Source organism: Microbispora sp. NPDC049125 (genome assembly GCF_040802045.1).
Taxonomy (GTDB): Bacteria; Actinomycetota; Actinomycetes; order Streptosporangiales; family Streptosporangiaceae; genus Microbispora.
On record NZ_JBEZDW010000001.1, the window covers coordinates 1 to 115,343 of the forward strand.

Genomic DNA, 115,343 nt, shown 5'->3' on the forward strand with positions numbered 1-115,343 from the left:
CAGCTTAAACCCGGGGGGGGCGACAGGGGGGGGGGGGGGGGGCCTGCCCGGCTACCGCGGGCTTTCCCCCCCACGGGGGGGGCCCCCCCCCGCGCCCCCCCCACTTTTCCGCTTCCACCCCTTGACAGGTCTCCCGTATCCGGTTTGAGGCATGCCACTAGACTGACCTGGGGTCGGGCGAGGGACCCGCGGGGCAGGAAGGGTGCAGATGGCCAAGTTCACCGAACAGGGGTTCACGTTCGACGACGTGCTCCTGGTTCCCGCCTACTCGGATCTGCAGCCGGGCGAGGCGGACACGACCACGCGGCTGTCCCGGTCGATCACGCTGCGCATCCCGCTGGTGTCGGCGGCGATGGACACCGTCACCGAGGCGCGCATGGCGGTCGCGATGGCGCGCCAGGGCGGCATCGGCATCCTTCATCGCAACCTGTCGATCGAGGAGCAGGCCCAGCAGGTCGACCTGGTCAAGCGCTCGGAGGCGGGCATGGTCACCAATCCGGTGACCTGCGGCCCCGACAACACGCTCGCCGACGTGGAGCGGCTGTGCGCGACCTACCGGATCTCCGGTGTCCCGGTCACCGACCGCGACGGCGTGCTCCTCGGCATCGTGACCAACCGCGACATGCGGTTCGAGACCGACCAGAGCAGGCTCGTCCGCGACGTCATGACCCCGATGCCGCTGGTGACCGCCCCGGTCGGCGTCTCCCGCGACCAGGCCTTCGACCTGCTGCGCCACCACAAGGTGGAGAAGCTGCCGCTGGTCGACGAGGCGGGCAGGCTCCAGGGCCTGGTGACGGTCAAGGACTTCACCAAGAGCGAGCAGTATCCCCTCGCGACCAAGGACGCGCGCGGGCGGCTCATGGTCGGCGCCGCCGTGGGGGTCGCGGGCGACGCGGAGGAGCGGGCGCTCGCGCTCATCGACGCCGGGGCCGACGTCATCATCGTCGACACGGCCCACGGCCACTCCCGCGGCGTGTGCGACATGATCGCCAAGATCAAGGCGAACGGCCGGGTGGACGTGATCGGGGGCAACGTCGCCACCCGGGCCGGGGCCCAGGCCCTGGTGGACGCGGGGGCCGACGGGGTCAAGGTGGGCGTGGGGCCCGGCTCGATCTGCACCACCCGGGTGGTCGCGGGCGTGGGCGCCCCCCAGCTCACCGCGATCTACGAGGCGGCGCTGGCCTGCGGCCCGGCCGGGATCCCGGTCATCGGTGACGGCGGCCTGCAGTATTCGGGGGACATCGCCAAGGCGCTCGCCGCCGGCGCCGACACGGTCATGCTGGGCTCGCTGCTCGCCGGCTGCGAGGAGTCGCCCGGCGAGCTGATCTTCATCAACGGCAAGCAGTTCAAGTCGTACCGGGGCATGGGCTCCCTGGGGGCGGTGCGCAACCGCGAGCGCGGCGGCACCTCCTTCAGCAAGGACCGGTACGCGCAGGCGGAGGTCTCGGGGGAGGACAAGTACATCCCCGAGGGCATCGAGGGCCAGGTGCCCTACCGGGGCCCGGTCTCCGCGGTGGCCCATCAGCTGGTCGGCGGCCTGCGCCAGGGCATGTGGTACACCGGCTCCCGCACGGTCGGCGAGCTGCACGACAAGGCGCAGCTCATGCCCATCACGGGCGCCGGGCTCAAGGAGAGCCACCCGCACGACATCCAGATGACGGTCGAGGCGCCGAACTACCACCGGCGATGAGTGAACGACGGTACGGCTTCCGCGGGGACGCGCGCGGGAGCCGTACCCGCATGAATACGAAAGAATGGGCGACATGACTCAGGTGGAGATCGGGCGCGGCAAGAGCGGGCGGCGGGCGTACGCGCTGGACGAGATCGGCATCGTGCCCTCCAGGCGCACCCGTGACCCGGAGGAGGTCTCGATCTCCTGGCAGATCGACGCCTACCGGTTCGACTCGCCGCTCGTCGCGAGCCCGATGGACAGCGTCGTGTCGCCGGGCACGGCCATCGAGATCGGGCGGCTCGGCGGCCTCGGCGTGCTCGACCTCGAAGGGCTGTGGACGCGGTACGACGACCCGGCGCCGCTGCTGGAGGAGGTGGCGACCCTCGACCAGGACGCCGCGACCCGGCGGCTGCAGGAGATCTACACCGCGCCCATCAAGGACGAGCTGATCGGGCGGCGCATCGAGGAGATCCGCGCCGCGGGCGTCACCACCGCCGTACGGCTGTCGCCGCAGCGGACCGTGCAGCACCACAAGGCCGTGATCGACGCGGGCGTCGACATCTTCGTCATCCGCGGCACGACGGTCTCCGCCGAGCACGTGTCCGGCCGGGCCGAGCCGCTCAACCTGAAGCAGTTCATCTACGAGCTCGACGTCCCCGTCATCGTGGGCGGCTGCGCGACGTACACCGCGGCGCTGCACCTCATGCGGACGGGCGCGGCCGGGGTGCTCGTCGGGTTCGGCGGCGGCGCCTCGCACACCACCCGCAACGTGCTGGGCGTGGTCGTGCCGATGGCCACCGCGATCTCCGACGTGGCCGCGGCCCGTCGTGACTACATGGACGAGTCGGGCGGCCGGTACGTCCACGTCGTGGCCGACGGCAGCATGGGCGGGTCCGGCGACATCGCCAAGGCCATCGCCTGCGGCGCCGACGCCGTGATGGTGGGCTCCCCGCTCGCGCGGGCGGCCGAGGCCCCGGGGCGCGGGTTCCACTGGGGCTCCGAGGCGCACCACCCCGAGCTGCCGCGCGGCAGGCGGGTCGAGTTCGGCAGGATCGGCACGTTGCGGGAGATCCTGCACGGCCCGTCGTCGCTGCCCGACGGCTCGATGAACCTCCTGGGGGCCCTGCGGCGCACGATGGCCACCGCCGGCTACTCCGACCTCAAGGAGTTCCAGCGGGTCGAGGTCGTCGTCGCGCCCCCGCAGCCCTGACGGCGCCGGGCGGCCCGGCTCTCCCCCGGGCCGCCCGGCCCTCCGTCACGTCTGGGACGCCGCGGGGCGGCGGACCCAGACGCCCCGCTTCATCACCCCTTCGACCCGCAGGTCGTCGTCGAGCACGACGAGGTCGGCGTCCTTGCCGGCCTCGATCGAGCCGATCCGGTCGTCCAGCCCCAGCACGCGGGCCGGGGTGAGCGAGGCCATCCGCGCGGCGTCGGCGAGCGGCAGCCCGACCTCACGCACCGTCCTGCGGAAGGCGGCGTCCATGGTCAGCGTGCTGCCCGCGATCGCGCCGCCTTCGGACAGCCTCGCCACGCCGTTCTCGACGTCCACGGTCATCGGACCGAGCGGGTAGCGCCCGTCGCCCATGCCGGCCGCGGCCATGGCGTCGGTGATGAGGGCGGCCCGGTCCGGGCCCGCCTCGTGCACGGCCAGGCGCAGCATGGCGGGATGGACGTGGACGCCGTCGTTGATGAGCTCGACCGTGACCCGCTCGTCCTGGAGGAGCGCGGCGACCGGGCCGGGGGCGCGGTGGCCCAGGGGCGGCATCGCGTTGTAGAGGTGGGTCGCGACCGTGCCGCCCGCCTCGATGCCCGCGAGCGTCTGCTCGTAGGTGGCGTCGCTGTGGCCCAGCGCGGCGATCACTCCTTCGCCGGCCGCGTCCCTGATCACGTCCAGGGCGGACGGCAGCTCGGCCGCGATGGTGATCATCCGTACGTGGCCGCGCCCGGCCTTGAGCAGGGCACGCAGCTCGCCGCGGTCGGGCTCGCGCAGCAGCGCGGGGTCGTGCGCGCCGCAACGCGCCTTGGAGATGTACGGCCCCTCGAAGTGGATGCCGGCGATCAGCCCCTGCTCGCACAGGTCGGCGAGGGCGGCGGCGGCCCGCGCCAGCGTGTCCGGGGCCGCGGTCACCAGGCTGGCGAGGGCGGTCGTCGAGCCGTGCCCCAGGTGGAACGCGGCGACGGCGGCGGCCGACTCGGGGTCGCCGTCGGGATAGGAGCCGCCCGCGCCGCCGTGGGTGTGGATGTCGACGAACCCCGGGACGACCGTACGGCCCTCCAGGGACAGACCCTCGCGCGGTGCCCTGCCCCGGCCGACGTAGGTGATCCGCCCGTCTTCGACGGTGAGCCAGCCGTCGTGCGCCCCGGCGGGGGTGACGACGCGGGCGTCCGTGAGAGTCATGCTCATGCCGGCCATCTTTCCGGAGGCCGGACGGGGCAGATGAAGCGGGTGGTTTCTCCCGAACCCACTCCCTACTGTCAGCCTTGCGATCTTTGGGTGGATTACCCATGTAAAGCGATATTTCGACTGATCCTTGGGAAAGAGATGGGGGCGGAGGATTCGCGGGTGGCTACCGACGGGTACTTTTACGTCCTCAGAGGTAAAAGCCATATCGAGGGAGCCCCATGACGGCGAGGATGGGCACGGCACGGCTCGGCCCGGTGGAACGCTCCGCCGCGCTCGCGCGGATGGAGGCGCAGGAGCTCGACGTGGTGGTGGTCGGCGGCGGCGTGGTGGGGGCCGGGGTGGCCCTCGACGCCGCGACCCGGGGGTTGTCCGTGGGGCTCGTCGAGGCGCGCGACTTCGCCTCCGGCACCTCGTCGCGGTCCTCGAAGCTGATCCACGGCGGCCTGCGCTACCTGGAGCAGCTCAACTTCGACCTGGTCAGAGAGGCGCTGCGGGAGCGCGCCCTGCTCCTCCAGCGCACCGCGCCGCACCTCGTGAGGCCCGTGCCGTTCCTGTATCCGCTCACCCACATGGGCTGGGAGCGGCCGTACATCGGGGCCGGGCTCGCCCTCTACGACACGCTCGGGTTCTCGTTCGGCTTCCGCCGCGGCGTGCCCGGCCACCGCCACCTGTCGCGGCGGCAGGCCCTGCGGGTGGCCCCGGCGCTACGCAGGTCGGCGTTCACCGGCGCCGTGCAGTACTGGGACGCCCAGGTCGACGACGCCCGGTTCGTCATGACCATGCTGCGCACCGCCGCCACGTACGGCGCCAATGTGGCCTCGCGCGTGCAGGCGGTCGGCTTCCTGCGCGAGGGCGAGCGCGTCACCGGCGTGCGGGTGTGCGACCTGGAGACCGGCGCGGGGATGGACATCCGCGCACGCCAGGTGGTGAACGCCACTGGCGTGTGGACCGACGACATCCAGCAGCTCGTCGGCGGGCGCGGGCAGATCCACGTCAAGGCGTCCAAGGGCATCCACCTGGTGGTGCCGCGCGACCGCATCCACGCGGTGACCGGCATCATCATGCGCACGGAGAAGTCGGTGCTCTTCGTCATCCCCTGGGGCCGGCACTGGATCATCGGCACGACGGACACCGAGTGGACGCTCGACAAGGCCCACCCGGCGGCCTCCCGCGCCGACATCGACTACCTGCTCGACCACGTCAACTCCGTGCTGTCGCTGCCGCTGACCCGCGACGACGTCGAGGGCGTCTACGCCGGGCTGCGCCCGCTGCTGGCGGGGGAGTCGGAGGAGACCTCGCGGCTGTCGCGTGAGCACGTGGTGACCCACCCCGTGCCGGGGCTGGTCATGGTCGCGGGCGGCAAGTTCACGACGTACCGGGTGATGGCGGCCGACGCCGTCGACGCGGTCGCCCACGGGCTCGACCAGCGTGTCCCGCCGTCGTGCACCGACCAGGTGCCGCTGGCCGGAGCGGAGGGCTACCAGGCGCTGTGGAACTCCCGCCACCGCCTGGCGCGGTCGTCGGGCCTGCACGTCGCGCGGATCGAGCACCTGCTGGAGCGGTACGGCTCGGTGGTCGACGAGGTGCTCGTGCTGATCGAGAACGACCCGTCCCTCGGGCGGCCCCTGTCGGGGGCCGATGACTACCTGCGGGCCGAGATCGTCTACGCCGCCACGCACGAGGGCGCCCGGCACCTCAACGACGCGCTGACGCGGCGTACGCGCATCTCCATCGAGACGTTCCACCGGGGCGTCGCGGTCGCCCAGGAGGCCGCCGAGCTCATGGCGGGCCCGCTCGGGTGGGACGACGAGCAGGTCAAGCGCGAGGTGGAGTACTACACCAAGCGTGTGGAGGCCGAGCGGGCCTCCCAGGAGCAGGACACCGACCAGGAGGCCGACGCGATCCGGCTCGGCGCCCCCGAGATCGTGCCCGTCGCCCTGCCCGAGGGCCGCGCCGTCTGACGATCCCGCCCGTACGGCTCCCGCGTGCGGGAGCCGTACAAGGGATCAGGTGAACGGGATCCAGGCGCGGTCGGCCAGCGTGGCGGGGTCGCTGACCTTGAGGCCGGCGTCGGAGACCGTCCAGACGCCGTCGCCGATGACGAGGCAGCGGCGGATGCCCGGGTCCAGCCCGGCCGGGTCGGCGGGAGCCGGGTGCCGGATCACGCCGGTCTTGGCGATGGTGCCGTCGCCCACCTTGAGGACGAGCGCCGCCGAGCCGGCGGGCGCGTCGCCCTCGGCCCAGGTCGTCAGCGGCACCATGGCGAGGCCCGACTGCGGCCAGTAGAGGAACGCGTGCGGATCCCACTCCGCCTCCGAGCCCGAGCTCTCCTGGTGGAACCGGGACAGCACGCGGGGCGCCGCCGGATCGCTGACGTCGAACAGCGAGATCTGGGTGCCGAGGGCCCGGCCCTTCTCGCTCGCCTCCTGGCCGATCCCGATCAGCCGTCCCGGGCCGCCGGGGTGGAGGTAGGCCGAATAGCCGGTGATCTTCAGCTCGCCCGTGACCTTGGGCGCGGCGGGGTCGCGCAGGTCGAGCGTGTAAAGCGGGTCGGTCTGCCGGAACGTCACCACGTAGCCGAGGTCGCCGATGAACCTGACCGAGTAGATCCGCTCACCGCTGCCGAGTCCAGTGACCTCGCCTTGCTGGCGCAGCGTGCCCGCGTCGAGCACGTAGACGCCGCTGACGCTGTGATCCCGGCTCCCGCCGAACACCTCGGCGCCGCTGGTCGTCGCCACCCGCAGGTGGCCGTCGTGCTCCGACAGCGAATACTGGTTCAGCAGCCTGCCGGGCACGGCGCCCGACGCCACGTAGCGGGGGGCGCCGGGGCCGCTCACGTCGAACCGGTGCACCTCCGTCCGCTCCGGCGGGGTGCTGGGCGTCGGCGCGGGCGAGGGCGTGGAGGACGGCGCGACGGGGTCGGAGGGGGTCGTGGACGCCGGGGGAGTGGCCGGCGGCGCCGGCGCGTCCTCGACGGCCGTCGCCGCGATGTTCCACCACCGGGGGTTGCTGGTGACGTACAGGCTGTCCTTGGTGCCGTAGACCGTGTCGCCGTCCGCGGCCACGCTCACCGGCGTGTCCGCGGCGAACGGTGCCGCCGGGTCGGCCGCCAGGTCGACGGTGTGGATCGTCAGCAGCGACGTGCCGGTGAACTCGGCGGGGTGGCTGACGTGGTCGCACGCCACCCGCTCGGTACGGCTCGCGCCTCCCACCTGGACGTCGTACGACGGCAGCCACGCCTCCGCGGGAGCCTTGCGCACGGCCGCGCGGTTGTCCTCCAGCAGCTTCCGCTCGGGGGTCTCGCCCTTCGGCGGGGGGAAGGTGACGTCCGGCTGGGAGCGGACGACGATCCGCACGGTCGAGCCGACCTGCCGGGCGTCGACGTGCGTCCCATGCGCGGTCATCGAGCCGATCACCTTGGGGGTTCCGGACAGGTCCACGAGCACGTACTGCGGGCCCGCGGGCCCGGGCCGCATCTTGGCCATCGCGCCGAACGGGATCGCCCCGCCGCCCTGGAACAGCACCAGCGCCCGGTCACCGGAGACCAGCAGGTCACCCTGCAGCCAGCTCTCGCTCTCGGGGACGAGCCGCAGCGTGCCGGTGACCTTCCGCGTCTCGGTGTCCACGACGCGGAGCACGCCGTGGGTGACGGTGATCACCCGGTGGCCGTCGGTCTTGACCAGGTCGGGCTCGTCCACCCCCTCCTCGTTCACGTTGGTCGTGGAGTACGCCGCCTGGTCGGGGGTGGCCTGCTGCTTGGCGCTGGCGACGTCGGTGCGGGCGAGCATGAGGTCGCCGCCGAGCCCCCACGCCGTCACGTTCTTCTCGGTCGCGTCCCGCAGCCCGGCCAGCATGTCGTCGCAACTCGTGTACGAGACGAGCGCGATCTTCCCGCTCAGGTCGGCCGGCGGGGGTCCGGGCGTCGTACGGCTCCCCGCGCAGGCCGTGGCGAGCAGCCCGGCGAGAATGCCCGCCGTACGAATCGATGTCCTCATGCCCCTATGACGGATCGCCGCCGGTCAGGGTTCATGAGGAGGCCCGGAAGTTGAGCGAGACGTACAGCTTGTCCATCGTCTTGTCGCCGGCGCGGAGGACGGTGCGCACCGCGTCGCCGTCCAGGTTCACGATCACGACGGCGTCCTGGTCGCCGTCGCCCGTCGCCTCGCACAGGATGTGGCTCTCGTCGTACCAGGCGTAGAGATACGCGCAGTCGGAGGTGAACCTCCTCAGCTCATGTCCCGTCGTCGCCGCGCGGACGCAGTACGTCCCCTCCGCGCCCGCGCAGTTGGCGACGAACGAGCGGCCCGAGGGCGAGAACAGGTTGCGGGCGTCGTCCCAGGTGGTGAACACGTCGGTGATGTCGCGCAGCACCTTCCCCGCGCTGTCGTAGAACCGCAGGCCCTTCGTCTTCCCGGTCTTGAACAGCGCGACGACGCCCTGCTCGTCGCCGTCCCAGGCGAACGTGCTGTTGGAGATCGTCGGGTCGTCGACCTTGAAGACGCTCGCCTTCTTCTTGGCGACGTCGACCACGATGAAGCCGGTGCTGAGGGTCTTCGAGCCCTTCTCCCTGGTGGAGGTCAGCAGGATGCGGTCGCCGGCCCGCGACCACTGCGCCCACCGCTCCTCCTGAGGGCTGGGAACCGTGCGCACCTTGCTGATCCGGCCGGTCGCCAGGGTGATGATGTCCACCGAGTCGTGGCCCTTGTAGAACGACCTCGGGATCCCGGCGGCGTACCTGCCGTCCGGCGACACCTCGATCGAGGAGTAGCCGGACCACTTCTTGAACTTCTCGTCGCGGGACGCCCGGGCGTAGACGCCCTTGACCCCCTTGGAGTCCCGCACCTCGTACGCCGTGATCGCGAGGGCGTCGCCGGGATGGTCGTAGAGGGTGGCGGACGTGCCGGGAAGCTTCGTCGAGGTGAGGCCGGTCGTGGCGATGACGCGCGGCGCCGGGCCGGCCGCGGTCGCCGGGGGTGTCCCATCCGCGGTGCCGGCCGGTGATGAGGCCGCGAGTGAGGTCCGCACCCTGGTGGCCCCGGTCTCCGCGTCGTCCCGGCCGCCGGAGTTGAGCAGGAACACGCTGGCGCCGATGGCCGCGATCGCGACGGACGTCGCGGCGACGACCTTCGCGGGAGGGCGGCCCGCGCGGGTCCGCATCCCGCCGGCCGGGCCGCCTGAACGGCCGTCCGGCGACGCCTCGGCGATGCCGGGGAAGGCGACGTCCTGAGACGGCGGCGCGGTGACCGCTTGGGGTGGCGGCGCGGCGGCCCGGGACGGCCGGGAGGTCTCCTGGCTCGCCGGCTCCGGCTCGGCGGCGGACTGTTCGAGCAGCGCGTCGATGACCTGCTGGGCGGTCGGCCGCCGGGCCGGGTCCTTGTCGAGGCAGGACGTCACCAGAGCCTCGAGCCGTCCCTCGATGTGCCGGATCTCCGGACGGCCGTTCAGGATCCGGTTGATCACGACGGGCAGGGAGTCGCTGCCGAACGGGGACCTGCCCGTCGCGGCGAACACCATGGTGCTGGCCCAGGAGAACATGTCCGCGGCCGGGCCGATCTGCCTGTCGAGGAACTGCTCCGGCGCCATGTACGCCGGGGTGCCGATGGGCGCCGAAGTGAGGGAGGAGGTGGCGTCCAGCGCGCGGGAGATGCCGAAGTCGATCACCCGGGCGCCGTCGGGGCCCATGACCACGTTGGGCGGCTTCAGGTCGCGGTGCACGATTCCGGCCCTGTGGATGGCCGCGAGGGCGGTGGCGGTGCCGATCGCCAGGCGATACAGCGCGTTCCCCCTGATGGGCCCCGTGGTCATGACGCTCTGCTGGAGTGACGGGCCGTCGATGTACTCGCTGACGATGTACGGCCGGTCGTGCTCCACACCGGTGTCGAGGATCTGCGCGGTGCAGAAGGTGGCGACCCGTTTGGCCGCCGCCACCTCCCGGAGGAACCTCTCGGTGGTGAGGGCGTCGCCGGTCAGGTCGGAGCGGATCCACTTGACGGCCACCCGCTCCCCCGACGGTCCGGTGGCGACGTAGACGGTGCCCTGACCACCCATGCCGAGCCGGCCGCCGAGCTGGTACGGGCCGATTCGCGGGGGATCGCCCGGCCTCAGGGCTGCTATGTCCGGCACTCCTTGATTCTCGTGTATCGCTTCGTGATCGCCAGTGGGCGAGTGGGGCAATCGTTACCCGACCGGTGCCCCTCGGCTCTTCAGCGAGTGCGGGAGTAGAAGGGCCCCAGCTCCTCGGCCTGCGTGGTCTCCAGCAGCGTACGCAGCCGGTTGCCCGCCATGTCGATGACGATGACCCGGGAGGCGCCCTTGGCCGCGCGCGTCCAGCAGAAGACGTGCCGGTCGTCCCACCAGCCGAGGATCTTGCCGCAGTCGGATTCCGGCCGCGCCGTCCGCGTCCCGGTGGAGACGTCCCAGAAGCAGGGGGTCGCCGAGTCGTCCGGGCACTGGGTGACCATCGAGGCGCCGGAGGGGGAGAACAGCCCGCCCAGCGTGTTGTACGGCCTGCCCACGCCGCCGAGCGTCCGTACGAGCCGGCCGTCGAGGTCGTAGAAGCGCACACCCTTGGCCGTGCCGTCGTCGAACGCCGTGGCGACGGCCCGCCCGTCGCCGGTCCAGTAGAAGCGGCCGTCCTCGACGGCGGAGTCGTCGATCCGCCGCACGACCGCGGTGCCGGCGGCCGCGTCGACCACGACGAACCCCTTGGTCTTCCAGGTGGAGCCGCTCGGGTCCCGGATGCTGAGCAGCAGGCGGCGGCTGTCCTTCGTCCAGTCCGCGTACTCGTACGTCAGGGGATATTTCACGGTCTTCACCGTCGTGACCTTGCCGGTGGCACGGTCGACGAGGTCGACGCCGTGGTACCTGTCGGTCGTGTATCTACGGGTGCGGCCCGCGGCGATCTTCCCGTCAGGGGAGAGCGCCTGCTGCCAGTACTTGACGCTCCTGGCGAACTTGCCGGTGCTCGATCGCGGGTAGTTCACCCACTCGTTCCTGTCGCCGATCTCGACCTCGTAGTAGGTCAGCCTGATCGGGTCGGCCGGGTTCTCGTAGATCGTGGCGTCCACACCGGGGAGCCGGGCCGATGTGAGAGCGCTCGGGAACGGCGACGGGGTCGTCCGCGTCACGGCGGGCGAGGGCGGCGCGGACGAGCCGGTGGCGCCGGCGTCCAGGCCGCGGTCGCGGGTCGCGACGACGACGCCGATCACCACCACGATCACCACGGCGACGGCTCCGCTCAGCAGGGCCGGGCCGTATCTGCGCCGGGGCGGCTCGGGGGCGCTCCGCTCGCCGGCCGTCCGCTGAGATCCCGGGTGAGCGGGGATCGGCGAGGGGTACGGCGGCGGTTCCGGTCGCGGCCGGCCCTCCGGGGAGGAGGGCGCGGCCGGACCGGGCCACGCGGGCGCCTCCGGGGGCGGTGGGATCCGCGCCGCGCGCTGCGACGCCTCAGGCGGTCCGGCAGGCGGTGAGGCGAGCCGCTGCGCTGGAAAACGCGGTGAGGGCATGCCTTGCGGTGGGGCTGTGCTTTGCGGTGGGGCTGTGCTTTGCGGCGGGGCGGGCGGCGCGGCTGCGCGCAGTGGAGAGACGGGCGGCGGAGCGGGTGGCGAGACAGGGCGTGAGACAGGGGGTGGAACAGGTCGCGGGGCTGACGGTCCGGCGGGAGGCGGAGCGGCCGCGGCGGCGGCCGCCTGCTGGAGGATCTCCGGCCCGGGGGCGGTGTGCTGGAGCAGGCCGAGCAGGACCTGCTCCGCGGTGGGACGGGCGTGCGGCTGCTTGGCGAGGCAGGCGATCACGGTGTCGCGCAGCGGCGGCTGGAGGGCGCCCAGCTTCGGCTCGCCGTTCAGGATGCGGTTGATCACCGCGGGCAGCGAGTCGTTGCCGAACGGGCTCTGCCCCGTCGCCGCGTGGACGATCGTGCAGGCCCAGGCGAACAGGTCGGCCGGCGGCCCGGCCGTCTCCCCCATGATCTGCTCGGGGGACATGTACGACGGGGTGCCGACCGGCGCGGAGGTGACGGTCGAGGAGGCGTCCAGGGCGCGGGCGATGCCGAAGTCGATCACCCGGGGCCCGTCGGGGCCCATGATGACGTTGGCGGGTTTCATGTCGCGGTGCACGATCCCGGCGCGGTGGATGGCCGCGAGGGCGGTGGCCGTGCCGACCGCGAGGCGGTGCAGGGCGGGGCCGCTCAGCGGGCCCGACGTGAGCACGCGCTTCTGCAGCGAGGGCCCTTCGATGTACTCGCTGACGATGTACGGCCGCTCCGCGTCGACGCCGGTCTCGATCACCTGTGCCGTGCAGAACGGGGCGACCCGCTTGGCGGCGGCGACCTCGCGGAGGAAGCGCTCGGTCATTCCGGGGTCGGCGGCCAGGTCGGGGCGCAGCCACTTGATCGCCACCTCGTCCCCCGAGGGCCCGGTGCCGAGGTAGACGACGCCCTGCCCGCCCTCGCCGAGCCGTCCCAGCAGCTCGTAGGCGCCCAGGCGTCGCGGCTCCCCCGGCCGCATCGGGGGGATGTCAGCAGGCGGCATGGGATCCCGCGACCAGGTGATCGATATGCGGCATACGGCGATTTTGGCGTGTCGCCGTCAGGCCGGGGAAGTGCTGTGTCCCGATGGTTGTCCTACCGGCCGGTAGCCACGAAGCGGCCTCCGGATTATTCTCCCGTCATGAGTGCCACCATTCGGACGCTCGACACGGCGATGGTCGACCGGATCCTCGATCACGTCGTCTCAGAGGGCAAGACGCGGGAGATCCTCGCGCCGTTCACCGGGCAGGTCCTGGCCGAGGTCCCGGTCTCCACCGCCGAGGACGTCCGCCGGGCGTACGCCACGGCGCGCGAGGCGCAGCAGGCGTGGGCGGCGCTGCCCGTGGCGGAGAGGATGCGGCCGTTCCTCCGCATGCACGACGCGATCCTCGATCGCAGGCGGGAGCTGCTCGACGTCGTCCAGTGGGAGACGGGCAAGGCGCGGCGGCACGCCTTCGAGGAGCTCGTCGACGCGGTCGGCTGCACGCTCTACTTCGTCCGGCGGGCGCCGTACCTCCTGGAGCCACACCGGCGGCGGGGGATCTTCCCCCTGGCCACGCGGGCGGCCGAGCTGCGCCATCCCAAGGGCGCCGTGGCGGTGATCAGCCCGTGGAACTACCCGCTGGCGCTGGGGGTGACTGACGTCGTCCCCGCGCTGATCGCGGGCAACGCCGTCGTCCACAAGCCCGACACGCAGACCCCGCTGTCCGTCCTGTGGGTGATCGACCTGCTGGTCGAGCTGGGCATGCCGCGCGACATCTGGCAGGTCGTCCTGGGCGACCCGGCGGAGATCGGCACCCCGCTCGTCGACGGCGCCGACTACGTCGCGTTCACCGGGTCGACGCGGGCGGGCCGTACGATCGCCGAGGAGGCCGCGAAGCGGCTCATCGGCTGCTCGCTGGAGCTCGGCGGGAAGAACCCGATGATCGTGCTCGACGACGCCGACCTCGACCTCGCCGCGCAGGGCGCCATCCGGGCCTGCTTCGCCAACGCCGGTCAGCTGTGCATCTCGATCGAGCGGCTGTACGTCCAGGAGTCCGTGGCCGACCGGTTCCGCGACAAGTTCGTCCGCGCGGTGGACAACATGCGGCTCGGCGCCGGCCTCGACTGGGACACGCAGATGGGCTCGCTGACCTCCCAGCGGCAGCTCGACGGCGTGTCCGCGCACGTGGCCGACGCGGTGGCCAAGGGCGCGACGGTCCTCACCGGCGGCCGGGCGCGGCCCGACCTCGGCCCGCTCTTCTACGAGCCGACGGTCCTGGACGGCGTCGGCGAGGACATGGCGGTCTGCCGCGACGAGACGTTCGGCCCTGTCGTCTCGCTGTACCGCTTCTCCACCGTGGACGAGGTGGTCGAGAAGGCCAACGACACGGTCTACGGGCTCAACGCCTCGGTCTGGACCCGCGACGCCGCCCGCGGCCGCGCGGTCGCCGCCCGCCTGAGGGCCGGCACCGTCAACATCAACGAGGGGTACGCCTCGGCGTACGGCTCCTACGACGCCCCGATGGGCGGCATGAAGTCGTCGGGCCTGGGCCGCCGCCACGGCGCGGAGGGCCTGCTGAAGTACACCGAGGCGCAGACCGTGGCGAGCCAGGCGTCCTGGCTGGGCTTCGAGCCCGTCCTCGGCATGGCGTACGACAAGTACGCCGACACCCTGTCAGGGCTGCTCAAGACCATGAAGCGCCTCCACCTCAAGTGAAGGATGTCCGGGTGGACTACGACGTCGTGGTGATCGGCTCGGGGTTCGGCGGCAGCGTGGCCGCCCTCAGGCTCACCGAGAAGGGCTATTCGGTGGGCGTCCTGGAGGCGGGCCGGAGATTCGACGAGACGACCCTGCCGAAGACGTCGTGGCGGGTCAAGGACTTCCTGTGGGCGCCCGCGCTCGGGTTGAAGGGCATCCAGCGCATCCACCTTCTCGGCGGCGGGAACGGCGTGATGGTCCTGGCGGGGGCCGGCGTCGGCGGCGGCTCCCTCGTCTACGCCAACACCCTCTACGAGCCGCTCGACCCGTTCTTCCGCGACCCCCAGTGGGCTCACATCACCGACTGGAAGGCCGAGCTGGCGCCGTACTACGACCAGGCCAAACGGATGCTCGGCGTCGTGCTCAACCCGACCGTCACACCGGCCGACGAGGTGATGCGGAAGGTGGCCGAGCGGATGGGCGTGGGCCACACCTTCCACCTCGCCCCCGTCGGCGTGTTCTTCGGCGAGCCCGGCGTGGAGGCCGGCGATCCGTACTTCGGCGGGGCGGGGCCGCGCCGCCGGGGCTGCGTCGAGTGCGGCGAGTGCATGACGGGCTGCCGCCACGGCGCGAAGAACATGCTGATCAAGAACTACCTCTACCTCGCGGAGCGGGCCGGGGCGCGGGTCCACCCGGAGACGACCGTGCGAGGCGTCCGCCCCGTCGAGGGTGGGTTCGTGATCCACGCGAGGCGGACCGGGCCGCTGGGCCGGGCCCGCACGATCACGGCCCGGCAGGTGGTCTTCGCCGCCGGCACGTACGGCACGCAGCATCTCCTGCACCGGCTCAGGGCGACCACCCTGCCGGGTCTTTCACCCCGGCTCGGCGCGCTGACCAGGACGAACTCCGAGGCGCTGCTGGGCTTCGAGCGCCTGTCGGTCAAGGGAGGCAAGCTCAACCGGGGCGTGGCGATCACCTCGTCGATCCATCCGGACGCCGAGACCCACATCGAGCCCGTCCGGTACGGCGACGGATCCAACGCCATGGGCATGCTGCGGACGCTGCTCGTCGACGGCGGCGGCCGGACCCCTCGCTGGGTGAGGTTCCTCGGCGCGGCGCTGCGGCGGCCCCACGTGGCCGTGCGGCTGTTCAACCACCGCAGATGGTCCGAGCGGGCGGTCATCGCCCTCGTCATGCAGGCCAAGGACAACTCGATCACCGTCACGCCGGGCAGGCGCGGACGGCTGACGGCCGGTCCTGGCCACGGCGAGCCCAATCCGACGTGGATCCCGGCCGGGCACCGGGCGGCGCGCCTGGCGGCCGAGGAGATCGGCGGCGTGCCCGGCGGCTCCTGGCTGGACCTGTTCGACCGGCCCGCGACCGCGCACTTCCTCGGCGGCTGCGCCATCGGCGACTCCCCGGAGACCGGGGTCATCGACCCCTACCACCGGGTCTACGGCTACGAAGGCCTCCACGTCGTGGACGGCTCGGCGGTCTCGGCCAACCTGGGGGTCAACCCCTCGCTCACCATCACGGCCCAGGCCGAGAGGGCCATGGCGTTGTGGCCCAACAGGGGCGAGGCCGACCCCCGGCCCCCGCTCGGCTCGCCGTACGCGCGGCTGCGGCCGGTCCCGCCCGCGCGGCCCGCCGTCCCCGCGTCCGCGCCGGGAGCGCTGCGGCTTCCCGTCGTGGAGATCACGCACCGGCCGGCGGAACGGCCCTGACCAGGGCGTCTCGCCGGGATCGGGCGGGGCCGCCGCGCCGATAGACTGGCCGTGCCCGCGTCTCTGCCCTCTGGGGGTTCTTTCCGGTGTCTGAGTTCGACACGGTCCTGGTCGTCGACTTCGGCGCGCAGTACGCGCAGCTGATCGCCCGTCGGGTGCGTGAATGCCATGTCTACTCCGAGATCGTGCCCTCCACGATGCCGGTGGCCGAGATGCTGGCGAAGAAGCCCAAGGCGATCATCCTGTCGGGCGGCCCCTCGTCGGTGTACGCCGAGGGCGCCCCGCCGGTGCCGGACGGCCTGTTCGACACCGGCGTGCCGACGTTCGGCATCTGCTACGGCTTCCAGGCCATGGCGCAGGCGCTCGGCGGCGAGGTCGCGAGGACCGGCGTCGCCGAGTTCGGCGGCACGTCGCTCAGCGTGCTCCGCGAGGGCGCCCTGTTCGCCGGCCTGCCCGGCGCGCAGACCGTGTGGATGTCGCACGGCGACTCGGTGGTGGGGGCCCCGGCCGGGTTCGCCGTCACCGCATCGACCGAGGCCACGCCCGTCGCCGCGATGGAGGACACCGCGCGCGGCCTGTACGGCGTGCAGTTCCACCCCGAGGTCCTCCACTCCGAGCACGGGCAGACCGTGCTCAAGCACTTCCTCGACGCGGCCGGATGCCGTCCCTCGTGGACCATGCTCAACATCGTCGAGGACGCGGTGGAGGCGGTGCGCGCCCAGGTCGGCGGCGGCCGGGCCATCTGCGCCCTGTCCGGCGGCGTCGACTCCGCCGTCGCGGCGGCCATCGTGCAGCGGGCCATCGGAGACCGGCTGACCTGCGTCTTCGTCGACCACGGGCTGCTGCGCAAGGGGGAGGCCGAGCAGGTCGAGCGCGACTTCGTCGACGCGACCGGCGTGAAGCTGCGGGTCGTGGACGCGTCCGAGCGCTTCCTCAAGGCGCTGTCCGGCGTCGTCGACCCGGAGGAGAAGCGCAAGATCATCGGCAGGGAGTTCATCCGCGTCTTCGAGGACGAGCAGCGGGCCATCATGGCCGACGGCCCGGTCGACTTCCTGGTTCAGGGCACGCTCTACCCCGACGTCGTCGAGTCCGGCGGAGGCACCGGCACCGCCAACATCAAGTCGCACCACAACGTCGGCGGGCTCCCGGACGACCTGAAGTTCGAGCTGGTCGAGCCGCTGCGCACGCTGTTCAAGGACGAGGTGCGGCGGGCCGGCGAGGAGCTCGGCCTGCCCTCGGCGATGGTGTGGCGGCAGCCGTTCCCCGGCCCGGGGCTCGGCATCCGGATCATCGGCGAGGTCACCCGCGACCGGCTCGACCTGCTGCGCGAGGCGGACGCCATCGCCCGCGAGGAGCTGTCGCGCGCCGGGCTCGACCGCGACATCTGGCAGTGCCCGGTCGTGCTGCTCGCCGACGTGCGCTCGGTCGGCGTGCAGGGCGACGGCCGCACGTACGGCCACCCCGTCGTGCTGCGCCCGGTGACCTCCGAGGACGCGATGACCGCCGACTGGGCGCGCGTGCCGTACGACGTGCTGTCCCGCATCTCGACCCGGATCACCAACGAGGTGCGCGAGGTCAACCGGGTGGTCCTGGACGTGACGAGCAAGCCGCCCGGCACCATCGAGTGGGAGTGACCCGGCGCCTCCGATCGATGAGATCATCCGCGCCGTGACGCGACGAGACGATCAACGAGTGCCGGCGGGCCGGCGCAGACGAACCCGCGAGATGATTGTTTCAAGTCCGTACGGGCTGAGTGGACATGTCGGGTGTGATCTTCATCTGCCCGGATAGGGTGTCGCGGTGATTGCCACTCAGCCCGCCGCCGTTACGTCAACCCCCCAGGCTCCCAGGCTCGCCTGGCTGGACGCACTACGGGGGATCGGGGCGATGGCGGTAGTGGCCGAGCACATGCTCCCCTGGCTGATGCCGGCGCTGCGGCCGTACTGGTTCAACCTCGGCATGTACGGCGTGCTGGTGTTCTTCCTGGTGAGCGGTTACATCATCCCGGCGTCGCTGGAGCACCGCGGCGACGTGCGCGGGTTCTGGATCAGCCGGGTATTCCGGCTCTACCCGCTCTACCTGCTGGTGATCGCTCTCGTGCTGCTCCTGGCGTTCTGGGTGCCGGTCCGTGAGCAGGTCCCGCGCGACCTGTCGGGGGTGGCGGCGCACCTGTCGATGCTGCTCGACGTCGTGCACACCGGCGGGGTCGCCGACCCGATGTGGACGCTGTCGTACGAGATGGTCTTCTACCTGCTCGTGACCGCGCTGTTCGTGAGGGGAGTGCACCGGCGCAGCGGCACGCTCGCGGTCATCTTCGGCGTCGTCGCCGTGTGCACGGGGCTGGTGCTGTCCGCGCCGCTGCTCGCCGGTTCCTGGCCGGCCGTGGCCGCGAGCGTGGCCTTCGTCGCCGGGCTGGCGTGCCTGATCTCGGGCCGGTTCCGGGTGACCGCGGCGTACGCGCTGGGCGCGATGGCGCTCACGCTGCTGGTCTTCGGCAGCTTCGTGCCGTGGTTCGGCGCGGCGATCCTCGCGGTGATGTTCACCGGCACGGCCCTGTACCGCTGGGAGCGCGGCGAGGGCGGCCCGGCTCCGGTCGTCGCCTCGGCGCTGCTGGTGGCCGTCGCGCCGGTCTGGTCGATCCAGGCGGGATGGTGGTGGGTTCAGCCCGGCGTGTGGATCACCACGATGGCTCTGGCGGGCGGCACCTTCGCTGTGGGCATGGCGCTGCGCGGACGGCGCGTGCCGGGCGTGCTGACCTGGCTGGGCCTGATCAGCTACTCGGTCTACCTGCTGCACCATCCACTGCTGAAGGGCATGAACGCCCTGGTGGGTGACCTGCGGTCGGTCCCGGCCGTCGCCCAGGCGGGGCTCAGCCTGGGCTACGTCCTGGTGTTGCTGACGCTGAGCTGGCTGACCCACCGGTTCGTGGAGTCGCCGAGCCAGCGGCTCGGCAGGCGGCTCAGTCGACGGCCATCGGGAGCTCCTCGGGATATACCTGTCCCGGGATGATCTTCTGGCCTTCCAGCAGCGTGGAGACCGTCACGAAGTGGTAGCCCTGCTCGGTCAGGTCCTTGAGGACGGCCGGCAGCGACTCGATCGTCTCCTTGACCGTCTCGTGCATCAGGACGACCGCGCCGGGCTCGGCGATCTCAAGGGCGCGGCCGGTGAGGAACTCGACGTCGCGGTAGTCCTTGATGAAGTCCTTGGTGGCGACCGTCCCGGGGATCTGTGCCATGCCGAACTTGGCGGTGATCTCCTCAACGCCCCCGTTGCGCAGCCCGCCGGGGGCCCGGAAAAGCACCGGCACCTTCCCCGTGGCCTCCTTGATGATCTTCTGGGTGTCCGAGATCTCCTTGTAGATCTGCTGGTATGTGAGATCGGTCAGGTACTTGTGATCCCAGGTGTGGTTGCCGATCTCCTGACCGGCCTTGGCGATCTCAGCGGTGATCTTGGGGTGCTTCTTCACGCGGTTGCCGATCACGAAGAACGTGGCCTTGGCCTTGTACTTCTTCAGCGTCGCCAGCAGCGTCGTGGTGTAGTCGGCGGGACCGTCATCGAAGGTCAGCGCGATGCATTTATGGGTTTCACAGAAGGGCGCCCTCTCGACCGCGCCCGCCTGAGCGGGGACGGCGGTCGCCGCCGTGAGCGCGCAGGCGACGGCGAGGGGGATAAGACGGCGGACTGCCATTGTGGGGCTCCTCGGGAGATCTTTCACGCGGCATCGTAACGTGCCCTCCTTCACTTGACCGCCCCCCGGCCCCAATCCTCACGCCTTTCCCAGGAGGCGAGAGCCGTTAAACCTTCGGCCAAGAGAGCGGCTAAGGCGGCGTCTTCCCCGGCGGCTTTCGCGATGCTGACCCCGTCGTGATGAGAGATCGGCCGGCAGCAGAGGAGGGCGGGTGACGCGAACCGCCACCCGAACGGCGTGGGGGGCATGGGTCGGGTTCGAGTCGTGCCCCACGCTGCTCGACCGCCTCGTGGAGGGTTTCTCCGGTCCCTGGTTCCCGCTGGACGAGGTCGCAGAAGCCGGGGTCACAGAAGGCGGGGTCACAGAAGGCCGGGTCGCCGCAAGCGGGGGCGCGGAAGACAGTGTCGCCGGAAGCAGGGGCGCCGGGAGCAGGGCCGGAAGCGGGGCCGGAAGCGGGGCCGGAAGCGGGGGAGGAATCCGCAGAGCCGGCATCGGGGTCATGGAGATCCTGGGGCTGGGCGCCCGCGCCGCCGAAGGGGCCGAGGGGGCCGAAGGGGATCCACCGTCGTACGGCTGCGTGGTGCTCGCCGTCCGGACGCCGGCCGACCTGCGCCGTGCGGTCGCGGTGCGCGATCTGCTGCCCGCGGCGACCCGGGTGCGGATCGCGGTGGCGGAGGTCCCGCCCTGGGCGGCCCAGCCGCTGCCGGTCGCCGGTCAGGGCGCCGCCTGGCGTCACCTGGCCGAGCTGCGGATCAGCCGCGCGGGCCGGGGCTGGCACCTCGACGCTTCGTTCTCCCAGGCGGTGTCACCGGGAGAGGTCCTCGCCCACGTGGCGCACGGCCTCTTCGGTACGCGGCGCCACATGGCGCAGCCCGTCGTCGGCCTCGCGGGAGCCGGCGCGGCCCGCTGGCGGCCGGGCGACGTGAACGCGACGCTGTCGCACCCCGCCGGGCCGGTCCCCGACCGCCGCGACGCCCCAGGCTGTGACGTGCTGCTCAGGATCGCCGGACCAGGCGACCCGCCGTGGGACGGCGGCCCGGTGCCCGTCGTCGAGCGTCCTCCGGCGGACGCCGCCGCCGGCCGGGCGGCCTGCCCCGACATCCTGCCGCCGGTGGACGAGGCGGTCGTCAACCCCATCGGGTTCCGCCAGCATCCGTCCCTTCCCATGGCCTCCCTCACCGCCGGCCCGCGCGGCTTCACGATCAGCTGCGACGCGGCCCGGCTCGTACGGCTCCCGCCGAGCGGCGAGGTGACGGACGTGGACGTGGCCCGGCTCAGGGACGTCAGGGGGGTGGCGGTGCCCGCCATCGGCGGGAGCGAGATCGCGGTGGCCCGGCTCGTCACCGCCCTCGCCGCGGCGGGCGTCCCGGTCGTCGCCGAGCCGGAGGCGGCACGTGACGCCGCCCTGGGCCCCGGCCTCGCGGGGGCCCTGGCGGCGGTGCGCTCCTGCGACCTCGGCTCCGACCTCCACCGTGAGGAGGTCAGCATCCGCCTTCGCCGCGTCGCGCTGCACACCCATGGAGCCGTTCCCCGCTGGCGCGGCATGGCGGCGGCCGTGGGCCTGCACCCGGCCGCCGAACCTGCGGTCTCCGTCCTGCTGTGCACCCGGCGCCCTGAGATGATCGAGTTCGCGATCCGGCAGATGGAGCGGCAGCGCGGCGTCGCGGCGGAGCTCGTCGTGGGGCTCCACGGCCTGCCGGCTCCGCGGATCCCGGTCCAGAGCGCGGTTCTGCCGGTCACCGTCGTGGAGGCGCCCGCGGCGATGCCGTTCGGCACGGTGCTGAACCGCATGGCGGCCGCCGCGTCCGGGTCGTTCCTGGCCAAGGTGGACGACGACGACTGGTACGGCCCCGACCACCTCGCCGACCTGGTGCTCGCCCAGCTCTACTCCGGCGCCGAGCTGGTCGGGTCGGCCGCCGAGTTCGTCTACCTGGAGCCGCTCGACGTGACGATCCGGCGGTGCATCGGCACCGAGCGGTTCGCCCCGCTCGTCGCGGGCGGGACCATGCTGGTCAGCCGGGCGATGTTCGAGGCGGTGGGCGGTTTCCGGCCTCTTCCGCGGACCGTGGACGGCCAGCTCCTGCAGGCCGTCCACGCGGCCGGCGGACGGGTCTACCGCGGTCACGGTTTCAACTACGTCCTGCGCCGCCGGAGCGCGCACGGGCACACCTGGCGCCAGCCGGTGCAGTCGTTCCTCGCGTCCTACCAGGAGCAGTGGCGCGGCCTGGTCTTCAACGAGCTTATGGAGAGCCCGGCCCCGCACGGCCGGCGGAGGTGAACACATGACCGCGGCCCCGCGGATCCCGTTCAACGACTACGGCGTGCTCGGCGCCCCACCGGAGCCCGGCGCGTGGACGCCCAGGCTCTCGGTCAGCGTGGTGATCCCCGCCTACCGGGCCGAGGAGACGCTGCCGCTGACGCTGGCCAGCCTGGCGGCTCAGACCTACCCCCGCCACCTGCTCGAAGTCGTCGTGGTCGACGACGGCGAGCACCCGATGAGCCGGCTCCCCGAGATCGCGCCAGAGCGCACCCGGGTGATCCGGCCCGCCCCGGGCGTCTGGGGCAAGCCGAGCGCCTGCGCAGCCGGCGCCCAGGTGGCCGGGGGCGACGTGATCCACTACCTCGACGCCGACATGGTGCTGTTCCCCGAGCACATCGAGGCGCAGATGCGGTGGCATCATCTCGCCCCCTACCTCGTCGTGCTGGGGCACCTGCGTTTCGTGCCCGGCCTCGACCGGATCCCCGCGAGCGAGGTGCTCGCGGCGATCGAGGCGGGAGCGGTGGACAAGCTGTTCGCCGAGGAGGACGGCACGCCGCAGTGGACCGAGCGCCGCTGGGACCAGACGTCGGACCTGCGTGAGGCGGGGTTCACGGCGTTCTCCGTGATGGTCGGGGCCACGGCCTCGCTTCCCGCCGCGCTGCTGCGTGCGGTCGGCGGGATGGACCGGGCACTGGCGCTGGGCGAGGACACCGAGCTGGGATACCGGCTCTCCCAGGCCGGGGCCGTCTTCGTGGCCGAGCGGGAAGCCCGGAGCTGGCACCTCGGCGACTCCACCGTCATGCGCCGCGAGCAGGACGTGAAACGGCACAACTGGCCCTACCTCGCGGAGCGCGTGCCCTCCTTCCGGTGGCTGCGCAGGCATTCCCAGCGCGGCTACCTCGTCCCGTACGTCGAGGTGGTGGTGGAGGCGGAGCACGCCTCCTTCGAGGAGGTCAGGGCCACCGTCGACGGCGTGCTCGCGAGCCGCCTGCCCGACGTCGCCGTGAAGATCGTCGGCCCGTGGGGGCGGCTGACCGGCGGCCGCAGGGACCCGCTCGGCGACCCCCTGCTGGACCTGCGGCTGGTCCGCGCCTGCTACGAGGGCGAGCCGCGTGTCGGGTTCGTCGAGACGCTGCCCCGGCACTGTTTCCCCGTCCCCTTCCGCCTCCACTGCCCGGCCGGCTGGGTGCCCTCCCGCGGCACCATCGGGTCGATCGTGAAGTTCGCGGACAAGGAGGGGCTCGGCGTCCTGTCGCTCGCACTGGAGGAGCGCGAGGACGGCCGGATCGTCGACGCCCGGCTGGAGCGCACGGCCGCCGTCGCCCGCGCTCACTGGTGCGCCACTCCGGGAAAGGGGCCGGGAGAGGAGACGGACGACCTGGTCCACGAGATGTTCGGCACGCTCTGGGACGCGGGCGCCAAATGGGGGCTCGCCCCGGCGGAGCCGTCGGCCTCGCCCGCTCCGGGCCCGGCGTGGACGCGTGGCCCCGTGACGCCCGCTGGACGCGGCGGCGGACACGGTGGCCGGCGCGGTGGCCGGGGTGGCCGCTCGCGCCTGCTCCGCCGTACGGCACGGCTGGTCCGCAGGCGCCTGCGCGCACTCGTCAGGCCGGCATGACCGGCCCCCGATCCCGGCATCGGCCCGGACTCCCGCAGTTTCGCCGACCGTTAGGACCGCACGTGCCTCGCATCAGCGTCATCGTCCCCATCTACGACGTCGAGCCGTACCTCGCGGCCTGCCTGGAGTCGGTCGCCGCGCAGACGTGGGAGGACCTCGAGGTCGTCATGGTCGACGACGGCTCCCCGGACGGCAGCGCGGAGATAGCCCGCGGGTTCGCCGAGCGTGACCGGCGGTTCCGGCTGATCCAGCAGGCCAACGCCGGGCTGGGAGCGGCGCGCAACACGGGTGTGCGGCACGCGAGCGGCGAGTTCCTGGCGTTCCTCGACAGCGACGACCTGCTGCCGGTCCACGCGCTCGAACACCTCCTGGCCAGTCTGGAGCGCACCGGCTCCGACCTGGCCACGGGTAACGTCCAGCGGTTCGACGCGCGCGGGGCCCGCCAGTCGGCCCTGCACCGGCCGATCTTCGCCGTCCCGGCGGCGGCCACCCACATCACCCGCACGGACGCCCTGCTGCGCGACCGGCTGGTCACCAACAAGCTGTGGCGGCGGTCGTTCTGGGAGGCCCACGGGCTCCGCTTCCCCGAAGGCGTGCTGTACGAGGACATCGCGGTGGCGCTGCGGGCCCACTTCCTCGCCCGGTCCGTCGACGTGCTGGCCGCGCCCGTCTACCTGTGGAGGCGGCGCGACGGCGCGAGCCGCTCCATCACGCAGGACAAGACCCGGCTGCGGCACCTGGAGGACCGGTTCGCCGCGGTCGGCTCGGTGCGGTCCTTCCTCGCCGAGCACAATCTGCGGGCGCACATCCACGGCTGGGACCGGGCCGTCCTCGACTCGGACCTCACCAACTTCCTCGACGTGCTGGACGAGGCGTCCGAGCGTTTCCACACCCGGTTCCTCGACCTGGCCGGCGACTACCTGGACGACGTCGCGGCCCCCGTGCTCGACGGGTTGCCGGCGCTCCGGCGGCTGCAGTGGCGCCTCGTCCGCGAACGGCGCCTCACCGACCTGCTGGAGGTCCTCGCATGGGACCGGCGGGTCGAGCCGGACCGGCGGTTCGTACGGCGGCTGTGGAGCCACCACCTCGACGTCCCGCTGGAGCACGCGGTGCCGGCCGCCGCCACCCGGGTGCGGGACGAGCTCGCCCCACGCCACCGGATCGACGCGGTCCGGTGGGAGGACGGCCGGCTGGTGGTCGAGGGCCGGGCGGCCTCGCCGTACCTGCGGCCCGCCCGGCGCCTGCACCAGCAGGTCTTCGCGACCCTGGTGAACGAGCGGACCGGGCGGCGGGTCCGCGTCACGGCGTCCGCGCTGCGGACCCGGGTGTCCCCGAAGTCGAGGGAGCGGGACTGGGGCGGTTTCCGCCTGGTGATCGACCCACGGCTCATCGCCCGTCCGGGCCGCCGGGGGCTCTGGCACGTCGAGCTGAGCGTGGTCCAGCGGGGTGTCGTCCACCGTGGGCGGCTGACCGATCCCCGCGCCACCTGGGCCGACCGGGCAGGCCATCGCGGCGTGGGACGCGACCGCTACGTCGCGCCGCTGCTGACCGAGACCGGCGACCTGGCGCTGCGGGCCGACAGGGAGACCGCCAGGGTCGCCACGCAGAGCGCGCGCGACGGCCGGCTGCGGCTGGTCGGCCACCTGCTCGACGACCTCGGCCCCGACCCGGCCCTCCTGGTCACCCGCATGCCGGGGGGCGTGCCGCTGCGCTGTCCCGTCACGACGGACCGGCGCACGTTCGAGGCGACGGTGGACCTGCTCGACATCCTCCCGGCCCGCAGGCTCGGCGACGGATGGCCGGGGACCGGCGAGCTCCCCGCGGACCTGGCGCTGCTCGACGGGCCGGCCGAGTGGCGGGTCGACGTCCTCGCCGCCGACGGGACGGCGACTCCGGTGACGGTCGCGGACGACCTGCCCCCGGGCCGGTACGGCCTGGCGGGGCGCGAGGTGGTCGTCGCGCGCGGCAGGTCCGGCGGCCTCGTCCTGCGGGACCAGCCCGTCGCGGCGTACGCCGACCTGGCGGAGTGGCTGCCCGGAGGCGAGCTGCTGGTGGAGGGCGGGTTCGCCGTGCCGTGCGCGGTGACGGCGCTGGTCGTGCGCTCGCTGGACCGGCCCGAGGAGCGGCTGGCGCCGATCGAGGGCGCCGGCGAGCGCTTCCGGGCGCGGCTCGCGGCCGAGGAGGTCGACTCGCCGGCCGGGAGGCTCCCGCTGCCCCGCGGCCGGTACGGCCTGGCCGTACGGACGGAGGGCGGCGCCGACCTTCCGGTGGAGCTGGACTCCGACGCGCCGATGACGCACGAGACGGCCCGCCGGACGTTCGAGCTGGGAACCGACGCGGCGGGCCACGCGGTGCTGACGGTCAGCGGCGACCTCGCCGGGGACGAGCGCGGCAGGAAGGCTCAGCGGGACCTGCGTCTCAAGGCGTACCCGCAGATGCGCCGCAGGCCGCTGTGGGACGCCGTCCTGTTCAGCGGCGGCTCCGGCACGCGGTTCGCCGGCAGCCCGCGCGCCGTCTGCGAGGAGCTGCGGCGGCGGGGGGCCGAGCCGACGGTCCTGTGGCATGTGAAGGACGGCCAGGTGGCGCTGCCCGACGGCGTGGACGCGGTGCGGTCCCACGGGCGGGAGCACTACGAGGCGCTCGCCCGCTGCCGCTACGTCGTGACGGACGACCCGCTGCCCGCCTGGTTCGAGCGCCGTCCCGACCAGATCGTGGTGCAGACCTGGCACGGCCCGCCGTCCACCCTGCTCGGGAGGCACACCGGCCTGCTCGGGCGGCGCACCGGCGACGAGGCGCGGGAGCGGCTGCTCGCGGGCGGCGCGGGGGAGTGGACGCACCTCGTCTCGGCCGGCCCTTCGTGGACTCCGCCGCTGCGGGAGGCGCTGGGATTCGGGGGAGAGGTCCTGGAGACCGGTCTGCCCTGTGACGACCTGCTGCGCGACCCTGGCCGCGAGGCCGTCCGGCGGCGGCTCGGCCTCGCCGGCGGCCGGAGGGTCGTCCTCTACGTCCTCGGAGGTGAGGACGTCCCGGCGCTCGACGTGGACCGAGTGGCGTCGGCGCTGGGGGAGGACCACGTCCTGCTGGTCCGCCGGCCGGAGGGCCCTGTCCCGTCTTCCGCGGCGCTGCCTGTGCTGCCTTCGCCGTCCGCGCCGTGGCCGGCGGGCGGTGCCGCCGTGCCCGCGGTGACCTCGATGACCGCCTGGGACGTCTCGGCGTACCCGGACGCGCACGACCTCTACCTCGTCGCGGACGTGCTGGTCACCGGTGATGTGCCCGCCGCGTTCGACTTCGCGGTGACCGGCCGCCCGATCCTCTGCCACGCCGGCCAGGACCTCTGCCTCCATCCCGACCTGCCGGGGCCGTCGCTGCGCGCCGCGGACGAGGTGATCGAGGCCATCAGGGAGATCGACGAGGTCGCCGAGAAGCACGCGGGAGCGATGGAGGCCTTCCTCGCCCGGTTCCGTCCCCTGGCCGACGGCCGAGCCGCGGCCCGGCTGGTGGACCGCCTCTTCGGCTGAGCCGTCTCAGGAGGCGTCGGACCGGGGTCCGCGGGGGTGTCCGAGCCGGTGGCCCGTGACGGCGAGCACCAGGCCGGCCACGCCGATGATCAGCCCTGTCCACCACGGCGTGTCGAAACAACGGTCGAGGATTCCGGTGACCCCGAAGCTGTGGTGCCAGAGCACCTCGACGAGGGCGGCCCCGAACCCCTGGAGCATGAGCAGCGCGCCCACGATCTCCAGTGCCCTGCCTTCGTTCCCGCTTGTCGCCATCCCGAGCGCATCGAGGCCGCCGCCGTTCCGGCGACGCCGCGGGCCCTGCTGCGCGCCGTCCTCGCCGAGCTGCTGCCGCTGGACGAGGAGCGGCGCACCCGGGCCCTGGTCCACGCGGCGTACTTCGTCCGCTCGCTGAACGACGAGCGGCTGGCGGCGCTGTTCCGCGACGCCCCGCCCGCGCTGGAGGAGCTCGCGGCCGCGCTGATCGTCCAGGCGCGTGATGACGGCGGCGTGGCGCCCGGCGTCGATCCCCGCCGGGAGGCCGATCTCCTGCTGGCGACCGTGGACGGCCTCCAGACGAGCATGCTGCTCGGTCACCACGACGTCGAGGAGGCCTTGGCGCTCGTCGACTACCAGCTCGGCCGGATCTTCGCCGACGGGGGATGAGTTCTCCTCCCAGCGCGCTATCTCTACATAAGTAGTGCTGTGGTCGGCATGGAACCGCTGTCGAGAATCACGTCGGCCACCGTCGACGTCCTCGACGTCCTGCTGGCCGGCCAGGAGCCGCGCTGGGGGCTTGAGATCGTCAAGGCGACGGGCAGGGCGTCGGGAACCGTCTATCCCATCCTCGACCGGCTGGAGCGGAGCGGCTGGGTGACCTCCACCTGGGAGGCGGACTCGGAGCGCCGGGGGCCTCGCCGGCGCCTGTACCAGATCACCGGCGAGGCCGCGCCTGCCGCCCGCCGTCTCCTGGCCGCCCGCGCCGAGCGTGAGGCGGCGCGGGCGCGTGCCGGCGATCCGCTGCCCCAGCCGGGGACGTGACGTGAACGGGCTCATCCGGGGAGCCGTCCTCGTGGCGGCCGCGACACTGCCCGGCGCCGAGCGGCGAGAGCGCTATCGCGAGCAGTGGCTCGCCGACTGCGCGGGCGCCGGTGAGCTGGGGATGAGCGCCCCTTCCGTCGCGGCCGGCGCCGTATGGGCCGCGGTGAGGATGAACCTCTCGCACGGCGCGGCCGGGCCGCTCGGCCTCGCGGTCGTCCTCGTCGTCGGCGGCATCCGCCTGGCGACGGTGCGGCCCGACTGGATACCGGGAGTCGCCACGGCCCTCGCGGGGGCCGCCCTGCCCATCCTGCTGCTGATCGTCCGCCGGTTCCTCGAGAACGGCGCCTTCGGGGACCTGGCGAACGTCGCGCGACAGGCACGCAGGGTGCCGGGCGGCCCGCGCCGCGGCCGGATGCTGTCGCTGACCTTGGGCGGCGCTCTCCTGCTGACCCTGAGCGCCGTGCTGTTCCTCTACACGCGGCACATGTGAGCCGGGAGCCGACCCCGGCGCGGGTCAAGGATGGGCCAAGGGAGGGTAAGGCAATCCGGGTTGGCCCGGCTCCGGGCGGGGAGCGGTCGGCATCCTTGCGGCGTGATGGTGCCGCCCAGACTCTCGGTGATTGTGCCCCTGCTCGGCGTGGCGGAGCACATCGAGGAGTGCCTCAGCTCCCTGCGTGACCAGACGCTCCAAGACCTCCAGGTCGTCCTCGTCGGCCCTCAGAGGGCGGCGGCCGTACGCGACCCGAGGTTCACGGTCGTGACACGCGGCGACGACCGCGACGCCGGGGCGGCGCGCAACGCCGGAGCGGCCCACGCGACCGGCACCTATCTGGCCTTTCCCGACCCGGAGGCGGTGATCCCGGCGGGGGCCTATCGGGCGCTGGTCCAGGCGCTCGACGCGACCGGGTCCGACCTCGCCTCCGGCAGGGCGCGGCGGCTGAACGCCGGATCGCCCGCCCCGCCGGCGGCCGACGCCCTGCGCACGCATGTCACCAGGCGGCCGGGCCTGCTCGACGACACGGCGGTGACGACCAAGGTGTTCCGGAGGTCCTTCTGGGACGAGCACGGGCTCGCCTTCCCCGAGGGCCTGCGGGACGACTTCCCCGTCACGATCCCCGCCCACGTGCTTTCCCGCTCGACCGACGTGATCGGCGACGTCGTCTGCCTGACCCGGCCGCCGGGCGCGGCGGGGGGCGACGACCCCGGACGGCGGGCGGCGGCGATGCTGGAGGTTTCCGGTTTCCTCGCCAGGCACGCGCCGGAGCTGAGGAGGGTCTACGACGTGGCGCTGGCCGAGGGGCCGGATCTGGAACAGGCGCTGGAGGCGGCCCGCGTGCCGTTCGGCCGGTTCGCCGGGCTCGCCGCGGCTCTCGCCTCGCTGCACCCGGCGGCCGTCGAACGGCTGCCCGCCCTGCGCCGGCTCCAGCTCTTCCTCGCCGACCACGGGATGCTCGACGAGCTGGCGCAGGTGCAGCGGTTCGCGGAGTCGGAGATCAAACACCGCGGGGTGGTCCGGAGCGGCCTGCTGCGGCGCGACTGGCAGCTCGACTACCCCTTCCGCCGCGACCGCCGCGTCCCGCGCCGCCTCTTCGACGCCGGGACGGACATGCGGCTGCGCGCGGAGGTCGACGACGTACGGCTCGCCGGCGGAGCCCTCACGGTCACCGGCCACGCCTACATCGCCCACCTGCCCAGCGGGCGGAGCCGGATCGAGGTCTGGCTGCAGCGGGGTGACGCGAGGGTGGGCCTGGCGATCCGGCGGGCCTCACGTCCCGATGTGACGGCGGACTCCCGGCAGTCGGCCGTCTGCCACGACGACTCCGGCTTCGTGGCGGAGATCGACCCGGCCGCGCTGTCACCGGGGCGCTGGTCGCTGCACGCCCGCGTGAGGGCCCGCGGCGTCACCCGGGCCGGGCGGATGACGGGAGCGCGCGACGCGGGGGAGCGGGTCTTCCCCACCGGAGGGCTGCGGGTGGCCCTCACCCGGGGCCGGGGGCTCACGCTCACCGCGGCGGACACGCCCGCCGGCCCGCCCGAGGGTGATGGGCCGCCTGAAGGGGACCGGGTGACCTCGGTGCGCTGGACGGACGCGCACGAGCTGGTGCTGAACGGCACCGGCGGGAGCCGTACGGGCGGGATCGTCCTTGAGCGCGGAGCCGAGCGGCACGCATGGCCGGTGTCGCGCCACGGCGGAGGCTGGACGGCGACGGTCGGCAGGACCGCCGAGGGCCTGCCCCTCCGGAGCGGGACATGGCGCGTCCTGTCCGGTGGCGAGCGGGTGAGGCTGAGCCCGGCCCTGGTCGCCGACCCGCCGCCGCCGCACACGACCGGTATCCACGAGATCTCACTGCGCACCACCCGGGACGCCGAGCTGAGCCTGGTGGTCAGGCCCGCGCTGGACCCCGGCGAGCGCGGGCCGTACGCGACGCGCAGGCGCCGCGCCGCCCCGCGCCGCCGGGCCAGGCTCCGCAACGCCGCCCTGTTCGACAGCTACGGCGGCGGGCAGTACTCGTGCAATCCCCGGGCCGTCTCCGAGGAGCTGGGGCGCTGCCGCCCCGACATGGAGCTGGTGTGGGTGACCCGCGACGGGCAGTTCACCGTCCCCGCCGGGGTCCGCACGGTCCTGTACGGCTCCCGCGAGCACGAGGAGGCCCTGCACACCAGCCGCTTCGTCGTCGCCAACCGGCGCACGCAGCCGAGCTGGCACGCCAAGAGACCCGGACAGCTGTTCGTGCAGACCTGGCACGGCACTCCGTTGAAGCGGCTCGGCAGGGACGTCCAGGACATGCCGTACGCCCAGCAGGTGCCGGAGGAGGACCTCGCCCGCCAGGTCGGGACGTGGGACGTGCTGGTCTCGCCCAACGCGTTCTCCACGCCGATCCTGCGGCGGGCGTTCGGCTACCAGGGGGAGATCCTGGAGTCGGGCTACCCGCGCAACGACGCGCTCTTCCGGCCGGAACGGGCGCGGCTCGCGCGGCGGCGGCTCGGCATCCCCGAGGACCGCCGGGCCGTCCTCTACGCGCCCACCTGGCGGGACGACGAGCTCGACCGGCCCGGTGGCCCGGGGCTGCGGCTCGACGTCGGCCGGGTCGCGCGGGCGCTGGGCGGCGACGACGTGCTGCTCGTCCGGGCGCACTACCTGGTGGCCGACCGGCTGACGATCCCGCCCGGCGTCCGGGACGTGTCGCGCTTCCCCGACATGGCCGACCTGCTCGCGGCGGCGGACGTGCTGGTGACGGACTACTCCTCGGCCATGTTCGACTTCGCGTGCACCGGCAGGCCCATGGTGTTCTTCGCCGACGACCTGGAGCGCTACCGCGACGAGGTGCGCGGCTTCTACCTCGACTTCGAGGCCGAGGCCCCCGGCCCGATCGTGCGGACCACCGGCGAGGTCGTCGACGCCCTGAGATACGGCGAGTTCCCGTCGTTCAAGGCGAAGTACCAGGACTTCGCCGACCGGTTCTGCCCCTGGGACGACGGCCACGCCTCGGCGCGCGTGGTCGCGCGCATGCTCGCATGAAGGCCGCCCTCCCCATGTGGCCGCGCGTCGCGTCGCGCCGGTCGCGATCCATCGGAGCCGCCACGCCGGAAGCAAGGGCAGCAAGGGCAGCAAGGGAGGCAACGGAAGCCGGGCGGGGTGCTCACCGGCGGGTGGGCCGCTTCTCGCCGTCGTGGCGCGGGGCCGTGGTCATGGCTCCGGCGGCGCTCGCGCTGGCCGCCGGACTGTGGGATCTGGCCGCGCCGCCCGTCTGGCGCGACGAGGCGGCGACCGTGAGCGCCGCCGGCCGCACTCTCCCGGAGATGCTGCACCTTCTGCGGGGAGTCGACGCCGTCCACGGCCTGTACTACCTGCTCATGCACGTCGTCATCGGGCTGTTCGGCACCGGTGAGGCGGCGCTGCGGCTCCCCTCGGTGATCGCGGGCGCGCTGGGCGCCGCCGGGGTGTGCGCGCTCGGGCGCTCGCTCGGCGCCCCGAGGGCCGGCCTGTACGGAGGAGTGTTGCTGGCCGTCATGCCGGTCTTCTCCCGCTACGCGCAGGATGCCCGGCCGTACGCGCTGACGATGGCGGCGACCGTCGGCGTGACTCTGCTGCTCCTTCGGGCCGTGCGCCGCGGCTCGGACGCGGCGTTCGCCCTGTACGCCGTGGCGCTGGCGGGGCTGGCCTACCTCAACCTGTTCGCCTTCCTCGTCACGGCGGCCCATGGGGTCTTCGTCGCCCTGTCGCGCGGGCCGTTGCTGCGCTGGTGCGCCTTCGCGCTGCCCGCCCTGGCCGCCGTCGCGCCCCTGGCGTGGGTGGCGTCGCGGCAGAGCGCTCAGGTGGGCTGGATCGCCCGGCCGGACGCGAGCGACACCGGCATGCTGGCGGTCCAGCTCTTCGGCGACCTCTTCCTCGGCCACGGCGCGCTCACCCCGGCATGGCTGGGGCTCGCCCCTCTGGCCTGGCTGCTCGCGCTGCTCGGCATCCGGGCCAGGGCCGTACGGACCAGGCCTGATGTGCGGAGACGTGGCGGTCACCGGGGGGCCGGGGCGCTCGTCCGGCTGGCGGTGCCGTGGCTGACCATCCCGCCGCTCGCGCTGCTCGCGGTGTCGTGGGCCGGTCACCCGGTCTACGAGTTCCGCTATGTGTTCTGCTGCGTCCCGGCGGCGGCGCTGCTCGCCGGGGCGGGGCTCGCCGCGCTGCCCCGCGGGGTCGCCGTCGCCGCTCTCGCGGCCGGCATCTGCCTGTCGATCCCCGGCCAGCTCGCCACCCGGGGGCCGGACGGCAGGCAGGACGACCCGGGGCCGATCATGGCGGTGCTCGCCTCGGCCGCCAGGCCCGGGGACGCGGTCATGTTCCAGCCGCCCAAAGTCAGGAAGTACGCCGTCGTGTACCCGGACGTGTTCGCCCGGCTCGACGACGTCGCCCTCGCCAGGTCGCCCCGCGCCGACGGCAGCTTCGCCGGCCGCCAGGTGGGCGTCCGCGTCCTCCCGGCCCGTCTGTCCGGCATCCGTACGCTCTGGGTCGTCGGCCACACCGGCAAGGCCCGCACGCCGAACCGCCGGCTGGACCTGGTCCGCCGGGACTTCCGCCCCACCGGCCGCTGGACGTCCCGAGGGATGTTCGTGACCCGCTACGACAGGGCGCCCGGCCGATGAGGGGCGGCGCCGTTCAGAGCAGCTCGAACGGCGCCGGGGTCGGGTAGTACGCCTCCAGGAAGCGCGCCAGCAGCGCGTCCTGCTCGGGGGTGGTGGGGGCCGTGTCGTTGAGGCAGTACGCGTCGTACCGGCGCCGGGCGAGCATGCGCCGCAGCTTGGCGGGGGTCTTGCGCAGCGACAGATCGACGTAGGTGTAGTCGATCGAGCCGGGGACGGCCCGCCCGCTCAGGTAGCCGTAATAGTGAGCCAGCGACGACACGACCGAGATGTCCGCCGACGTGCGGAACGCGCTGCGCGCCGTCGCCTCGAACTCGGGGGCGAACCGCTCCTCAAGCTCATACATCAGGGAGCGCCGCAGCGCGTACGGCACGTGCTTGAGCTTCTGGGTCAGCGTGCGGCCGCAGAGCTCCTCCAGTATCCGCCGGTTGTTCATCCCGGCGGCGTGGACCGGCGACTCCTCGTCCTCCGGCACGCCGAACGGCACGTGGACCAGGCTCGGGAAGAAATGGGTGATCCCGTTGGCCTCGAAGAACGTGCGGGGCGACAGCGGCCGGCCGAGGAAGAAGTCGTCGTTCAGGTAGAGGAAGTGCTCCGACAGCCCGTCGATGTGGTGGAGCTGCGTCTCGATGGCGTGCGAGTTGAACACCGGCAGCACCGACGGGTCGCTGAAGATCTCCTTGTGGTCCACGACGGTCACCATGGGATCCGCCGTGTCCAGCCATGACGGCGTCTGCCCGTCGGTGACGATCCACACCCGGTTGATCCACGGGGCGTAGGTGAACAGCGAGCGCAGCGAGTAACGCAGCTCGTCGCGGCTGGTGAAGCGGGCCTCGGTCGTGGCCATCTCGCTGAGCCCGCCGTCGGGCCGCCCCGGCTGCCCGCCCTGCGGCCCGCCGTGCAGCGCGGCGTCGCGGCGCGCCCGCCACGCCGGGTCGCCGCCGTCCACCCACGTGTAGACCGCGTCGATCGGGAAGTCGACGTCGTCGACGAGGCGGCGGGTGAACTCCGGCCGCGTCGGATACGCGCGCGTGCTCCGCGCGGCCGACACCATCGGGTTGAACAGCTCCTCCCCGCCCCGTACGACCCGGCCCTCGGCAGGGACCGTGTCGCACGCGAGGTTGGGGCGCGGGGCCACCAGCGTGTCACCCTCGCGCGACCAGAACTCCAGGTCGCAGCCGTGCTCCGGGCCGAGCGTCAGGGTCCGCGACGGGCTGGCGAACAGCAGCGCCACCCGTACGACGCGGGCGTCCCGCAGGATCGCGGCCGCGCGGCGCAGCGGGCGCATCCGGCCCACCTCCGCCTGCCGTCCTCCCTGCCGCCCTCCCGGCCTGCCGTACGGCTGGCGCGCGGCGAACAGCGGCCGGCCGGTGCGCGCCAGTGCGTCGAGCGCCCGGGTGCGGTCACTCTCGGCGACGGCCACGGCGGGCGGACGGCCCGGCAGCGGGCGGACGCAGAAGTACGGCACCTCCGCGTCGGACAGCGCCGCGCAGACGAGGTCGAGCGTCTCCCGCTGCGCCTGGAGCGGGCTCGCGTCCTGCCTGATGAGCGCGGCCCGCGGTGTGGGCTCCCAGGACGGCAGCCGTCCCTGGAGCCGCCGATACAACGTGACAACCGGCATGATCTCCCCCTTGGACACGGACTGTAACGGATCGGTGACCCGTTTGGCGGATGGTTTGCCCAGGTGGGGATAACGGTCAAGAAGTGGCAACGAGATGCCCTGGCTGTTACCGAAGTGCACGTCAGCCGCTACGCCATGTAGTCATTCTTGCCTCCATGGGGTGCTTCACGCTGGACGACATCCTGGCGACGCGTAAGACGCGGGACTCGTGGTGGACCGTTTTCCTGGTCGACCCGCTGGCCTGCCGGCTGACACTGCTCGTGGCCAACCACACCTCGCTCACGCCCAACGGCCTGACGCGACTGTCGATGCTGGTCGGGCTCGCGTCCGCGGTGTCGTTCTTCGAGGGCGCGCTCGTCGCCGGGGCCGTGCTGTTCTACCTGAGCTTCACCGTGGACTGCATGGACGGGAAGATCGCCCGGCTGAAGGGCACCGGCACGCCGTTCGGGCTGTGGCTCGACTACGTGGGCGACCGGATCAGGGTGGTCTGCTGCGCCTTCGGGCTCGGCTTCGGCGAGTACGCCCGCTCGGGGGACACCGACTACGTCCTCGCGGCGATCGGCGTCGTCCTGCTCGATCTGTTCCGCTACATCAACGGCCCGCAGCTCAAGCGGGTCAAGGAGGCCACCCGGCTGCTCGCCCAGACCCGCATGGAGGCCGAGTGCGTCTTCGTCGAGGACGTGCTGCGGGCCAGGCCGCGCACCGACGTCGAGCGGCTCGGCGTCGAGGAGGGCCGGACGCTCGTGGACCTGCAGAAGGAGTTCCACGCGCGGTTCCCCTGGTACGACCGGCTGCGGGTGTTCCTCGTCCGGCACCGGGTGCGCACGCACGTCATGAGCGGGATCGAGTTCCACGCCGCGGTCTTCGTGGTCGCCCCGCTGCTCGGGACGTGGGCTCTGGTGCCGGTGTCGGCGGTGGCCGGGGGGCTGCTGCTGGCGTTCGAGATGAGCCTCGTCTACCGCGTGTGGCTGGCGGCCCGCCAGATCCCGCGGAGCAGGCCGGAGAGGGACCGGATCCTGGTCTGACCGGCGGCCGAGCGTCGCCGCGCCGTCGAGTCACCGGCCACCTGGGGGAGGCCGGGCGCCACGCCTTGAATCGTCATCACGGGGGGATTGATCTCATGCAGTCGGACAGGCCCATCTTCGTCGTCGGGTGCCCGCGTTCCGGGACCACCATGCTCCAGCTCATGCTGCACTCGCACCCGCGTGTCGCCGTGCCGCCGGAGACCCGGTTCCTCGTCCCGGCGTACTTCTCACGCCGGGCGTACGGCGACATGCGGCTGGCGGACAACCGCCGCACGCTCGCCACCTGGATCGCCGAGGGGCGCAACACGAAGTTCCGCGAGCTGGGCCTGGACGGCCCCGACTTCGTCCGGGCGGCCATGCTCGGCCCGGGAAGCTTCGGCTCGGTCGTCGGCATGGTCTTCAAGTCCTACGCCGAGCGCTTCGGCAAGCCGCGCTGGGGCGACAAGCGGCCCAGCTACTACCGGCACGTCGAGATGCTCATGCGGATGTTCCCGGACGCGCAGTTCGTCCACCTGGTGCGGGACGGGCGTGACTGCGTGGCCTCGCTCAAGGAGATGCCCTGGTACAAGCCGGACACCTTCCACGCCGTGGCGAACTGGGCGGAGGCCGTCGACTTCGGCCGCCGCCACGCCCGCAAGCTCCCGGCGGACAGCTTCTACGAGCTGCGGTACGAGGACCTCACGGCCGACCCGGAGACCGAGCTGAAGAAGCTGTGCGCGTTCATCGGGGAGGACTACGACCCGGCGATGTGCGAGCCGCGCCACATCGCCGAGGTGGCGGTGCCCAAGCACAAGGTGTGGCACATCAACACACACGAGGAGGTCACCACGGCCCACTCGGGCAAGTGGGCCGCCCGGCTGGAGCCCTGGGAGATCGCGCTCTGCGAGGACGTGCTGGGCGAGCGCCTCGCGGCGTACGGCTACGAGCTGAGCGGCGCGCCGAAGGCCGAGCGGCAGCACGTGGCCGCCTTCAAGGTGGCGGCGGGCAAGCGCCGTACCGCCCGGCTGCGCAAGTACAACCGCGACCGCCTCACCCGGCTGCGCGAGCCCGGCCCGATCGCGGCCCTGCTGACCGAGGGGGAGCGCCGGCTCGCCGGCCTGCCCCAGCAGCGCACCCGTGAGCTGATCCCCCGCTGATCCCCGCCGACCGCCTGGCCCGCCCCCCGGCCTGCCCGCCCGTGGCCGGGGTCTCGCGCGGTGCCGACCCGGCCTGGAGCGAGGTCCCGCCTCACCGCCTCGCCGCGGGCGGGTTGAAGCGGCTGGCGTCCTCGAACGTCCAGCGCAGCGTGCTCTCCCCGGTGACGTGGACGACCCGGTCGAGCTCGAACTCGACGAGCCGCCGCGCCCCCGGCACGTCATGCGGATCCCAGTCGACCCGTGCACGGCCGGTCAGGTGCAGCGCGTCCCCGTTGGACCAGTCGAGGAAGAGCAGGCCCGCCGCCGGGTTCAGCTCCAGGTTGCCGAGGGTCATGTACATCGAGTTGCCGGCGTAGTCGGGCCAGACCAGCCGCCGGTCGTCCACCACCTCGACGAAGCCGGGCGAGCCGCCCCGGTGGGACACATCGGCGCCGAGCCCGTCGGCGTGGGTGGCCACGAAGAACGTGTCGGCCTCGCCGATCCACGCCCGCTGCGCGGCGGTCAGCCTGTCGCCGGCCGTCGACGTGCCCCCGCCCGGCCCTGCCACGCCGGTTAGGGTCCTGCGCTGCAGATACTTCGGGCAGTTGGCGTACACCTGGTCGGTCCGGATCACCAGCCGTCCGCCGTCGCGCCGGGCCCTGCCGTTGATCCGCATGCGGCGCCGCGTCTGCGGCTCGACGGCGAGCGTGCCGATGTCGTGCCCGGCGTCGTTCCCCGTGTCGAAGACCCCCGTGAAGGGCCCGCCGGGGACCGCGTCGACCACGAGTGTGCGCGCGTCGGCCGCGCGGGCGAAGCCGGGGGCGCCGGTGAGCACGCCGGCCCACACCAGCCCCTCGGCGTCGGCCGCGCCGATCAGCAGCATGGGCTGCTCGCGCAGGAACTCGGCCGCCGCGTCCGGGATCTCCGCCCGGGTGCGCGCGGATCCGAGGTCGGGCGCCCGCACGCCCGCGCGGCGCTGGACCGCCTGCTCTCCCGGGTGTCGCATGGCGCCCTCCTTCGTCGGGTACGGCCCCCCGGCCGTACGGCATGGCTAGAAGAAGCCGCAGGTGGGGGCGGAGGTGGGAGCGGGGCGCTCGTCGGCGCCGCTGGGGGCGAAGATCTCCAGGCGGATGCCGTCGGGGTCCTCGAAGAACACGCCGCCGGACGAGGCGCCCTCCCTGTGGGGGACGATCCCGTCGTGGTGGAGGGTGGCGCCGATCTCGCGGATGACGGTCTCGGCGCGCCGGACGGCCTCGATGTCGCCCACCTCGAAGGACAGGTGGTGCAGCCCCGGCAGGCGGGTGGAGAACGTTCCCTCGCTCTGCTGCCACAACGTGAGCACGAGCTTGCCGTCCAGCCCGAGGAAGGCGTAGCGGCGGCCGTCATCGTCGGACTCACGGACCACGTCGAAGCCGAAGACCTTCCGGTAGAAGTCACGGGACCTGTCGAGATCGGAGACGTTGAGCCCCACGTGCCCGGTCTGCATGCTCATGGCCTTCCCCTCGATCAATCTAACGGAGTGTTCCGTTAGGCTAGGAGAGCAATCTAATGCCATTGACGGTATAAGTCCATTAGAAGTGAGGGCTCAGTGCGCGCGATGCTGCCGGTAGTGGCGGGCGGCCCGGGCACGGTTGCCGCACCCCACCGAGCACCACTCCTGACGCGGGTGCTCCTTGACGAAATACAGCACGCAGCTCGGCGCGGGGCAGGCGCGGAGCTGCTCGCGCTCCGGCCCCGCCAGCAGCTCGATGGCCGACGCGGCGAGCACGGCGCGTATACGCGCCGACTCCGCCGCCGGTCCGGCGGGGACGAACCGTGCCACGGGAGGGCCGTCCGGCGGCCAGTCGAGCCGGGGGGTGAGGGGCACGGCCGACGCCGTGGCGTTCACCAGGCGTAGCGACACATCGAACGCGGGGAGGCGTCCCGAGTCGGCGCTGCTCGCGGGGGCGGGGGCGACGGCGCGGGCGAACAGGGCGCGGACGGCCTGCCGCAGCTCCACCACCTCGTCGCGCAGCTCGCCGGTGGCCGTGAAGGCCGGGCCGAGCCCCAGCTCCCGGGCGTGCGCCCGGCCCCAGGCCGTCATCCCGTCCGTGTCGGCGAGGGCGTCGGTCACGCTTGAACGCCGGGCGCGGATCGTGCCGGAGAACTCCAGGGACAGCAGGGCGGACATCTCCCCAGTCTAACGGCTTCCGGTGTCGCCACCCGTGAGATTCAGCGGCGGATCGCCCTGGAGATGATCGCGACGAACGCGGCCAGCCCGAGCCCGCCGACCAGCACGGGCGCCATGATCACGGGGTCCGGGCCGGGGCCGGTGAGATAACGGATGCCCATTCCGATGAACAGCAGGCCGCAGAGCAGGGCCATCCAGTTCGTGCGGTGCACCCGGCGGGGACGCTCCGGATCGAGCTCACGCTCCACGGCGCACCTCCACGTCGCCGACGCCCGCCTTGACGTACAGCTCGATGGTGGGCGGGGTGCCCGTCCGGGTCGCGCCGGTCCGGTCCGCGGGAGCAGTCGGGGCAGTTGGGGCAGTCGGGGCAGCGGGAGCAGTGGGAACGGCCGGGGCGGTGGGAGCGGTGCGAGCGTCGGGGGATCTGGGGGCCCTCGGCGCCTTCGGGGTGTGACGGGCATCGGGAACGGCGGAGATCGAAGGAGCCGGGGACGGCACCTGCCCGGTCGTCTCCGTGGAGGCCCACTCCGGTTCGAGGATTCGATTGAACCGCACGTCCGTGCCGTCCTCCACCTTGTGGTCGATCTTCACCTCGCCGAGGCGGGTGTAACCGTGCACCTCGACCCGCGCGGTCGGGGGCACGATAACCGTGATCTGCCCCACCGACACCGAGGCGTTCACCCTGACCCTGGTGCCGGGCGCCAGCTCGACCTCACTGAGGTCGAGCTTGCCCTCCCCCATCCCCAGGACGTAATCACGGGAGGCGTCGGTGATGGTCAGCGGGTGCCAGCTGAAGCTGCCGACCTTGCCAGGGATGCCGCTCACGGTCGACCCTCCGATGAGAACCAGCGCCACGATGGTGCCCGCGGCGACCAGCACCGCGCCCCTGCCGAACCACGCGGTGACGAGCAGGCCCGTCCCGATCGTGACGAGCATCGCGCCGCCGATCACCGGCAGGGCGAGCGATTCGCCCCCGGACCGCTGCATCGTGACCATGACTCCTCCAACTATCAGCGCGAGCCAGATGGTCAGCGCGCCGACGAACGACTTGGGCCGCTTCGGCCGCCGCACCCGCGGGACGAGTGGCGCCGGGGTGTACGGCGAGGGCGCCGGGCCGAACGGCCGGGCACCCGACGCGTACGGCTCCCGCTTCGTGTAGGGCCCGTGAGGGGCGAAAGGCTCACCGGTGGAGTAGCCGTAGGTGCCGGCGCGCGCCTCTCGCGCGAGGTCCGACAGCCGCCGGTAACCGTCCGGCTGAGGCTCGGCGGGAGGCGCCGGAGCGCCCGCCGGGCCGTGCGCCGTGGTGGTCCCGGTGTCCTCTGTGGCTCCGGCGTCTCCCGTACCCGCCGGGGCGTCCGCCGCGGTGGCCGCCGCAGTGGCGGCGTCCCCCGCTGCGGGCGGGCCGTACGGCGCGTGGGGAGGGGTGGAGAACGACGAGGAGAACTTCGCGCCGGGCCCGGTGAAGCTGAATGATCCCTCGTAGGCCGCGGTGGAGGGGTCGGAGTAGGGCGCGGTGAAGGCGGGGGCGGTCCGCGTCATGCCGCGCCGCCCGGTCGCCCGGTCGGGCATCGACTTGGCCATCGTCAGCAGGTCGACGCCGCGCGCGTGGGCCGCCAGCAGCACGATGGCCAGCAGCGTGCCGACCACGATCGTGCCCCGGTTGATGCCGCCGGACGCGACGTTGATGATCAGGCCGAACGCGAAGACCGCCGCCATCAGCGCGAGCACGGTCTCGGCGTCGAACATCCGGCGGGTCCACCGCTCCAGGTAGCCGGCGCCGCCGTCGGGCTGCCGCATGAGCAGGAACGCGGCGACGTACAGCATGATCCCGATGCCGGACGCGAGGACCAGCACGGCGAAGCCCACCCGGAAGAGCACCGGGTCCATCCCGATGTACCTGCCGAGCCCCGCGCAGACGCCGGTGAGCATTCGGCCGGAGCCGGATCGGCGGAGCACCCGCTCGGGCTCGGGCCCGGCGGAGGGATCGGGGGCGGTGCTGGGTGGTGCCTCGGTCATGGTCCCATCCTGGCCGGGCGGCCCGTCCTCCCACCATCGGGGGAACCCCTGACTCGTCCCCGACCCCTAAGGGGACCGGTCAGGGCGCTCCCTGATGCGCCGGGGCTCGATGACATGTGACGATGCTTGCGACATGTCTGAGATGACCAACGCCCCAGAGGCGTACCCGAGGCTGGTGCGGCCCGTCGCGGGCCGGGTGGTCGCCGGCGTCGCCCAGGGCGCCGCGGCGCAGCTCCGGCTCGACCCCGTCGTGCTCCGGCTGGCCTTCGTGCTGCTGACCGTCGTGGACGGGCTCGGCTTCATGGCGTACGCCGCGCTGTGGATGTTCACCCCCAAGGAGCAGGCCAAAGGGCCGGAACCGAGCCGTGACTGGGGCCAGCTCGCCGCGTACGGCGTGCTGTGGCTGGCCCTCGCGGCGTTCGGCTGGATGACTGGCGCCTCCAGCGGGGGCTTCGGCACGTGGCCGATCGCGGTCGGCGGCATCGGCGCGCTGATCCTGTGGCAGCAGGCCGACCCCGGCAGGCGGCAGCGATGGATGACCGGCGCGGTCAAGCACGTCAGCACCACCTGGATCCGGACGATCGTCGGGGCGCTGCTCGTGGTGATCGGCGCCATCGGCTTCCTCGCCGCGAGCGGCGAGCTGGCCAAGGCCAGGACCGGGCTGGTCTTCACGGCGGTCGTCGTCGGCGGCATGGTCATGATCGCGACACCCTGGCTGGCCTCCCTCGTGAAGGAGCTCCAGCGTGAGCGCACCGAGCGCATCAGGCAGGAGGAGCGGGCCGAGGTGGCCGCCCACGTGCACGACTCGGTGCTGCACACGCTGACCCTGATCCAGCGCAACGCGAACGACTCGCGCGAGGTGACGCGGCTGGCCCGGTCGCAGGAGCGGGAGCTGCGCAACTGGCTCTACCAGCCGAAACAGGACGCCGACGCGACCCTCGCCGCCGCCGTCCGCAGGGTCGCGGCCGAGGAGGAGGACTCCCACGGCGTGCCGATCGAGGTCGTCTGCGTGGGCGACTGCGAGCTGGACGACGGCCTGCGGGCCTTGCTCCACGCGGCCAGGCAGGCGATGGTGAACGCGGCGAAATACAGTGGCTCCGCGGTCGTCTCCGTGTACGCGGAGGTCGAGGCCGACGAGGTGACCGTGTTCGTGCGCGACCGGGGCAAGGGCTTCGTGCTCGATGACGTGCCCGATGACCGGATGGGGATCAGGCAGTCCATCATCGGGAGGATGGAGCGCCACGGGGGCGGCGCCCGGATCAGGACCGAGCCGGGCGACGGGACCGAGGTCATGCTGACCATGAAGAGAAGCTCGTGACACCGGGGGGGTCGCGAGGGTGAGGGAGTCATGAAGACCGTACGTGTGCTCATCGTCGACGACCACCGGCTGTTCCGGTCCGGCGTACGCGCCGAGCTGGGGCCGTCGATCCAGGTGGTGGGCGAGGCCGAGGACGTGGAGTCGGCGGTCACCACGATCGCCGAGCTGCAGCCCGACGTGGTGCTGCTGGACGTCCACATGCCCGGCGGCGGCGGCCAGGAGGTGCTGCGCCGGGTCCTCGGGTCGGGCTCCCAGGTGCGCTTCCTCGCCCTGTCGGTCTCCGACGCCGCCGAGGACGTGATCGGCGTGATCCGGGGCGGAGCCCGGGGTTACGTCACCAAGACCATCAGCGGCACCGAGCTGACCGACGCGATCGTCCGGGTGTCCGAGGGCGACGCGGTGTTCTCGCCCAGGCTCGCGGGGTTCGTGCTCGACGCGTTCGCCTCCACGGAGGCCCCGCCGATCGACCCGGAGCTCGACTCGCTCACCCAGCGGGAGCGCGAGGTGCTGCGGCTGATCGCCCGGGGATACGCCTACAAGGAGATCGCCAAGGAGCTGTTCATCTCGGTGAAGACGGTGGAGACCCACGTGTCGAGCGTCCTGCGCAAGCTCCAGCTCTCCAACCGGCACGAGCTTTCCCGCTGGGCGACCGCCCGGCGTCTGGTGTGACGCGTCCGGTGTGACGCGTCTGGCGTGGCGGGCGGCGGCGTGCGACGCTTCGTGAATGGGCCGTGACGTACCCGCCGTCTCCTTCAGCCTCGAGGACCGGCGCCGCTACCGCGACAAGGTGAGGCGATCTCTCGATGTCCTGGCTCAGATGTTGCGCGAGTCGCGGTTCGAGTTCGAGCGGCCGCAGGTGGGCCTGGAGATCGAGCTGAACCTGGTCGACTCCCGCGGGGAGCCGGCGATGAAGAACGCCGAGGTCCTCGACGCCATCGCCGACCCCGAGTGGGCGACGGAGCTGGGCCAGTTCAACATAGAGATCAACATCCCGCCGCAGGAGCTGTCCGGCGACGGCACCCGCCTGCTCGAGGAGTCGATCCGGGGCCGCCTGAACCACGCCCAGGAGCGGGCGGCCCGCGTGGACGGGCACCTCATGCTCGTCGGCATCCTCCCCACCCTGAAGGAGGGCGACGTCGACGAGGCCGCGCTGTCGGCCAACCCCCGCTACAAGATGCTCAACGAGCAGATCTTCGCCGCCCGTGGGGAGGACCTGCACATCATGATCGACGGCGTGGACCGGCTCGACGTCTACGCCGACAGCATCACGCCGGAGGCCGCGTGCACGAGCGTGCAGCTCCACCTCCAGGTCAGCCCCTCCCAGTTCGCCGATCACTGGAACGCGGCGCAGGCGATCGCCGGGCCGCAGGTGGCGGTCGCGGCGAACTCCCCGTTCCTGTTCGGCAAGGAGCTGTGGCGCGAGACCAGGATCAGCCTGTTCGAGCAGGCCACCGACACCCGGCCGGAGGAGCTGAAGGCCCAGGGCGTACGGCCGCGGGTGTGGTTCGGGGAGCGCTGGATCACCTCGGTCTTCGACCTGTTCGAGGAGAACGTCCGCTACTTCCCCGCCCTGCTGCCGATCTGCGAGGAGGAGGACCCGCGCGAGGTCCTCGACGGCGGCGGCACGCCGGCGCTGCACGAGCTGACGCTGCACAACGGCACGGTCTACCGGTGGAACCGCCCCGTCTACGCCGTGGTCGACGGGGTGCCCCACCTGCGGGTGGAGAACCGGGTGCTGCCCGCCGGGCCCACCGTGGCCGACATCGCGGCCAACGCCGCCTTCTACTACGGCCTGATGCGGGTGCTGCCGACCGCCGAGCGGCCCGTGTGGACGCGGATGTCGTTCGCCGCCGCCGAGGACAACCTGCGCAACGCCGCGCGGCACGGCCTGGACGCCCACCTCTACTGGCCGGGGCTCGGCGAGGTCCCCGCCACCGAGCTGATCCTGCGCCGGCTGCTGCCCCTGGCGCACCAGGGGCTCGAACTGTGGGGCGTGGACCAGCGGGAGCGCGACCGGCTGCTCGGCGTCATCGAACGGCGCTGCGTCACCGGCCGTACGGGGGCGACGTGGCAGGTGGAGGCGGCCCACTCGCTCGGCGGGGGCCATGAGGGCCTGCGGAAGATGACCATGCGCTACCTGGAACACATGCACACCAACGAGCCGGTCCACCTCTGGGACGTCTGAGGAACGGCGGCGCGGCGTGGAATGACATGATTTATGGATCTTTTGCCTCCCCATTGGGTAGCTAATCGGGGTGGCGCGCCGACTGCTTCTCGCCCTCCTCCTCGCGGGCGTGTTGACCTCCTGCGGACAGGTCCCGGATTCGACGCGGGCACCCGCGGAGGGCACGCCGTCATCGCCGTGCAAGGACGACGGCGCCGATTTCGCCAGTGACGTGCGGCTGGCCAGGTGCCTCACCGAATGGTTCTGGGCCCGGCGGTTCCAGGAGGCGGGGAAGGCGTACCGGCCGGTCACCCGATTCGTCGCCTACGACGGGGAGAACGGGCCGGACTGCGGTGACCAGAGGTCCGTGCCCAACAACGCCTTCTACTGCCCGTACGGCCACTTCATCGCGTTCGACGCCACGTGGTTGCGGTCGATGTACGACCAGATGGGCGACGGGGCCGTCTACGTCGTCATCCCGCACGAGTTCGGCCACGCCGTCCAGGAGCAGCTCGCCACGCGGTTCCAGTACAACGTGGAGCGTGAGCTGCAGGCCGACTGCTACGCCGGTGCCACGCTCAGCGGGCTGCTCCGGACGGGGGTCATCCAGGAGGACCAGGGCGACGAGCAGGAGCTGCTCACCAACCTGGAGGCCGCCGGGGATCCGACCGACGCCTGGTGGGCGGCCGACGCGCACGGGACGCCCGAGCGGCGCCAGAGCATGTTCGCCACCGGTTTCAACAAGGGCACCTCTGCCTGCTGATGGCCTGTTCAGCCTGCTGAGGGACTGTCTCGCGGCCCGCGTGCCGGCTCTGTCCACAGGCTTGTGACCGCGCGGGCGGGGGGTGCCCGCCGGGTGGCAGCATGGGGACGGTGATCGCTCAGGGAGGTCCTGTGAGCAGTGTGCATCCGCTCGTGTCGTGTGTGGCGGTGCTCGCCGCGGCCAACGTGCTGAACAACCGTGTCGCCAGGCGGTGGGCGCCGGTGACGTCGGCGGCCGCCACGGGAGCGCTCCTGATCATCGCCCGCCGCGAGGGTCACGCCTGGCCGGATCTGGGCTTCCGGAGGGCGCGGCGGGGGGCCCTGGCCGGTGGCGCGCTCGCCGCCGGGGTCGCGGCCGTCTACACGGCGGGGGTCGCGTGGCCGCGCACCCGGCCGCTGTTCCACGACGAGCGGGCTCTCGCCCTGTCGCCCGCCCGGCTGCTTGAGGAGGCGCTGGTCCAGGTGCCGTTCGGCACCGTGCTGCTGGAAGAGGTCGGCTTCCGCGGTGTGCTGCCCGCTCTGCTCGGGAGGGTCTTCCCGGCCCGTACGGCTGTCGCCGCGTCGGCCGTGTCGTTCGGGTTGTGGCACGTGCTCCCCGCCGTCGACATGGCACGCGCCAACCCCGCTCTCAGCCGGCTGGCCTCCGGTGAGAGCCCGGTCCCAGGCAGCGTGCCGGACGCGCCTCCCAGCGGCACGGCTTCCGTCGCCGCCGTCCCGGCCGGAGGCGGCGGGGGGACGGCGCGGCTCGTCGCCGGCACCGTCGTGTCCACCGCGCTCGCCGGGGTCGTCTTCCATGAGTTGCGCCGTCGTGGCGGGCTGCTCGCGCCGTCGCTGCTCCACCTGTCGACCAACTCCTTCGGCTACGCGGCGGCGTGGGCCGCGCGCCGGATCGGCGACGGGCGGCATCCGTACGCGAGAGGCCGCGCCGCCGGTCAGGAGTCCGCGGACGGGTCGGCGATGCCCTGACGGTAGGCGTACACCACGGCCTGGGCCCTGTCCCGCAGGCCCGTTTTGGTGAAGAGGTTGTTGATGTGCGTCTTCACGGTGGCCTCGCTGATGAAGAGGGAGGCCGCGATCTCGCCGTTCGACAGCCCACGGGCGATCAGGCGGAGCACCTGCGCCTCGCGCGCGGTCAGCCCGTCCGGCAGGGAAGGCGCGGGCTGGGCGGATCGTGGCGTCACGGGCTGGGACGTCACGGATGGGGCGGGCACGGGCTGGGACGCGACAGGCTGGGCGGGCGGCGAGGGCCGCTCCGGCGAGCCGGCCACCGTGTTGAGCAGCCGCCTCTGCACCCCGGGGTCGAGCTGGGCGTCGCCGTCCATGACCGCTTTGACGGCTCTGGCGATGTCCTCGGCGTCGGCGCTCTTGGTGAGGAAGCCGCGTGCCCCGGCGCGCAGGGCGGCGAACACGCTCTCGTCGTCGGAGTAGGTGGTGAGCACCACCACCTGGGTGTCCGGGAACTCGGCGCGGATCCGGCGGGTGGCCTCCACGCCGTCCATGCGGGGCATCCGCAGATCCATGAGCACCACGTCGGGCCGGGTGTCCGCCACCAGCCGGAGCACCGCCTCCCCGTCCGCCGCCGACCCGACCACCTCGATGCCGGGCAGCAGGCCGAGCAGCAGCACCAGCCCCTCACGGACCACGGACTGGTCGTCGGCCACCAGGACGCGTGCCGTCATGACGGGATCCGGAGGCGCACCCGGAACGCCTGCCCGTCCTTCCCGGTCTCCAGCGTCCCGCCGAGAAGCTCGGCCCGCTCTCGCATGCCCATGAGCCCGTATCCTCCCCCAGGCGATCCGGGCGGGTCACCGGCGGGGTTGGCGACCTCCAGCTCGCACGTGCCGTCGTCGAAGCCGAGCCGGACGGCCGCGGGGGAGCCGGGGGCGTGCCGCCGGACGTTGGTGAGGGCCTCCTGCGCCGTGCGGATGACGGCCAGGGCGGCCTCGGCGGGCAGGCGCCGCTCCGCGCCGCTCACCTCGACCACGCACTCCTGGCCGGTGGCCACGCGGAACTCCTCGGCGAGGGCCCTCAGCGCCTCCGTCAGCGGGGGCACGTCCTCCCTCAGGGCGGACACGGCCCTGCGGGCCTCTTCGAGGCCGCTCTTGGCGAGCTCCCTGGCGCGGTCGACCCGCTCCAGGGCCTCCCCCGCGCGGTCGGCACGCAGCAGGAGCCGCGCTCCCTCCAGGTGCACGATCTGCGCGGACAGGGAGTGGGCCAGGATGTCGTGGATCTCCCGTGCGATGCGGGCGCGCTCGGCCAGCACCGCCTCGCGTGCCTCGGCGGTCCTGGTGGCCCTGCGCTGCCTGATCGAGTAGGCGATGAGGAAGACCAGGCCGGTGCTGAGGCACAGGCTGAGATCCCGGCCCGGGTTCCCGCTCACGACGGCCGGGACCAGCAGCCCGACGAGGGCGAGGGCCTCCACAGGCAGCGAATGCCGGAGCGGATGCCTCACCGCCGCAGCTCCCACGAGGAACAGCAGGGCGGCGACAGCGGGCTCGGTGCCGGTCACCGTGAGCAGGACGATCGAGAGCACGACCGCGACGCAGAGGGACACGACCTTCAGCGGTACGCCGAGGAGGGCGTGCTCGGGGGAGTCGCGCCGCCGGAAGGGCAGGACCCCGCCGGCCGTCGCCGCCGCGACGGCCAAGGTGAGCACGGTGGTGGCGAGCTCACGCCCCGACAGGCCGAAGCCGGGCCGTGTCCCGGCCTGCGCCACCACGAAGAGCGCGATCAACGCCAGCCGCAGCACGGCCGGATCGATCGCGCTCTCCTGCGGGGCCGTCGTCACGTCATGACGCTACCCCGGCGCGCCCCGAGGGCCGTACGGCCGAGCCGGGCAGCGCGCGGCCCCGCCGGATGACCAGCAGGCTCTGCGCGGCGATGGTCACTCCCACGAACACGAGGACCGTGGCCGGGGCGGACTCGACGCCGGCGGCGCGGCCCGCCACGAACAGGACGACACGGGAGGCGAGCGAGGCCAGCCAGGCCACGAGGGTCCACACCGACGCCTGCGACCAGGTGACTCCCGCCTGGTCGCGCCACACCCGCACCGTCCCCGCGCGTACGAAACCGAAGATCACGGCCAAGGCGATCTCGGCCACGACGAGGACCACGCTGAGCGCCAGGTGGGCGGGGTCGAAGAGGCCGCCCCCCAGAAGGCCGTACACGACCAGGGCGGCGGAGATGTACAGGACGCCCCGCCTCTCGGTGGGCCGCGTCATCATCTGGCGGTAGATGACGACGACGGCGGCGACGGCGATCAGAGCGACGGTTTGCGCGTTCATGGAGCCGACGGTAGGGAAAGCGGGGGCACGCGCGGATCGGCGCGGGGGTGGAGCCGCCGGTCTCCACCCGCGGGTGGAGCCGGAACGGCGCCGCGGCCGGGAGGTCAGGGGGAGAAGCGGCCCCGGGCGGCGAGCTCGATCGTGACCACGACGGCCGCGGCCTCGGCGGCGAGCAGGGCGACGAGCACGGCGAGCTGTACGGCTCCTGCGTGCACCGGATCGGCGCCGGCGAGCATCATGCCGACGAACGCGCCGGGAAGCGTGACCAGGCCCACCGTACGGGTCTGGTCGAGTGCGGGGACGAGAGCCTGCGCGGCGGCCGGGCGGCAGATCTCCATCGCGGCGTCGCGGTCCGGCAGCCCGAGCGACAGCCCGGCCTCCACCTCGCCGCGCCGCTGGCGCAGCTCGTCCAGGGCCCGCCGCCCGGCCAGCGACGTGGCGGTCAGGCAGCCGCCCAGGAGGATGCCGGTGACGGGGATGAGCACGATCCCCCGGACCGGCAGCACCCCGGACGCGATCATGAGCGCGAGCACCGGGACGGTCCCGGCCGCGACGGGCAGGCATGCCCACCAGGCGGCCCGTCCCCGGGTGATCCGCCGTCCCGCGGTGACGCCCGCCACGCCGTACATCACCAGCAGGAACAGTACGACGGCGGGCAGCAGGGCGATCACCCAGCCGATCACCAGCGAGACGGCGGCGAGCTGGACGGCGGCCCGCGCGGCCGCGGTGAGGATCGCCCGCCCGTGCCCCAGCCGGCCGGCCCAGGCGACCGCCGCGCCGGCGAGGACGAGCACCGCCATCACCACGCCGAGCTGAGGAGTCACCGGAAGCAGCGTGTTCACGTGCCCGATCCTGCCCTGCCGCGGCCCCGCGGCCTTCCGCGTCGCCTTCCGCGTCGCCTTCCGCGTCGCCGGCCGCGTCCCGGCCGTCTCGACGCGGCCCGGGCACGCGAGAGGTCTCAGGCCGTGACGACGGCGTGGAACGCCTCGGCGTACGAGCCCTCGGGGAGGCCGGCGGTGACGGCGTTCGCGGTCAGCCAGCCCTTGATCATCCCGTCCAGGTCGGCCATGTGGGACGTCTGGCTCTGGTGGGCGCGCAGAGCGGCGATCTTGCGGTCGACGGTGCCGGTGACGTCCACGTGGTGGTTCGGCGTCATCGAGCCCAGCATCCAGACCTCCCGGACCGTCCACGCCTCCAGGCCCTCGTCGGCCAGCAGCTCGGGGAACGCGTACGGGTTGCGGGCGTCGGGGTAGACGGCGTCGAGCGTGGCGCCCCCGACGGCGCGGTGGTCGGGGTGGCTCGGGCCCAGCCGGGCGTAGTTGCGTTCGGGTGTGGAGGTGATCACGAGATCCGGCCTGACCTGGCGGATCACGCGGGCGATGTCGCGGCGCAGGCCGAGCGACTGCTCGACGGCGCCGTCCCGGTAGCCCAGGAAACGGAGGTCGGTGACGCCCACGCACTTGGCGGCCGCCGTCTGCTCGGCGCGGCGGACAGCGGCCATCCCGCCGTTGTCCAGCGCCCGGTCGAAGCCGCCGGCGTCGCCGTCGGTCACCAGGCAGTACACCACCTCGGCTCCGCCGTCGGTGAGCGTCGCCACCGTCCCCGCACCGCCGAAGTCGATGTCGTCGGGGTGCGCGGCGACGACGAGCACCTTCCTGATCTCGGCGACGTCAAGCATGGTGAGGTCCTCCTCTAGTTTCGGCACATCACCTTAAACCGGACTTGCCGGGTGACTGGGCAACGGATGTCGGTGGTGCGCCATACTCTTGAACCCGTGTCCACCCGAGCCGCCACCCACCCCTTGCTCGACGGCCTCAACCCGCAGCAGCGGGAGGCCGTCCTCCACCAGGGCGGCCCCCTGCTGATCGTCGCGGGGGCCGGCTCCGGCAAGACCCGGGTGCTGACCCACCGCATCGCCTACCTGCTGGCCGAGCGGGGCGTCCAGCCGGGGGAGATCCTCGCGATCACCTTCACCAACAAGGCCGCCCGCGAGATGAAGGAGCGGGTCGACAAGCTGGTCGGCCCGCGATCCAAGGCCATGTGGGTGATGACGTTCCACAGCGCCTGCGTGCGGATCCTTCGCCGGGAGGCCAAGCGGCTCGGCTTCGGCTCCAGCTTCTCGATCTACGACCAGGCGGACTCGCAGCGGCTCATGGCCCTCGTCTGCCGGGAGCTGGAGCTCGACCCCAAACGCTACCCGCCCCGGTCGTTCTCCGCCCAGGTCAGCAACCTCAAGAACGAGCTGATCGACTACGAGACGGCGTCCGACCGCGCCCAGACGCACCTGGAGCGCACGCTCGCCGAGGCGTACCGGACCTACCAGCGGCGGCTCACCGAGGCCGGCGCGATGGACTTCGACGACCTGATCATGCTGACGGTCACGCTGTTCCAGCTCTTCCCCGAGGTCGCCGAGCACTACCGGATGCGGTTCCGCCACGTGATGGTGGACGAGTACCAGGACACCAACCACGCGCAGTACACCCTCGTCCGCGAGCTGGTGGGCCGGCCCGAGCTGCGCACGGCCGACGGCGACGTGGTGCGGGAGGGCGTCGAGCCCGCCGAGCTGGTGGTCGTCGGCGACGCCGACCAGTCGATCTACGCCTTCCGCGGGGCGACGATCCGCAACATCCTCGAGTTCGAGCGCGACTACCCCGACGCGCGCACGATCCTGCTGGAGCAGAACTACCGTTCCACGCAGACGATCCTCAACGCGGCGAACGCCGTCATCTCCAGGAACGAGAGCCGCAAGCCCAAGAACCTGTGGTCCGACCAGGGCACCGGGGCGAAGATCGTCGGCTACGCGGCGGACAACGAGCACGACGAGGCCATGTTCGTGGCCCAGGAGGTCGACAAGCTCACCGACGACCACGGGGTCACCCCCGGCGACGTCGCGGTCTTCTACCGCACCAACGCCGCGTCCCGCGTGTTCGAGGAGATCTTCATCCGCACCGGCCTGCCGTACAAGGTCGTGGGCGGCGTGCGGTTCTACGAGCGCAAGGAGGTCAAGGACCTGCTCGCCTACCTGCGGGTCCTGGCCAACCCGAGCGACACGGTGTCGCTGCGCCGCATCCTCAACGTCCCCAAGCGGGGGATCGGCGACCGGGCCGAGGCGATGGTGGAGGCGTTCGCGAGCAGGGAGCGGATCAGCTTCTGGGAGGGCCTGCAGCGGGCCGGGGAGGCCCCCGGGCTCGCCACCCGCTCGCTCAACGCGATCAGGGACTTCGTGGCGATGCTGGACGAGCTGCGGGCCAAGGAGCTGCCGCTGTCCGACCTCGCCGAGGAGGTGCTGAACGCCACCGGCTACCGCACCGAGCTGGAGACCTCGGGCGACCCGCAGGACGAGAGCCGCCTGGAGAACCTCAACGAGCTGATCTCGGTGGCCGCCGAGTTCGAGGAGGCCAATCCGGAGGGCACGCTGGTCGACTTCCTGGAGCAGGTCTCCCTCGTCGCCGACGCCGACCAGATCCCCGACGGGGAGGATCACGGCGGGGTGGTCACGCTGATGACCCTGCACACCGCGAAGGGCCTGGAGTTCCCCGTGGTGTTCCTCACCGGCATGGAGGACGGCGTCTTCCCCCACATGCGCTCGCTCAGCGACCCCAAGGAGCTGGAGGAGGAGCGCCGGCTGGCCTACGTCGGCATCACCCGCGCCAAGCAGCGGCTCTACCTCTCGCGGTCGGCCGTGCGGTCCTCCTGGGGCGCGCCCGCGTTCAACCCGGCGTCGCGGTTCCTGTCGGAGGTGCCCGGCGACCTCGTGGAGTGGCGTGGCGACCCCGGCAAGACCGCCTGGTCCGCCGCCACCTCCTCACGTCCGGCCCGTACGGCCGCCCCCGTGAAGCAGGGCGGGCGCCAGGTGCCGAACCTGTCGCCCGGCGATCGGGTGACCCACGACACGTTCGGCCTGGGCACGGTGGTCAGCGTGGACGGCGTGGCCGAGAAGAGCCGGGCGAAGATCGACTTCGGCAGCGAGGGCGAGAAGACCCTGCTCCTCGCCTATGCCCCGATCGACAAGCTCTGATCCCGGGGACCCTCCGGGGCCCCGGTCTGACGAGTGTGCCCCCGCCGGGCGCACAGGCGGCCCGGCGGGGACAGGTGGGCGGGCAGGGCGGCTGCGCCCCGGCCGCCCTGTGGGCTCAGTCGCCCAGGTCGATGGTGCCCGGCACGTCCGGCACGGTGCCGTCGATGTCGGACATGCTGGCCACCTGATCCTTCGGCGGAGCCTTGACCGAGACCTTCGTGCCCCACCCGGTGAACGTGGTGACATCGGTCACGGTGAACACCACGGAGGTCTTCTCGAACTTCATCTTGATCTTCGTCGCGGTGGAGGCGCGGCGGACGAGCTGGTCGGAGCCGACCCAGACCTTCCAGCTCACCACCACTTTGCCGGTGTCCGTGCCGAGGGCCGCGATCCCGTCCTTGAGGGCGGGGTTGGCCTTGATGAGCTGCCGCAGCGTGATGGCGCCGCGGTAGAGCGTGGTCTTCGCGCCGTTGACGACGCCGCCCGCACCCTTGGCCTTGGTGGTCCCGAGGACCGTCTTGAGGCTCCGCCAGTCCGTGGGGTTGACGAACCCGCCGAGGCTCTGCAGCGCCGAGCCCGGAGTCACGCCGGGAACCCGGAGCCAGCTCTTGCCGTCGGGGAGCACGCTCGCGTAGATCCCGCCGGAGATGTACCCCGTCTTACCGATGACGATCATCCGGGTGGGGTCGTCCAGGCCCTGAAGGCTTTCGTCGTCTCCCAGCAGGCCGCCGTAGTTGACCTTCTGGGTGATGTCGGACGCGCCCACACCCGCCCGGCCGAAGGCGAAGGCGCCCTTCGACTTGAACGTGATCCCGGTTCCGGCGACGCTCAGCTTGCCGGTAGAGGTGAATCGGACGCCGCGACCAGGCACGAACTGCTTCTTCAGCGCGGACACCGGGTCGCCGGACCGGGCCTGGGCCTGGAGAGAGGTCTGTGCGTGCGCGGGGCTCGCGACGGCGGGCGCGACGAGCACGGCGGCGGCCGCGCATGCCAGGGCCGTCATTGTTCGCTTCAAAGGGGGGTTCCTCCCGTATGTGCTCTCTGGGGCGAGAGCGACCACGGTATTTTGCCGTGACGTGATCACGGAAAAGTCACAGAAATCTACATAAGTGACTGACCAATGCATGAAATCTGGTCTTTACCAGTTCGCCTAAGTGGCGATATGCCTTTCCGTTATGGCGCCGCGGAACGACGTCTCAACGACGCCTCGACGACGCCCCGAACGGCACCCGGACGACGCGCGGGACGCCTCCCGAGTGGTGACACGCGCCCCCGTCAGGTAAGGATGTGGGACGGAACACCATCTCGGGAGGTCGCCATGGAAGCCGGCAGGATCCGGGTCGTCGTCGCGAAGCCGGGCCTCGACGGGCATGACCGCGGAGTCAAGGTGGTGGCCAGGGCGCTGCGCGACGCCGGCATGGAGGTCATCTACACCGGGCTCCACCAGACGCCCGAGCAGATCGTTCAGGCGGCTGTGCAGGAGGACGCGGCGGCGATCGGCCTGTCGATCCTGTCCGGCGCCCACATGACGCTGTTCGCCCGGCTGTTCGAGGTGCTGCGCGAGCAGGGCGCCGAGGACATCGTGGTGTTCGGCGGCGGCATCATCCCGGACGCCGACATCCCCGAGCTGGAGAAAATGGGCGTCGCCCGGATCTTCACGCCCGGCGCGACGACGCAGGAAATCGTCGACTGGGTCCGTTCGGCGGTGCCCGCGGCCGTTTAGCGGAGTTCAGCCGGACCTCCTGAGAATGGCGGGGGCTTGACCACGCCTCCGTAGCCCCCGGGACGTGCGCACGCCCCGGCGGGGGCTAGGCTTCATGCGCGGAAACGCCGGGCGGGACGACGGCGCCCGGCCTCGACATCTAAAGGGACGGACCCTCGTGGACCTGTTCGAACATCAGGCGAAGGAGCTCTTCGCGGAGTACGGCATCCCGGTGCCGCGCGGCGTGGTCGCGCACACCGCGGAGGAGGCGCGCGCGGCAGCCGAGCAGCTGACCGGCCGGGTTGTCGTCAAGGCCCAAGTCAAGACCGGCGGGCGCGGCAAGGCCGGCGGCGTGAAGGTGGCCGACGACGCCGCCGACGCGCACGACAAGGCGACCAAGATCCTCGGAATGGACATCAAGGGCCACACGGTCCACAAGGTCCTCATCGAGGAGGCCAGCCAGATCGCGGAGGAGTACTACTTCTCCTTCCTCCTGGACCGCGCGAACCGCACCTTCCTCGCCATCTGCTCCGCCTCCGGCGGCATGGACATCGAAGAGGTCGCCCACACGGCGCCGGAGAAGGTCGCGAAGGTCCCGGTGAGCCCGCTGACGGGCGTGGACCGCGTGCGGGCCCTTGAGATCGCCCAGGCCGGCGGCCTTCCGAAGCAGGCGCTCGACGGCGCGGCCGAGCTCATCGAGAAGCTCTGGGCCGTGTTCGTCGACGAGGACGCCACGCTGGTCGAGGTCAACCCGATGATCCTGTCGGCCGACGGCCAGGTGAAGGCCCTCGACGGCAAGGTCACCCTCGACGACAACGCCACCTTCCGCCAGGCGGAGCACGCGTCGTACGTCGACAAGTCGGCCGAGGACCCGCTCGAGGCCCGGGCCAAGGAGAAGCAGCTCAACTACGTCAAGCTCGACGGCACGGTCGGCATCATCGGCAACGGCGCCGGCCTGGTCATGTCCACGCTGGACGTCGTGGCGTACGCGGGGGAGAGCTTCCCGGGCCGGCCGCGGCCGGCGAACTTCCTGGACATCGGAGGCGGCGCCTCGGCGGAGGTCATGGCCAACGGCCTGGAGATCATCCTGTCCGACCCGTCGGTGAAGTCGGTGTTCGTGAACGTCTTCGGCGGCATCACCGCCTGCGACGCGGTCGCCAACGGCATCGTCTCGGCGTTCGAGCTGCTGGGCAGCCGCGGCGAGAGCGTGACGCACCCGCTGGTCGTCCGGCTGGACGGCAACAACGCCGCTCTCGGGCGGCAGATCCTGGCCGACGCGGGGCTGCCCCGCGTCGAGCTGGTGGACACCATGGACGAAGCGGCCAAGCGCGCCGCCGAGCTCGCAGCGGTAGGTGCGTAATGGCTATCTGGCTCACCGAGAACAGCAAGATCATCGTCCAGGGCATGACCGGCGCGGAGGGCACCAAGCACACCCGCCGCATGCTCGCCTCCGGCGCGAGGGTCGTCGGCGGCGTGAACGCCCGCAAGGCCGGCACGACGCACGAGGGCCTGCCGGTCTTCGGCACGGTCGCCGAGGCCATGGCCACGACCGGCGCCGACGTCTCCGTGGTGTTCGTCCCGCCGGCGAACACCAAGAGCGCGGTCAAGGAGGCCATCGACGCGGAGATCCCGCTCTGCGTCGTCATCACCGAGGGCATCCCGGTCCACGACACCGTGGAGTTCTGGGCGTACGCCGTGTCGAAGGGCAACAAGACCCGCATCATCGGGCCCAACTGCCCCGGCATCGCCTCTCCCGGGGCCTCCAACGCGGGCATCATCCCGGCCGACATCACCACGCCCGGCCGCATCGGCCTGGTGTCGAAGTCGGGCACGCTGACCTACCAGCTCATGTACGAGCTGCGCGACTACGGCTTCTCCACGGCCGTGGGCATCGGCGGCGACCCGGTGGTCGGCACGACGCACATCGACGCCCTCCAGGCGTTCCAGGAGGACCCGGGCACCGACGCGATCGTGATGATCGGTGAGATCGGCGGCGACGCCGAGGAGCGGGCCGCCGCCTACATCGAGCAGCACGTGACCAAGCCCGTGGTCGCCTACGTGGCGGGCTTCACCGCCCCCGAGGGCAAGACCATGGGCCACGCCGGCGCGATCGTCTCCGGCTCCGCCGGCACCGCCCAGGCCAAGAAGGAGGCCCTGGAGAAGGTGGGCGTCCGCGTGGGCCGCACTCCCAGCGAGACCGCCCGTCTCATGCGGGAGATCATGCAGTCCCGCTGAGCCGTTCCCGGGCCTGCCGGCCTCCTCGTCCACGACCTCGTGCTCCATGGGTGCGAGGTCGTCGGCGTCCGTACGGCGGGGGAAGCCGGCGTCCGTGCGGCGCGGGAAACGGTGATGGATGGCGTCAGCCGGGGTAAACGGGGCGGCGTGCCTCCGTCGATTCACGGGAGCGGGCTGGGAGGATGGGGTAGCGTGACGGGTCTTCTCGATCAGCTCCGGACCGCTCCCCGCGCCGTCCTCAGCCGCCTTCCCCAGGCGGACGACGAGGAGACCCGCCGTCCGCTGCCCGTCTCCGGCATGCTCGCGGCCGTCTGGACGCTCGGCGTCGGCCTCGCCGTCCTCACCACCCTCACTCTCGTCGGCTGGATCGCCGCCCCGCGTGGCGCCTTCGGGGACGGGCTGCCCGGGGTGTTCCGCACGGCCTGCCAGCTCTGGCTGGCCGCCCACCACGCGGGTTTCGCGATCCCGGGCGGCCGGGTCGGCCTGCTGCCCCTCGGGTTGATGATCCTCCCCGGGGCGCTGCTCTACCGGGCCGGCCTGTGGATGGCCCGCGACGCCGACCTGCGGCTGCGGATGCCCGCGAGGCTTCCCAAGGGCACCCCGCGCGACCTGGAGAACGCCCGCCGCCGTGCCCAGCTCGTGCTCGTCGCGCAGGCCGGGATCTCGCTGGCGGCGCCGTACGCGCTGCTCGCGGGGGTGATCGCGCTCGTCGCGCGCAACGAGGTCACCCAGCCCTTCCTTGGCGAGGCCCTGGTCAGCCACCTCGTGCTGGCGTTCATCGCCGGATCGCTGGCCACGGCGCGCACGATCGGCCCGTGGAGGTCGATGCTCCGCCTGCTCCCCGAGCGTCCCCGCTCGGTCGTCGTGGGGACGGCGGTCGCGCTGTCCCTGCTGCTCGCCGCCGGAGCCCTGCTGGTGCTCGCGGCGATCGTGATGAACTTCTCCAAGATCGAGGAGCTGTCCGGCGTACTCAGCCCGGGGTTCGTCGGGGGCCTGCTGCTCCTGCTGATCGAGGGCCTCTACCTGTGCAACGCGGTGATCTGGGGTCTGGCGTACATCGCCGGGCCGGGGTTCGCCGTCGGCGCGGGCACCCTGATCGCGCCCACCGGGGTGAAATGGAGCGCGGTTCCCACGCTGCCGCTGCTGGGCGCGCTGCCCTCGGCCGGCCCCACGCCCTCCTGGGTGATGGCGGTGATCGCGGTGCCGTTCGCCGCCGGTGCGGTGGCGGGCGTGGTCGTGGCCCGCGTCGCGCCGACGCCCACGATCGAGGCCGCGCCGCTGTGGGGGTTCGTCTGCGGCGTCTGCACGGGAGCCGCCGCCGGGGCGCTGGCCGCGCTGGCGGGCGGACCGCTCGGCGGGGCCAGGCTGTCCGCGGTCGGCCCGTCGCCCTGGGAGGTGGCCCTTTCCGTGGCGCTGGAGGTGGGCGTGGCCGCGGGCATCTCCGCGGGCGTCGCGAACTGGTGGCTGATCTCGCGGCGTCCGGTCACGCCGCCCGAGCCGGTCAGGAAGGCCGGCGCGGTCATCGCGAAGGCGGCCGGCCGGGTGCGCCCGGGGGACCGGGGCGCCAGGGTCCTGCCCGGGCACTGGCTGGACGCGACGGAGTCGGACACCCAGCCCATCCCGGTGATCAAGGACGACTGGGCGGACGAGCACGCCGCCGCGACGGCGGAGACGTTCGAGGCCCCGTCAACGCCGCCCGGGCCCGCCGCGGACGGCCAGAGAGACGGCCGGAAGGACGGCAGGAAAGACGGCAGGAAAGACGGCCGGGCCGAGCGGCGCAAGGACATCGTGGACGAGACCGACGACAGGGGCGGTCACATCATCTACGTGGACCCCTACGCCTGGGACCGCGACTGACCTGCCCGGGGGGCCGGGACGCCTGAGGACGCTTACGCGGGAGCCGGGACGCCCGAGGGCCACCGGACGCCCAGCCTCTTCTCGAACGACTGCATGAGCTGGTCCGAGCAGTCCTGCCGGGCCTCGATCGTGCCGGCGCCCTTGCGGCACTCGGTGTAGGACGACAGCTCCGCCGAGAAGTACAGCTGGAAGGCCGTCGTCACCGTCCCGAGGAGGAACGCGATCGACGCGATCACGATGGCGCCGGTCGCCATCCCGATTCGCTGGCGTGCTCCCTGGAGGGCGCGCAGGTCGCGGATCGCCACGATGATGCCGAACAGGGAGAGCGCCAACCCCGCCGCGGGCAGCATCACCGTGAAGACCAGCGCCACGAGGGCGAGCATGAGTGCCCGCCGCCCTCTCATGTCAGGGACCGTCTTCTGCAGGGGTGCTGTCACGATCTCCTCGCCTCGCGTTTCCGCCCGGACAGATGCCGCCGCCGGGCCGTCGTGGGTCATGGTGGCCGTCGCCCGATACCCTTTATCTGCGTCGAGGGTCGCGGCCCTCCACGCTCGACCACCTCTAAGGATCCATCTCCCGGCAACAACCTTCAAAACGAAGCCGGCACACGAAGGAGTTCCGCCCTGTCCTTCCGGCTCGTGGTCCTCGTCTCGGGTTCGGGGACCAACCTACAAGCCCTGCTCGACGCCTCGGCAGGAGACGCCTGCGGTGACGTCCACGGCGACGTTCACGGTGACGCCTACGGCGCCACCGTCGTCGCCGTAGGCGCCGACCGCGACGGCGTCGAGGGCCTGGCCCGCGCGGAACGGGCAGGAGTCCCCACGTTCGTCGAACGGGTGGGGGACCATCCCAGCCGGGACGAGTGGGACGAGAGCCTCGCCGCCCGCATCGCGGAGCACCGGCCGGACCTGGTGGTCTCCGCGGGGTTCATGAAGATCCTCGGCCCTCGCGTGCTGGCGTCCTTCCCCGTCGTCAACACCCATCCGGCCCTGCTTCCGGCCTTCCCCGGCGCTCACGCGGTCCGCGACGCCCTCGCGTACGGCGTCCGCGTCACTGGCTGCACCGTCCATCTGGTCGACGCGGGCGTGGACACCGGCCCGGTGATCGCCCAGGAGGCCGTGGCCGTACGGGACGGCGACGACGAGCGGAGCCTGCACGAGCGGATCAAGACCGTGGAGCGGAGGCTGCTCGTCGAGGTCGTCGGCCGCATGGCCCGCGAGGGGTGGACCGTGACCGGGCGATCGGTACGCGTCGGGTCGCCGGGCGGGCCGCCGCGAACGACCCCCGGCGGGCTCGGGAGCGAGCCGTACGACCGGTCCCAGGAGGGGCCGTGGGAGAGCCAGACACCAGGAAGGACGACGACGTGACCCGCATCGCCATCCGGCGCGCACTGATCACCGTGTACGACAAGACGGGGCTGGAAGGCCTGGCGCGCGGGCTCGAGGCCGCGGGGGTGGAGATCGTCTCCACCGGTGGCACCGCCGCCGCCATCGCCTCCTACGGCGTCCCGGTGACGAGGGTGGAGACGCTGACCGGCTTCCCCGAGTGCCTCGACGGCCGGGTGAAGACCCTCCATCCCCGCGTCCACGCGGGGCTGCTCGCCGACGGGGACAACGCGTCGCACGTCAAGCAGCTCGACGAGCTGGAGATCGAGCCGTTCCAGCTCGCCGTGGTGAACCTCTACCCGTTCGCCGCCACGGTGGCCTCCGGCGCCACCGACGCCGAGTGCGTGGAGCAGATCGACATCGGCGGCCCGGCCATGATCCGCGCCGCCGCCAAGAACCACGGCACGGTGGCCGTGGTCGTCGACCCGGCGGCGTACGGCGACGTGCTGGCCGCGCTGCCCGAGGGCGGGTTCACGCTGACCGAGCGGCGGCGGCTGGCCGCCGTCGCCTACGCGCACACGGCGTCGTACGACGTGGCGGTGGCGTCCTGGTTCGCGAACGTCTACGCCCCCGAGGCCGAGTGGCCGTCCTTCATGGGCGCCGCGTGGAAGCGCAAGGCGGCCCTGCGGTACGGCGAGAACCCGCATCAGGGGGCGGCGCTCTACTCCGGGCAGACCGGCGGCCTGGCGAACGCCGAGCAGCTCCACGGCAAGGAGATGTCCTACAACAACTACGTCGACGCCGACGCGGCGTGGCGGGCCGCCTGGGACTTCGACCAGCCCTGTGTGGCGATCATCAAGCATGCCAACCCCTGCGGCATCGCGGTCGGCGCCGACGTCGCCGAGGCTCACCGCAAGGCCCACGAGTGCGACCCGGTGTCGGCGTACGGCGGCGTGATCGCCGTCAACGGCGAGGTGACGCGCGAGCTCGCCGAGCAGATCGCGCCGATCTTCACCGAGGTCGTGGTCGCGCCCTCGTTCGCGCCGGACGCGCTGGCCGTGCTGAGGGAGAAGAAGAACCTCCGGCTGCTCGCCTGCCCGCAGGGCCCGGCCAACCCGGCGGAGTTCCGCAGGATCGACGGCGGCCTGCTCGTGCAGACCGTCGACCGGGTGGACGCGCCCGGCGACGACCCGGCGTCCTGGGAGCTCAAGGCCGGCGCGGCCGCCTCACCCGAGGTGCTGGCCGACCTCGCGTTCGCCTGGCGGGCCTGCCGTTCGGTGAAGTCGAACGCCATCCTGCTGGCGTCCGGCGGCGCGACCGTGGGTGTCGGCATGGGGCAGGTGAACCGGGTCGACTCGGCCCGCCTCGCGGTGTCGCGTGCCGGGGAGCGCGCGGCCGGGGCGGTGGGGGCGTCCGACGCCTTCTTCCCCTTCCCCGACGGCCTGGAGGTCCTCGCGGAGGCCGGGGTTAAGGCGATCGTCGAGCCCGGCGGCTCCATCCGCGACGACCAGGTGATCGAGGCGGCCGAGGCGGCGGGGATCACGCTCTACTTCACGGGCACCCGTCACTTCTTCCACTGACCCGCCCGAAGAGCGCCACAAGAACATTACCGAACAGATACCCCCGATCAGGTTTAAAAGCGGATTGGCCATGAAGGGGCTCCGGTTAGCCTGGGATCTCATCCCGCGCTTCCCTGGAGTCCCTTCATGCCGCTGTCCGACATGCTCCTGAACTCCGTCGTGCTGATGCACGGTGTGTGGAACAGCCCGATCGCGCTGATCCCCATCGCCATTGCCGCCATCTACTTCGGCTGGCGGATCGTGGAGTTCATCCCCTTCACCCGGCGCATCATCGAGCGCCGTGAGGGCGGCAACTGAGGGCGGCAACCGGGGACACCGGGCGGCGTGGAAGGATTGGCAGCCATGAGTGCGCAGATTCTGGACGGCAAGGCGACGGCGGCGAGGGTCAAGGCCGGGCTGGCGGAGCGGGTGAAGGCGCTCGCCGCCGAGGGCGTGACGCCGGGCCTCGGCACGATCCTGGTCGGCGACGACCCGGGCAGCCAGATCTACGTCGCCGGCAAGCACCGGGACTGCGCCGAGGTCGGCATCACCTCCATCCGCAAGGATCTGCCGGAGACCGCGAGCCAGGCCGATGTCGAGGCGGCGATCGACGAGCTGAACGCCGACCCGGCCTGCACGGGCTACATCGTCCAGCTTCCGCTGCCCCGCCACCTCGACACCCAGGCGCTCGTCGAGCGCATGAACCCCGCCAAGGACGCCGACGGCCTCCACCCGGTGAACCTGGGCAGGCTCGTGCACATGGTCGAGGCGCCGCTGCCCTGCACGCCCCGCGGCATCGTCGTCCTCCTGCAGGAGTACGGCGTGCCGATCAAGGGCGCCGAGGTCGTCGTGATCGGGCGGGGCATCACGGTCGGGCGTCCGCTCGGCCTGCTGCTCACCCGGCGCGCGGAGAACGCAACGGTGACCCTCTGCCACACCGGCACCCGGGATCTGGCGGCCCACGTCAGGCGCGCCGACATCGTGGTCGCAGCCGCCGGGGTGCCCGGCCTGGTCACCGCCGGCATGGTGAAGCCGGGGGCCGCCGTCCTCGACGTCGGCGTCTCCCGCGTGGACGGCAAGCTCGCCGGCGACGTGGCGGCTGACGTCCGCGAGGTGGCTGGGTTCGTCGCACCCAACCCCGGCGGGGTCGGGCCGATGACGCGGGCCATGCTGCTGGAGAACGTCGTCGAGGCCGCCGAGCGCCGCTGAGGCGTCTCGCGCCGTCGTACGATCCCTGGCCGTACCGCTCCCGGGACCGGTCAGCGGTGCGGCCGCCGGTGGGCGCCGGGACGGCGAGCGGCGGCCGATCGGCCGCTTTCGCGGTGGCGGGCGTGATGGACGTCCGGTGACCGCCGCGCCGGGCTGATCCGCGGCGCGGCCTTGGCGTTCCGCGTGGCCTTCGCGCCGGGGCTGCCTTTCACGGTGGGTGAGCCTTCAGCGGCGGGTGCGGCCTTGGCGTCCCGGCCCGCCGCCTGCGTGTTCGGCGCGGGGGCGTGGAGCTGCTGCGCGAGCCAGGGCAGCGCCTGCGGGATCTCACGGTTCCACGTGGCGAAGTTGTGCCCCCCGCTGGGCAGGATCAGTGAGGCCGCCCGCATGGGGGGCTTCACGGCGGCGAGGAACAGCTGGGTCGCCGCGTAGTCGGCCTCCTCCCCGACCCGGCTGCTCGTCACCAGTACGGAGATCGGCGGGGCCGGCAGGTGCGCCAGGCGCCACATCAGGTCGTTCTCGTCCCGCCGCGCCTGGCTCCCGCCGAACAGGTCGCCCGACGTCACGTCCGTCACGGCGTGGAAGTAGCCGGACAGCGACGCCGCGGCGGAGAACGCCTCCGGGTGGCGCATGCTCATCTTGAGCGCGCAGTAGCCGCCGGTGGACTCGCCGAGGACGCCCCAGCTCGCGGCGCCGGTGCCGACCCTGAAGCCGGTGGCCATCGAGCGCGGCACGTCCTTGGTGAAGAACGTCTCCACCTGCGGGCCGTCCGGCACGTCCACGCACTCGGTGTCCCTCGGCGGCGCCACCGTGGGGCGCATGAGCACCAGGATGGTCGGAGCGATCTGGTGGGACAGGATCGCGGTGGCCGCCGCGACGGGGATGTTCAGCCGGGTCACCAGGTTGACGGCGTCCCCCGGATACCCGGTGAGCCCGAGGATCGCGGGGAACCGCCTGCCGGCGAACTTCTTGTCGAAGTACTGCGGCGGCAGGTACACGTACGCCGGCGAGCTGAGCCCCGTCGCGGCACCCGAGATCACGACCTGTTCCAGGCGTCCCGCCGGCAGGCCCGCCTTGGGCCCTGTCTTGGGGGTGACCACGACCGGCGTGCTGCCCAGCACGCTGACCCGCGCCACCCGTTCGTCGCCGTTGGCGATCGCGGGCGCGCCGTCGTCCGTGCCGAGCAGGTCGCCCCAGGAGCCGTAGAACCCGAAGTAGGCGTTGGCCGCGACGGCGATCCCGAGCAGGATGAGCGCCTGGTTCGCGAGGAGCAGGCCCACTCGCGCGGCCACCGTCCGCCACGACGGAGCGCTCAGCCGCGGCCACACCCACACCGTGACGGCCATGCCGGCGACGGCGAGCACGGCGAGCAGGACCTGCGGTCCGGACGCTGTGAGTTCCACCCCGTGCTCCACCCCGTCTCTTGCTGGCATCCCTCGTGGCACCAGCCCATGCAAAGGTACTCGCCGCAGGTAAGAGGCCGGTTAAGCTTCCCAAAGCGAGGCGCCGGGAGCAGGATTCCACCACTTAGTGTGTCGTTGCGTGAGCGATCGGACAGGTGTCCCGCGAGGCGGCGTGTCCCGGCCCTGGGTGCCGGCCGCGGCCGGGTACGCCGCGCTCGTCATCGGCATCCTCGACATCCTGAAGGGCGTCGTCCCCCGCTTCAGGGAGACCCGCTTCAGCGAGATCGCCGGCGTCCTCCCCGGGAGCGTCACGACGCTGGCGGAGGCCTCCCCGCTGCTCGTCGGCATCCTGCTGATCATGCTCGCGCACGCCCTGCGCCGGCGGAAGGCGCGGGCGTGGCGCGCCGTGGTGCTGCTGCTGCCGGTCGGCGCCGTCATCGAGGGCCTGCGCTGGCGCCACCCGATCGCGGCGGCCGTGAGCCTGGCCCTGTTCTTGGTGCTGGTCGTCAACCGGCGGGAGTTCTACGCCCTGTCCGACCCGCGCTCGCGCTGGCGCGCCCTGTGGAACCTGGTGGCCCTGGGGGCCTTCGACGTCGTCATCGGGTGGATCCTGGTGGCCACGCACACGCGCGGGATGATCGGGCGGCCCTCGCCCGGCGAGCAGCTCCAGCACGTGATCCTCGGGCTGTTCGGCCTGGAGGGGCCGGTCATGTTCGCCTCCGAGCGGGCCGGCGACGTGGTGTACTACTCGCTCGCCGGGCTCGGCGCGCTGACCGCCGTCACCACCCTCTACCTGGCTCTGCGGCCCGAGCGGCCCGTCGCGGCGCGCACCCCCGCGGACGAGGAGCGGCTGCGCGCCCTGCTCGGCCGGTACGGCCCGCAGGACTCGCTCGGATACTTCGCGCTCAGGGGCGACAAGAGCGTGATCTTCTCGCCGAGCGGCAAGGCCGCCGTGGCGTACCGGGTCGTCGCGGGGGTGATGCTGGCCAGCGGCGACCCGATCGGCGACGTGGAGGCGTGGCCCGGCGCCATACAGCGGTTCCTGGAGGAGGCGAGGCGGCACGCCTGGGTGCCCGCGGTCATCGGGTGCAGCGAGACCGGGGGCGAGGTCTGGACCAGGGAGGGCGGCCTGGACGCCCTGGAGATGGGCGACGAGGCGATCGTCGCGGTGGCGGACTTCACGCTGGAGGGACGCGCCATGCGCAACGTCCGCCAGATGGTCAAGCGGGTCGAGCGTCTCGGCTACACCTGCCAGGTGCGGCGCGCGGGGGATCTCACCGGCGCGGAACGGGCGCGGATCCGCGCCGCGGCGGACGACTGGCGCGGCACCGACACCGAGCGCGGCTTCTCCATGGCCCTCGGCCGGCTCGGCGACCCGGCCGACGGCGACTGCCTGGTGGTGACGGCGCACAAGGAGCCGGGGGAGGGGGCCGCGCCGCCTGGCGGGGATCTGCGCGCCGTCCTGCAGTTCGTCCCGTGGGGCCGGGACGGCATCTCCCTGGACCTGATGCGCAGGGACCGCCAGGCCGACCCCGGGCTCAACGAGCTGCTGATCGTCAAGGCGCTGGAGGCGGCCCCCGAGTTCGGCGTGTGCCGGGTGTCGCTCAACTTCGCCATGTTCCGGTCCACGCTGGCGCGGGGAGAGCGTCTCGGCGCCGGCCCCGTCCTGCGTGCCTGGCGCGGGGTCCTGCTGTTCCTGTCCAGGTGGTTCCAGATCGAGTCGCTGTACCGGTTCAACGCCAAGTTCGGGCCGTACTGGGAGCCGAGGTTCCTCGTGTACCCGACCGCGCGTGACCTGCCGCGCATCGGCGTCTCCGCGCTCCAGGCCGAGGCGTTCCTGACGCTCGGCCTCACCCGGGGAAGGGCGTCACTGCGGGGGCGGCGCAGGCCGGCGGCGGAGGCGTTCGGGCCGTCCCCCGGCTCCGTACCGGAGCCCGGCGCCGCCCCCGTCGTACGCGAGGTACGGCGGATGCCGCTGCGCGATCGGACGGGACAGCCCGAGCAGGGAGGCGAGGCCCGTCACGGTTGACGAGCCGGGGCCGGCGGTCACTTCTTCAGCAGGTCGCGGGCCTCGCGGTTCAGCCGATCGGCTTCCTCCCGCAGATCACGCGCCACGGTGCCGCAACGCGTCTGCCATGTCCTGATCTCGCCGCGTACCCGGTTCGTCAACGGGCCCGACCATTCCATCCGGGCCGCCATGTCGCGCACCTGATTGGGGAGTTTCTCCACGTCGTCGGCGAGCTGGCGGATTTTGGACGCCTTGTTCTCGAGCTCCTGCACCTCGGGCGGCGGCACGTTTCCCCTCCTGCACTGAAGGCATGAATCACCCCATAAGTTACATGTACACTCGCGGCCCGTGGGTGGAGACGACGTACGTGGCTTCAAGCCCGCCGAAGTCGAGCGCCTGGCGGGGCTGATGGACGACCTGTACACCTCCGCGGACGCGGTGTTCAAACGGGCGTCATCCCTGGAGGTATCACCATTTCTGGGTTCATTGAGAGAAATGCCCGGATGGGGAAGTGACACCGCCAAGGACCTGAAACGGCGCGCGGCCCTCGGGCGGCTGGAGACCGGCGACCCGTTCTCCGGGCTCGCGTGGGCCGGGTTCTCGCCGCTGGAGATCGCCGCGGGCGGCGACACGCTGGATCCCATGACGCTCGTCTACGTCAACACGGTCGCGGACTGGGCGAACAAGACCAGCCACCCCGAGCTCATGCGCAAGTCGGGGGAGTCGCTGGACGACTACCTGAAGCGGCTGGAGGCCGCCGCGATCAGCAAGGTGATCCCGGACCTCAAGCCGCACGAGGCGACCGTCAAGCATGTGCTCGAGGACATCGGTGACTACCGGGGAGTCACCGTGACGGCGCCGGTGGTCACCACCCAGGCCGTGGCGCTCAGCCGGCTGCTGCTCAACAACCAGGCCTGGGTGCCGCTCATGAGCAAGCTCACCGGCGGGCGGTGGACCTTGGCCACCCGCTCCAGCGCCGCACCGGGCACCGGTGTCGCCAGCCTCACCCGGCAGCTGTTCATGAAGAGCAGCCTCTACCGCGACTACGTGGCCATGCTGCCCGAGTACACGGAGATGGACCAGGTCGGCCGGGCGGTGGACGCGGGCAGGGCCCTCGCCGGAGCCCGCGTCAACAGCTTCATCAACATGACCTTCGGCAACAACGAGCTGGCCAGGCTGCTGGGCGGCACCACGCACTCGGGTCAGGCCGTGAGCGTCTCCGGGCAGGCCAACCTCCTCAAGGTCTGGGCGGCCACCGCGGACCCCAAGAAGCTTGAGGCGGCCGCCGCGATCCTGAAGGTCGAGCCGGCCGCCCTGACCAGGCTGGGAACCGTCGCCAGGACCGCCGGCTTCCTCCGTACGGCGGGCGTGGTCGGCGGTGTCGCCTCCACCGCTTACAGCGCCGCCAACGTCATCTCCCAGGGCAACCCGGTCGACGCCTTCAAGCGGAACGGCGCCGGCTACGTCGCCGACGTCGCCGAGGTCGGCTTCAACGCCTCGCTCACCGCCGCGATGGTGTGCCCCAATCCGATCACCATCGGCGCTACGGTCGTGTTCGGCGCCGTTTACGTCGGGGCGAAGGTCGTCGAGCACTGGGACGACATCAAGGACGGTGCGAAGAAGGTGACCAAGGTGGTCGGCGACGGCGCCAAGAAGGTTCTCAAGAGTCTCAATCCGTTCGGCTAGGGCAGGAAGATCGACTAATGCCGTCCTTCGACAGCGCACGTGACCGCTTCCGGCTCGGCCCGGCCCACCTCGGGGTGCTGGGCTGCCTGTACGACGGGAAAACCGTCACACGCGACCTGGTGGCCGCCCAGGGGGAGCTGCGGGCCGCCGGCCTCCTCAGCGATGACGACGCCGTCATCGGTGAGCTCGCCGAGCTCGCCGGCGCGCTGGCCGAGCCGATCGTGCTCGTCCAGATCGAGATCACCGGCGGGCAGGGCCTCACCAACCACGGGGCGATCGTCGGAAACGACGCCTGCTACACGTACGAGATGTGGCCGGGCGAGGCGGAGTGGGAGTACGTCCGCACCGACCCCGCCACCCTGGTCTGGGCGCTGGCGCGGATCGTCGGGCTGCGCGACAGGCAGGCCAAGCCTCCCGCCGCCTCCGTCATCACGACGAAGATCGGCGCCATGGACGCCGGCTTCGCGGCGCTCGCCGACATGGACGCCGCGAGTGTCGAGGACGCCGCCGAGCGGCTGAGCGATCTGCTGTCCGCCGAGGCCGGGCTCACGGAGCCCGAGCTGACGGTCTTCACCCATCTGCTGCTGCAGCTCAACGGCAACTGGCGGATGACCGTGGCGTGGAACAACCGGGAGGGCAAGGGCACCGACGTCCGCGGCATCACCGTGCTCGACTGCGGGCCTCTCGGGTACTGGCTGCGCGAGCGTCCCGCCGAGCCGATCGCGCCGGGGACGATCACGCCCGGCAGCGAGCTCAGGCTGGTCTTCGCCGACACACGGCGCGTGTGGGAGCTGATCACCGACCTCATCCCCGACGCCGGGGAGCTGCCCGCCCCCGTCGAACGGTGACCTGACGTGTCCGGCTTCACGTTCGACCTCGTACGGCGGATCTCTGTCCGGTCAGCCGAGCGGCGGACCACGTACCTGACGCTGGCCGGTACGGCGGGGCCGTACGGAGAGGTGACCGTCGCCGTCGGCACGGTGCCCCGGCGGGCCACGCTCACCGCACCGGGACTGCCGGAGGCGTGGATCTCCCATCCGGACGAGCGGAAGCAGGGGCTGATCCTCGTCGACGAGCGCACCCGGCTCAGCGTGGGCGGGGTCACGGCGGCCATCGCCCGGAACCGGCGCTCCCTGTCGAAGAAGGGCCGTGGCCTCGACATCGCGCTGGGAGATCGCGGCTACACCTACCTCAGCGTCGCCACCGCCGAGGAGGAGCTGCGCGACCGGGAACGCGGTCCGCTCGTGCGGCAGCGCAGCCCCTTGGGTACGTCGAAGGTGAGCGTCACCGTGCTTCCCGCCGCCGACGCCGCCGATCTGGCCCTGGCTCTGGTGCTGCTGGGCGCCGACCGGACCGGCCTGACCGTCACGCAGACGGCCGTCTCCGGCGTCCTGTCGTTCCTGCAGAGCGGCAAGGCGGACATCTGACGCCGGCGCGGCCCGACCGCGCACGGGAGCGCCTGGGAGCTACGAGGCGGCACGGCGGCTCACAGGAGCGCGCGGCTGAGGCTGCGGCTGCTGCTCGGACTCGGCCGGCCCGCTGCCGCGCTGCGGCGGCACGACCGGCGTGGGCCGCACCAGGCCCAGCGCGACCACCTCGTTGGCCAGCCGCGTCCGCCGGTTGGTGCCCTCGGGGATGCGGAACTTCTGGTACAGCCGCAGCAGGTGCTGCTTGACGGCCGCCTCGGTCACAACGAGGTCGTCGGCGATCTCCCGGGCCGTCGCCGGGGCCACGAAGGCCTCGTCCGACAGCGCCGGGCGGCACAGCGACGTCAGCACGTCGACCTCCCGGCGGGTGAGCTCGGGGGCCGCGGCCCGGCGGAGCTCGACCTCGGGCGTCAGGTCCTCGCGGGGAATCCCGCCGACCCTGGCGCGGGCGGCCCCGAAGGAGACGACGTCGCCGTCGTCGAGGACCCTCCTGGCGATCGGCCGCCCGTTCACCCGGGTGCCGTTGCGGGACAGGCCCAGGTCGACGACGTACAGGTAGGGCCCGCGACGGACGAATTCGGCGTGCAGCCGGGACACGCTCGGATCCGTCAGCCGGATGTCCACGCCTCGGCCACGGCCGATCGTGGTGACGTCGGGGCGCAGCGGCACCACTTCGCCGTTGTCCTCGATCCGAATGAACGGCCCCTCCACGGCAGTTCCTCCCCAGGTAGCCCGCCGTTACTTTGCCTATAGCTGCGGCTTACCCATCCGTGGCGACGGGGAATCGCCTTTGCCATAAGCAGAATGATTCGTGAAATTGGTCTGTACCAGAGCGGGGAGCTTTCCCTGCTCACGGGTAGACTTCGGGCGTAGATAAGTGGAGGAAACACTTATGGCGGACAAGCCCACCAAAGGTCTCGCTGATGTGGTCGCCGCGTCCACAGCGCTGAGCGACATCGACGGGAAGGCCGGTCGGCTCTTCTACCGTGGCTACGACATCCACGACCTGGCCGGTCATGCCACCTTCGAAGAGACCGCCCACCTGCTGCAGCACGGCTCGCTGCCCACACGCGAGCAGCTCGCGGCGTACGGCGCGGAGCTGGTCAGGGGCCGCGACCTCGGCGCGCTCGTCGAGAGCAACGTCTCCGAGATCGCCGGCAAGCAGGGGCCGATGGAGGCACTGCGCACCCTGGTCTCCCTGTCCGGCGCGGAGGATCCCGACAAGGACTCCAACGCCCCCGAGGCCAACTGCCGCAAGGCCGCCAGGCTGACGGCGCAGCAGCCGATCCTGGTCGCCCGCTACCACGCGGCGCGGACCGGCGCCGAGGTGCCGGATCCCGACCCCGAGCTGAGCGTCGCCGCCAACTTCCTGCTGCAGATCACCGGCCGTGAGCCGTCCCGGCGCGAGGTGGAGATCTTCGACACCTGCCTGGTGCTGCACGCCGACCACACCATGAACGCCTCCACCTTCGCGGCGCGCGTCTGCGCCGCCACGCTGTCGGACATGCACTCGGCGATCGTCGCCGCCATCGGCACGCTGAAGGGCCCCCTGCACGGCGGCGCCAACGAGCAGGTGATGCGTACGCTGGAGTCGCTCGACCCCGGCGGCGTCGCACAGGCCGTACGGGACAAGCTGGCGGCGGGCGAGAAGATCATGGGGTTCGGCCACCGGGTGTACAAGACCGAGGACCCGCGGGCGACCCACCTGCGGCGCCTGTCGGAGGAGCTCGGCGGGTCGTCGGGCGACGACACCTTCTACCGGATGTCCCGGGAGATGGAGGAGGTCGTGTTCGCGGAGAAGGGCCTGTACCCGAACGTGGACTTCTACGCCGCGACCGTGTATCACTACCTGGGCATCCCGACCGACCTGTTCACCCCCGTGTTCTCGGTCAGCCGGATGTCGGGGTGGACCGCCCACGTGATCGAGCAGCACGCCGACAACCGGCTGATCAGGCCGGACAGCGAGTACATCGGCGAGCGCGACCAGAAGTGGGTGCCGATCGACGAGCGGTGACGGCCGGGGGCGCCCCCGAGCCTCGCGGGCGTGACCGGGGCCGTGGCAGGACGAGAATGGCGGGGATGTGAGCAGGAGCGAGGGCTTGACCTGGGGGCCGTACGCGCTGGTGGCCGCGGGTGTGCTCGCGGGGCTGGGCGCGTTCGGGCTCGGCGCGCCTCCGCCGGTGGGCGGCACGACCATGGGCGCCGCGTTCATCGTGGGGTCCCTGCTCCGGTTGTGGGCCTCCGACGGACGGGCGGGGGCGCTCGCCGTCCGCAGCCGCAAGGTCGACGCCGCCGTACTCGCCGGGTTCGGCGCCGCCCTGGTGATCGGCTCGCTGCTCCTCCTGCTGCGCCTGCACGACTCATGAGCGGCACGGGTCATGAGCGGCACCGGGTCGTGAGCGGCACGGGCAACACCGGGTCGCGGGCCTACCACACCCGTCCGATAGCCTCAACGGCCAGTGAGCCTAAAAAGGATTGTCTGGCCAGTTAGTTCAGAAGGGGAACCCCACGCATGCCCAAGATCAAGGTAGCGGGCCCGGTCGTCGAGCTCGACGGCGACGAGATGACCCGGATCATCTGGCAGTTCATCAAGGACCAGCTGATCCTTCCCTACCTCGACGTCGACCTGAAGTACTACGACCTCGGCATCGAGCACCGTGACGCGACCGACGACCAGGTCACGATCGACGCGGCCAACGCGATCAAGCAGTACGGCGTCGGCGTCAAGTGCGCCACGATCACGCCGGACGAGGCGCGGGTCGAGGAGTTCGGCCTGAAGAAGATGTGGCGGTCCCCGAACGGGACCATCCGCAACATCCTCGGCGGCGTGATCTTCCGCGAGCCGATCATCATGTCGAACGTGCCCCGCCTCGTGCCCGGCTGGACCAAGCCGATCGTCGTCGGCCGTCACGCGTTCGGCGACCAGTACCGCGCCACCGACCTGAAGATCCCCGGCGAGGGCACGCTGACGCTCACGTTCACGCCGAAGGACGGCAGCGAGCCGATCGAGCTCAACGTCTTCGACTTCCCCGGCTCCGGTGTCGCGCTGGCGATGTACAACCTCGACGAGTCGATCCGCGACTTCGCCCGCGCCTCCATGCGCTACGGCCTGGGCCGCGGCTTCCCGGTCTACCTGTCGACGAAGAACACGATCCTCAAGGCGTACGACGGCCGGTTCAAGGACATCTTCGCCGAGGTCTACGAGTCCGAGTTCAAGGCCGACTTCGAGGCTGCCGGCATCACCTACGAGCACCGCCTGATCGACGACATGGTCGCCGCGTCCCTCAAGTGGGAGGGCGGCTACGTCTGGGCCTGCAAGAACTACGACGGCGACGTCCAGTCCGACACCGTGGCCCAGGGCTTCGGCTCGCTCGGCCTGATGACCAGCGTGCTCATGACGCCGGACGGCCGCACCGTCGAGGCGGAGGCCGCCCACGGCACGGTGACCCGGCACTTCCGGCAGCACCAGCAGGGCAAGCCCACCTCGACCAACCCGATCGCCTCCATCTTCGCCTGGACCCGCGGTCTGCAGCACCGCGGCGAGCTGGACAGCCAGCCCGAGGTCGTCGACTTCGCCCAGAAGCTGGAGCAGGTCTGCGTCGAGACCGTCGAGGGCGGCCAGATGACCAAGGACCTGGCGCTGCTGGTCGGCGGCGACGCCGAGTGGCTGACCACCCAGGACTTCCTCGCCGCGCTGGACGAGAACCTGAAGAAGAAGATGTCCGCCTAGTCGAAACCGGCCTCTACCTGCGGGTTCACCCCTCAGGTAGAGGCCGTTCGCCTCCCTCGCGCTCCCGCGCGGCGGGCTGATCCGCCGTCAGACGAGGGTCTCGCCGCCGTCGACGGTGATGACCTGGCCGGTGATGTAGTTGTTGGCCATGAGGAACAGGGCCGAGGCGGCGGCTTCCTCGGCGGTGCCGAAGCGGCCGAGGGGAGCGGTCGATCCGGCGGCGGCCATCGCGTCGTCGGAGTCCAGCCCCGGCAGCGAGCGCAGGAGCGGGGTGTCGATCCGGCCGAAGCGGACGGTGTTCACGCGCAGCCGCGCGGGGGCGAGCTCCACGGCAAGGGCCCTGGTAAGGGTCTCCACAGCACCGGCGACCGACAGCGGGGCGGCCATTCCGGGGGCGGGGCGGACCACGCGGATCCCCGAACTGAACGTGAGTGAGCCTCCCGCGGGAAGACGGGCCGCCGCCGCGCGGGCGGCGGCGAAGGCCGCCCAGAGGCGGGAGTCGAGGGTCGCGCGGATGTCGTCGGCCGACAGCCCGGTCAGAGGGCCGGCGCCGCTGATGCCGCCCGCGGTGACGAGCACATGGTCGGCGTGACCCGCCTCGTCGAAGGCCTCGGCGAGGGTCTGCTCGTCTCCGCCGTCGCCGGAGACCTCCAGCACGGCGTCGCCGGGATCACCGGCCGGGCTCGCGCTTCGCACCCGGGAGACGGCGGCCTTCAGCCGGTCGGGGTCGCGGCCGACCAGCACGACGCGGGCGCCGACCGAACGTAGCAGCACGCCCGCCGCGAGCCCGATGCCCGAGCTTCCGCCGATGAGGACGGCGGTCGTGCCGGAGAGGGCGCCCGGCAGCGGCGAGCGGACGGGGATGGGAGTCGCAGTGCTCATGGGAGGGCCTTTCCAAACAATAAACCATCTGGTTGTTTTACTCCTGTCCGATGGTGCCGCATGGACGGAGAGGAGTCAACCGGATGGTTTAATTTGTTCATGGCCTATGACGCGGAGGACACCAGACGGCGGATCTTCGCCGCCGCCGCCGCCGAGTTCGCCGAGCACGGCCTGGCGGGCGCGAGGGTCGACCGGATCGCGACGGCCGCCAGGGCCAACAAGCAGGCCATCTACCTGTATTACGGAAGCAAGGAGAAGCTGTTCGCCGCCGTCCTGCGGGCGAAGCTGGAGGAGGTCCGGGTCTCTGTCTCCATCGAACCGGACGCGCTGGCCGAGTCGGTCGGGCAGATCTTCGACTGGTATCAGGAACACCCGGAGCTGATCAGGCTGCTGCTGTGGGAGTCGCTGGAAGCGTGCGACGAACCCGGCGAAAGCGAGCGGGAGCGCCGTGACGGTTTCCGCGAGAAGGTTCACCACCTTGTGGACGGCGGTGTGGCACACCACCTTCCCGGGGACGCACGCGTCCGCGCGGCCCAGGACCTGCTGTTCACCGTCATGGGACTGATCGCGTGGAACTTCGCGGTGCCCAGGATCTGCCGCATCGTCCTGGACGAGGAGACCGAGCAGGCCGCGTTGGCCCGCCGCCGCGCGACAGTGATCGAAGCCGCTCGCAGGCTCGCCACCACCCCGGACGCCTCCGGAGCGAATGTCTCCGGATCGGGCGGGGAACAGGGAGCGCCGCACCCGCGCGGCTAGGTCGCGGGCCGCCGGTGGCCCTTTTCCGGTTGACCGCGCCCGCTCCCGGCGTCCCGGCGTGGTCTCAGATGCGAGAACGGCTCCGGCGTGGTCGTAAAGTTCTGCTGGCCGGTACTTTGCCGAACCGTGGGGAAGCTGGATGCCGCAGATCGCGCCGCTCCGGCCGGGGGATCCGACCCGGCTCGGCACCTTCGTGCTGTCCGGCCGCATCGGCGAGGGCGGGCAGGGCGTGGTCTACCTCGGCGCCGCGGAGACCGGAGAGCGGGCCGCGGTCAAGCTCCTCCACGTGAAGTTCAGCGGGGACGCGACCGCCCGGTCCCGGTTCGCCAGAGAGCTGCGGGCCGCGCAGCGGGTGGCCAGCTTCTGCACCGCCAGGGTCCTCGCGGCCGACCTGGAGGGCGACACCCCGTACATCGCGAGCGAGTACATCGAGGGGCAGTCGCTGCGTGAGACCGTCGAGTCGTCCGGGCCGCTGTCGGGCGCGAGCCTGGAGCGCCTGGCCGTCGGCACGGCGACCGCGCTGACCGCGATCCACCAGGCCGGGATCGTCCACCGCGACTTCAAGCCCGACAACGTGCTGATAGCCGTGGACGGCCCCCGCGTCGTGGACTTCGGCATCGCACGCATCGTCGACTCCACCGCCACGATCACCAGCCGGGCGATCGGCACGCCGGCGTACATGGCGCCCGAGCAGATCTCCGGCGCGCCGGTGGGGCCGCCCGCCGACGTGTTCGCCTGGGCCTCGACCATCGCGTACGCCGCCACGGGGCGGGCCGTCTTCGGCGGAGACTCGATCGCGGCCGTGCTGAACCGGATCCTCAACCACGACATCGACACCGGCATGCTGCCGGAGCCGCTGGCCGGTGTGGTGCGTTCGTGCCTGAGCAAGGCGCCGGACGCGCGGCCGGCCGCCGACCAGATCCTGCTGCGGCTGCTGGGCCGCCCGGGGTCGGACGACGCGTCGACGGTCCTGCTCTCGGAGGGCGCCGCCCACGCCGCCGCGGCGCCGGTGCGGGGCGGGCAGGGCCGGTCCACGGAAAGCGGCGCCGAGCTGGCCGGATCCCATGGCCCGACCGGCCCGACCGGCCCGGCCGGTCCTGCCGGAGGTGGCTCCGGTCAGCCCGGCTCCGGAGAGCCGGGCCCGGCCGGCGCGCCGGAGCGCCGCCCGGCCGGTGAGCGGTCGCGCGGGCGCCGCTGGATCGGCGGCGCCATGGCGGGGCTCGTGGTGGCGGCCGGCGGCGTCTTCGCCGTCGTCAAGTTCGGCCCGCCCTCCGACGCGGCCGGATCCGGCCCCGGGGTGACGAGGCCGGCGAGCGTCGCCACCTCGGGCCCGTCGTCGTCCCCCAGCCGCACCTTCCGCTCGGTGGCGGACCGGGCGGCGCGGACCGGGCGGCTGACGATCGGGGTGAAGGGCGACCTCCCCGGTGTCTCCCTGCCGGCGGGGGACGGCTTCAAGGGATTCGACGTGGACGTCGCCACCTACCTCGCCAAGAGCCTCAAGGTGCCGCCGAGCGGCATCACCTTCCGCCGCGTCGGGATCGGCGACCGGGTGCGGTCGCTGTCGGACGGTGTGGTGGACATGGTCGTCGCCGCCTACCCGTACGACGACAACAAGAAGGACCCCGTGACGTTCGCCGGGCCGTACTACACAGCGCACACGGACCTGCTCGTGGTGAAGAACTCGCCGATCAGGAGTCTCAAGGATCTGGCGAACCGCCGTATGTGCGCGCCGCGGGGCAACAAGGCGGTCCGCCTCATCCAGGACGCGGTGAACGTGCAGCCGGTCCCCGCCGGGGACTACGCGCGATGCGTGCAAATGCTCGTGGCGGGCGAGGTGGAGGCGGTGCCCGGAGACGATCTCATGCTCGCGGGGTTCGCCGCCCGCGAGACCCTGCGGATGTCGGTGCTCGGGTTACGTCTGGCCGACCAGCGTTACGCGGTGGGCCTGCCGGAGGGCGACGTCACCACCTGCCGGGCCGTCAGCCGCGCGATCGCCCGCATGTACAAGGACGGCACGATGAAGGACCTGCTGAAGGAGCACTTCGGCGACGTCGACTTCCACCCCGAGGACCACGCTCCGCCCGCGCTCGCCTGCCGCTGAGCCCCGCGGCGGCTCAGGTGCGGCGGCGGATGTCGGCGATCGAGTCGGACGCCCACTCCACGGCCGTACGCGCGTGGCGGATGCCGAGGTCCAGCGCGTACCGGCCGAACGCGTCGGGGTGCCGGCCCTCGGCCTCGGCGAGCCGCGCGGCGGCGGTCTTGGTCTCGCGGAGCGCCTCCAGCTGGGCCAGCCGCGCCTGCGAACCGGCCCTCATCCGCTCCAGGACGGCGATCGCCTCGTCCGGCTCCAGCAGCGGCACCATGAACGCCTGGAGTGCGCTCTCGCTGCGCAACGGGACCACCGGGTCCCGCTCGACCATCCACTGATGCAGCTCGGCCTCCCCCTCGGGGGTGATGGTGTAGGTCTTCCGCCCGCGCGTCCCCTCCGCCTCGACCGACACCAGCCCGTCGGCCGCCATCTTCGCCAGCTCCGGATAGATCTGGCTGTGCCCCGCCTGCCACACGTAGGCGAGGGAGGTCTCGAACTTCTTCGTCAGGTCGTAGCCGCTGGCCGGCCCGGAGGCGGCGAGCAGCCCGAGCAGGGCGATGCGCAGAGACATGTCCCACACTGTAGCTCAACATTGACATGTCACTTCTTACATGTCACCTTTGACATATGCAGACCAAGAACGGACTCCTCCTCGTCGCCGTGCTCGGCGGGATGTTCCTCGCGATGATGGACCAGACGATCGTCGGCACAGCGCTGCCGAAGATCACCACGGAGCTCGGCGGCACCGGGCTCTACACCTGGGTGGTGACGGCCTACCTGCTCACCTCGACCGTCACCGTCCCCTTGTACGGCCGGCTGTCGGACATCTACGGGCGCAAGCCGCTGCTGCTGATCGGCGTGACCGTCTTCCTGGCCGGTTCCGTCCTGTCGGGGGCCGCGCAGACCATGGGCCAGCTCATCGCGTTCCGTGGCTTGCAGGGCCTCGGCGCGGGCGCGCTGCTGCCGCTGTCGCTGGCCCTGGTGATCGACCTGTTCCCGCCGGAGCGAAGCGGCCGCGTGCAGGGGGCGCTCGGCGCCGTGATGGGGCTCAGCTACATCGCCGGGCCGTTCCTCGGCGGCGTGTTCACCGACCACGCGAGCTGGCGCTGGGCCTTCTACGTCAACGTGCCCATCGGCCTGATCCTCGTGGCGATCATCTGGCTGCGCCTGCCGTACCGGCCCGGGGACCGGAGCGAGGCCGGCGCCGCGCGTCCCGACTACACCGGCATCGCGGTGTTCACCGCGGCCGTCAGCGCACTGCTCGTCGGCCTGACCGAGAAGGGGCTCGACGGCCACGCCTGGACCAGTGCGCCCGTGCTGGGGCCGCTCGCGGCGTCACTGGTGCTGCTGGCCGTGTTCGTGGCCGTGGAGCGCCGGGCCGCCCAGCCGATCGTGCCGCTGCACCTGTTCGCCAACCGCACCTACACGATCGTCAACGTCGCGTCGTTCTTCACCGCGTTCTGCATGTACGCCGGGGTGGTCTTCCTTCCCCGCTACTTCCAGGAGGCGCACGGCCTGAGCGCGACCTCGTCCGGGCTGCACATCTATCCGCTGATGCTCGCCATGGTCGTGGGGAGCGTGGTCACCGGCGCCCTCATCGGCCGGACCGGCCGCTACAAGCCGTGGCTCGTGATCGCCCCCTTCTTCCTGGTCGCCGGCGCGCTGCTGTGCTCGCGCCTCGCCGTCGACACCCCGACCGTCATGCTCGTCGTCTGGATGGCGCTCCTCGGCCTGGGGATGGGCCCGATGCTCTCCGGGCTGACCGTGGCGATCCAGTCGGCGGTCCCGCCGCGGTTCATCGGCACCGCCAGCGCCAACCTGGCGTTCTTCCGGCAGGTGGGAGGCTCCGTGGCGCTGGCCCTCGCGGGCACCGCGTACGGCTCGGTCGTCAGTCGCGAGGCGCCGCTCCACGGTGTGGAGGCGGCCCACGCCGCCGCGACCGCGACCGTGATCCCCTGGCTCGGAGCCGCGGGCGCGCTCGTCGCCCTCCTCGCCCTGGTGCTGCTGCCCGCCTCCTCCGTACGGCCCGGGCAGGCGACGCCGGAGCGGGACCTCGCCACGGTGTAGCCGCCGCTCACCACCCGCGACGCGCGAACGCCGACGGCGGCGGCGTGTCGCAGGTGGGGCGGCCTTCCCGGCACGGTTGAATTGATCTCGAGCGTTCGGGGGAGCCGCATGGGTCGTAGGGTCGTCACGGGTTTGGTCTGCGTTGTCGTCGCGGGAGCGCCGCAACCGGCGATGGCAAAGGACAAATGGGGGGCGGCAGACCTTTCTGTCAGGATCTCCGCGTCACCGAAGGTCGCCCAGCCCGGGCAGCCGCTGACCTACCACGTCGACGTGCACAACAAGGGCCCGGGTGACGCGGTGCTGCCGCTGCTGCGGGTCCATCTCCCGCACGACTTCCAGGTCATGAACGTCGACGTGGCCGAGTGCGCGCCGGGCCGGGGCTACGACCAGGTGGTCTGCCGCTCCTCCCGCGACGTCCTGGCCGGAGGGTCGGGCGGCATGACGATCACCGGAGTGATCCGGCCGGGGGCGCACGGCCCGCTCCGCGCCCGGGCCACCCTCTCCTCGGAGGTGGTCGACGCCGACGAGGCCGACAACACGGCCGAGACGCTGACGCCGGTGGACAAGGGCGCCGACCTTGCCGTCCGGTTCCGGTCCTCCACACGGTTCACCAGGCCGGGCCACTGGTTCGCGGTGCGCGCGGAGGTGCGCAACAGGGGCCCGCGTGTGGTGAACGACGCCTACGTCTTCCTCCAGCCGAGCGAGGCCCGGCTGCTGTCGGCCTCGGGAGGCCGGTGCCGGAGCGGCCGCGCCTTCGTCGGATGCGCGCTGCCGCCGATCAGGTCCGGGTCGAGCGGCCTGCTCAAGCTGGTCTTCCGCGTGCCGTCCCGGGCGTCGCACGCCGTCGCCACCATGGCGACGGTCTACTCCCGCCGCCTCGGCGACCGCCGGCCCGCGAACAACCGGGCGCAGATGCGCGTCGCCCTGCGGCGCGGCTGACCCGCGTACGGGCCGGCGTGGTCCTGCCCGGCGGCGCGTGCCGTACAGGCTAGCGTGCCGGCCTGTCGAGGGCCGTGTCGTGCGGGCAGAGCGGTATCACGGTGGCGGCCATGTGCTCGGGCACCGTGCCGCGCGCGGTCGCGGGGCCCGTGACCGGGCCCGTCGCGAAGAGCACCCCGGCGGCGGCCAGCGCGCTGCCCAGCAGGATGACCGCCATCAGGGCCGTACGGCGGAGCAGCGGGGGAAGGGCTCTCATGACCTCACCTCATCGCCTGGCGGCCGTTGACGGGCCCTCTGGCGTACGGGGGCGGGTCACCACCGTACGCACAGGGACGATCCCATCACAATCCGCGCCCGGATTCCGGCGTTTGCCACCCTGTCCAGGCGTCGGCCACGATCTCGTGCAGGGTGGTGCGCGCGGCCTTCCAGCCGAGCTCCCGCTGGATCTTCTCGGACGAGGCCACGAGCACCGCCGGGTCGCCCGCCCGGCGCGGGGCCACGACGGCGGGGATCTCGTGCCCGGTGACCTCGCGGCAGACGTCGACGACCTCCTTCACGGAGAAGCCGCTGCCGCTGCCCAGGTTGTAGATGCGGTGCCGCCTCTCGGTGCACGCCGCGAGAGCCAGCAGATGCGCCTGGGCCAGGTCGGCGACGTGGATGTAGTCGCGAATGCAGGTGCCGTCCGGCGTCGGGTAGTCGGCGCCGAACACGCTGACCGACTCCCGCTCGCCGAGGGCCACCTTGAGGACGTTCGGGATCAGGTGGGTCTCCACCGCGTGCCGCTCCCGGAAGGCGCCGTAGGCCCCGGCGACGTTGAAGTAGCGCAGGCTCACGGCGGCCAGGCCGTAGAGTCCGGCGAAAGCGGTCAGCGTGGTGTCCACGGCCAGCTTGGAGGCGCCGTAGGGGTTGCCGGGCCGGGTGGGGTCGGTCTCCACGATGGGCGTGCGTTCCGGCTCCCCGTACGTCGCGGCGGTCGAGGAGAAGACGATCCTGCCCACACCCGCCTGACGCATCGCGTCGAGCAGCGCGAGGGTGCCGCCGAGGTTGTGCGCCCAGTAGAGCCCCGGCTTGTCGACGGACTCGCCGACGAGCGACTTGGCGGCGAAGTGCAGCACCGCGTCGAACCCCGCGGACAGCACCTCACCGGCCTCCGTGATCGACCCCCGTACGAACGCCGCGCCGTCCGGCACCGCGTCGGCGTGGCCGGTGGACAGGTCGTCGAGCACCGTGACCTCGTGCCCCTCCTCAAGGAGGCGTGCCGCCACGACGCTGCCGACGTAGCCCGCCCCACCAGTAACCAGCAACTTCACTGTTTACTCCTGTTGACAATTGTTTGATTATGTACGTCTCGCGCCCAGCTTACGCGCTTCGGATGCTGAGCGGGTTAAATGCCACCAGTGACGCGGTGCTCGCGACTCGTAGGAGACCGCGGATGACATGCTCGACTTCCTGTTGAACGGACTGATGACGTGAGCAACGTCGCGGTGACCATCGCCCTGGTCCTGATCTTCATCGTGATCGGCGGCTTCTTCGCGGCGGCCGAGATGGCGATGGTGTCCCTGCGCGAGAGCCAGATCCGCCGGCTGAGCGGGCAGGGCCGCCGCGGTGCTCGCGTGCAGAAGCTGGCCCGCGACCCCAACCGGTTCCTGTCCGCCATCCAGGTCGGCGTCACGGTGGCGACCGTGCTGTCGGCCGCGCTCGGCGCCGACGCGCTGGCGGGGCGTCTGGCTCCCGCCCTCCAGCAGTGGGGGATGCGGCAGTCGGTCGCCGGGCCGGTGGCGTTCGTGGCCGTCACCCTCGCGATCTCCTACGTGTCGCTCGTCCTCGGCGAGCTGGCGCCCAAGCGGCTCGGCCGCCAGCGGGCGGAGTCGCTGTCGATGCTGGCCGCGCCGTTCCTCGACCGCATCGCGACGCTGTCGCGGCCGGTGATCTGGGCGCTGTCGAAGTCGACCAACGGCGTCGTCCGGCTGCTCGGCGGCAACCCGTCGGCGGACCGGGCCGCCATGACCACCGAGGAGCTGCGCGACATGGTGGTCGGCCACAAGGAGCTCACCCAGGACGAGCGCGACGTGATCGCCGAGGTCTTCGCCGCCGGGAAGCGCCAGCTCAGGGAGGTCCTGCTGCCGCGCACCGAGGTCGAGTTCATGGCGGCGGACACCCCGCTCGCGGAAGCGGCCGTGCTGGCGGCGGCGATGCCGCACTCCCGGTTTCCCGTCTACCGCGACTCCTATGACGACATCATCGGGTTCGTCCATGTACGCGACCTGCTCGACCCCGTCCTCACCGGCCGCATAGAACCGATCAGCGAGCTGGTGCCGATCCGGCCCGTCAAACTGGTGCCCGCCAGCAAGCGGGTGCTCGTCACGCTCGCCGAGATGCGGGACGAGGGCCACCACCTGGCGATCGTCGTCGACGAGTACGGCGGGACCTCCGGGATCGTCACCCTGGAGGACCTGGTCGAGGAGCTCATCGGCGACATCCGCGACGAGTACGACGACGACGGCGAGGCCGTGCGCCTGATCGCGGGGGACATGGAGATCGAGGGGCTGGTCAACCTCGACGAGTTCGCGTCCCAGACGGGCGTACGGCTGCCCGACGGGCCGTACGAGACGCTGGGCGGGTTCGTCATGGCCGCCCTCGGCCACCTCCCGGCACGGGACGAGGTCGCCGAGGCCCCCGGCGTGAAGCTCACCGTGACCGAGATGGACGGGCGGCGCGTGGCCCGTGTCCGCGTGACCCGCACGGCGCCCCCGCCGGCCGACGACGCGCCGGAGGGCGAGGAGTGAGCCTGTCGCGGGCAGCGGGAAACTCCTGACAGAATTGGGTGTCATGGCCCGTCCTCGTGTTCTGTCCGGCATCCAGCCCACCGCCGACTCGTTCCACCTGGGGAACTACCTCGGCGCGGTGCGGCAGTACGTGGCTCTCCAGGAGACGCACGAGGCGTTCTACTTCATCGCGGACCTGCACGCGCTGACCGTCCCCCAGAAGCCGGAGGACCTGCGCCGGCGCACCAGGGTCGCGGCCGCGCAGCTGTTCGCCGCCGGGCTCGACCCGGAGCGGTCCTCGGTCTTCGTGCAGAGCCACGTGCGCGAGCACACCGAGCTGGCGTGGATTCTGATCTGCCAGACCGGCATGGGCGAGGCCGGCCGGATGACGCAGTTCAAGGACAAGTCCGCGCGGTACGGCGAGGGCTCCACCAGCGTGGGCCTGTTCACCTACCCGGTCCTCCAGGCGGCCGACATCCTGATCTACCAGGCCGACCAGGTGCCGGTCGGGGTCGACCAGAAGCAGCACCTGGAGCTCAGCCGCGACCTAGCGCAGCGGTTCAACACGCGGTACGGCCAGACGTTCAAGGCGCCGAGCCCGTACATCCTCAAGGAGGTCGAGAAGATCACCGACCTCCAGGAGCCGACGGCCAAGATGTCGAAGTCGTCGTCGAGCCCGCAGGGGATCATCGACGTGCTGGAGGAGCCTGGCCCGCTGCGCAAGAAGATCATGCGGGCGGTCACCGACACGGGCTCGGAGGTCGTCGCCGACGAGGAGAACAAGCCGGGCGTCACGAACCTGCTGCGGATCCACTCGGCGCTGTCGGGCGTGCCGGTCCCCGAGCTGGAGGCCCGCTTCGCCGGGCAGGGCTACGGCACCTTCAAGAAGGAGGTCGCCGAGGCCGTGGTGGAGACGTTCGCTCCGATCCGGGAGCGTACGGAGAAGCTGCTGTCCGACGAGACCGAGCTCGACCGCCTGCTCGCCTCCGGCGCCCAGCGGGCCCGCGCGATCGCCCGCGAGACCATGGCGCAGGTCAGGGAGCGGATCGGCCTGCTCCCCTCGGAGCCGATCGGCTGACCGCTCGCCGCATCTGCGCACCTCCGCGCGGGCGTCGAACCGCCTCCGCCGGGTAGGAGACGGCGATGGGGATGGTCATGATCGACCGTGTCACCCGGCTGGTGGACGCGGTGAAGGCGCGCGGCCGCGCCGTCCTGGAGCTGGAGCGGATCCGGTTCCGCTGGCTCGACCATCTCGTCAGGACCGTTCAGCGCTACCAGGTGCAGACGGGCGACCGGCTGGCGGGCGCGATCACCTACTTCGCGTTCCTGTCGTTCTTCCCGCTGCTCGCCCTCGGCTTCGCGGTGTCCGGCTACGTGGAGGCGCTGCGCGCCATCCTGACCGAGGCGATCGCCGGCCAGCTTCCCGGGCTCGCCCAGAGCCTCGACATCAACCATCTCGCCGAGGAGGTCCGCGCCCGGGCGGGCATCATCGGATTCCTCGGCGTGCTGTACGCCGGGCTCGGCGCCATGGACGCCCTGCGCGGGGCCCTGCGCACCATCTGGATGACCTGCGAGCCCCCGCTCAACTACTTCCTCGGCAAGCTCAGGGACCTCGTCGCCGTCGTGCTCGTCGGCGTGGTCATGCTGGTGTCGGTGGTGGTCAGCGGCTTCGCGACGGGCGCGACCGGCACCGTGGCCGGCTGGCTCGGGCTGGGCCACTCCCCGCTAGCCGGCAGGTCGGTCTGGCTGGCGGGGCTGGGCGTGAGCCTCGTGGCCGACCTGCTGCTCTTCCTCGTGATCCTGGGGTGGCTCGCCAAGCCGTCGCAGCCCTTCCGGACCGTGCTCAAGGGCGCTGTGTTCGGGGCGGTCGGCTTCGGCGTGCTCAAGCAGCTCGCGGCCCTCGTGCTGGCGGGCACCCTGCACAACCCCGTGTACGGCACGTTCACCGTGGTGGCCGGGCTGCTGGTGTGGATCAACCTGTCGGCCAGGGTCGTGCTCTACGCCGCCGCGTGGACGGCGACCGCCACATTCGGCCCGCCGCCCGAGCCCACGCCCGTGCCGTCGACCGCGATGCCCGACCAGGCGCCGACCGTCCTCGCCCACACCACGGACGAGCAGGCGCCGGCCCCGGCCGACCAGGACTGACGGCGCGGGCCGATCAGGACTGACGGCGCCGCCGGCGGACGCCGTACGCGCCGCCGAGGGCGAGGACGGCGATCACGCCGCCGCCCAGCGCCAGCATGGCCGAAGCGGGCATCCCGTCGTCCCGCTTCGCGGCCGTGGCCGCCGGTGCGTCCACCGTGGGGCTGGGCCGTACGGCGAGAGCGGAGGAGGACGGCGTCGGGGAGGGCGCCGGCCCGACCAGCGTGCCCACCGGCGTGGCCAGGCCCCTGGCCGCGAAGCCCCAGTCGAGCAGCCCGGCCACCTCGTCCCAGAAGCCGCCGGGATGATGCATGATCACGACGATGACGGTGTGGCCGTCGCGCCGCGCCGCCCCCACGAAGCTGCCCTGGGCCTTGGTCGTGTAGCCGTTCTTGACGCCCAGCATGCCCTTGTACTTGCCCAGCAGCTTGTTGTGGTTGGCTATCTCGTAGTGGCCCTTCGGCGCGGGGAACTTGGCGGTCTTCGTGCTGATGTACTCCCGGAAGGCGGGCAGCGTCAGGCCCGCCCGTGCGATGAGCGCCAGGTCGTAGGCGGAGCTGCGCTGGCCGCGCCGGTCGAGCCCGTTGGGTGACTTGGCCACCGTGTCGTACGCCTGGAGCTTGCGGGCCTCGGCGTTCATGTCGGCGAGCGTCTCGTCCAGGCTGCCGTTGGCCTCGGCCAGGGCGTCGGCGGCGTCGTTGCCGGACACCATGAGCAGGGCGCGGAAGAGGTCGTCGATCTTGTAGATCGGCTTGGGCACGAGGCCCACCGCGCTGCCCTCCTCGTTGCAGGCCCACTGGCTGGGCTTCACCACGCGGTCCGGGTCGAGCTTCGGGATGAGCGTCACCGCGGTCAGCGTCTTGAGCGTGCTCGCCGGCATGTAGTGCCCGTGCGGGTCCTTCGCGGCGAGGACGGCGCCGGTGTCGGCGTCGGCGACGACGTAGGCGGACGCCTCGGTCTTCGGCGGCGGTCTGACTCCCGCGGGGGCGACCAGCCCGTGGCCGGCGAGCAGGTCGCCGCCGACGGTCCCGCTGTCGCGTGCCTTCTGGAGAGCCCGCGTGTTCGCCTGTGCCCCCTGCAGGAGCCGCGGCTCTTCGAGCACGCCCGCCTGTCCGGCCCCGTGCGCGGCTCGCGCGTGCGCCGGGCTCCCGGACGGGACGCCGACCAGCACGGTCGTCATCAGTCCTGCGGTCACCAGCGCTGCCGCCCCGGCCCGGTGAGTCGTCGCCATAGGCGGCTTAGCCTAGCCCTGCATGTCTTCGCATGTCGTGAAAGATCCCCAGAGGTCACCGGACCACTCACCCGACACGCCCGCCGATACTGTGAGGATGACGAGACGTGTAGCGGGCTTTCTGTTGGCCCTCGCCGCTTTCATGATCTTTGAATGGATCAACCTCGGCTTCAATCTGGCCGACGGCCATCCCACGGTCTTCTACGTCGTCCACGGCGTCCTGATCGCCGTCAACATCGTCCTCGCGCTGGTGCTCGGCGCCATCGGCGTGCGCGCTTTGATGGCGGGTAGGCCTTAACGGAGGCGGAGGTTTCCCCGGAGGCAGGAGGCATGCGGTGGCGATCGAGTTCAATCCCTCGCGCGGCGCGACGCTGGGCGTGGAGTGGGAGCTTCAGCTTGTCGACCGGCACAGCCGCCTTCTCCGGCAGGACGCCCGGGAGGTGCTCGCCGCCGTCCCCGACCTGAGCGAGAGCCGGCGGCCCAAGGCCATGCACGAGCTCATGCAGTCGCAGATCGAGATCGTCACCGACGTCTGCCACACGGTCGGCGAGGCCGTACAGGACCTCAGGAAGAGCATCGGCAGGCTGCGCGAGGTGGTCGAGCCGCGGGACATGGCCCTGGCCTGCACGGGAACGCACGCGATCAGCGACTGGCGCGACGCCGTCTACGCCCCGATGCAGCGCTACACCGAGCTGGTCGAGGAGATGCAGTGGCTCGCCTGGCGCATCCAGACGTTCGGCGTGCACGTGCACGTCGGCGTGAGGGAGCGGGAGAAGGTGATCCCCATCGTCAACGCCCTCGCCGCCCATCTGCCGCACTTCCTGGCGCTGACGTCGTCCAGCCCCTACTGGGGCGGCCAGGACACCGGGCTGGCGTCCAGCCGGGCGATCGTCTTCGGGGCGCTGCCCACGGCCGGGCCGCCGCACCTGCTCGCCGACTGGGCGGAGTTCGAGGAGTACATGGACACGCTGAAGCGGGCGGGCACGATCAAGAGCATCAAGGAGGTGTGGTGGGACATCCGGCCGCATCCCGACTTCGGCACCATCGAGGTCCGGATGTTCGACGGGATCCCCACGCCGAGGGAGGTCGGCATGGTCGCCGCGCTCTCCCAGTGCCTGGTGCAGCAGTTCGACCAGCAGCTCGACCGCGGCTACAAGCTGCCGCATCCGGCGCCGTGGGTGGTGCGCGACAACAAGTGGCGGGCCACGCGCTACGGGCTGGACGCGGACGTCATCACCGACGACCGCGGCTCCACGGCCCCGATGCGCGACGTGCTCTACGAGATCCAGCGCGAGCTCGAACCGGTCGCGGAACGGCTCGGCTGCGCCGAGGAGCTGGCTGTCATGACGGAGGTGCTTGAGCGGGGGAGCTCCTCCGAGCGCCAGCGGGCGATCCTGGCCGCAGGCGGGAGCCTCCAGGACGTGGTCGACGCGACGATAGCCGAGCTGGCCGAGGACAGGTTCGTCACACCCGATACATTCGGGGGGGAGACGCGGTGGAACCACAGGTAAAAGCAGGGGCATGCCCCGCACTAAACTGGGAGACAACCCGCGAATAGGCGTGACGAAGGGTAGACTGTCCGCCATTCTCGATCACCATGGGCCGAAGGAGCGTCGCATCGATCTCCCCCTGGCGAAGACCGCCGGCTTCCGAGATCCGAGGGATACGACGTAGAGGTCGACTACTGGACGGAGTCCGCTGCCGTGTTGCTAGGGGAAATGGATCTGGAGCCTCTCATAAGGTTCCGCCGGGACATCCACTCTCACCCTGAGCTCGCGCGCCAGGAGATCCGTACCACCGCCGCCGTCGCGGACATGCTCACATCAGCCGGTCTGGAACCGCGGATCTTCCCGAGCGGAACGGGACTCGTCTGCGACATCCAGGGGACCGACGGTCCGACGGTGGGGCTGCGCGCCGACATGGACGCGCTGCCGATCCTGGACGCCAAGGACGTGCCCTACCGCTCGCAGAACGTCGGGGTGTGCCATGCCTGCGGGCACGACGTGCACACGACGATCCTCGTGGGAGCGGCGCTGGAGCTCGCCAAGCGCAGGCACAGCCTGCCGGGCCGTGTCCGGCTGGTCTTCCAGCCCGCCGAGGAGTCCTCCTTCAGCGGGTCGCTCGACATGATCGCCGGCGGTGCGATCGACGGTGTCGACGTGATGTACGCCCTCCACTGCGACCCCAGCCGGCGGCTGGGCGAGGTCGGCGTGCGGACCGGCGCCATCACGTCCGCCCAGGACCACATCGTGGTGAGGCTGCGGGGGAAGGGCGGGCATTCGGCCCGGCCGCACCTGGCCACGAACCCGATCAACGTGCTGGCCTCGGTGATCGCACGGCTGCCCGAGATCGTGAACCAGGCCCTGGAGCCCGACCAGGGAGTGCTCATCGGCTTCGGCATGATGCAGGCGGGTGAGGCCCCGAACGCCATCCCCGCCAGCGCCCACGCGGGCGGGACCGTGCGCATCCCCAACGCCGAGCGCTGGGAGGAGATCCCCAGCATCGTGCAGAAGGCGCTCGGCGAGCTCATCGAGCCCTTCGGGATCGAATGGGAGCTCGACTACAACCGGGTCTGCCCCGCGGTCGTGAACGACGCGGTCGCGGCCAAGATCCTCTACCACTCCGCGCTCACGGTGTGCGGCGAGGAGAACGTCCGGGAGGCTCCGCAGAGCCTCGGTGGCGAGGACTTCGCCTGGTACCTCCGCCAGGTCCCGGGGGCGCTCTTCCGCCTCGGGGTCACCCCTCCGGACGCGACCGTCCAGATGGACCTGCACTCGGCCGCCTTCGACGTCGACGAGCGGGCCATCGAGGTGGGCGTGAAGATGTTCGTCGAGGTAGCGCACAACGCCCTGCAGGCGTACTGACATTCTGCGCCGAGGCGCCCGTTCGTCGAGGAGCCGCGGCGGCGGGGCGGACGTGGTAGAAATCGGCTGATGCCCCTGGTCTCCCCCCTTCGTCCCGAGGACCCGCGGCGGCTCGGTGACTACTCGCTCACCGGCCGGCTCAGCGCCGGCGGTCAGGGCGTGGTCTTCCTCGGCGTGGGCCCGAGCAGGTCGCCCGTGGCGGTGAAACTGCTGAACGCCCGGCTGTCCGGCGGCGCGGCCAACCACCGCAGGGTGACGAAAGAGGTAGAGACGGTACGCCGGGTGGCCCCGTTCTGCACCGCCCGCGTGCTGGACGCGGGGATCGACGACGACCGCCTCTACATCGTCAGCGAGTACGTCGAAGGGCTCTCGCTGCAGGACCACGTCGCGGAGCACGGCCCGCGGGCGGGCGGCACCCTGGACCGTCTCGCGGTGGGGACCGCCACCGCGCTCGCCGCGATCCACCGGGCGGGAGTCGTGCACCGCGACTTCAAACCGGGGAACGTCCTGCTGGGCGACGACGGGCCGCGGGTGATCGACTTCGGCATATCCCGCCTCGCCGACGCCACCCCGACCGGCGGCAGGCCCGTCGGCACGCCCGCCTATCTGGCTCCTGAGCAGCTCAGGGGGGATCCGGCGGGTCCCCCGGCCGACATGTTCAGCTGGGCCCTCACGATGGCGTACGCCGCGAGCGGCCGGCACGCCTTCACGGCCGACACCTACGCCGGGGTCCTGGCGAGGATCCTGTACGGCACGCCCGACCTGGGGCCGATCGACGGGACCCTCAGGCAGGTGGTGGTGGCCTGTCTCGCCGGGGATCCGGAGGACCGCCCCACCGCCGAGGAGGTCCTGAGCCGCCTGCTGGGCCGGGCGCCGTCCCCGGAGACCGCTCCTACGGAGATCATCACCACCGTCCCGGGGGCCGCGCCGCGCACGGCCGCCGTCCAGGACACCGGGCATGGCACCGTGAGCGCCGCAGACGCCGTGAACGCGCCTCCCGTGGTGCTGTCGCCGCCGTCCGCGGGCGGCCGGGTCTCCCGGCGTGCCCGTGCTTTCCGGGTGACGCTGACCCTGGTGACGGCTCTCGCGCTCACGGGCCTCGCCGTGTGGGCCGTCGTCCGCGAGACCGCCTTCTCCTACGACGGCGTGTGGAGCGGCTCCGCGCGCTACCCGGCGGCCAAGCGGGTCTTCCCCGTGGAGATCACCCTGACGGCGCCGGGGCGCATGCGCTGGGGCGCCGACCTGCACTGCCGGGGACGCCTGACCCGGACCAGGGAGACCGGCCGGGGTCTCACCCTGCGTCTGGACCGTGTGACCGGCGACGAGTGCTATCCGGGCACGGTCACGATCACCCCTCGTAGCGATCAGCAGGCCGCGTTCGCCGTCGTGCGCACCGGAGAGAACGCCCCCCGCTACTCGGGGACGCTGAGCCGCGCTCCCTGACCCGCCGCGAGCCGGTCGCCGGAGAATTGGAAAAAGGTTTCATAGGTCACAAGTTCTCCCTTACTTGGCATAAGCGACAGTGGGTGGCGCGAGTCGAGCGAGGGAGATGACGTGCGGGCCATCAGGTTGCTGCTGGCGGGAGCCGTCCTGGTGGTCGCCACCGGCTGTGGGGGTGGTGGCGGCACGGCCACCGAGGGCGCTCCGATGGCGGACGTCATGCGGATCGGGCTCGCCTACGACATCGGCGGGCGCGGTGACAAGTCGTTCAACGACGCCGCGGGGCGCGGGCTCGACGAGGCGAAGCAGAACCTGGGCCATCTCCTGGAGGTGAAGGAGGTGGCGGCGGTTCCAGGGGAGACCGAAGCGCAGAAGGCGGAGCGGCTCCGGTCGATGGCGGAGGACGGCTGCAACCCCGTGATCGCGGTGGGCTACGCCTACTCCGGGGCCATGCGGAAGGTCGCGCCGCGCTATCCGCACACGCGGTTCGCCATCGTGGACGACCCCCTGGCGTCCGGGCCGAACATCTCGAACCTGCTGTTCGCCGAGGAGCAGGGCTCGTTCCTGGTCGGGGCCGCGGCGGCGATGAGGACCAGGACGGGGCAGGTCGGCTTCGTCGGCGGCGTGGAGTCGGCCCTGGTCAAGAAGTTCGAGGTCGGCTACCGGCAGGGGGTGAGATTCGTCAACCCGAAGATCACCGTACGGGTGAAATATCTCACCCGGCCGCCCGACCTCACGGGCTTCGACGACCCGGCCGGGGCCATGCGGGCCGCGCGGAAGATGTACGACGCGGGGGCCGACGTGGTCTACCAGGCGGCGGGAGGTTCGGGCGCCGGCGTGTTCGAGGCGGCGGCCAAGGCGGGTTCGTGGGCGATCGGCGTCGACTCCGACCAGGCCGCGACGGCCGCCCCGGCGGTGCGCGACCACATCCTGACCTCCATGGTGAAAAGGGTCGATGTGGCGGTCTACGACTACATCGCCGGCCTGCTGGACGGCACGGACAAGAGTGGTCCGGTGATCTACGACCTGAAGCTCGGCGGCGTCGACTACTCCACCACGGGAGGCCACATCAACGACATCCAGCCGAGGCTCGAAGAGCTGAAGCAACAGATCATCATCGGCAAGATCAAGGTTTCTTCACGCTGAGCCGCTGGTCACGAGGTGGCGTGAGCTGCATAACGGACATGTTGCGGACTGGTGTGTGGGTTTGGTCTATGCAGGTCAAACAACTATCTTCCGTGCAGGGTTGCCGTGCGTTCAGCGTGCGTGCGACGAGAGTTGGACGGCGCGGACACGGAAGGGGAGTATCACACCTTGCTCCAAAATCGAGTTAGCAGGCTGACCGCAGCCACCGCGGCGGGAGCCATGCTCATGGCCGTCGCCGCCTGTGGAGGCAGTGACAATACGACGACGGCCTCGACGGGGGGCGCGTCCTCCGCGCCGGCCGCGGCGGCCGCCAAGGTGGGCCTCGCCTACGACATCGGCGGTCGTGGCGACGGCTCCTTCAACGACGCCGCCGCCAAGGGCCTGGACCAGGCCGTGTCGGAGCTGAAGGTCGAGAAGAAGGAGCTCGAGGCCACCCAGGGCGAGACCGACGCCCAGAAGGAGGAGCGGCTGCGCCTGCTCGCCTCCGGGGGCTACAACCCGATCATCGCGGTGGGCTTCGCCTACTCGGGGTCGGTGGCCAAGGTCGCCAAGGAGTTCCCCGACACCAAGTTCGCCATCGTCGACGACGCGGACGCCAAGGGCGCCAACATCACGAACCTGCTGTTCGCCGAGGAGCAGGGGTCGTTCCTCGTCGGCGCGGTGGCCGCGCTCAAGTCCAAGAAGGGCAACATCGGCTTCGTCGGCGGCGTCGACGTCCCGCTGATCCACAAGTTCGAGGCGGGCTACGAGGCCGGCGCCAAGGCGGTCAAGCCGGACATCAAGATCCAGTCGAAGTACCTGAGCCAGCCGCCGGACTTCAGCGGTTTCGGTGACCCGGCCAAGGGCAAGACGACCGCCGAGGGCATGTACGACGCGGGCGCCGACGTGGTCTACCAGGCGGCGGGCGGCTCCGGCGGCGGCGTCTTCGACGCGGCGGCGGCGGCGAAGGGCATGGCCATCGGCGTCGACTCCGACCAGGCGGCCCTCCCGGCGTACGACAAGGTGAAGGACGTCATCATCACCTCGATGCTCAAGAAGGTCGACGTCGCGGTCTTCGACTTCCTCAAGTCCTACGTCGGCGGCACCGTGAAGCAGGGCCCGGCGGTCTACGACCTCAAGGCGGGCGGCGTGGACTACTCCACGACCGGCGGCAAGATCGACGACGTCAAGGACAAGGTCGACGAGTACAAGCAGAAGATCATCAGCGGCGAGATCACGGTCCCCACGGGTTCCTGACCTGCGCCGTCGAGGGGCCCGGCGGTACCGTCGCCGGGCCCCTTGGTCTACTCTCACTACCTGTTGTCCTCCCACCAAGGCACTCCGCTCACCCAGGCACTCCGCGAGGAGGGGGCCGTCATCGCCACAGCGACCGCCACCGAACCCGCCGTAGAACTCATCGGAATCACCAAGAGGTTCCCCGGAGTAGTCGCCAACCGCGACATCCGCCTCCGGGTCGCCAAGGGCCGGATCCACGCCATCGTCGGTGAGAACGGCGCGGGCAAGTCCACCCTCATGAAGATTCTCTACGGCATGCAGCGCCCCGACGAGGGGGAGATCCGCGTCGACGGTTCCGCCGTCGGCTTCCACACCCCCGCGGACGCCATCGCGGCCGGCATCGGCATGGTCCACCAGCACTTCATGCTGGCCGACAACCTGACCGTGCTGGAGAACGTGGTCCTCGGCAGCGAGCCCAGGCGCGGCGGCGTCGCCCTCGACTTCGGCGAGGCCCGCAGGAAGATCAAGGAGATCTCCGACGCGTACGGCCTCGGCATCAGGCCCGACGTGCCGGTGGAGGAGCTCGGCGTCGGCGACCGCCAGCGGGTCGAGATCCTCAAGGTCCTCTACCGCGGCGCCCGGATCCTGATCCTCGACGAGCCGACCGCCGTTCTGGTGCCCCACGAGGTGGAGGAGCTGTTCGACAACCTCCGCGGCCTGGTCCACGAGGGGCTGACGATCCTTTTCATCTCCCACAAGCTCGACGAGGTCCTGCGGGTGGCCGACGAGATCACGGTGATCCGGCGCGGGACGACCGTCGCGACCGTCGACCCCAAGGACGTGACCGCCCGCAAGCTCGCCGAGCTGATGGTCGGCAGCGAGCTGCCGAGCCCCGAGACCCGCGAGTCGACGGTCACCGACGTCGTCGCCCTGTCCGTACGGGACCTGTCGGTGCGCGCATCGGACGGCCGGGCGATCGTCGACGGCGTGAGCTTCGACATCCGCAAGGGCGAGGTGCTCGGCATCGCCGGCGTCGAGGGCAACGGGCAGGCGGAGCTGGTCGAGGCCATCATGGGCATCCGCCCCTGCGAGGTGGGCACGCTCACGCTCGGCGGCGCCGACATCGCCCACTGGTCGACCCTCCGGCGGCGCACAGGCGGCATCGGCTACATCCCGGAGGACCGGCACCGGCACGGGCTGCTGCTTGAGTCGTCGCTGTGGGAGAACCGGATCCTCGGTCACCAGAACCAGAAGCCCAACTCCAAGGGCATCTGGATCGACCGCGCCGGCGCCCGCTCCGACACCCGCAGGATCGTGGAGCAGTACGACGTCCGGACGCCCGGGATCGACGTGGTGGCCTCCGCGCTGTCGGGCGGCAACCAGCAGAAGCTGATCGTCGGCCGTGAGATGAGCGGCGACCCGGTGCTGCTGATCGCGAGCCACCCGACCCGCGGCGTCGACGTCGGCGCGCAGGCCGCCATCTGGGACCACCTCCGTACGGCACGCGCCGCCGGCCTCGCCGTGCTGCTGATCTCCGCCGACCTCGACGAGCTGATCGGGCTGTCCGACTCGCTGAAGGTGCTCCTGCGCGGCGCGATCGTCGCCGACGTCGATCCCGCGAACGTGACCCCCGAGCAGCTCGGCTCGGCCATGACGGGCGCCGGGGAGGGCGTATGACTGAGCGAGACCATGGGACCGGGGCGGGCATGGGCACGTTCCTCGACCGCATGCTGGGCCGGGTGCGGCTGGGCGGCTGGCTCGCCGTCGCCGCGCCGGTCATCGCCATCGCCTTCGCGGCGCTGATCACCTCGGTCGTGCTGCTCGTCGCCGGCAAGGCCCCGCTCGAGGCCTTCAACGCCCTCGCCCAGTACGGCACCAGGCCGCCCACGATGGTCCTGATCCTCAACACGGCAGTCGGCTACTACATCTCCGCCCTGGCCGTGGCCATCGGCTTCCGGATGAATCTGTTCAACATCGGGGTCGACGGCCAGTACCGGCTGGCGGCCGTGGTCGCCGCCTCGTTCGGCGGCGCCGCCCTCCTCCCCGGCGTGCTGAACATCATCGCGGTCGTCGTCGTGGCGATGGCCGTCGGCGCGCTGTGGGCCGCGATCGCCGGCCTGCTGAAGGTGACGCGGGGCGTCAGCGAGGTCATCTCGACCATCATGCTCAACGCGATCGCCACCGGCCTCGGATCCTGGCTGATCAGCGACCACTTCGGCGTCCTGACCGGCAACGACATCGCCACCCGGCCGATCCCGGACGACGCGCACGTGCCCGGCATGCCGCTCATCGCCGGGACGGCGCAGCTGGTCAACGGGTTCCTCGTGCTGGCCGTCGTCCTCGGCGTGGCCTACTACGTGCTGCTCAACCGGACCCGGTTCGGCTTCGAGCTGCGGGCGACGGGCCAGTCCGAGCCGGCGGCGGTGGCGAGCGGAGTCGGCGTCAAGAAGATGGTCGTCGTCACGATGATCATGTCCGGTGCGGTCGCCGGCCTGATCGGCATGCCGGAGCTGCTCGGCCAGTCGTTCAAGTACAGCAACAACTTCCCGGCCGGCCTCGGCTTCACCGGCATCGCGATCGCCCTGCTCGGCCGGAACAACCCGGTGGGCATGGCGATCGGCGCTCTGCTGTGGAGCTTCCTGGACAACTCGTCCAACACGCTCCAGCTGCTCGACATCTCCAAGGAGATCGTGGCCATCATGCAGGGAGTGATCATCCTCTCCGTGATCATCGCGTACGAGCTGGTCCACCGGTACCGGAACGTCGCCGAGCAGCGGCGGGTCAGCCGGCAGCTCGCCGCGCCTCCCGGGCCTCCGGGGCCCGCGGGGCCCTCGGCGCCGCCCGCGCCAGAGGGGGCACGGGCATGACGGCGACGGGCCTTTCCGTGGGACAGCCGGTGAAGGCGCCGCCGTCCCGGCGGCTGCGGCTGTCGACGCCCATGCTGCTGCTCGGCATCTTCGGGCTGATCGTGCTGCTCGCCGTCGCCCGGGTGATCACCGGCGCCAACGACATCACCTCAGGCGGCACGGCGAGCGCCGCCCTCGGCCTCGCGGTCCCCATCGGGCTGGCCGGCCTCGGCGGCCTGTGGTCGGAGCGGGCCGGAGTGGTCAACATCGGCCTCGAGGGCATGATGATCCTCGGGACCTGGTTCGGCGCCTGGGGCGCGCTCCAGTTCGACAACCCGTGGGCCGGCGTCGTGGCCGGGGCCGTCGGCGGCGCGCTCGGCGGCGCGATCCACGCGCTGGCCACCGTGACCTTCGGCGTCGACCACATCATCTCCGGCGTCGCGATCAACATCGTCGGCCTCGGCATCACCCAGTACCTGTCCAAGCTGGTCTTCGACGGCATGCCCGGCGGCGGCGCCAAGCAGTCGCCGCCGGTGACCGAGATGGCGACGCTGAGCGTGCCCGGCATCGGTGAGCCGCTGCGGAGCCTGGAGGGCAGGCACTGGTTCCTGCTGTCGGACTTCGCCGGCCTGCTGCGGGGCATCACCCAGGATGTGTCGTCGTTCACGGTCCTGGCGATCCTTCTCGTGCCGCTGTCCTTCTGGCTCCTGTGGCGCACGCCGTTCGGGCTGCGTCTGCGGGCCTGTGGCGAGCGGCCGGTCGCGGCGGAGTCGCTGGGCGTCAACGTCTACCTCTACAAATGGGTCGCGGTGCTGGTCTCCGGGCTGCTCGCCGGGCTCGGCGGGGCGTTCCTGTCGATCGTGGCCGCCGGGATCTACCGGGACGGGCAGACCGGCGGGCGCGGCTACATCGGCCTCGCCGCCATGATCTTCGGCAACTGGCGGCCGGGCGGGCTCGCCGGCGGAGCCATCCTGTTCGGCTACACCGACGCGCTCCAGCTCCGGCAGGGCGGCGCGTCGGTGCACGCGCTGCTGCTGGTCGTCGCGCTGCTGCTCGCCGCCGTGGCCGTCTTCCAGCTCGTACGGCAGGGCCGGGGCAGGGCCGCCCTGCTGACCGGGCTCGGCGCGATCGTGGTCTTCGCGGTGTTCGCCGTGACGGACACGGTGCCCGAGCAGTTCACCTCGTTCACCCCCCATCTGACCACGCTGCTGGTGTTGTCGCTGGCCTCGCAGAGGCTGCGGATGCCGGCGGCCGACGGCATTCCCTATCGGAGGGGGCAGGCGACATGACATCTGACGTCATCGACTGGGAGGCGCTGCGCGACGAGGCCCGGGAGGCGATGGCGCACGCGTACGCGCCGTACTCCAAGTTCCCCGTCGGCGCCGCCGCGCTGGTGGACGACGGCCGGGTCGTCACCGGCTGCAACGTCGAGAACGCGTCGTACGGCCTCGGGCTGTGCGCCGAGTGCGGCCTGGTGTCGGCGCTGCACGCGAGCGGCGGCGGGCGCCTGGTCGCGTTCACCTGCGTGGACGGCCACGGGGAGTTGCTGACGCCGTGCGGGCGCTGCCGCCAGCTGCTGTTCGAGCACGGCGGGCCGGAGCTGCTGGTCGAGACGCCCGACGGGCCCATGCGGATGGCCGACTTCCTGCCGTTCGCGTTCGGCCCGGACGATCTGTCGAGGTAGGGGGAGAGCGTGGGTTTCGACGCGATCGAGGTCATCACCACCAAGCGGGACGGCGGCGAGCTGTCCACCGCCCACATCGACTGGGTGGTCGCCGCGTACACGCGGGGCGAGGTGGCCGACGAGCAGATGTCGGCGCTGCTGATGGCCATCCTGCTCAACGGGATGAACCGCAGGGAGATCGCCGACTGGACCCAGGCGATGATCCGTTCGGGGGAGCGGATGGACTGGTCGGCCCTCGACCGGCCCACCGCCGACAAGCACTCCACCGGCGGCGTCGGCGACAAGATCACCTTGCCGCTCGCGCCGCTGGTCGCCGCCTGCGGGGCGTACATCCCGCAGCTCTCCGGGCGCGGGCTGGGCCACACCGGCGGCACGCTGGACAAGCTGGAGTCCATCCCCGGCTGGCGGGCGTCGCTGTCGAACGCCGAGATGCTGCACGTCATCCGGACGGCGGGGGCCGTGGTCTGCGCGGCGGGCAGCGGGCTCGCCCCGGCGGACAAGAAGCTCTACGCGCTCCGCGACGTCACCGGCACGGTGGAGTCGATCCCGCTGATCGCCTCCTCGATCATGTCGAAGAAGATCGCCGAAGGCACCGGCTCCCTGGTGCTCGACGTCAAGGTGGGCTCCGGCGCGTTCATGAAGACCGTGGAGAACGCCCGGGAGCTGGCCGAGACGATGGTCGCCCTCGGCGCCGACGCGGGCGTGCGGACCGTCGCGCTGCTCACGGCGATGGACCGTCCTCTCGGCAAGGCCGTGGGCAACGCGCTGGAGGTGGCCGAGGCCGTCGAGGTCCTCGCCGGCGGCGGCCCCTCCGACGTCGTGGAGCTCACCGTACGGCTGGCCAGGGAGATGCTGGAGGCGGCCGGCGTGCCGGACGCGAGGGACCCGGAGGAGGCGCTCAAGGACGGCTCCGCGATGGACGCCTGGCGGCGCATGATCAGTGCGCAGGGCGGCGACCCGGACGCGGTCCTGCCGAGGGCCGCCGAGTTCGTGGAGGTCACGGCGCCCGAGTCGGGCGTGCTGGCCACGCTCGACGCGCTGAAGGTGGGGGTGGCCGCCTGGCGGCTCGGCGCGGGGCGGGCACGCAAGGAGGACCCGGTGTCGGCGGGGGCGGGCATCACGCTGCACGCCAAGCCGGGCGATCTGGTCCGCTCGGGCATGCCGCTGATGACGCTGCACGCCGACGAGACGTCCAGGTTCGCCCGCGCCCTCCAGGCGCTTGAGGGCGCCTTCGAGATCAGGCCGTCGAGCGGCTCCGGCCTCCTGCCTCTGATCATCGACCGCGTCACCGCCTGAGGCCCGCAGGCGCCGGGTGGCGGGTCAGGCGCTCTTCACGACGCCTCCGTCGATCAGGTACTCGGAGCCGGTGATGTTGCTGGGCGAGGCCACGAAGGCGATGAGCCGTGCGACCTCCTCCGGCGTGCTGAGCCGGCCCGTGCTGGGGCTCAGCGAGCTCAGCAGCCGCTCGGCGAGCACCTCGTGCGGGACGCCCTGCTCCCTGGCGATCCTGGCGATCAGGCCGTCCGGGTCGGTCCACACGCCCGTGCGCACCGGGCCGGGTGAGACGGTGACCGCGCGCACGCCGGACGGGCCGAACTGCTCGGCGAACACCTTGGTCAGAGCGTTGAGGGCGGCCTTGGAGACGTTGTAGTCGGCGGGGCCGGCGCTGACGACGCGCGCGCCGGCAGAGGAGACGTTGACAATGGTCCCCCTGCGCTCGACCAGGCTGGGGAGGGCGGCCCGGCTGACCCGCAGCGCGCTGTAGAAGTGCAGGGCGAAAGTGTGCTCCCAGGCGCTGTCCGGCAGGTCGAGGACGTTGAGCAGCGCCCCCTGGGCCACGTCGTCGGTGTCGCCGACGCCGACGTTGTTCACGAGCAGGTCGATCCCGCCCAGCTCGGCCAGAGCCTGGTCGACGAGGGTCGTGGCGCCGTCCGCGGTGGACAGGTCGACCGGCACATGCAGCGCGCCCGTCTCCTTGAGCTCCGGCGTGAGGGAGCGGGAGCCGGTGACGACGCGCATCCCCTCGGCCAGGAGCGTACGGACGACGGCCAGGCCGATTCCCTTGCTTCCACCGGTGACGACGGCGGTCTTGCCCGAGAGGTGCAGGTCCACGGGTTCTCCTTGGGATGACGACGCCTGGTTGGCGACGTTCGTTTGGCGACGTGCGTATGGCGACGTCCGTTTGGTGTCGCGGATCGGGAAAACGAATGTAAGGGAACGATCCCTATCGTGACGGTAAAGGCGAGACCGGGCTTGACGCAAGGGCTTCAGGTGATCGCCAGGCCCTCAGGTCTCCGTACGGGCCGCGGCCGGGGCGGCGGTCACTAGTCTGGAGGCGGGAAGTCAGAGGCAGCGAAAGTCAGAGAGCAGGGAGCCGATGCGCCGCACCGCAGCGCAGACCCGGGAGCACGTGCTGGAGATCGCTCACGACCTGTTCTACCGGTACGGCATCAAGGCGACCGGGGTGGACAAGATCGCCGCTGAGGCCGGGATCGCGCCGACGACCCTCTACCGCCTCTTCCCCTCGAAGGACGACCTGGTCGCCGCGTACGTCGAACGGGCGGGGCTGGCGTACCGGCAATGGGTGGACGAGGCCGTCGGCGCCGACGGCCTCGATCCGCGCGGGCGCGTCCTGGCCCTGTTCGACGCGCTCTTCGTCCAGGTCGGGGCGGAGGACTGCCGGGGATGCGTCTTCCTCATGGCGCTGGCGGAGCTCCCCGATCGCGATCTCCCCGCGCACCGCAGCGCCACGGCGGTCAAGGAGTGGATGCGCGGCAGGCTCCGCGAACTCACGAGGGAGATGGCCGCCGTGACCCCGATCCGGGACCCGGCCGCGCTCGCCGACCAGCTCGCGCTGATCGTGGAGGGCGTGTACGCGTCCGTACAGGCCCTCGGCGTCGACGGCCCGGCGCGGCAGGCCCGCGGTCTCGTCGAGATCCTGCTCGGCCGGGAGGGCTGACCCGCATCGTGTGGCCGCCCGTGAGGCGTACGGCGTGTCAGGCGGTCCCGGCGGCGTTCGCGTTCGGCGCCTGCTCGCGCAGGCGATCGCAGACCGGGCTGCCACCGTTCACCAGGTGCGGGAACAGATGCGCGGCCAGGACCGCGCGGTGGGCGGGGACGGCCTCGGCGTGCCGCCGCCGGCCCTCCTCGGTGATGTGCACGAAGACGCCCCGGCGGTCGGCCTCGCACATGGCGCGGGCCACCAGGCCCTCGCGCTCAAGCCGGGCGATCAGGCGGGACAGCGCGCTCTGGCTGAGGTGGACCTGATCGGCCAGCTCCTGCACGCGGAACTTGACCTGGGGATCGACCTCGCAGGGAGGCGGGCCCTCCGACAGGCGCTCGAGCACCTCGAACTCGCTTACACCCAGCCCGTGCTTGTCGCTCAGCTCCCGCTCCAGTGCGCACGACACCTCGGCGTGGCGAGCGAGCAGCTCGCGCCAGGCCATCACAACGAAGTCACTGTCCGTGTCGTTCATTGTCCGCCTTTCTGCGCGCGAGCTTAGCATGCACGCACACTATATGCAAACGCATTAATTGCTTGTGCATTGGATGCATGCGCATGTAAGTTCGTCCGCATGTCTTCCTCCACTCAGGACGAGCGCTGGGGGGCGCGCCTGTGGGGTGCCCTCACCGTTCTCTGCGCCGTCGTCTTCCTCGACGCCCTCGACGTCTCCATGGTGGGCGTCGCCCTGCCGTCCATCCAGGCCGACCTCGGCATGACCACCTCCTCACTCCAGTGGGTGGTCAGCGGGTACGTGCTCGGGTACGGCGGTCTGCTGCTTCTCGGGGGCCGGACCGCCGACCTGCTCGGCCGCCGCAGGGTCTTCCTCGCCGCGCTCGCCGTCTTCGCCGTCGCCTCGCTGCTGGGCGGTCTCATGACCGACGGCACCCTGCTGATCGCGGCCCGCTTCGTCAAGGGCATCAGCGCCGCGTTCACCGCGCCCGCCGCCCTGTCCATCATCACCACGACCTTCGCCGAGGGGCCGGCCCGCAACCGGGCCCTCAGCATCTTCACCGCCTGCGGCGCGAGCGGGTTCTCGCTGGGGCTGGTCCTGTCCGGGGTGCTGACCGAGATCGGCTGGCGCTGGACGTTCCTCATGCCGGTGCCCGTCGCCATCATCGCCCTGATCGCCGGGGCCCGGCTGCTCGACCGGGGCGAGCGCGGCGAGGGCGGCCATGACATCCTCGGCGCCGTCATGATCACCGCGGCCATGTTGCTGCTGGTCTTCGCCGTGGTGGAGGCCCCGAAGGTGAGCGTCGTGCGCACCGTGCTCTCACTCGCTGGAGTGGCCGTCCTGTTCGGCCTGTTCGTCTGGCTGGAGAACCGGGTCCGCCACCCCCTCGTCCGTCTCGGGATCCTGCGCTCCGCGCCGCTGGTCCGGGCCAACATCGGGCTGATCATCCTTTTCGGCTCGTACGTGGGATTCCAGTTCGTGGCGATGCAGTACTTCCAGAACCTGCTCGGCTGGAGCGCCCTGCAGACCGCGCTGGCCTTCCTGCCGGCGGGACTGCTGGTGGCCGTCAGCTCCACCAAGATGGGAGGGCTCGCCGACCGGTTCGGCACCGCCCGGCTGATCGTGGCAGGGTCGGTCGCCCTGCTCGCCGGTTACGCGGTGTTCTTCCAGGTGGACGAGCACCCCAGCCTCGCGACGATGGTCATTCCCGGCATGGTCCTGCTGGGCGTCGCCTTCGGCCTGTCCTTCCCCTCGCTCAACATCCAGGCGACGGCCGGGGTCCACGACGAGGAGCAGGGGCTGGCCTCCGGACTGCTCAACACCTCCGGCCAGGTCGGCGGCGCCGTCGTGCTCGCGATCGTGACGGCCGTGCTGACCTCCGGGACCGGCGCCGACCCCATCGTCCGGTTCCGCTCCGCGATCGTGGTGTCGGCCGCGTTCGCCCTGCTCGGACTGATCGTCGCGCTGACCGGGCTCCGTTTCCGGAGCAATGCGGCAAGCGCCGCGGAGGAGGCCGAGGAGAGGGTGCTCGAAGCGGCCTGAGACCGCTGACGGAGGGGGCGTCCCGGGGGCCGGGCGCCCCCTTTCCGTCGTTTCCGCCGGTCTCCCGTGTAGCCGGTGTCCTGTGGCCGGGGTGTCCGTGCCGCGGTCGCCGGCGCGGGGGCGTATCGGTCAGCGCAGGTAGCCGGGGGCCCACCCGCCGAGCACCTGTCCGGCCGTGTCCAGCGCCATCAGACGCGCCGCGCCCGTCCGCACGTCGATGGCGTAGACCGAGCGGCCGTCCCACGGCCGGGTCCCCCGGACCGTCTCCACAAGGATCTCGTGGCCGTTCGCCCAGCCGCGTACGCTCTTCATGAGGGTGTCCTCCGGCAGGGCGGCCTCGTGGCGCGTGCGGACCTTCCCGGTGGCGGCCTCGACGGTGACCACCATGCCGTGGTCGTCGTCGGCGAGTCCCGACGACAACGCGAGGATGCGGCCGTCCGCCGACAGCGCGGCGCCACGGCTGAACAGGAGCCTGTCGACACGTGCCTGGCTGACCATCCGGCCGCTGGGCCGCAGCCGGACCACGCGGGTGGTGAGCGTCCGGCCGGGCACGACGCCGGCGTCACGGGCGATCGTGCCGGTGACCGTCCCGTCCTCGGAGACCGCGAGGACCTTCATCCGCTGCGGCAGGGTCCACGTACGGTTCCGGGTGAAGTCGTGCAGCCGGGGCTTGGGCACGCGTGCGCCGGCGCCGAAGTCGACGGCGATCCACCTGCCGGCGGGGGAGATGACCAGGCCGGTGTCCTTGGGCACCTTCTGCACGTATTCGACGGTCTCGCTGTACTCCACCACGGAGTGCCGCCTGTCCATCACCACGAAGTCCGTCATGTTGAGGCCGAGGTAGGCCATCCGGTTGCCGTCCGCACTGATCGCGAAGCCCGCACGCGAGCCGGTGGCATGGCGCAGGTCGACGTCGGCGATTCGCCATTGCTCGCCCGTCGTCGTGACCACGCGCCACTGGTCGCATCCGGACTCCCTGTCCTGCTGTGGGGCGCAGTGGCCCCGGTAGGCGAACCTGATCGGGGCCCCCACCGTCGACGGCAGGGTGCCGGGCACCGCCTCCGGATCGGCCGGATCAGGGCTCGCGTGGTGGCCGCCGTACGGATCCGCGTTGGGGCCGCCGGGGCCGCCGGGGCCGCTGGGGAGCGCCGCGCGGTGCTGGAGCCTGCCGCCCGCGGCCGCCACACCGAAGGCCAGCGGGGTCAGGACCAGCGCGGCCAGCGTGACGCACACGCTCGTGACGAACGCCCTGCGGCCCGCTCGGCGCCGCAGTACCGAGCGGAGGACCTCGCCGGAGAGATCGCCGCCGGGGTCGAGGCCGGAGTCGAGGCCGGAGTCGAGGCCTGAGTCGAGGCCGGGCGGCTCGGCGGCGAGCGCGGCCAGCTCCCGGCGCAGCCCCGCCTGCCAGGGGTCCTCGTCGATGCCGGGCGGGACCGGCATGGCTCCCGCAGCCTGCACTGTGCCTGGCGGCGCGGGCCAGCCGGAGAAGGGGCCGGGAGGGCCGGAGAAGGGATCCGTGCCGCCGGGAGGCGCCCAAAACCCGTCGGGCGGGGCCCACTCAGGCGGCCCGGTCGCGGTCTGGGTCGCAGAATGGGGCGCGGTCTGGGGCGCGGTCTGGGGCGCGGTCTGGGGCGCGGTCTGGGGCGCGGTCTGCGTCGCGGTCTGGGGCGTGGTTTGGGGCGCGGGCTCGGCCGGCCCGCTGGTGGGCGACGGGGGTGTGGAGAGAGAGGGAAGCCGGTGGCGCAGCTCTGAGAGCGCGATGACCGTCTCGGAGCGAGCGGTCAGGATGCCGGTGCCGCACATCCGCGCCGCGTGCGGCTCAGCGGCGCCGTCATGGAACTGAGCCACGATCAGGGCGCGCCGAAGGGGTGTCAGCGCAGCCAGCGCGCTGGTCAACGGCCCGTGGGACGGCTCGGGAGCGGGGTCCTGTGTGGTCGGGGGAGCGGGCGTCTCGCGAGACACCCGTTTGAGGTGGGCGGCGAACAGCGCGACCCGTGCCGCGTACACCGGGGACGACCACCGCACCGCGCTCCAGTGGGCTGCCACGCCGGACAGCGCCTTCTCCACGAGCACACGGGAGGCCGCCGTGTCACCCGTCAGCAGGAAAGCCGTCCGGGCCAGCGACGGCGACTGATCGGCGACGAAAGCCGCGAATCCGGGGAGCTCTCTCATCCGTTCCTCGCCAGGTGAGGGGCGGCGGGACGGGGAACCGCCGTGCTCACGGTCTACGTCCCGGGACTGTATGTAGATTTGTCCGTTCTGGTGATGGTGGCGGCGCTCAGAGTAGCCCACCGTGTGAACCCCCGGCATGATCCCCGCATCTAAAGGAGAGCCGAACACCTCGAAAGAAGCCGTGATGAAGACCCGTCCCGCTCTCGCCGTCCTCGCAGCCCTCCCGCTCGCCCTTGCCGCCGCGTGCTCGGGCACCGGTACGGCCGGGCCGTCGGAAACCGTGTCCGGCGGGCCGTCGCCCGCGCTCACCACCACCGCCACGCCCGCCGCCGTCTCCTCTCCCGCGTCGTCTCCCGCGGCCTCATCCGTCCCCTCGGACGGGACCTCCGGCGGGACGTCGGGCGAGCCGGCGCCGCCCACCTCGGCCGACGCGGTGAAGGTGGAGCGCGGCCCGGCCGAGCCGCCGCTGGTCACCGGGGTCAGGGTCGCCGCGCACGACGGCTACGACCGGGTCGTGGTCGAGCTCAAAGGGGCTATGACCGGCTACACGGCCGACTGGGTGGACAAGATCATCCAAGATGGGTCGGGCACCGTGGTGGACGCCACCGGTGGGGCGTACCTCCAGCTCACGCTCGCCCCCGCGAGCGCACACGACTTGGCGGGCAAGCCGACCTGGAAGGGCCCGCGAGAGGTGGCCGCGAACCTGCCGAACGTCACCCGCGTCGTCAACAACGGCGACTTCGAGGGCGTCGTGAGCATCGGCCTGGTGCTCGCCCGCAAGGCGCCGTTCAGGATCACCGAGCAGTCCGGGCCCACCCGCCTCGTGATCGACGTCGGGCACTGACACACTGGTCTGCATGGTCAGGAGGATCGACGCGCCAACCCGGGTGCCCGTGCCGGGCGGCAAGGTCATCGACGAGTACGTCGGACGTGTGAACAGCCAGGACGACCGGATCTCGATCGCCCGCATGGAGGCCCCGCCCGGCTGGGAGGAGCCCGCGCAGACGCCCGAGTTCGCCGAGTACACGCTGGTGCTGAAGGGCTCGGTCGTGATCGAGCACGCGGGCGGCACCACGGTGGTGGAGGCCGGCCAGGCGTTCGTCAGCGAGCCGGGGGAGAAGATCCGGTACAGTTCCGGGCCCTCCGGCGCTGAGTACGTGGCGGTCTGCCTGCCCGCCTTCTCCCCGGACACGGCCAACCGTGACGGGTGAGCCGGAGAAGATCGGCTGTCGGTGCCCCGGAATAGGATGCGAGACATGAGCTACGGCAGTGAGGAGGGCCGATGAGCAGGCTGCCCACCCTTGAGGAGATCCGCAAGGCTCCGAAGGTGCTGCTGCACGATCACCTGGACGGCGGTCTCCGTCCCGAGACGATCGTGGACCTCGCCCGCGACTGCGGCCACACGCTGCCCGCGACCGACCCGGGAGAGCTCGCGGCCTGGTTCAGGGCGGCGGCCAACTCCGGGTCGCTCGAGCGCTACCTGGAGACCTTCGCCCACACGGTCGGGGTCATGCAGTCCCGGGAGTCGCTCGTCAGGGTCGCCGCCGAGTGCGCGCAGGACCTGGCCGACGACGGCGTGGTGTACGCCGAGGTGCGGTACGCCCCGGAGCTGCACACCTCCGGCGGCCTCATGCTCGACCAGGTCGTCGAGGCCGTGCTCGAAGGCTTCCGGCTGGGTTCGTCCGGCCCCGACGGCAGGCCGCGCATCAGGGTCGGCACGCTGCTCACCGCCATGCGCCACCAGGCGCGATCCATGGAGATCGCCGAGCTGGCCGTGCGGTACCGGGACCTCGGGGTGGTGGGCTTCGACATCGCGGGCGCCGAGGCGGGCTACCCGCCCACCCGCCACCTGGACGCCTTCGAGTTCCTCCAGCGCGAGAACGCCCACTTCACCATCCACGCGGGTGAGGGGTTCGGGCTGCCGTCGATCTGGCAGGCCCTCCAGTGGTGCGGAGCCGACCGGCTCGGCCACGGGGTGCGCATCATCGACGACATCACCGTGTCGGGGGACGGGGAGGCCAAGCTCGGCAGGCTCGCCGCGTACGTCCGCGACAAGCGCGTCCCGCTGGAGATGTGCCCGACGTCGAACCTGCAGACGGGGGCCGCCTCGTCGATCGCCGAGCACCCGATCGGCCTGCTCCGATCGCTCCACTTCCGGGTGACGGTCAACACCGACAACCGGCTGATGAGCGGGACGAGCGTGTCGCAGGAGTTCGCCGCCCTGGTCGGCGCCTTCGGCTACGACTGGGACGACCTGCAGTGGTTCACGGTCAACGCGATGAAGTCGGCCTTCATCCCGTTCGACGAGCGCCTCGCCCTGATCAACGGCATGATCAAGCCCGGCTTCGCGCAGCTCAAGTGGCGCCCGTGAAGCAGCTCTACCGGTCCAAGGTCGCCCAGCTTTTCGGCTGGCTCTGGCTGGTGTTCGCCGTCCTGAACGTCTGGGATCTCATCAATCGCGGCACCATGCCGTCCGCGTTGATCGCGGGGGCGGCCCTCGGCGTCATCACGGTGCTGGTCTTCCTCATGGCGCTGCGCCCCGCGGTCATCGCGGAGGAGGGCGGCGTCCTGGTGCGCAACCCGCTCAAGAACGCGTACATCCCGTGGAGCGAGTTCGGCGATGTGATCGTGACCAGCTCGATCATCATCGAGTCGGGTCACACGACGGTCCGATGCTGGACTCCCCAGGCGACGGCGCGGGAGCGGGCCAAGGCCGCCGGCCGGGCCGCCAAGGCCGCCGCCTCGGCGAGCGCCTCCAAGGCGGACCGGGCCGCCGCCGAGCTCATCGGTTCCCGTACGCACGCCGACTGGGTGGCCCAGCAGCTCACCGAGATGAGCGTGTCGCGGCGGGAGACCTCGTCGGGCCAGACCCGCGTCACCTGGTCGCCCACCGCCCTGGCCGCCGTCGCCGTCGCGATCGTGCTGGTCGTGGTCACGTTCATCGTCGCCTGATCGCGCGCCGCCGCGTGCTCTGTTTAAGGAACTCCCTGTCGGTCTCGTTGAGACGAACCGAGGAGGATCATTTCCAGCACGCGGAGGCGGCTCGCGGGTAAGAAAAAGTCCCCGCCAGTCCCTTGGGACGACGGGGAGGAATCGCTTCGATCCTACAAGTCGTCGGCGGCCGGTGCCGGGCGAACCGCGCCTCAGCGAAGAGCGACGAGGAGAGCGGCAGGCCGCGGGGCCGAGGTCATCGGATGCCACGACGCACGGCACCGTGCTGGACGTGACTCGTGCCCACCGCTCATGGTGCCAGGAATCCAGCCCCTGCGGCGGCGTGGAGCGAGCGCCGGGTGAAGAAGACCGAGGCTTCGTGTGACAAGGTCTCGGCATGTCCGGCGGCGCTACGCCTGGACGCGGTTGCGGCGCCCGCCCTTGCCCGCCAGGACGGCGGCCGGCACCGGAATCCGCTTGGCCAGCTTGTAGGTCGTCATGGGGCTGCCGGAGACGAGCTCCTTGTAGATCATCGCGGACCTGCCGCTGAGGAACCAGCGGCGAGGGGTGTCGTCCGGGTGGGTGAACTGGATGACCGCGTCGCTCCGGCCGAGGCTGACCGGCTGGTGCAGGTAGCCGAACCGGAACGGCCGGGGCCGCCCGCCGCGCACCTCGCCGGCGACGCTCGCGCCCGCGTGCGCCCCCATCGGGATGCCGCTCTGGCAGGTGCCGTGGATCACGCCGTACGCCTGGCGGACCGCCGCGGCGTCCCCGATGGCGTAGATCGACGGGTGCGAGACCGAGCGCAGGGTGGCGTCCACCACGATCCTGCCGTGCTCGTCGGTCGCGATGCCCGCACCGGCGGCCAGCGGCGCGGCGCGCATGCCGGTCGTCCACAGGACCGCGTCGAAGGACAGGGACTCCCCGCCGGCCAGCTCGACGCCGCCCGGCAGCACCTTGGTGATCTCGACGCCCGCGCGGACCTCGACGCCCAGGCGCTCCAGCGCGCGCATGACGTACGCGCGGGCCTTGTCGCCCATCGTCGAGGCGGGCGGGGTGCGGCTCAGCATGACCACGCGGACGCCGGGGAACGACTCGGCGATCTCCGTGGCGGCCTCCAGGCCGGTGAGCCCGCCGCCGCACACCGCGACCGTGCCGCCGGTGGGCGCGATCTCGGCGAGCCGCGCGGCCAGGCGTCCCGCATGCTCCGGGTCGTCGAGGGTGAAGGCGTGCTCGGCCGCCCCCGGCACGGTGATCGTGTCGGCCGTGCTGCCGATCGCGTACACCAGCCTGTCATAGGGCAGGATCCGCTCGCCCTCGCCGGTCGCCACGACGACGCGGCGCTCGGCGGGGTCGATGCCGGTGGCCCATCCCTGGACGAACTCGACACCCGTGCCCGCGAGGACGTCGGGGATCTGGAAGTCCGCCAGCTGCTGCCCGGTGGCGATCTGGTGCATCCGCAGCCGCTCGGTGAACCTCGTCGAGGGATTGACCAGCGTTACGGCGCCGGCCCGCCGGGCGGCGGGCCCGCGCAGCCGCCTGGCGGCGGTGATGGCGGCGAGCATTCCGCTGTAGCCCGCGCCGAGCACGACGATGTGACTGGGACGGTTCGTGTCAGCCATGGCTGGCCCCTTCGGTCGTGCCGCTCCCTTGAGCGGCTCACGACAACGAGACGCAACCGGCCCCGCCGGATGTGACATCGGCGGGTGCGGCTCTCACAGACCGAGGACGGCGGCGAGATCCTTCCTGAGGGCGTCCAGATCCTCGGCGGCGCGGACGCGGGCGGCGGCGACGTCGTCCTCCACCGGGACGACGACCTCCAGGTAGCACTTGAGCTTGGGCTCGGTGCCGCTGGGCCGTACGACGACGCGGGCGTCGCCGGACAGGCGGTAGCGCAGGCCGTCGGTGGGCGGCAGACCGGCCGCCCCTTCGGCGAGGTCCTCGGCCGACTCCACCGTCCGGCCGGCCAGCTCCACCGGCGGGGTGGCGCGCAGCCGCTCCATGGCCCGTCCGATGAGCGACAGGTCCGCCACGCGGAACGAGAGCTGGCCCGTCGCGTGCAGGCCGTACCTGCGGGCCTGGTCGTCGAGCAGGTCGAGCAGCGTCCTGCCTTCGCGCTTGGCCGCGGCGGCCAGCCCGGCCACGGTCAGCGCCGTGCCGATGCCGTCCTTGTCGTGGACGGGCAGCCCGGCGTCCGACCCGACGCTGTAGCCCAGCGCCTCCTCGTATCCGAAGACCAGGCCAGGCCCCGTCTTCATGATCCATTTGAAGCCGGTGAGGGTCTCCGCGTACCGCACGCCGTGATCGGCGGCGATCTTCGCGAGCAGCGACGACGACACGATGGAGGTGGCGACCAGCCGGTCGGCGCCCGAGGTGTGCCGCAGCACGTGCTCGGCGATCAGGCCGCCGGCCTCGTCGCCGGTGAGCATGCGGTAGCCGCCGCCGGCCAGCCGCGCGCCGACGGCGCACCTGTCGGCGTCGGGGTCGTTGGCCAGCACGATGTCGGCGTGGGTCGCGGCGGCGAGCTCCAGCGCGAGGTCCATCGCGCCCGGCTCCTCCGGGTTGGGGAACGACACGGTGGGGAAGTCGGGGTCGGCGGCGGCCTGCCGGCCCACCATGACGGGGACTTCGAACCCGGCGGCGCGGAAGGCCTTGGACAGCGTCGCGCCGCCCACGCCGTGCAGCGGCGTGTACGCCACGGCGATGTCCCGCACGTCGCCGATCGGCAGCGTCGTGAGGGCCTTGAGGTACGGCTCGACGATGTCACCGTGCCCCAGCGTCGCCCAGCCCTCGCCGAGCGGCAGCTCGTCGACCCGGCCCACCGCGTCGATGGCCGCGGAGATCTCCTGGTCCAGCGGAGGGACGATCTGCGCGCCGTCACCCCAGTAGACCTTGTAGCCGTTGTCCCGCGGCGGGTTGTGCGACGCGGTGACCATGACCCCCGCGTCCGCCCCTAAGTGCCGTACGGCGAAGGCCAGCACCGGCGTCGGCCACTTGCCGCCCATCACCGACGCCCGCAGTCCGGCCCCGGTCAGCACGGCCGCCGTGTCGGCGGCGAACACGTCGGAGTTGTGCCGGGCGTCGTAGCCGATCACCACGTGCCTGCCCGGTCCGAGCACGCGGGCCAGCCCGGCGGCGGCCCGCATGACGGTGACGCGGTTCATCCGGTTCGGCCCGGCGCCCAGCTCGCCACGCAGCCCGGCGGTGCCGAACTCGAGCTTGGCCCCGAACCGGTCGGTCAGCGCGGCGAGATCCTCTTGTTCCAAGATGGCGTCCAGCTCCGCCCGGGTCACGGGGTCGGGGTCCTGGTCGCGCCACTCCTGGGCGAGCCGTACGAAGTCGGTGGGGGTCACGGGCTTCTCCCTGGCGCTTGCTAGAGCTTGTCGACGACCTTGGCGAGCAGGACGCCCATGCGGGCGGCCGTGGCGCGGCCCACCTCGAGGACCTCCTCGTGGTTCAGCGGCTCGCCGACCAGGCCCGCACCGGGGTTGGTGACCAGCGAGATGCCGAGCACGTCGGCTCCCGCCTCGCGGGCGGCGATCGCCTCCAGCACGGTGGACATGCCCACGAGATCCCCACCGAGCGCGCGGAGCATGCGGATCTCGGCCGGCGTCTCGTATGTCGGGCCGCGGAAGGCGACGTAGACCCCTTCGGCCAGCGACGGGTCCACCTCGCGGGCGAGCTCACGCAGCCGGGGCGAGTAGACGTGGGTGAGGTCCACGAAGGTGGCCCCGGTGATCGGGTTGCTCCCGGTCAGGTTGATGTGGTCGCTGATCAGGACCGGGTCGCCGACCTTCTGGGTCTCCGGCCGCAGTCCGCCGGCGGCGTTGGTCAGCACCACCGTCCGCACCCCGGCGGCGACGGCCGTGCGGACGCCGTGAACCACGGGTTCCACACCACGGCCCTCGTACAAGTGCGTGCGGCCCAGGAAGATCAGGGCGTCGCGGCCCGCGGCGGTCCGTACGGCCCGGACCGTTCCCGCGTGGCCGGCAACGGCGGGCGGGGAGAACCCGGGGAGCTTCGTCACCGGAAGCTCGGCGATCGTCTCGCCGATCGCGTCCGCGGCCGGCACCCATCCCGAGCCCATCACGAGGGCGAGATCGTAGGACGTGGTGCCGGTGAGGTTCCGCAGCGTGGTCGCGGCCTCCGCGGCCAGCAGGTATGGGTCGTTGGTCACTTTACTGAGCGTACAGAAGGGCATGAACCACCCCGGCCGCGCCGCCCGCCAGGATGAGTCAGGCGGCGTTCGGCCTGGTCCTCCACAGGGCGCGCACGCCACCGGCGGAGCCGGTGGCACCCTCGTCGGGGCCGTCGCTCACGTACCCGGGACGATCAGTCGCCCAGCGACTTGCAGGGGCGGGTGCGCAGCCCGGTGACGTAGTCGTCGGGGGCGCCCGCCTTCTCCGCCGCGTCGGCGAGGATGCCGAGATAGCGCGCCGACGGCAGGCCTCCCTCGTAGGAGTCGAGGACGTAGGACCACGCGAGCACGTCACCCTCCAGGGTCGCGACGCGCAGCCGCACCTTGCGGTAGATGCCGAGGTCGCTGCCCTGCCATCGGTCCAGGGTCGGCTCGTCCCACTCGGGCACGTCGTAGAGCACGACGAAGACCTGGTCGCCGGAGTCCTCGACGATGGTCGCGAGGGCGCCCTCCCAGCCGACGTCCTCGCCGCCGAAGGTCAGCCGCCAGCCCGGAAGCCAGCCGGTGCCTCGCATGGGGGAGTGTGGAGCCCACTCCGCCATCTGCTTGGGGTCCATATTGCTGCCGTAGGCCGCGTAAACAGGCACGGCACACAAGCCTAATCCAAGATCCCGAAACTTAGGCGAAAGATCGCCGGTGGTCTGTGACTGGAGAAAAACGTGTAGTCGGATGCTTACCGTGACCCTCCTCGGAAGAAGGTGCCGTTATGCGGGACAATGGAGCATGTGACGAGGATTGTGATCATCGGTGGTGGCCCTGGCGGATATGAGGCGGCGCTCGTCGCCGCCCAACTGGGGGCACAGGTGACCGTGGTCGAACAGGACGGCCCTGGCGGCGCCTGCGTCCTCACCGACTGCGTGCCGTCCAAGACGCTGATCGCCACCTCCGTACGCAAGCAGGCGCTGCTCGACGCCTCCTCGCTGGGCGTGCACTACAGCGGCGGAGCCGACGGGGACGTCGGCGGCGTCACCGCCGACATGCCGCTGGTCAACAAGCGGGTCAGGGAGCTGGCGCAGGCGCAGTCCGGAGACGTCGCCGCGCGGCTTGCGGCCGAGGGCGTCGAGGTCATCCGGGCGACCGGCCGTCTGGTGGACCCTCAGGTGGTCCGCGCGGGGGACCGCACGATCCGCGCCGACGTGGTCATCGTCGCCACCGGCGCCCACCCCCGCGTGCTGCCCGGCGCCGAGCCGGACGGCGAGCGCATCTTGAGCTGGCGGCAGCTGTACGACCTTCAGGAGCTTCCCGAACATCTCATCGTGGTCGGATCCGGTGTGACCGGCGCCGAGTTCGCCGGAGCGTACCAGTCCCTGGGGTCGGAGGTCACGCTCGTCTCCTCCCGGGACCGGATGATGCCGAACGAGGACGCCGACGCCGCCGAGGTGCTGGAGGAGGTCTACCGGCGCCGCGGCATGAACGTCATGGGCCGCTCGCGGGCGGCGTCGGTGAAGCGCACCGACAAGGGGGTCGTCGTCACGCTGGAGGACGGCCGGACCGCCGAGGGGACCCACTGCCTGATGACGGTCGGCATGGTGCCCAACACCTCGGGGATCGGGCTGGAGGACAACGGCGTGCGGCTCGACCGGGGCGGCTTCATCGAGGTCGACAAGGTGTCGAGGACGTCGGCCCCGGGCGTCTACGCCGCCGGCGACTGCACCGGAGTGCTGATGCTCGCGTCGGTCGCCGCCATGCAGGGCCGGATCGCGGTCTGGCACGCGCTCGGGGAGGCCGTGCAGCCCATGCGGCTGGCCACCGTCGCCTCCACCATCTTCACCGACCCCGAGATCGCCGCCGTCGGCGTGTCGCAGCGGCAGATCGAGGCCGGCGAGATCGAGGCGAACGTGGTCAAGCTGCCCCTGGCCACCAACGCCCGAGCCAAGATGCAGGGCTTCAACGACGGCTTCGTGAAGCTCTTCTGCCGTCCGAACACCGGCATCGTGCTCGGCGGGGTCGTGGTCGCCCCCCGGGCGTCGGAGCTGATCCTGGCCGTGTCGCTGGCCGTGCAGCACCGGCTGACCGTGGACCAGTTCGCCCACACGTTCGCCGTCTACCCGTCGCTGTCCGGCTCGATCACCGAGGCGGCCCGCCGCCTGATGTCACCGCAGACCGCCGGTATCTGACAGACGCGCCCGCACCTGGTCCAGGGCCCGCCGCCCCTGCTCCACGGCCGTGGCCACCCCCCGCAGCTCGTACGGCGTCTGGGCGACGTGGAGGACCTGCTTGGCCGCGTCGTAGGCGTCGAGCGCCGCCTGCCACTCGTGCGCGGGGCCGCTCAGCTGGTCGATCTTCATGTCGAAGTCGAGGGCGTCGATCTCCTCTCCGAAGCGGGTCACGTCCTCCTCGGCCGCGTGCCGGACGGCCGCCATCTCGGCGGCCGTCCGCGCCTTGCGCCGGTGGGTGACGCCCCAGACCAGCAGCGTCAGGCTCAGCCCGAACGCGCTGAGGATGACGAGCATGAGCCCGGCCGGGAGGCCGCCGCGCCCCGTGCCGCCTCCGATGCCGTCGCCTCCGGTGTCGTCGCCGGTGTCGTCGTCTGAGGTGTCCTCGCCCACGATGGCGTCCTCGGGGATGTTCTCGCCCTCGCCGCGGGCCCCGGTGAGGTTCACGTCGTCGGCCTGGACGAACGTGGCCTTGTCGATGTTCGCCCCGTGGAAGTCGGCTCCGTCGAGCTCGGCCTGGGTGAACTCCGCCTCGCGCAGGTCGGCGTCCTTGAGCACCGCGTGCTGGAGCTCGGCCTGGCCGAACTTGGCTTCCTTGAGCTTGGCCCGGGTGAAGTCTGCCGTGCGCCCCTTGATCTGGCCCAGCGTCCCGTCGCTGAGGTCGACGTCGACGAGCGTGGCGTCCGTGAAGTTGGCCTGGGTGAGCACCGCCCGGGTGAGGACGGCCTTGGTGAGGTCCGCGTGGGGGAACTGGGCCTGTCCCGCCTGCACGTCGATGAGGATCGCGCCGCGGAAGTCCGCCTGCTTGGCCCGCATCTGTCCGAGGTCCGCGTCGGTCAGGTCGGCCCCCCGCAGGTCGGCGTACTCCACATACGCCTGTGTGAGGTCGGCCTCCTTGAGGGAGGCGCCCCGCAGGATCGCACCGGTCAGGTCCTTCTGGGTGAGGTCCACCTCGTCCAGCTTGGCCCCGGTCAGGTCAGCGCAGCGCAGGTCGGGGGGGAGCGTCGCGCCGTTCGTGAGGTCCTTGCCGCGCAGTTTGGGGCCGCTGCCGGGCTTACAGGGGCCTGCCGCCGCCTCTACGGCGGTCGCCGGGACGAGCAGGAACAACAGGGTGAGGACGAGGGGGATGATGCGACGCAACGGGGGCCTCCTGAGGGAACGCCCCGAGTTTCTCATGCGATCTTGCGTATCACTTACAACCGGCCAACCGGCCCGGAGCCGCGGAATGGGCGGCGGGATGTCAGTGCTTCCGCTTGTCCGCGCGTCCACGGACGAAGGTCGTCTGGGGCATGTGGATCAGCCCGGCAGTGCGGGTTCCGATCAGGGAGGCGAGGGCCCGGGGGCGTCCGAGGGCTGGGCCGGAACGGGGTGTGGCCCCGCCCTCCAGGTGGAGGAGCGGGGCCACGAGGCCGGAAACCATGCCGTTGTCCTGGGGCCGTGGAGGCCGCCGGGGCGGTCTACCAGTCGCCGCCGCCGAAGTCCCCTCCGCCGAAGTCGCCGCCGCCCCAGTCGCCGCCTCCGCCGCCGAAGTCCCCTCCGAAGTCGCCGCCGCCACCGAAGTCCCCGCCGCCGGCGTCGATTCCTTCCTGGTAGCCGGATTCGTATCCGGCGCCGTAGCCGCCGTATCCGCCCCAGCCGCCGCCGAAGGCGTTGCCGAGCATCGTGCCGACGAGCATGCCGGTCAGCAGGTCGCCGCCGCCGAAGCCGCCGTAGTAGCCGTAGGCGTAGGGCTGGTAGGCCGGGCCGGCGTCCCAGTAGGGCCGGCGGTGGCCGTTGACCACGACCTCGCGCATCTGCGGGTCGAAGCCGCGCTCGACGGCCTCGGCGTCCGCGGCGCACGCGGGCACGTCGCGCACCGCGCCGCCGGGCGGGGCCCAGCGGACGTTGCGGACCGACGGGCCGTGCTGCGGGTTGAAGAAGCACGGGGCCAGCCGCTCGGGCAACGGCTGGTTG

99 protein-coding genes (1 of these 99 running past the window's edge) are annotated in these 115,343 nt (G+C 72.0%); 63 read left to right on the top strand and 36 right to left on the bottom strand.

The features are described from left to right. Positions 1-208: 208 nt before the first annotated feature. Together guaB and AB0B72_RS00010 are read left to right on the top strand one after the other, a co-directional pair. The gene (gene guaB / locus AB0B72_RS00005; protein WP_367736008.1) at positions 209-1,690 is read left to right on the top strand and encodes an IMP dehydrogenase; all 1,482 of its coding nucleotides are present in this window, start codon (positions 209-211) and stop codon (positions 1,688-1,690) included. Positions 1,691-1,763: 73 nt separating this feature from the next. Next, positions 1,764-2,882, top strand: coding sequence for a GuaB3 family IMP dehydrogenase-related protein (locus AB0B72_RS00010; protein WP_367736009.1), 1,119 nt, complete (start codon positions 1,764-1,766; stop codon positions 2,880-2,882). A 45-nt stretch (positions 2,883-2,927) separates the two neighbouring features. Here the strand turns inward: AB0B72_RS00010 and nagA are convergent, their stop codons facing one another. After that, on the bottom strand, positions 2,928-4,076 hold the full coding sequence (gene nagA / locus AB0B72_RS00015; protein ID WP_367736010.1) for an N-acetylglucosamine-6-phosphate deacetylase: 1,149 nt from the start codon (positions 4,074-4,076) through the stop codon (positions 2,928-2,930). A gap of 218 nt (positions 4,077-4,294) precedes the next feature. Here nagA and AB0B72_RS00020 point away from each other — a divergent pair, with 218 nt between their 5' ends. Next, a complete protein-coding gene (locus tag AB0B72_RS00020; RefSeq protein WP_367736011.1) occupies positions 4,295-6,037 on the top strand; it encodes a glycerol-3-phosphate dehydrogenase/oxidase in 1,743 nt (580 codons plus the stop codon). 45 nt (positions 6,038-6,082) lie between these two features. On the opposite strand, the gene AB0B72_RS00025 is transcribed toward AB0B72_RS00020, so the two are convergent. From AB0B72_RS00025 to AB0B72_RS00035, 3 genes are all read right to left on the bottom strand, one after another. Next, positions 6,083-8,071 carry a beta-propeller domain-containing protein gene (locus AB0B72_RS00025; RefSeq protein WP_367736012.1) on the bottom strand — a complete coding sequence of 663 codons (1,989 nt, stop codon included), beginning with the start codon at positions 8,069-8,071 and terminating at the stop codon, positions 6,083-6,085. Positions 8,072-8,102: 31 nt separating this feature from the next. Further along, complete coding sequence (locus tag AB0B72_RS00030) at positions 8,103-10,199, bottom strand: serine/threonine protein kinase (RefSeq protein WP_367736013.1); 2,097 nt, start codon at positions 10,197-10,199, stop codon at positions 8,103-8,105. 80 nt (positions 10,200-10,279) lie between these two features. After that, the gene (locus tag AB0B72_RS00035; protein WP_367736014.1) at positions 10,280-12,604 is read right to left on the bottom strand and encodes a protein kinase; all 2,325 of its coding nucleotides are present in this window, start codon (positions 12,602-12,604) and stop codon (positions 10,280-10,282) included. Between the two features lie 138 nt (positions 12,605-12,742). Here AB0B72_RS00035 and AB0B72_RS00040 point away from each other — a divergent pair, with 138 nt between their 5' ends. From AB0B72_RS00040 to AB0B72_RS00055, 4 genes are all read left to right on the top strand, one after another. Then, positions 12,743-14,299, top strand: coding sequence for a succinic semialdehyde dehydrogenase (locus AB0B72_RS00040; RefSeq protein WP_367736015.1), 1,557 nt, complete (start codon positions 12,743-12,745; stop codon positions 14,297-14,299). Positions 14,300-14,310: 11 nt separating this feature from the next. Next, a complete protein-coding gene (locus AB0B72_RS00045) occupies positions 14,311-16,005 on the top strand; it encodes a GMC oxidoreductase (RefSeq protein ID WP_367736016.1) in 1,695 nt (564 codons plus the stop codon). Between the two features lie 86 nt (positions 16,006-16,091). Then, complete coding sequence (guaA, locus tag AB0B72_RS00050) at positions 16,092-17,639, top strand: glutamine-hydrolyzing GMP synthase (protein ID WP_367736017.1); 1,548 nt, start codon at positions 16,092-16,094, stop codon at positions 17,637-17,639. 166 nt (positions 17,640-17,805) lie between these two features. Continuing rightward, positions 17,806-19,014 carry an acyltransferase family protein gene (locus AB0B72_RS00055; RefSeq protein WP_367736018.1) on the top strand — a complete coding sequence of 403 codons (1,209 nt, stop codon included), beginning with the start codon at positions 17,806-17,808 and terminating at the stop codon, positions 19,012-19,014. On the opposite strand, the gene AB0B72_RS00060 is transcribed toward AB0B72_RS00055, so the two are convergent. Then, positions 18,965-19,693 (bottom strand): polysaccharide deacetylase family protein, encoded by a 729-nt coding sequence (locus AB0B72_RS00060; protein ID WP_367736019.1) that lies wholly within the window; start codon positions 19,691-19,693, stop codon positions 18,965-18,967. The two genes, AB0B72_RS00055 and AB0B72_RS00060, sit on opposite strands and share 50 nt — an antisense overlap. Before the next feature lie 211 nt (positions 19,694-19,904). Between AB0B72_RS00060 and AB0B72_RS00065 the strand changes: the two genes are divergently transcribed. The 3 genes from AB0B72_RS00065 (at position 19,905) to AB0B72_RS00075 (ending at position 27,089) form a co-directional block, all read left to right on the top strand. Continuing rightward, the gene (locus AB0B72_RS00065) at positions 19,905-21,971 is read left to right on the top strand and encodes a glycosyltransferase family 2 protein (RefSeq protein WP_367736020.1); all 2,067 of its coding nucleotides are present in this window, start codon (positions 19,905-19,907) and stop codon (positions 21,969-21,971) included. A gap of 4 nt (positions 21,972-21,975) precedes the next feature. Next, entirely contained in the window at positions 21,976-23,571 is a 1,596-nt protein-coding gene (locus AB0B72_RS00070) for a glycosyltransferase family 2 protein (RefSeq protein ID WP_367736021.1), read from the top strand. A 62-nt stretch (positions 23,572-23,633) separates the two neighbouring features. Beyond that, positions 23,634-27,089 carry a CDP-glycerol glycerophosphotransferase family protein gene (locus AB0B72_RS00075; RefSeq protein ID WP_367736022.1) on the top strand — a complete coding sequence of 1,152 codons (3,456 nt, stop codon included), beginning with the start codon at positions 23,634-23,636 and terminating at the stop codon, positions 27,087-27,089. A 6-nt stretch (positions 27,090-27,095) separates the two neighbouring features. Here the strand turns inward: AB0B72_RS00075 and AB0B72_RS00080 are convergent, their stop codons facing one another. Further along, positions 27,096-27,254, bottom strand: a complete 159-nt coding sequence (locus tag AB0B72_RS00080) for a hypothetical protein (protein ID WP_367736023.1) — start codon at positions 27,252-27,254, stop codon at positions 27,096-27,098. Here AB0B72_RS00080 and AB0B72_RS00085 point away from each other — a divergent pair. The 5 genes from AB0B72_RS00085 to AB0B72_RS00105 all read left to right on the top strand — a co-directional run bounded on the left by AB0B72_RS00085 (position 27,243) and on the right by AB0B72_RS00105 (position 33,242). Then, on the top strand, positions 27,243-27,731 hold the full coding sequence (locus AB0B72_RS00085) for a TetR family transcriptional regulator C-terminal domain-containing protein (protein WP_367736024.1): 489 nt from the start codon (positions 27,243-27,245) through the stop codon (positions 27,729-27,731). The genes AB0B72_RS00080 and AB0B72_RS00085 overlap by 12 nt on opposite strands. A 48-nt stretch (positions 27,732-27,779) precedes the next feature. Continuing rightward, entirely contained in the window at positions 27,780-28,106 is a 327-nt protein-coding gene (locus AB0B72_RS00090; protein WP_367736025.1) for a PadR family transcriptional regulator, read from the top strand. 1 nt (position 28,107) lies between these two features. Beyond that, entirely contained in the window at positions 28,108-28,596 is a 489-nt protein-coding gene (locus AB0B72_RS00095; protein WP_367736026.1) for a hypothetical protein, read from the top strand. A gap of 105 nt (positions 28,597-28,701) precedes the next feature. Then, positions 28,702-31,626 (top strand): CDP-glycerol glycerophosphotransferase family protein, encoded by a 2,925-nt coding sequence (locus AB0B72_RS00100; RefSeq protein ID WP_367736466.1) that lies wholly within the window; start codon positions 28,702-28,704, stop codon positions 31,624-31,626. A gap of 131 nt (positions 31,627-31,757) precedes the next feature. Next, a complete protein-coding gene (locus AB0B72_RS00105) occupies positions 31,758-33,242 on the top strand; it encodes a glycosyltransferase family 39 protein (RefSeq protein WP_367736027.1) in 1,485 nt (494 codons plus the stop codon). Positions 33,243-33,255: 13 nt separating this feature from the next. Here the strand turns inward: AB0B72_RS00105 and AB0B72_RS00110 are convergent, their stop codons facing one another. Then, on the bottom strand, positions 33,256-34,860 hold the full coding sequence (locus tag AB0B72_RS00110) for a stealth family protein (RefSeq protein ID WP_367736028.1): 1,605 nt from the start codon (positions 34,858-34,860) through the stop codon (positions 33,256-33,258). Positions 34,861-35,015: 155 nt separating this feature from the next. On the opposite strand from AB0B72_RS00110, the gene AB0B72_RS00115 reads away from it, so the two are divergent. Together AB0B72_RS00115 and AB0B72_RS00120 are read left to right on the top strand one after the other, a co-directional pair. Next, positions 35,016-35,885: a CDP-alcohol phosphatidyltransferase family protein gene (locus AB0B72_RS00115; protein WP_367736029.1), complete on the top strand. Its 870-nt coding sequence runs from the start codon at positions 35,016-35,018 to the stop codon at positions 35,883-35,885. A 95-nt stretch (positions 35,886-35,980) separates the two neighbouring features. After that, positions 35,981-37,021, top strand: coding sequence for a sulfotransferase (locus AB0B72_RS00120; protein WP_367736030.1), 1,041 nt, complete (start codon positions 35,981-35,983; stop codon positions 37,019-37,021). A 91-nt stretch (positions 37,022-37,112) separates the two neighbouring features. Here AB0B72_RS00120 and AB0B72_RS00125 read toward each other — a convergent pair whose 3' ends face one another. From AB0B72_RS00125 to AB0B72_RS00145, 5 genes are all read right to left on the bottom strand, one after another. Beyond that, positions 37,113-38,006, bottom strand: coding sequence for a pyridoxamine 5'-phosphate oxidase family protein (locus AB0B72_RS00125; RefSeq protein ID WP_367736031.1), 894 nt, complete (start codon positions 38,004-38,006; stop codon positions 37,113-37,115). Between the two features lie 45 nt (positions 38,007-38,051). Further along, the gene (locus tag AB0B72_RS00130; protein ID WP_367736032.1) at positions 38,052-38,492 is read right to left on the bottom strand and encodes a VOC family protein; all 441 of its coding nucleotides are present in this window, start codon (positions 38,490-38,492) and stop codon (positions 38,052-38,054) included. Between the two features lie 93 nt (positions 38,493-38,585). Next, the gene (locus AB0B72_RS00135) at positions 38,586-39,170 is read right to left on the bottom strand and encodes an ABATE domain-containing protein (RefSeq protein ID WP_367736033.1); all 585 of its coding nucleotides are present in this window, start codon (positions 39,168-39,170) and stop codon (positions 38,586-38,588) included. A 41-nt stretch (positions 39,171-39,211) separates the two neighbouring features. Then, entirely contained in the window at positions 39,212-39,418 is a 207-nt protein-coding gene (locus tag AB0B72_RS00140; protein ID WP_367736034.1) for a hypothetical protein, read from the bottom strand. After that, complete coding sequence (locus tag AB0B72_RS00145) at positions 39,408-41,186, bottom strand: PspC domain-containing protein (protein ID WP_367736035.1); 1,779 nt, start codon at positions 41,184-41,186, stop codon at positions 39,408-39,410. The genes AB0B72_RS00140 and AB0B72_RS00145 overlap by 11 nt, the downstream gene beginning before the upstream one ends. A gap of 133 nt (positions 41,187-41,319) precedes the next feature. On the opposite strand from AB0B72_RS00145, the gene AB0B72_RS00150 reads away from it, so the two are divergent. The 5 genes from AB0B72_RS00150 (at position 41,320) to AB0B72_RS00170 (ending at position 46,396) form a co-directional block, all read left to right on the top strand. Then, on the top strand, positions 41,320-42,504 hold the full coding sequence (locus AB0B72_RS00150) for a PspC domain-containing protein (RefSeq protein ID WP_367736036.1): 1,185 nt from the start codon (positions 41,320-41,322) through the stop codon (positions 42,502-42,504). 30 nt (positions 42,505-42,534) lie between these two features. Then, positions 42,535-43,173 carry a response regulator gene (locus AB0B72_RS00155; protein WP_367736037.1) on the top strand — a complete coding sequence of 213 codons (639 nt, stop codon included), beginning with the start codon at positions 42,535-42,537 and terminating at the stop codon, positions 43,171-43,173. A 55-nt stretch (positions 43,174-43,228) separates the two neighbouring features. Beyond that, positions 43,229-44,689, top strand: a complete 1,461-nt coding sequence (locus tag AB0B72_RS00160) for a glutamate--cysteine ligase (RefSeq protein ID WP_367736038.1) — start codon at positions 43,229-43,231, stop codon at positions 44,687-44,689. Between the two features lie 70 nt (positions 44,690-44,759). Further along, positions 44,760-45,431: a neutral zinc metallopeptidase gene (locus AB0B72_RS00165; protein ID WP_367736039.1), complete on the top strand. Its 672-nt coding sequence runs from the start codon at positions 44,760-44,762 to the stop codon at positions 45,429-45,431. 131 nt (positions 45,432-45,562) lie between these two features. Continuing rightward, positions 45,563-46,396: a CPBP family intramembrane glutamic endopeptidase gene (locus AB0B72_RS00170; RefSeq protein ID WP_367736040.1), complete on the top strand. Its 834-nt coding sequence runs from the start codon at positions 45,563-45,565 to the stop codon at positions 46,394-46,396. On the opposite strand, the gene AB0B72_RS00175 is transcribed toward AB0B72_RS00170, so the two are convergent. The 5 genes from AB0B72_RS00175 to AB0B72_RS00195 all read right to left on the bottom strand — a co-directional run bounded on the left by AB0B72_RS00175 (position 46,363) and on the right by AB0B72_RS00195 (position 50,392). Further along, positions 46,363-47,109, bottom strand: a complete 747-nt coding sequence (locus AB0B72_RS00175; RefSeq protein WP_367736041.1) for a response regulator — start codon at positions 47,107-47,109, stop codon at positions 46,363-46,365. The genes AB0B72_RS00170 and AB0B72_RS00175 overlap by 34 nt on opposite strands. Further along, on the bottom strand, positions 47,106-48,218 hold the full coding sequence (locus tag AB0B72_RS00180; protein ID WP_367736042.1) for a sensor histidine kinase: 1,113 nt from the start codon (positions 48,216-48,218) through the stop codon (positions 47,106-47,108). Before AB0B72_RS00180 ends, AB0B72_RS00175 begins: the two co-directional genes overlap by 4 nt. Position 48,219: 1 nt before the next feature. Continuing rightward, on the bottom strand, positions 48,220-48,714 hold the full coding sequence (locus AB0B72_RS00185) for a hypothetical protein (protein WP_367736043.1): 495 nt from the start codon (positions 48,712-48,714) through the stop codon (positions 48,220-48,222). Positions 48,715-48,818: 104 nt separating this feature from the next. Further along, the gene (locus AB0B72_RS00190) at positions 48,819-49,556 is read right to left on the bottom strand and encodes an ABC transporter permease (protein WP_367736044.1); all 738 of its coding nucleotides are present in this window, start codon (positions 49,554-49,556) and stop codon (positions 48,819-48,821) included. Positions 49,557-49,672: 116 nt separating this feature from the next. Further along, positions 49,673-50,392 (bottom strand): PIG-L deacetylase family protein, encoded by a 720-nt coding sequence (locus AB0B72_RS00195; RefSeq protein ID WP_367736045.1) that lies wholly within the window; start codon positions 50,390-50,392, stop codon positions 49,673-49,675. Between the two features lie 66 nt (positions 50,393-50,458). On the opposite strand from AB0B72_RS00195, the gene pcrA reads away from it, so the two are divergent. Next, the gene (pcrA, locus tag AB0B72_RS00200; protein ID WP_367736467.1) at positions 50,459-52,732 is read left to right on the top strand and encodes a DNA helicase PcrA; all 2,274 of its coding nucleotides are present in this window, start codon (positions 50,459-50,461) and stop codon (positions 52,730-52,732) included. A gap of 115 nt (positions 52,733-52,847) precedes the next feature. Here pcrA and AB0B72_RS00205 read toward each other — a convergent pair whose 3' ends face one another. Then, positions 52,848-53,735 carry a hypothetical protein gene (locus tag AB0B72_RS00205; protein ID WP_367736046.1) on the bottom strand — a complete coding sequence of 296 codons (888 nt, stop codon included), beginning with the start codon at positions 53,733-53,735 and terminating at the stop codon, positions 52,848-52,850. A gap of 315 nt (positions 53,736-54,050) precedes the next feature. Between AB0B72_RS00205 and AB0B72_RS00210 the strand changes: the two genes are divergently transcribed. The 4 genes from AB0B72_RS00210 to AB0B72_RS00225 all read left to right on the top strand — a co-directional run bounded on the left by AB0B72_RS00210 (position 54,051) and on the right by AB0B72_RS00225 (position 58,526). After that, positions 54,051-54,455 (top strand): cobalamin B12-binding domain-containing protein, encoded by a 405-nt coding sequence (locus tag AB0B72_RS00210; RefSeq protein ID WP_367736047.1) that lies wholly within the window; start codon positions 54,051-54,053, stop codon positions 54,453-54,455. Positions 54,456-54,612: 157 nt separating this feature from the next. Beyond that, complete coding sequence (gene sucC / locus AB0B72_RS00215; RefSeq protein ID WP_367736048.1) at positions 54,613-55,794, top strand: ADP-forming succinate--CoA ligase subunit beta; 1,182 nt, start codon at positions 54,613-54,615, stop codon at positions 55,792-55,794. After that, positions 55,794-56,669, top strand: coding sequence for a succinate--CoA ligase subunit alpha (gene sucD / locus AB0B72_RS00220; RefSeq protein ID WP_367736049.1), 876 nt, complete (start codon positions 55,794-55,796; stop codon positions 56,667-56,669). The genes sucC and sucD overlap by 1 nt, the downstream gene beginning before the upstream one ends. 192 nt (positions 56,670-56,861) lie before the next feature. Beyond that, on the top strand, positions 56,862-58,526 hold the full coding sequence (locus AB0B72_RS00225) for a DUF6350 family protein (protein WP_367736050.1): 1,665 nt from the start codon (positions 56,862-56,864) through the stop codon (positions 58,524-58,526). Between the two features lie 32 nt (positions 58,527-58,558). On the opposite strand, the gene AB0B72_RS00230 is transcribed toward AB0B72_RS00225, so the two are convergent. Next, positions 58,559-58,963, bottom strand: a complete 405-nt coding sequence (locus AB0B72_RS00230) for a hypothetical protein (protein WP_367736051.1) — start codon at positions 58,961-58,963, stop codon at positions 58,559-58,561. 186 nt (positions 58,964-59,149) lie between these two features. Here AB0B72_RS00230 and purN point away from each other — a divergent pair, with 186 nt between their 5' ends. The 4 genes from purN (at position 59,150) to AB0B72_RS00250 (ending at position 62,619) form a co-directional block, all read left to right on the top strand. Then, positions 59,150-59,893: a phosphoribosylglycinamide formyltransferase gene (purN, locus tag AB0B72_RS00235; protein WP_367736468.1), complete on the top strand. Its 744-nt coding sequence runs from the start codon at positions 59,150-59,152 to the stop codon at positions 59,891-59,893. Further along, entirely contained in the window at positions 59,890-61,431 is a 1,542-nt protein-coding gene (gene purH / locus AB0B72_RS00240; protein WP_367736469.1) for a bifunctional phosphoribosylaminoimidazolecarboxamide formyltransferase/IMP cyclohydrolase, read from the top strand. Before purN ends, purH begins: the two co-directional genes overlap by 4 nt. A gap of 126 nt (positions 61,432-61,557) precedes the next feature. Continuing rightward, the gene (locus AB0B72_RS00245) at positions 61,558-61,728 is read left to right on the top strand and encodes a hypothetical protein (RefSeq protein ID WP_367736052.1); all 171 of its coding nucleotides are present in this window, start codon (positions 61,558-61,560) and stop codon (positions 61,726-61,728) included. Positions 61,729-61,773: 45 nt separating this feature from the next. Further along, entirely contained in the window at positions 61,774-62,619 is an 846-nt protein-coding gene (locus AB0B72_RS00250; RefSeq protein WP_367736053.1) for a bifunctional methylenetetrahydrofolate dehydrogenase/methenyltetrahydrofolate cyclohydrolase, read from the top strand. 50 nt (positions 62,620-62,669) lie between these two features. On the opposite strand, the gene AB0B72_RS00255 is transcribed toward AB0B72_RS00250, so the two are convergent. Further along, on the bottom strand, positions 62,670-64,019 hold the full coding sequence (locus AB0B72_RS00255) for an alpha/beta hydrolase (protein WP_367736054.1): 1,350 nt from the start codon (positions 64,017-64,019) through the stop codon (positions 62,670-62,672). A gap of 139 nt (positions 64,020-64,158) precedes the next feature. Between AB0B72_RS00255 and AB0B72_RS00260 the strand changes: the two genes are divergently transcribed. Next, positions 64,159-66,048, top strand: a complete 1,890-nt coding sequence (locus tag AB0B72_RS00260) for a phosphatidylglycerol lysyltransferase domain-containing protein (RefSeq protein WP_367736055.1) — start codon at positions 64,159-64,161, stop codon at positions 66,046-66,048. A 17-nt stretch (positions 66,049-66,065) separates the two neighbouring features. On the opposite strand, the gene AB0B72_RS00265 is transcribed toward AB0B72_RS00260, so the two are convergent. Further along, positions 66,066-66,314: a hypothetical protein gene (locus AB0B72_RS00265; protein WP_367736056.1), complete on the bottom strand. Its 249-nt coding sequence runs from the start codon at positions 66,312-66,314 to the stop codon at positions 66,066-66,068. A gap of 61 nt (positions 66,315-66,375) precedes the next feature. On the opposite strand from AB0B72_RS00265, the gene AB0B72_RS00270 reads away from it, so the two are divergent. From AB0B72_RS00270 to AB0B72_RS00280, 3 genes are read left to right on the top strand one after another with little or no spacing between them, the layout of a single operon-like run. Then, positions 66,376-67,713 carry a hypothetical protein gene (locus AB0B72_RS00270; RefSeq protein WP_367736057.1) on the top strand — a complete coding sequence of 446 codons (1,338 nt, stop codon included), beginning with the start codon at positions 66,376-66,378 and terminating at the stop codon, positions 67,711-67,713. A gap of 17 nt (positions 67,714-67,730) precedes the next feature. Next, on the top strand, positions 67,731-68,561 hold the full coding sequence (locus AB0B72_RS00275) for a hypothetical protein (RefSeq protein ID WP_367736058.1): 831 nt from the start codon (positions 67,731-67,733) through the stop codon (positions 68,559-68,561). Between the two features lie 6 nt (positions 68,562-68,567). Then, the gene (locus AB0B72_RS00280) at positions 68,568-69,140 is read left to right on the top strand and encodes a hypothetical protein (RefSeq protein ID WP_367736059.1); all 573 of its coding nucleotides are present in this window, start codon (positions 68,568-68,570) and stop codon (positions 69,138-69,140) included. Positions 69,141-69,179: 39 nt separating this feature from the next. Here the strand turns inward: AB0B72_RS00280 and AB0B72_RS00285 are convergent, their stop codons facing one another. Beyond that, positions 69,180-69,851 (bottom strand): FHA domain-containing protein, encoded by a 672-nt coding sequence (locus AB0B72_RS00285; protein ID WP_367736060.1) that lies wholly within the window; start codon positions 69,849-69,851, stop codon positions 69,180-69,182. A gap of 181 nt (positions 69,852-70,032) precedes the next feature. Between AB0B72_RS00285 and AB0B72_RS00290 the strand changes: the two genes are divergently transcribed. The 3 genes from AB0B72_RS00290 (at position 70,033) to AB0B72_RS00300 (ending at position 72,870) form a co-directional block, all read left to right on the top strand. After that, on the top strand, positions 70,033-71,154 hold the full coding sequence (locus AB0B72_RS00290) for a citrate/2-methylcitrate synthase (protein ID WP_367736061.1): 1,122 nt from the start codon (positions 70,033-70,035) through the stop codon (positions 71,152-71,154). Positions 71,155-71,239: 85 nt separating this feature from the next. Beyond that, entirely contained in the window at positions 71,240-71,506 is a 267-nt protein-coding gene (locus tag AB0B72_RS00295; RefSeq protein ID WP_367736062.1) for a DUF3017 domain-containing protein, read from the top strand. Between the two features lie 146 nt (positions 71,507-71,652). Beyond that, complete coding sequence (locus AB0B72_RS00300) at positions 71,653-72,870, top strand: NADP-dependent isocitrate dehydrogenase (RefSeq protein ID WP_367736063.1); 1,218 nt, start codon at positions 71,653-71,655, stop codon at positions 72,868-72,870. Positions 72,871-72,957: 87 nt separating this feature from the next. Here the strand turns inward: AB0B72_RS00300 and AB0B72_RS00305 are convergent, their stop codons facing one another. Next, a complete protein-coding gene (locus tag AB0B72_RS00305; protein WP_367736064.1) occupies positions 72,958-73,752 on the bottom strand; it encodes an SDR family oxidoreductase in 795 nt (264 codons plus the stop codon). Positions 73,753-73,851: 99 nt separating this feature from the next. Here AB0B72_RS00305 and AB0B72_RS00310 point away from each other — a divergent pair, with 99 nt between their 5' ends. Together AB0B72_RS00310 and AB0B72_RS00315 are read left to right on the top strand one after the other, a co-directional pair. Further along, the gene (locus tag AB0B72_RS00310) at positions 73,852-74,508 is read left to right on the top strand and encodes a TetR family transcriptional regulator (protein ID WP_367736065.1); all 657 of its coding nucleotides are present in this window, start codon (positions 73,852-73,854) and stop codon (positions 74,506-74,508) included. 139 nt (positions 74,509-74,647) lie between these two features. Continuing rightward, entirely contained in the window at positions 74,648-76,609 is a 1,962-nt protein-coding gene (locus AB0B72_RS00315; protein ID WP_367736066.1) for a serine/threonine-protein kinase, read from the top strand. Between the two features lie 13 nt (positions 76,610-76,622). On the opposite strand, the gene AB0B72_RS00320 is transcribed toward AB0B72_RS00315, so the two are convergent. Next, positions 76,623-77,168 (bottom strand): PadR family transcriptional regulator, encoded by a 546-nt coding sequence (locus tag AB0B72_RS00320; protein WP_367736067.1) that lies wholly within the window; start codon positions 77,166-77,168, stop codon positions 76,623-76,625. A gap of 56 nt (positions 77,169-77,224) precedes the next feature. Between AB0B72_RS00320 and AB0B72_RS00325 the strand changes: the two genes are divergently transcribed. After that, positions 77,225-78,664 carry an MDR family MFS transporter gene (locus AB0B72_RS00325; protein ID WP_367736068.1) on the top strand — a complete coding sequence of 480 codons (1,440 nt, stop codon included), beginning with the start codon at positions 77,225-77,227 and terminating at the stop codon, positions 78,662-78,664. A 171-nt stretch (positions 78,665-78,835) separates the two neighbouring features. Continuing rightward, a complete protein-coding gene (locus AB0B72_RS00330) occupies positions 78,836-79,603 on the top strand; it encodes a hypothetical protein (protein ID WP_367736069.1) in 768 nt (255 codons plus the stop codon). A gap of 49 nt (positions 79,604-79,652) precedes the next feature. On the opposite strand, the gene AB0B72_RS00335 is transcribed toward AB0B72_RS00330, so the two are convergent. After that, positions 79,653-79,859, bottom strand: coding sequence for a hypothetical protein (locus AB0B72_RS00335; protein ID WP_367736070.1), 207 nt, complete (start codon positions 79,857-79,859; stop codon positions 79,653-79,655). 85 nt (positions 79,860-79,944) lie between these two features. Next, entirely contained in the window at positions 79,945-80,913 is a 969-nt protein-coding gene (galE, locus tag AB0B72_RS00340; protein ID WP_367736071.1) for a UDP-glucose 4-epimerase GalE, read from the bottom strand. Positions 80,914-81,072: 159 nt separating this feature from the next. Between galE and AB0B72_RS00345 the strand changes: the two genes are divergently transcribed. The 3 genes from AB0B72_RS00345 to AB0B72_RS00355 all read left to right on the top strand — a co-directional run bounded on the left by AB0B72_RS00345 (position 81,073) and on the right by AB0B72_RS00355 (position 84,513). Continuing rightward, positions 81,073-82,389, top strand: coding sequence for a hemolysin family protein (locus AB0B72_RS00345; RefSeq protein ID WP_367736072.1), 1,317 nt, complete (start codon positions 81,073-81,075; stop codon positions 82,387-82,389). Positions 82,390-82,432: 43 nt separating this feature from the next. After that, the gene (gene trpS / locus AB0B72_RS00350) at positions 82,433-83,446 is read left to right on the top strand and encodes a tryptophan--tRNA ligase (RefSeq protein WP_367736073.1); all 1,014 of its coding nucleotides are present in this window, start codon (positions 82,433-82,435) and stop codon (positions 83,444-83,446) included. Between the two features lie 65 nt (positions 83,447-83,511). Beyond that, on the top strand, positions 83,512-84,513 hold the full coding sequence (locus AB0B72_RS00355) for a YihY/virulence factor BrkB family protein (RefSeq protein ID WP_367736074.1): 1,002 nt from the start codon (positions 83,512-83,514) through the stop codon (positions 84,511-84,513). 13 nt (positions 84,514-84,526) lie between these two features. Here the strand turns inward: AB0B72_RS00355 and AB0B72_RS00360 are convergent, their stop codons facing one another. After that, the gene (locus AB0B72_RS00360) at positions 84,527-85,741 is read right to left on the bottom strand and encodes a D-alanyl-D-alanine carboxypeptidase family protein (protein WP_367736075.1); all 1,215 of its coding nucleotides are present in this window, start codon (positions 85,739-85,741) and stop codon (positions 84,527-84,529) included. Positions 85,742-85,838: 97 nt separating this feature from the next. Between AB0B72_RS00360 and AB0B72_RS00365 the strand changes: the two genes are divergently transcribed. From AB0B72_RS00365 to AB0B72_RS00415, 11 genes are all read left to right on the top strand, one after another. Continuing rightward, positions 85,839-86,039 carry an SCO4848 family membrane protein gene (locus tag AB0B72_RS00365; protein ID WP_367736076.1) on the top strand — a complete coding sequence of 67 codons (201 nt, stop codon included), beginning with the start codon at positions 85,839-85,841 and terminating at the stop codon, positions 86,037-86,039. 37 nt (positions 86,040-86,076) lie between these two features. After that, positions 86,077-87,252, top strand: coding sequence for a glutamate--cysteine ligase (locus AB0B72_RS00370; RefSeq protein WP_367736077.1), 1,176 nt, complete (start codon positions 86,077-86,079; stop codon positions 87,250-87,252). A gap of 207 nt (positions 87,253-87,459) precedes the next feature. Beyond that, positions 87,460-88,605, top strand: coding sequence for an amidohydrolase (locus AB0B72_RS00375; RefSeq protein ID WP_367736078.1), 1,146 nt, complete (start codon positions 87,460-87,462; stop codon positions 88,603-88,605). 69 nt (positions 88,606-88,674) lie between these two features. Further along, positions 88,675-90,048 (top strand): serine/threonine-protein kinase, encoded by a 1,374-nt coding sequence (locus tag AB0B72_RS00380; protein WP_367736079.1) that lies wholly within the window; start codon positions 88,675-88,677, stop codon positions 90,046-90,048. Between the two features lie 111 nt (positions 90,049-90,159). Next, positions 90,160-91,191 (top strand): BMP family protein, encoded by a 1,032-nt coding sequence (locus tag AB0B72_RS00385; RefSeq protein ID WP_367736080.1) that lies wholly within the window; start codon positions 90,160-90,162, stop codon positions 91,189-91,191. Between the two features lie 225 nt (positions 91,192-91,416). Continuing rightward, positions 91,417-92,427: a BMP family protein gene (locus AB0B72_RS00390; protein ID WP_367736081.1), complete on the top strand. Its 1,011-nt coding sequence runs from the start codon at positions 91,417-91,419 to the stop codon at positions 92,425-92,427. Positions 92,428-92,547: 120 nt separating this feature from the next. After that, a complete protein-coding gene (locus AB0B72_RS00395; protein ID WP_367736470.1) occupies positions 92,548-94,083 on the top strand; it encodes an ABC transporter ATP-binding protein in 1,536 nt (511 codons plus the stop codon). Continuing rightward, complete coding sequence (locus AB0B72_RS00400; RefSeq protein WP_367736082.1) at positions 94,080-95,273, top strand: ABC transporter permease; 1,194 nt, start codon at positions 94,080-94,082, stop codon at positions 95,271-95,273. Before AB0B72_RS00395 ends, AB0B72_RS00400 begins: the two co-directional genes overlap by 4 nt. Further along, positions 95,270-96,541 (top strand): ABC transporter permease, encoded by a 1,272-nt coding sequence (locus tag AB0B72_RS00405; RefSeq protein WP_367736083.1) that lies wholly within the window; start codon positions 95,270-95,272, stop codon positions 96,539-96,541. The genes AB0B72_RS00400 and AB0B72_RS00405 overlap by 4 nt, the downstream gene beginning before the upstream one ends. Further along, positions 96,538-96,936 (top strand): cytidine deaminase, encoded by a 399-nt coding sequence (locus AB0B72_RS00410; protein WP_367736084.1) that lies wholly within the window; start codon positions 96,538-96,540, stop codon positions 96,934-96,936. The genes AB0B72_RS00405 and AB0B72_RS00410 overlap by 4 nt, the downstream gene beginning before the upstream one ends. Before the next feature lie 9 nt (positions 96,937-96,945). After that, a complete protein-coding gene (locus AB0B72_RS00415) occupies positions 96,946-98,232 on the top strand; it encodes a thymidine phosphorylase (RefSeq protein ID WP_367736086.1) in 1,287 nt (428 codons plus the stop codon). Between the two features lie 24 nt (positions 98,233-98,256). On the opposite strand, the gene AB0B72_RS00420 is transcribed toward AB0B72_RS00415, so the two are convergent. Then, on the bottom strand, positions 98,257-99,048 hold the full coding sequence (locus tag AB0B72_RS00420; protein WP_367736087.1) for an SDR family NAD(P)-dependent oxidoreductase: 792 nt from the start codon (positions 99,046-99,048) through the stop codon (positions 98,257-98,259). A 265-nt stretch (positions 99,049-99,313) separates the two neighbouring features. Between AB0B72_RS00420 and AB0B72_RS00425 the strand changes: the two genes are divergently transcribed. Beyond that, the gene (locus AB0B72_RS00425) at positions 99,314-99,895 is read left to right on the top strand and encodes a TetR/AcrR family transcriptional regulator (protein ID WP_367736088.1); all 582 of its coding nucleotides are present in this window, start codon (positions 99,314-99,316) and stop codon (positions 99,893-99,895) included. A 37-nt stretch (positions 99,896-99,932) separates the two neighbouring features. Here AB0B72_RS00425 and AB0B72_RS00430 read toward each other — a convergent pair whose 3' ends face one another. Then, complete coding sequence (locus AB0B72_RS00430) at positions 99,933-100,412, bottom strand: MarR family winged helix-turn-helix transcriptional regulator (RefSeq protein ID WP_367736089.1); 480 nt, start codon at positions 100,410-100,412, stop codon at positions 99,933-99,935. Positions 100,413-100,511: 99 nt separating this feature from the next. Here AB0B72_RS00430 and AB0B72_RS00435 point away from each other — a divergent pair, with 99 nt between their 5' ends. Continuing rightward, positions 100,512-101,933 carry an MFS transporter gene (locus AB0B72_RS00435; protein WP_367736090.1) on the top strand — a complete coding sequence of 474 codons (1,422 nt, stop codon included), beginning with the start codon at positions 100,512-100,514 and terminating at the stop codon, positions 101,931-101,933. Positions 101,934-102,062: 129 nt separating this feature from the next. On the opposite strand, the gene AB0B72_RS00440 is transcribed toward AB0B72_RS00435, so the two are convergent. Next, the gene (locus AB0B72_RS00440) at positions 102,063-104,105 is read right to left on the bottom strand and encodes a hypothetical protein (protein ID WP_367736091.1); all 2,043 of its coding nucleotides are present in this window, start codon (positions 104,103-104,105) and stop codon (positions 102,063-102,065) included. Positions 104,106-104,289: 184 nt separating this feature from the next. Here AB0B72_RS00440 and AB0B72_RS00445 point away from each other — a divergent pair, with 184 nt between their 5' ends. The 4 genes from AB0B72_RS00445 to AB0B72_RS00460 all read left to right on the top strand — a co-directional run bounded on the left by AB0B72_RS00445 (position 104,290) and on the right by AB0B72_RS00460 (position 107,057). Then, a complete protein-coding gene (locus AB0B72_RS00445) occupies positions 104,290-104,949 on the top strand; it encodes a hypothetical protein (RefSeq protein ID WP_367736092.1) in 660 nt (219 codons plus the stop codon). A gap of 13 nt (positions 104,950-104,962) precedes the next feature. Further along, on the top strand, positions 104,963-105,316 hold the full coding sequence (locus AB0B72_RS00450; RefSeq protein ID WP_367736093.1) for a cupin domain-containing protein: 354 nt from the start codon (positions 104,963-104,965) through the stop codon (positions 105,314-105,316). Positions 105,317-105,387: 71 nt separating this feature from the next. After that, positions 105,388-106,476 (top strand): adenosine deaminase, encoded by a 1,089-nt coding sequence (locus AB0B72_RS00455; protein WP_367736094.1) that lies wholly within the window; start codon positions 105,388-105,390, stop codon positions 106,474-106,476. Further along, complete coding sequence (locus AB0B72_RS00460) at positions 106,473-107,057, top strand: hypothetical protein (protein WP_367736095.1); 585 nt, start codon at positions 106,473-106,475, stop codon at positions 107,055-107,057. Before AB0B72_RS00455 ends, AB0B72_RS00460 begins: the two co-directional genes overlap by 4 nt. A 389-nt stretch (positions 107,058-107,446) precedes the next feature. Here the strand turns inward: AB0B72_RS00460 and AB0B72_RS00465 are convergent, their stop codons facing one another. The 4 genes from AB0B72_RS00465 to AB0B72_RS00480 all read right to left on the bottom strand — a co-directional run bounded on the left by AB0B72_RS00465 (position 107,447) and on the right by AB0B72_RS00480 (position 111,821). Then, positions 107,447-108,658, bottom strand: coding sequence for an NAD(P)/FAD-dependent oxidoreductase (locus AB0B72_RS00465; protein ID WP_367736096.1), 1,212 nt, complete (start codon positions 108,656-108,658; stop codon positions 107,447-107,449). Positions 108,659-108,751: 93 nt separating this feature from the next. After that, on the bottom strand, positions 108,752-110,389 hold the full coding sequence (locus AB0B72_RS00470; protein ID WP_367736097.1) for a phospho-sugar mutase: 1,638 nt from the start codon (positions 110,387-110,389) through the stop codon (positions 108,752-108,754). Positions 110,390-110,409: 20 nt separating this feature from the next. After that, positions 110,410-111,213, bottom strand: a complete 804-nt coding sequence (locus tag AB0B72_RS00475; protein ID WP_367736098.1) for a purine-nucleoside phosphorylase — start codon at positions 111,211-111,213, stop codon at positions 110,410-110,412. Positions 111,214-111,368: 155 nt separating this feature from the next. After that, positions 111,369-111,821, bottom strand: coding sequence for a gamma-glutamylcyclotransferase (locus tag AB0B72_RS00480; RefSeq protein ID WP_367736099.1), 453 nt, complete (start codon positions 111,819-111,821; stop codon positions 111,369-111,371). A gap of 129 nt (positions 111,822-111,950) precedes the next feature. Here AB0B72_RS00480 and AB0B72_RS00485 point away from each other — a divergent pair, with 129 nt between their 5' ends. After that, positions 111,951-113,351, top strand: a complete 1,401-nt coding sequence (locus AB0B72_RS00485; RefSeq protein ID WP_367736100.1) for an NAD(P)H-quinone dehydrogenase — start codon at positions 111,951-111,953, stop codon at positions 113,349-113,351. Here AB0B72_RS00485 and AB0B72_RS00490 read toward each other — a convergent pair. Together AB0B72_RS00490 and AB0B72_RS00495 are read right to left on the bottom strand one after the other, a co-directional pair. Further along, positions 113,328-114,530 (bottom strand): pentapeptide repeat-containing protein, encoded by a 1,203-nt coding sequence (locus tag AB0B72_RS00490; protein WP_367736101.1) that lies wholly within the window; start codon positions 114,528-114,530, stop codon positions 113,328-113,330. The two genes, AB0B72_RS00485 and AB0B72_RS00490, sit on opposite strands and share 24 nt — an antisense overlap. A gap of 317 nt (positions 114,531-114,847) precedes the next feature. Continuing rightward, positions 114,848-115,343 carry the final stretch of a hypothetical protein gene (locus tag AB0B72_RS00495; protein ID WP_367736102.1) on the bottom strand. Its footprint extends 920 nt past the window's final position, so 496 of the gene's 1,416 nt are visible here — the last part of the coding sequence; the start codon falls outside the window, past its right edge; its stop codon occupies positions 114,848-114,850.

Excerpts from the sequence above, each read along its gene's own strand:
- guaB (WP_367736008.1), top strand. The coding sequence starts at position 209 with ATGGCCAAGTTCACCGAACAGGGGTTCACGTTCGACGACGTGCTCCTG.
- AB0B72_RS00010 (WP_367736009.1), top strand. The coding sequence starts at position 1,764 with ATGACTCAGGTGGAGATCGGGCGCGGCAAGAGCGGGCGGCGGGCGTAC.
- nagA (WP_367736010.1), bottom strand. The coding sequence starts at position 4,076 with ATGAGCATGACTCTCACGGACGCCCGCGTCGTCACCCCCGCCGGGGCG.
- AB0B72_RS00020 (WP_367736011.1), top strand. The coding sequence starts at position 4,295 with ATGACGGCGAGGATGGGCACGGCACGGCTCGGCCCGGTGGAACGCTCC.
- AB0B72_RS00025 (WP_367736012.1), bottom strand. The coding sequence starts at position 8,071 with ATGAGGACATCGATTCGTACGGCGGGCATTCTCGCCGGGCTGCTCGCC.
- AB0B72_RS00035 (WP_367736014.1), bottom strand. The coding sequence starts at position 12,604 with ATGCCGCCTGCTGACATCCCCCCGATGCGGCCGGGGGAGCCGCGACGC.
- AB0B72_RS00040 (WP_367736015.1), top strand. The coding sequence starts at position 12,743 with ATGAGTGCCACCATTCGGACGCTCGACACGGCGATGGTCGACCGGATC.
- AB0B72_RS00060 (WP_367736019.1), bottom strand. The coding sequence starts at position 19,693 with ATGGCAGTCCGCCGTCTTATCCCCCTCGCCGTCGCCTGCGCGCTCACG.
- AB0B72_RS00070 (WP_367736021.1), top strand. The coding sequence starts at position 21,976 with ATGACCGCGGCCCCGCGGATCCCGTTCAACGACTACGGCGTGCTCGGC.
- AB0B72_RS00090 (WP_367736025.1), top strand. The coding sequence starts at position 27,780 with ATGGAACCGCTGTCGAGAATCACGTCGGCCACCGTCGACGTCCTCGAC.
- AB0B72_RS00100 (WP_367736466.1), top strand. The coding sequence starts at position 28,702 with ATGGTGCCGCCCAGACTCTCGGTGATTGTGCCCCTGCTCGGCGTGGCG.
- AB0B72_RS00110 (WP_367736028.1), bottom strand. The coding sequence starts at position 34,860 with ATGCCGGTTGTCACGTTGTATCGGCGGCTCCAGGGACGGCTGCCGTCC.
- AB0B72_RS00115 (WP_367736029.1), top strand. The coding sequence starts at position 35,016 with ATGGGGTGCTTCACGCTGGACGACATCCTGGCGACGCGTAAGACGCGG.
- AB0B72_RS00120 (WP_367736030.1), top strand. The coding sequence starts at position 35,981 with ATGCAGTCGGACAGGCCCATCTTCGTCGTCGGGTGCCCGCGTTCCGGG.
- AB0B72_RS00125 (WP_367736031.1), bottom strand. The coding sequence starts at position 38,006 with ATGCGACACCCGGGAGAGCAGGCGGTCCAGCGCCGCGCGGGCGTGCGG.
- AB0B72_RS00130 (WP_367736032.1), bottom strand. The coding sequence starts at position 38,492 with ATGAGCATGCAGACCGGGCACGTGGGGCTCAACGTCTCCGATCTCGAC.
- AB0B72_RS00135 (WP_367736033.1), bottom strand. The coding sequence starts at position 39,170 with ATGTCCGCCCTGCTGTCCCTGGAGTTCTCCGGCACGATCCGCGCCCGG.
- AB0B72_RS00145 (WP_367736035.1), bottom strand. The coding sequence starts at position 41,186 with ATGACCGAGGCACCACCCAGCACCGCCCCCGATCCCTCCGCCGGGCCC.
- AB0B72_RS00150 (WP_367736036.1), top strand. The coding sequence starts at position 41,320 with ATGTCTGAGATGACCAACGCCCCAGAGGCGTACCCGAGGCTGGTGCGG.
- AB0B72_RS00155 (WP_367736037.1), top strand. The coding sequence starts at position 42,535 with ATGAAGACCGTACGTGTGCTCATCGTCGACGACCACCGGCTGTTCCGG.
- AB0B72_RS00160 (WP_367736038.1), top strand. The coding sequence starts at position 43,229 with ATGGGCCGTGACGTACCCGCCGTCTCCTTCAGCCTCGAGGACCGGCGC.
- AB0B72_RS00175 (WP_367736041.1), bottom strand. The coding sequence starts at position 47,109 with ATGACGGCACGCGTCCTGGTGGCCGACGACCAGTCCGTGGTCCGTGAG.
- AB0B72_RS00185 (WP_367736043.1), bottom strand. The coding sequence starts at position 48,714 with ATGAACGCGCAAACCGTCGCTCTGATCGCCGTCGCCGCCGTCGTCGTC.
- AB0B72_RS00195 (WP_367736045.1), bottom strand. The coding sequence starts at position 50,392 with ATGCTTGACGTCGCCGAGATCAGGAAGGTGCTCGTCGTCGCCGCGCAC.
- pcrA (WP_367736467.1), top strand. The coding sequence starts at position 50,459 with ATGTCGGTGGTGCGCCATACTCTTGAACCCGTGTCCACCCGAGCCGCC.
- AB0B72_RS00205 (WP_367736046.1), bottom strand. The coding sequence starts at position 53,735 with ATGACGGCCCTGGCATGCGCGGCCGCCGCCGTGCTCGTCGCGCCCGCC.
- AB0B72_RS00210 (WP_367736047.1), top strand. The coding sequence starts at position 54,051 with ATGGAAGCCGGCAGGATCCGGGTCGTCGTCGCGAAGCCGGGCCTCGAC.
- sucD (WP_367736049.1), top strand. The coding sequence starts at position 55,794 with ATGGCTATCTGGCTCACCGAGAACAGCAAGATCATCGTCCAGGGCATG.
- AB0B72_RS00245 (WP_367736052.1), top strand. The coding sequence starts at position 61,558 with ATGCCGCTGTCCGACATGCTCCTGAACTCCGTCGTGCTGATGCACGGT.
- AB0B72_RS00250 (WP_367736053.1), top strand. The coding sequence starts at position 61,774 with ATGAGTGCGCAGATTCTGGACGGCAAGGCGACGGCGGCGAGGGTCAAG.
- AB0B72_RS00275 (WP_367736058.1), top strand. The coding sequence starts at position 67,731 with ATGCCGTCCTTCGACAGCGCACGTGACCGCTTCCGGCTCGGCCCGGCC.
- AB0B72_RS00290 (WP_367736061.1), top strand. The coding sequence starts at position 70,033 with ATGGCGGACAAGCCCACCAAAGGTCTCGCTGATGTGGTCGCCGCGTCC.
- AB0B72_RS00300 (WP_367736063.1), top strand. The coding sequence starts at position 71,653 with ATGCCCAAGATCAAGGTAGCGGGCCCGGTCGTCGAGCTCGACGGCGAC.
- AB0B72_RS00305 (WP_367736064.1), bottom strand. The coding sequence starts at position 73,752 with ATGAGCACTGCGACTCCCATCCCCGTCCGCTCGCCGCTGCCGGGCGCC.
- AB0B72_RS00310 (WP_367736065.1), top strand. The coding sequence starts at position 73,852 with ATGGCCTATGACGCGGAGGACACCAGACGGCGGATCTTCGCCGCCGCC.
- AB0B72_RS00315 (WP_367736066.1), top strand. The coding sequence starts at position 74,648 with ATGCCGCAGATCGCGCCGCTCCGGCCGGGGGATCCGACCCGGCTCGGC.
- AB0B72_RS00320 (WP_367736067.1), bottom strand. The coding sequence starts at position 77,168 with ATGTCTCTGCGCATCGCCCTGCTCGGGCTGCTCGCCGCCTCCGGGCCG.
- AB0B72_RS00325 (WP_367736068.1), top strand. The coding sequence starts at position 77,225 with ATGCAGACCAAGAACGGACTCCTCCTCGTCGCCGTGCTCGGCGGGATG.
- AB0B72_RS00330 (WP_367736069.1), top strand. The coding sequence starts at position 78,836 with ATGGCAAAGGACAAATGGGGGGCGGCAGACCTTTCTGTCAGGATCTCC.
- AB0B72_RS00335 (WP_367736070.1), bottom strand. The coding sequence starts at position 79,859 with ATGAGAGCCCTTCCCCCGCTGCTCCGCCGTACGGCCCTGATGGCGGTC.
- trpS (WP_367736073.1), top strand. The coding sequence starts at position 82,433 with ATGGCCCGTCCTCGTGTTCTGTCCGGCATCCAGCCCACCGCCGACTCG.
- AB0B72_RS00355 (WP_367736074.1), top strand. The coding sequence starts at position 83,512 with ATGGGGATGGTCATGATCGACCGTGTCACCCGGCTGGTGGACGCGGTG.
- AB0B72_RS00360 (WP_367736075.1), bottom strand. The coding sequence starts at position 85,741 with ATGGCGACGACTCACCGGGCCGGGGCGGCAGCGCTGGTGACCGCAGGA.
- AB0B72_RS00365 (WP_367736076.1), top strand. The coding sequence starts at position 85,839 with ATGACGAGACGTGTAGCGGGCTTTCTGTTGGCCCTCGCCGCTTTCATG.
- AB0B72_RS00375 (WP_367736078.1), top strand. The coding sequence starts at position 87,460 with ATGGATCTGGAGCCTCTCATAAGGTTCCGCCGGGACATCCACTCTCAC.
- AB0B72_RS00380 (WP_367736079.1), top strand. The coding sequence starts at position 88,675 with ATGCCCCTGGTCTCCCCCCTTCGTCCCGAGGACCCGCGGCGGCTCGGT.
- AB0B72_RS00390 (WP_367736081.1), top strand. The coding sequence starts at position 91,417 with ATGGCCGTCGCCGCCTGTGGAGGCAGTGACAATACGACGACGGCCTCG.
- AB0B72_RS00400 (WP_367736082.1), top strand. The coding sequence starts at position 94,080 with ATGACTGAGCGAGACCATGGGACCGGGGCGGGCATGGGCACGTTCCTC.
- AB0B72_RS00405 (WP_367736083.1), top strand. The coding sequence starts at position 95,270 with ATGACGGCGACGGGCCTTTCCGTGGGACAGCCGGTGAAGGCGCCGCCG.
- AB0B72_RS00410 (WP_367736084.1), top strand. The coding sequence starts at position 96,538 with ATGACATCTGACGTCATCGACTGGGAGGCGCTGCGCGACGAGGCCCGG.
- AB0B72_RS00425 (WP_367736088.1), top strand. The coding sequence starts at position 99,314 with ATGCGCCGCACCGCAGCGCAGACCCGGGAGCACGTGCTGGAGATCGCT.
- AB0B72_RS00430 (WP_367736089.1), bottom strand. The coding sequence starts at position 100,412 with ATGAACGACACGGACAGTGACTTCGTTGTGATGGCCTGGCGCGAGCTG.
- AB0B72_RS00435 (WP_367736090.1), top strand. The coding sequence starts at position 100,512 with ATGTCTTCCTCCACTCAGGACGAGCGCTGGGGGGCGCGCCTGTGGGGT.
- AB0B72_RS00440 (WP_367736091.1), bottom strand. The coding sequence starts at position 104,105 with ATGAGAGAGCTCCCCGGATTCGCGGCTTTCGTCGCCGATCAGTCGCCG.
- AB0B72_RS00445 (WP_367736092.1), top strand. The coding sequence starts at position 104,290 with ATGAAGACCCGTCCCGCTCTCGCCGTCCTCGCAGCCCTCCCGCTCGCC.
- AB0B72_RS00450 (WP_367736093.1), top strand. The coding sequence starts at position 104,963 with ATGGTCAGGAGGATCGACGCGCCAACCCGGGTGCCCGTGCCGGGCGGC.
- AB0B72_RS00455 (WP_367736094.1), top strand. The coding sequence starts at position 105,388 with ATGAGCAGGCTGCCCACCCTTGAGGAGATCCGCAAGGCTCCGAAGGTG.
- AB0B72_RS00465 (WP_367736096.1), bottom strand. The coding sequence starts at position 108,658 with ATGGCTGACACGAACCGTCCCAGTCACATCGTCGTGCTCGGCGCGGGC.
- AB0B72_RS00485 (WP_367736100.1), top strand. The coding sequence starts at position 111,951 with ATGGAGCATGTGACGAGGATTGTGATCATCGGTGGTGGCCCTGGCGGA.